This window comes from Streptomyces sp. NPDC040610 (genome assembly GCF_055594065.1).
Genome location: NZ_JBVIXA010000009.1, coordinates 332,646 through 420,552, shown reverse-complemented (window position 1 = coordinate 420,552; position 87,907 = coordinate 332,646). Strand labels below are relative to the sequence as shown.

The window sequence follows — 87,907 nt, the reverse complement described above, 5'->3', positions numbered from 1 at the left end:
CATTCCGAACCCGGAAGCTAAGCCTTACAGCGCCGATGGTACTGCAGGGGGGACCCTGTGGGAGAGTAGGACGCCGCCGAACTAAATTTGATAAAAGAGCTGGTCCCTGAACTTCGGTTCAGGGACCAGCTCTTTTTTGTTGCGCGTTACTCCCCGTTCACGTTGCGCGACCAACATCCGCAGACATGGGAACACTTGCGATGCTGCGAGCCGCAGGAGTCGGCAGCGGGGACGAGGTCGTCGTCCCCGCCTACGGGAACGCCGAAGTGGCCGAGGCCGCCGTGCTCGCGGGCGCCATGCCCGTGTTCGCGGACATCGACCCACGGACGTACTGCCTCGACCCCGAGGCGGTCGACGCCGTCGTCACCCCCCGCACGGCCGCTGTGGTCGCCGTACACCGCTTCGGGAACCAGGCGGACATCGCCGGGCTGCACGCCGTCGGACAGCGGCACGGGCTCCTCGTACTGGAGCACGCGGAGCCGGACGCGCCGCGTGACGGGATCGCGCAGCGGCAGGCGTACGCCTCGTATCTGAACGGGCGCCTCACCGGAGTGATAACGCCGGCCGGAGGAGCCGCACACAGCCACCAGTACGTCGTGCGGGTGCCCGGGAACGGGCGGCCGGACCGCGACGCGTTCGCGCGCGCCGTACAGGCCAGGGGAGTTGACTGCCACGTACCCGTGAAGACGCCGCTGCACCGGACGCCGAAGTACTGGCGGGACGTGGAACTGCCGCAGACCGAGCGGGCCGCCGACGAGACGCTCGCGCTGCCCGTGGACGCCTCGTTGACGCGACGGGAACTCCAGCGGATCGTGTCGGCGTGCAACGCGCTCGGCGGGCTGCTGCAGCCCGCATTCTGAATCCGGCCGGATCCGGCCAGTTGCTCGGCGCATGAGGAGACGGCCGTGAGGAGACGGCGGTTCTGAGGCGCCCGATGTTCGGGTATGATCTATTCCGTTGCCGCGCGGGAAACCGCGCAGAACGCAATTGGCCCCTATAGCTCAGTCGGTAGAGCGTCTCCATGGTAAGGAGAAGGTCAGCGGTTCGATTCCGCTTGGGGGCTCAGAGATTGAAGGAAAGAGAGAAGGCCATCGTCCTGGGGACGGTGGCCTTCTTTGTTGTGGGCCCCCTCCGTCGGAGGGGGCGGTCGTCGGTCAGTCGTCGAGGCCGGGAACGCGCATGGCCAGGATCGCCATGTCGTCCGACGGGGCGTCCGACGCGAAGCGCTCCACCGCACGCATGATGCGGGCCGCCACCGCGCCCGCCGTGAGCCCCGTGCACGTCGTGAGGACATCGGCGAGGCCGTCGTCGCCCAGCATGCGCGTGCCCTCGCGGCGCTCCGTCACGCCGTCCGTGACGCACAGCAGGACATCCCCGGGATCCAGCGTCACCGTCTGCTCGTACAGCTCCAGGTCGTCCATGACGCCGAGCAGGGGCTGCGGCTCCGCGTACGGCTCCACCGTGCCGTCCTGGCGCAGGCGCAGCGGCAGGGGATGGCCGGCGCAGACGATCTTCAGGACCGCAGAGCCGTCCTCCTGGGGCCACAACTCGCCGTACAGGAGCGTCAGGAAGCGGCTGCGGGCGCCCTCGTCGAGGATCGCCGCGTTCAGGCGCTCCAGGACCGCGGGGCCGCCGAAGCCCTCGCGGGCCAGCAGGCGCAGGGCGTGCCGGGCCAGGCCCGTGACCGCGGCCGCCTCCGGGCCCGTGCCGCAGACGTCGCCGATCGCGAAGCCGTACGCGCCGTCGCGGATCGGGAAGAGGTCGTAGAAGTCACCGCCGACCTCGTTGCCCTCGCCGGCCGCGCGGTAGATGACCTCAACCTCGACGCCCGGGACCTGGGGCAGGCCGGGCGGGAGCAGGCTGCGCTGGAGGGACTGGCTGATCGCCATGCGTTCCGAGTACAGGCGGGCGTTGTCCAGGGCCAGGGCGGCACGGCGGGACAGGTCCTCGGCGAGCTCCAGGATCTCCTGGCGGAAGTGCTCGTCGGACGGCTTGCCGAGCACCAGCATGCCGATGACGCGGTTGCGGGCGACCAGGGGCAGAACCACCGTCTCGCCGCCCACCGCGGAGGCCGTCGACAAGGTCGTGCCGATGCCCGCGCCGACCGACATCGGCTCGCCGAGGCCGAGGTTGCGCATCGACGTGCGCAGGGCGGCCTGGTGTGCGGCGTCGGAAGGGGCCGTCCAGACGCGGGCACCCGGGGTTGGGACCGGGTCCGGCGGGGCGACCTTCGTGAGGAGGGCCTTGAGGCCGTCGATGCGCTCCTCGTCCTCGTGCAGGACGTACGAGAGATACGGCTCCGACGCCTGGTCGGCGATCGTGTAGACGGCGCACCACGTGGCGAGCGTCGGCACGGTCATCTGGGCCATGAGGGCCAGGGTCTGGTCGCGGTCGAGGGTGCCCGCGAGCAGGTCGGAGGCCTCCACGAGGAAGGACAGGGAGCCGCGGCGCAGGCGTTCCAGCTCGCCGAGGCGGGCCGACTCGACGGCGAGGGCGATGCGGTCGGCGGCGAACTGCAGGCGCAGGGCCTCTTCGTTCGAGTACCGGTCGGGGGCCTCGGCGGCGACACCGAGCGAGCCCGTGAGGCGGCCCTCGACCTTCAGCGGGACCGTGACGACCGAGCGCATGCCGGTGCTGTTGAGCAGTGGGACGGCGCCCGGGACCACCGTGAGGTCCTCGTGGACGGCCGGGAGGCGGGCGGAGCCGTACCGGCCGGGGCCCGCCTCCACGGGGACGCGGGCGAAGCGCTGGCGGGCCGACGGCAGGCCCGTGGAGGCGCGGACCTCCAGCTCCGTCTCGTCGTCCGTGGCCAGGAGCAGGAAGGCCGCGTCGCCGTCGAGCATGTCGCGGGCGCGCTCGACCGTGCGCTGCAGGAGGCCGTCCAGGTCCTCGGGGGCGGGGGAGCCGATGAAGACTTCGAAGGGGTCGGCGGCGCGTGGCTCGCTGAGGGTGCCGGACTCGGGGGAGGGGCCGCGCAGCGGGGTCTGCAGGACGGCGCGCTCGTCGTCGCGTACGAGAAGGCAGACCGTGGAGGGCTCGCCGTCGGTGTCGCGCACGCGCAGGTGCGAGGCGTAGACGGGGATGACGCGGCCGCCGGAGTCGCGGATGCCGTAGCTGCCCTCCCAGCGGGAGAGCTGGAGGGCGTCGACGATGCCGGTGCTGGTGCCGGGGGTGTGCGGCCAGGCGGCGAGGTCGGTGAGGGGCTTGCCGGTGACCTGCTCGGCGACGTACCCGAAGAGTTCCTCGGCGTCCTCGTTCCACGCGGAGATGGCGCCCGCGCGGTCGATCTGGACGACGGCGACGCGGACGCGGCCGTCGGTGATCGGGAGGAGGTCGGCCGGGAGGGCGGGGCCGGCGGCGCGGGTGCCGACGGGGCGGTCGGGCAGGTTGAGTTGGAACCAGACCTGCTTGTGGGTCGAGGTGTAGTCGACGCCCCAGCGGGTGGCGAGCGCGGCGCAGAGCTGGAGGCCGCGGCCGCCCTCGCGGTCGGGGCTGCCCATGGTCGCCGGGGAGTTCTGGAGGGGGATCTCACGCTCGGGATAGTGGTCGGAGACCTCGATGCGGACGGCGTCCTCGGTGCGCAGACACAGGACGTCGGCGGCGGTGCCCGCGTGGACGACGGCGTTCGTGACGAGTTCACTGGTCAGAACGACCGCGTCGTCGACGATGTCGGAGAACCCCCAGCCCTGGAGGGTGTCTCTGACGAACGAACGGGCCGTCGCGACGGAACGCCCGACGGGTTCGAAAGTCGCAGCCGCGCGCGCGGTGATCACAGAGCTCCTCGTCCGTTGTCCCCCGGGAATCTGCAGTCCCATGGTGCGGCCGCCCCTCCGATGCCCGCTGTTTATGTGTGCCACCGCCCTGGCCGGGCAGGACCGGGGTGGTTGGACAGCCGGATGCCAGGTTACTTACCTTCGCCGTCCAAGCTGATGCCGGTCGCCAGTGTTTCCGCCCGGAGGGTGTGCGGACGGTGTGCGAAGCTGCCGAACTGTTATGGCCTGGTTCGGCCATGGTGAAACACTGGGGACGCTTCCAGATGGAGCCCCAGCAGTACGGTCGACCCTTGCGGGAGGGACACAGTGGAGTCTGGCGCTGCGACGCGTGCCACCAAGACGCGCGCGAAAGACGGACGGTCCCTGAGCAGTCAGCGCAAGCCGCGGAACGGGACGACGGCCACGGTGGACGCCGCGGCCCTCAACAGGCTGCTTGTCGCCCTGGTGGCGATGCGGGACGGGAACTTCCGTAAGCGCCTGACGGTCTCGGGCGACGATGTGATGTCGGAGATCGCCGCCGTCTTCAACGAGGTCGCCGACCGCAATCTCCACCTCACCGGTGAGCTGTCGCGGGTGCGGCGCACGGTGGGGCGTGAGGGAAAGCTCACAGAGCGGCTGCAGGGCGGGGCCATGGAGGGCTCCTGGGCGGCGGCGATCGACGCCTCGAACGCCCTCGTGGAGGATCTCGTACGGCCTGTCTCCGAGGTCGGCCGGGTGCTTTCCGCGGTCGCGGAGGGCGACCTGGAGCAGCGCATGGAGCTGCGCGCGGAGGCGGACGAGGGCAACGGCCATCCGCTGCGCGGTGAGTTCCTGAAGGTCGGGCGCACGGTCAACAACCTGGTCGACCAGCTGTCCACGTTCACGGACGAGGTCACGCGCGTGGCCAGCGAGGTCGGCACGGAGGGCAAGCTCGGCGGGCAGGCCCGGTTGCGCGGTATGTCCGGTTCGTGGAAGGACCTCACGGACTCGGTCAACACGATGGCGTACCGGCTGACGGCGCAGGTGCGTGACATCGCCCTGGTGACGACGGCGGTCGCCAAGGGAGATCTGTCCCGCAAGGTCACGGTGCATGTGGCCGGCGAGATGCTGGAGCTGAAGAACACCGTCAACACGATGGTGGACCAGCTGTCCTCGTTCTCCTCCGAGGTGACCCGGGTCGCGCGGGAGGTCGGCACGGAGGGCGAGCTCGGCGGGCAGGCGCAGGTGCCGGGTGTCGCGGGTGTGTGGAAGGACCTCACCGACTCGGTGAACCTGATGGCGGGCAACCTGACCGCGCAGGTGCGGGGCATCGCGCAGGTCACGACGGCCGTCGCGAACGGCGATCTGTCGCAGAAGGTGCGGGTGAGCGCGCGCGGCGAGGTGGCCCAGCTCGCCGAGACCATCAACCAGATGACGGAGACGCTGCGGACGTTCGCGGACGAGGTCACGCGCGTCGCCAACGAGGTCGGCGCGGAGGGGCAGCTCGGCGGGCAGGCCAATGTGCCGGGTGCGGCCGGGACGTGGAAGGACCTGACCGACTCCGTCAACACGGTGTTCAGGAACCTGACGACGCAGGTGCGGGACATCGCGCAGGTGACGACGGCGGTGGCCAACGGCGACCTGTCGCAGAAGGTCACCGTCGATGTCGCGGGCGAGATGCTGGAGTTGAAGAACACCGTCAACACGATGGTGGACCAGCTCTCCGCGTTCGGTGCCGAGGTGACGCGGGTGGCGCGCGAGGTCGGTGTCGAGGGCGAGCTCGGCGGGCAGGCGCAGGTGCCGGGCGCCGCCGGGACGTGGAAGGACCTCACCGACTCGGTGAACACCGCCTTCCGCAACCTCACCGGGCAGGTGCGCAACATCGCGCAGGTGACGACGGCGGTGGCCAACGGAGACCTCTCCCAGAAGGTCACGGTCGACGTCTCCGGAGAGATGCTCCAGCTGAAGAACACCGTGAACACGATGGTGGACCAGCTGTCGTCGTTCGCCGACCAGGTCACGCGGATGGCGCGGGACGTGGGCACGGAGGGGCGGCTCGGCGGCCAGGCGCGCGTGGACGGCGTCAGCGGTACGTGGAAGGAGCTCACGGACTCCGTCAACTTCATGGCGGGGAACCTGACTTCGCAGGTGCGCCAGATCGCCCAGGTGACGACGGCGGTCGCCCGCGGTGACCTGTCGCAGAAGATCGACGTGGACGCGCGCGGGGAGATCCTGGAGCTGAAGAACACCATCAACACGATGGTGGACCAGCTCTCCGCGTTCGCCGACCAGGTGACGCGCGTGGCGCGGGAAGTGGGCACGGAAGGGCGCCTCGGCGGCCAGGCGCAGGTGCCGGGCGTCGCCGGTGTGTGGCGCGACCTGACCGACTCGGTGAACGGCATGGCCGGGAACCTCACGGCTCAGGTGCGCAACATCGCGCAGGTCGCGACGGCGGTCGCCCGCGGTGACCTGTCGCAGAAGATCGATGTGGACGCCCGGGGCGAGATCCTGGAGCTGAAGAACACCCTCAACACGATGGTGGACCAGCTGTCGGCCTTCGCCGAACAGGTGACGCGGGTGTCCCGCGAGGTGGGTACGGACGGCATCCTCGGCGGGCAGGCAGAGGTGCAGGGCGTGTCGGGTACGTGGAAGGACCTGACGCAGTCCGTGAACGGCATGGCGAACAACCTGACCCTCCAGGTGCGCAACATCGCCGAGGTCACCACGGCTGTCGCCATGGGTGACCTGTCCAAGAAGATCACCGTCGACGCCAAGGGCGAGATCCTCGAGCTCGTCACGACCGTGAACACGATGGTCGACCAGCTGTCGTCGTTCGCGGAGCAGGTCACGCGGGTGGCCCGTGAGGTGGGCACGGAGGGCAAGCTGGGCGGCCAGGCGCGGGTGGTCGGCGTCACGGGCATCTGGAAGGACCTCAGCGACAACGTCAACCTGATGGCCAACAACCTGACCATGCAGGTGCGCAACATCTCGCAGGTCGCCGCGTCCGTCGCCAACGGCGACCTCACGAAGACGGTGACGATCGAGGCGCGCGGCGAGGTCGCGCAGCTCGCCGACACCTTCAACACGATGGTGAAGACGCTGAGTTCGTTCGCCGACCAGGTCACCAAGGTGGCCCGTGAAGTGGGCACGGACGGCATCCTCGGCGGGCAGGCCCGCGTCCCGGGAGTCTCGGGTACGTGGAAGGACCTCACCGAGTCCGTGAACGGGATGGCGTCCAACCTGACCGGGCAGGTGCGCAACATCGCGATGGTCACGACGGCCATCGCCAAGGGCGACCTCACCAAGAAGATCGACATCGACGCGCGCGGCGAGATCCTGGAGCTCAAGACCACCATCAACACGATGGTCGACCAGCTCTCCTCGTTCGCCGAGCAGGTCACCCGGGTCGCCCGCGAGGTGGGCACCGAGGGGCAGCTGGGCGGTCAGGCGCGGGTGCGGGACGTCGACGGGACCTGGCGGGACCTGACGGAGTCCGTGAACGAGATGGCCGGGAACCTCACCCGGCAGGTGCGCGCCATCGCGGCCGTCGCCACGGCGGTGACGCGCGGCGACCTCAACCTGAAGATCGACGTGGACGCGGCGGGCGAGATCCAGGTCCTCCAGGACAACATCAACACGATGATCGCGAACCTCCGCGACACCACCCTCGCCAACAAGGAGCAGGACTGGCTCAAGGGCAACCTGGCGCGGATCTCCGGCCTGATGCAGGGCCGCCGCGACCTGGAGGACGTGGCCTCGCTGATCATGAGCGAGCTGACGCCGGTCGTCTCGGCGCAGCACGGCGCGTTCTTCCTGGCCATGCCGACCGACGACGCGAGTGACCTCGGCGGTGACGAGGACGCGTACGAACTGCGCATGCTCGGCAGCTACGGCTATTCGATGGGGTCGATGCCGACGTCGTTCCGGCCGGGGGAGACGCTGATCGGCACGGCCGCCAAGGAGCGGCGCACGATCCTCGTGGAGAACGCCCCGTCCGGCTATCTGCGGATCGCCTCCGGGCTCGGTGAGGCGCCCCCGGCGCAGGTCATCGTGTTGCCGGTGCTCTTCGAAGGCAAGGTGCTCGGCGTCATCGAGCTGGCGTCCTTCCAGCCGTTCACGCACATCCAGAAGGACTTCCTCAGCCAGATCGCCGAGATGATCGCGACGAGCGTCAACACCATCAGCGTCAACACGAAGACGGAGATCCTGCTCAAGCAGTCGCAGGAGCTCACCGAGCAACTGCGGGAGCGCTCCGCGGAGTTGGAGAACCGGCAGAAGGCGCTGCAGGAGTCCAACGCCGAGCTGGAGGACAAGGCGGCGCTGCTCGCCCAGCAGAACCGCGACATCGAGGTCAAGAACACCGAGATCGAAGAGGCCCGGCAGGTCCTTGAGGAGCGCGCCGAGCAGCTCGCGGTGTCGATGCGCTACAAGTCCGAGTTCCTGGCGAACATGTCGCACGAGCTGCGCACCCCGCTCAACTCGCTGCTCATCCTCGCCAAGCTGCTCGCCGACAACGCCGACGCGAACCTCACGCCCAAGCAGGTGGAGTTCGCCGAGACGATCCACGGCGCGGGCTCGGACCTGCTCCAGCTGATCAACGACATCCTCGACCTGTCGAAGGTCGAGGCGGGCAAGATGGACGTCAGCCCGACGCGCATCGCCCTGGTCCAACTCGTCGACTACGTAGAGGCCACTTTCCGGCCGTTGACCGCGGAGAAGGGCCTCGACTTCTCCGTACGGGTGTCGCCGGAGCTGTCGGCGACGCTGCACACGGACGAACAGCGCCTCCTTCAGGTGCTGCGCAACCTGCTGGCCAACGCGGTGAAGTTCACCGACTCCGGAGCGGTCGAACTGGTCATCCGGCTCGCCAGCAACGACGTGCCCAACGCCATCCGGGAGCAACTGCTCGAAGCCGGGTCGCTGCGGGACGCCGACGCCGACCTGATCGCCTTCTCCGTGGCCGACACCGGCATCGGCATCGCGGCCAGCAAGATGCGGGTGATCTTCGAGGCCTTCAAGCAGGCCGACGGCACGACCAGCCGCAAGTACGGCGGCACGGGCCTCGGCCTTTCGATCAGCCGGGAGATCGCACGGCTGCTCGGCGGCGAGATCCACGCGGCCAGCGAACCGGGGCGCGGCTCCACCTTCACGCTGTATTTGCCGCTGCACCCCAGCGAACTGCCGCCGCAGGGCTACACCCAGCTCCCGCCGCCGCCCGCGACTCCCGAGCTGCCCGCACTGGAGTCCCTGGAGTCCCTGCAGTCCCGGGAGACCGCCGCGGACGAGGACGGGCGCCCGGAGTCCCAGCCGCCCTCCGCCACGCCCCCGCAGGCGGCTCCTGGCCCCGCCGCGCTGTTCCGGCGCCGCCGCCGAGGCACGACGCCCGCCACGGGTCCGGCGCGGGCGGTCCCGGGGCAGCCCGCGGCCGCCTCCGGCGCGGGGGCGCCGGAGCAGTGGCAGGAGGGCGCGGGGCAGGAGGCTCCGGTCGCGCGGGTGCGCATCCAGTTCGGCGGCGAGAAGGTGCTCATTGTCGACGACGACATCCGCAATGTGTTCGCGCTCACCAGCGTCCTGGAGCAGCACGGCCTGTCCGTGCTGTACGCGGAGAACGGCCGGGAGGGCATCGAAGTCCTGGAGCAGCACGACGACGTGACCGTCGTCCTGATGGACATCATGATGCCGGAGATGGACGGCTACGCGACGACGACGGCGATCCGCCGCATGCCGCAGTTCGCCGGGCTGCCGATCATCGCGCTCACGGCGAAGGCCATGAAGGGCGACCGGGAGAAGGCCATCGACTCCGGGGCGTCGGACTATGTGACCAAGCCGGTCGACCCTGATCATCTGTTGTCGGTGATGCACCAGTGGATGCACCGGGAGTGACCCGGCGGTCCTTGCGCGGCCGGAAGCCGACTCAGGTACGGCGGGAAGGCGGCTCGCGGTCGGTGCGAAGAAGCCGCACCATTACGCGGAGTTGCTGACAGAGTGTGGCCGACGTCGTGTAGAACCGCGGTATTCGGGGAACCTTCTGGTCCGCCGCTGCGTTTCTGCTACGTGCACAGTGACATCGCGGTGACAGGGTGTGGCGACAGGCGGGGTGCGGCTACCATGACCGGCACAAGGACGGACGGCGCAAGGGAGCCGTCCCCTGGGGCGGCGCCCGGTGTACCGCCGGGGCGAGGAGGGCGGGCCATGGTGCAGAAGGCCAAGATCCTCCTGGTCGATGACCGGCCGGAGAATCTGCTGGCGCTGGAGGCCATCCTCTCTGCGCTCGATCAGACGCTGGTGCGGGCATCGTCCGGGGAGGAAGCGCTCAAAGCGCTGCTGACGGACGACTTCGCGGTCATTCTGCTGGACGTCCAGATGCCAGGAATGGACGGTTTCGAGACCGCCGCGCACATCAAGCGGCGGGAGCGGACCCGGGACATCCCGATCATCTTCCTCACCGCGATCAACCACGGCCCGCACCACACCTTCCGCGGGTACGCGGCCGGTGCCGTGGACTACATCTCCAAGCCCTTCGACCCGTGGGTGCTGCGCGCCAAGGTCTCGGTGTTCGTCGAGCTGTACATGAAGAACTGCCAACTGCGTGAGCAGGCGGCGCTGCTGCGGCTCCAGCTCGAAGGCGGCGCCAAGGCCGCGGCCGCGGAGGCCAAGGAGCCCGCCGGTCTGCTCGCCGAGCTCTCGGCGCGCCTCGCGGCCGTCGAGGAGCAGGCGGAGGCGCTGTCCAAGCAGTTGGACGACGAGTCGGCGGACGCCGCCGCCGTCGCCACGGCAGCCCATCTCGAACGCAAACTCACGGGTTTGCGCAGGGCTCTTGACGCACTGGAGCCGGGGACGGGCAGCGGCGCCCCTTCGGTGCCGTCGCAGAACTGACGCGCGCGCAGGTCCCGCCCGCCCACTGTGAACACCCGTCAGTTTCCCGCCCCGGCAAGGGCGACACAGACGGGTGAAGCAGTGGGCACACGTGTCCACCGTCGTCTCCCCCGGTAACCTCACACCCATGGCCTCACGTCAGCCCGCAGCCAAGAAGACGCCCGCGAAGAAGGCGGCCGCGCCGACCAAGGCTCCGGCGAAGAAGGCCGCCGCCAAGAAAGCGCCCGCGAAGCCCGCGGCGAAGAAGGCGCCCGCCAAGAAGGCCGCGGCCAAGAAGCCCGCCCCGAAGCCGGCGCCGAGCCCCACCAACGGCCTCTACCGCGTGGTGCGCGCCGTCTGGCTCGGCATCGCGCACGCGGTGGGCGCGATGTTCCGCGGTGTGGGACGTGGCGCCAAGGGCCTCGACCCGGCGCACCGCAAGGACGGCATTGCGCTGCTGCTGCTCGGCCTCGCCCTGATCGTCGCCGCGGGCACCTGGTCCAATCTGCGCGGGCCCGTGGGCGACCTGGTCGAGATGCTGGTGACCGGCGCCTTCGGCCGGCTCGACCTGCTGGTGCCGATACTGCTCGCGGCCATCGCCGTGCGGTTCATCCGGCACCCCGAGAAGATCGACGCCAACGGCCGCATCGTGATCGGCCTGTCCGCGCTCGTCGTCGGCGTGCTCGGACAGGTGCACATCGCGTGCGGGTCGCCCGCGCGCGACGACGGCATGCAGGCGATAAGGGACGCGGGCGGGCTCATCGGCTGGGGCGTGTCCACGCCGCTGAACAAGGCCATGGGCGAGGTCCTCGCCGTACCGATGCTGGTGCTGCTGACCGTCTTCGGGCTGCTCGTCGTCACGGCCACCCCCGTCAACGCCATCCCGCAGCGGCTGCGGCAGCTCGGTGTGCGGCTCGGCGTCGTGGAGGCGCCCGCGGGGGAGGGCGCCTACGGGGACCACGGCGAGTACGCCGACTACGCGGGTTACTCGGAGGACGACACCGACGACGAGCGCTACGACGAGCAGTGGCGCGAGGCCCTGCCCGCGCGGCGCCGCAGGAAGCCCGGGAGCGGCCCGCAGGGGCCCTCGGCCGACGAGGCGGAGGAGGAGGCGCTGTCGAAGCGGCGCAGGCCGCGTCGCGCGTCTGTGCGACCCGACCTCGACCGCCCCATGGACGCCGTGGACGTGGCCGCCGCGGCGGCCGCGGCGCTCGACGGCGCCGTCATGCACGGCATGCCGCCCTCGGCCCTGGTCGCCGACCTCACGCAGGGCGTCACCGTGGACCGCGAGGAGCACGAGCGGTCCGCCCCCGTGCCGCCGGCCCGCGCCACCGAGGCCCCCGTCCCGGGCAGGAAGGCGGCGCCCCAGGCCGCCGCGGGCGGCGGCGTCCCCGACCTGACCAAGGCCGCCCCCGAAAAGCCCCGCGACCTGCCCCCGCGCGCGGAGCAACTGCAGCTCTCCGGAGACATCACCTACTCGCTGCCCTCGCTCGACCTCCTGGAGCGAGGCGGCCCCGGCAAGGCCCGCAGCGCCGCGAACGACGCGGTGGTGGACTCCCTCACGAACGTCTTCAGCGAGTTCAAGGTCGACGCCGACGTCACCGGCTTCACGCGCGGTCCGACGGTCACGCGCTACGAGATCGAGCTCGGCCCCGCCGTGAAGGTCGAGAAGATCACGGCCCTGGCCAAGAACATCGCGTACGCCGTGGCCTCCCCGGACGTGCGGATCATCTCGCCCATCCCCGGCAAGTCCGCGGTCGGCATCGAGATCCCCAACACCGACCGCGAGATGGTCAACGTCGGTGACGTCCTGCGCCTCGCGGACGCCGCGGAGGACGACCACCCGATGCTGGTGGCGCTCGGCAAGGACGTCGAGGGCGGCTACGTGATGGCCAACATGGCCAAGATGCCGCACATCCTGGTGGCCGGAGCCACCGGCTCCGGAAAGTCGTCGTGCATCAACTGCCTGATCACTTCGATCATGATAAGAGCGACGCCCGAGGACGTCCGGATGGTCCTCGTCGACCCCAAGCGCGTCGAGCTCACCGCGTACGAGGGCATCCCGCACCTGATCACGCCGATCATCACCAACCCCAAGCGGGCGGCCGAGGCGCTGCAGTGGGTCGTACGCGAGATGGACCTGCGCTACGACGACCTCGCGGCGTTCGGCTACCGGCACATCGACGACTTCAACCAGGCCATTCGCGACGGCAAGCTCAAGACGCCCGAGGGCAGCGAGCGGGAGCTGAAGACGTACCCGTATCTGCTGGTGATCGTCGACGAGCTCGCCGACCTGATGATGGTCGCGCCGCGGGACGTCGAGGACTCGATCGTGCGCATCACACAGCTCGCGCGGGCGGCGGGCATCCACCTGGTGCTCGCCACGCAGCGGCCCTCCGTGGACGTCGTGACCGGCCTCATCAAGGCAAACGTTCCCTCACGGCTCGCCTTCGCCACCTCCTCGCTCGCCGACAGCCGCGTCATCCTCGACCAGCCGGGAGCGGAGAAGCTGATCGGCAAGGGTGACGGTCTGTTCCTGCCGATGGGCGCGAACAAGCCCACCCGTATGCAGGGCGCCTTCGTCACCGAGGACGAGATCCACGCGGTCGTCCAGCACTGCAAGGACCAGATGGCGCCCGTCTTCCGCGACGACGTCACCGTGGCCACCAAGCAGAAGAAGGAGATCGACGAGGACATCGGCGACGACCTGGACCTGCTGTGCCAGGCGGCCGAGCTGGTCGTCTCCACCCAGTTCGGGTCCACGTCGATGCTCCAGCGCAAGCTGCGCGTCGGCTTCGCCAAGGCGGGCCGCCTGATGGACCTCATGGAGTCGCGGAACATCGTCGGACCGAGCGAAGGCTCAAAGGCACGTGACGTTCTTGTGAAACCCGATGAGCTGGATGGAGTGCTCGCCGTGATCCGCGGGGAGGCTCCCTGACGGAGCCGGTTCGCCCGTACGGAGCCGGTTTGGCCCCGGGGAGTCGTGTTCACCCGTACGGGGACGTGCTCACCCGTTCGAGAACGCAAGCAACCGTTTCTCTTCGGCTCACGTCAAGTTGAGGGGAAGAACAGCACGATGTCCCACCATCAGGATGTCCGGCCATTCTGATGGCGTACAAAGTCCGTCCGCCCGGTTGCCCCACCCTTTCTCGGCCCCCCTAGACTGAATGTCCGGCAGGTGGCTACACGCTCGAAAGGCGCACCCGTGTCCATCGGCAACTCCCCTGAAGACGACCACCCTTCAGACGACCGCCTCGCAGAGGACAGCCCCGCGGCCCCACGTCCCGCGGAAGAGCGTCCCTCGATCGGTCACGTCCTTCGGCAGGCACGCGTGGACGCGGGACTGACCGTCGACGAGATCAGTACGTCCACCCGGGTGCGCATCCCGATCGTGCACGCGATCGAACAGGACGACTTCTCCCGCTGCGGCGGCGACGTGTACGCCCGCGGGCACATCCGTACGCTGGCGCGCGCCGTAGGCATCGACCCCGCCCCGCTGGTCGCGCAGTACGACGCCGGCCACGGCGGCAGGCCGCCCGCGCCCACCCCGGCCGCGCCGCTGTTCGAGGCCGAGCGGATCCGCTCCGAGCCGCGCCGCCCGAACTGGACCGCGGCCATGGTGGCCGCCATCGTCGCCGTGATCGCCTTCGTCGGGTACACCGCGTTCAGCGGCGGCGACGACAGCGACGGCGGCCAGCCGATCGCCGAGGGCTCCACGCCCAGCAAGGCCGCCCCGAAGCCCAGCGGCAGCAAGCCCGCCGACCCCAAGCCGGACCCCTCGGACAGCGCCGTCGCCGGGGTGCCGCGGGACAAGGTGACCGTCAAGGTCGACGCCGCCGACGGCCGCAGCTGGATCTCCGTGAAGGACCACAACGGCCGACAGCTGTTCGACGGCCTGCTCAAGCAGGGCCAGACCAAGACCTTCCAGGACAAGCAGAAGATCGACCTCGTGCTCGGTGACGCCGGCGCGATCAAGCTGTTCGTGAACGGCAAGCCGGTCGACAACGAATTCGAACCGGGCCAGGTCGAGCGCCTGACGTACACGAAGGGTGACCCGGAAGTCGGCTGACCCGCCCCGCCCCGAGCGCCCGTCGCGATCACCAGTGAACCCTGGCGGCGGGCGCCGACGCATGGACGAAGTAGTCTTGATTCCATGCCCGAACGCCGCACCGTCGCCCTTGTCACGCTTGGCTGCGCCCGTAACGAGGTGGACTCGGAGGAGCTCGCAGGCCGCTTGGAGGCGGACGGCTGGGACCTCGTGGAGGACGCCGAGAACGCGGACGTAGCCGTCGTCAACACCTGCGGCTTCGTCGAAGCCGCCAAGAAGGACTCCGTAGACGCCCTGCTCGAAGCCAATGACCTCAAGGGTCACGGCAGGACTCAGGCCGTCGTGGCCGTCGGCTGCATGGCCGAGCGCTACGGCAAGGATCTCGCCGAGGCGCTGCCCGAAGCCGACGGCGTCCTCGGCTTCGACGACTACGCCGACATCTCCGACCGCCTGCAGACCATCCTCAACGGCGGCATCCACGCCTCGCACACCCCGCGCGACCGCCGCAAGCTGCTCCCGATCAGCCCCGCCGAGCGCCAGGAAGCGGGCACAGAGGTCTCCCTGCCCGGCCACGCGCCCGTGGACCTGCCCGAGGGCCTCGCGCCCGCCTCCGGGCCGCGTGCGCCCCTGCGCCGCCGCCTGGGGAGCAACCCGGTCGCCTCGGTGAAGCTCGCCTCCGGCTGCGACCGCAGGTGCTCCTTCTGCGCCATCCCGTCCTTCCGCGGCTCGTTCATCTCGCGCCGCCCTTCGGACGTGCTCGGCGAGACCCGCTGGCTGGCCGAGCAGGGCGTCAAGGAGGTCATGCTGGTCTCCGAGAACAACACCTCGTACGGCAAGGACCTCGGCGACATCCGCCTCCTGGAGACGCTGCTTCCCGAGCTGGCCGCCGTCGACGGCATCGAGCGCGTCCGGGTCAGCTATCTGCAGCCCGCCGAGATGCGTCCGGGGCTCATCGACGTCCTGACGTCCACGGAGAAGGTCGCGCCCTACTTCGACCTCTCCTTCCAGCACTCCGCGCCCGGCGTGCTGCGCGCGATGCGTCGCTTCGGAGACACCGATCGCTTCCTGGAGCTGCTCGACACCATCCGGAGCAAGGCCCCGCAGGCCGGTGTGCGGTCCAACTTCATCGTCGGCTTCCCCGGCGAGACCGAGGCCGACGTCGCCGAGCTGGAGCGGTTCCTCACGGGTGCGCGGCTCGACGCGATCGGCGTCTTCGGATACTCCGACGAGGAGGGCACCGAAGCGGCCACGTACGAGCACAAGCTCGACCAGGACACCGTCGACGAGCGGCTCGCGCGGGTCTCGCGGCTCGCGGAGGAGCTGACCTCCCAGCGTGCCGAGGAGCGCCTCGGCGAGCGCCTGGAGGTGCTGATCGAGTCCGTCGACGACGAGGACGGCGCCATCGGCCGCGCCGCGCACCAGGCGCCCGAGACGGACGGCCAGATCCGATTCGCGGACGCGACCGCTGGGGAGCCCTTGCACGTCGGCCGTATGGTCGTGGCAAAGGTGATCGGCACGGAAGGCGTGGATCTGGTGGCGGAGCAGTGCGAGCTCCTGGCAGACGGGGCCGGAGCCGGCCCCGAGGGCCCCGGTGCGGGCCGGTCCCGGGGCGTCGGCGAAGGGACGGTCAGATGACCCAAGTCCCGGCATCCGCGGCGGGCGGCTCCGGCGCGCACGGCGCGAAGCCGGTGCGCGGCGGGAAGCTGGGCGCCGCGGCGGTCGACCAGGCCAGCCTGTGGAACGTCGCGAACCTGCTGACCATGGTCCGGCTGCTGCTCGTGCCCGGCTTTGTGATGCTGCTCCTCGGCAACGGCGGCTACGACCCTGCCTGGCGCTCGTTCGCCTGGGCGGCCTTCGCCATCGCCATGATCACCGACCTCTTCGACGGTCACCTCGCCCGCACGTACAACCTGGTCACGGACTTCGGGAAGATCGCCGACCCCATCGCCGACAAAGCGATCATGGGGGCGGCGCTCATCTGTCTGTCCTGGCTGGGCGACCTGCCCTGGTGGGTGACCGGCGTGATCCTCGGGCGTGAGCTGGGAATCACACTGCTGCGCTTCTGGGTGATCCGCTACGGCGTCATCCCGGCCAGCCGCGGCGGCAAGATGAAGACGCTCGCGCAGGGCACAGCCGTCGGGATGTACGTCCTGGCGCTGACCGGCCCGCTCGCGACCCTGCGGTTCTGGGTGATGGCGGTCGCCGTCGTCCTCACCGTGGTCACCGGCCTGGACTATGTGAAGCAGGCCGTGGTGCTGCGCAGGCAGGGCATGGCGGCGCGTGCGGCCGAGGCCGCGGCGCGCGAGGAGTCCGGCTCGGAGCCTGAGCGGGGGGCCGCGAAGTGATGTCCGGGGGGTCGGTGGCGGGGGCCGGTGCCGGGGCCGGTGTGGCTACTGGTGCGGATGCCGGGGCCGGGGTCGCCGCCGAGGTGCTGCGGCTGCTCGCCGGGCGCGGTGAGACGCTCGCCGTCGCCGAATCCCTGACCGGCGGTCTCGTGGCCGCCGAGGTAACGTCGGTGCCGGGTGCCTCGCGGGTCTTCCGCGGCTCCGTCACGGCGTACGCGACGGAGCTGAAGCGGGATGTCCTCGGGGTGGACGGCGAGCTGCTCGCCGCCCGCGGAGCCGTCGACGGCGACGTCGCCCTGCAGATGGCCGCCGGTGTGCGCGAGCTGCTCGGCGCGGACTGGGGGCTCGCCACGACGGGCGTCGCCGGCCCCGATCCGCAGGACGGACAGGCGGTCGGAACGGTGTTCGTCGCGGTCGTCGGGCCGGGTTCCCCGCTTCGCTCTGAGGGGAATGTGGCCGGCCTGAGGTTGAACGGAATCCGTACGGAAATCCGTAGAGAGAGCGTACGCAGTGTGCTGGGACTGCTCCTTCGGCAGCTCTCGGAGGAACGCGCCGGGAACGGGCGGGCACAGGATACGGAACAGAACGGGGGGACTTGATGTTTGCAGCCCTGAGTGAACACGACATCGCTCCCCGCACGGCCGCCGCGCAAGGCGGTACGGTGGGGCGTGAAGGATGCGGCTACGCGGTCCGAGGAGGGAGCCACCGATGATTCTGCTCCGTCGCCTGCTGGGTGACGTGCTGCGTCGGCAGCGCCAGCGCCAGGGCCGTACTCTGCGCGAAGTCTCCTCGTCCGCCCGAGTCTCACTCGGCTATCTCTCCGAGGTGGAGCGGGGGCAGAAGGAGGCTTCCTCCGAGCTGCTTTCCGCGATCTGCGACGCGCTTGACGTACGGATGTCCGAGCTCATGCGAGAAGTGAGCGACGAGCTCTCGCTCGCCGAGCTGGCCCAGTCGGCAGCGGCTACGGAACCGGTGCGCGCACCGATGCGTCCGATGCTCAATTCCGTCTCGGTGACCGGTGTGCCACCGGAACGGGTGACCATCAAGGCGCCCGCGGAAGCGGTCGACGTCGTCGCCGCCTGACGTTCGGGCCCCTTACGCGCACAGAGCCCCGGCCGGGTTGTCCGGCCGGGGCTCTGCTGTCCCTGTTGCTGTCTCTGTCCTTGTCGCCTGGTGCTTCTCGCCTCCCTGCGGTGCCCGAAGTGGCCGTAATGAAGCGCTTGCGCGATGGTTGATGGTGTTTTGGACGGCGTTGTTTGGACAGCCGAGACACGAAGGCAGCCGACTGGCGATGACGGCCGACTGGCTGTGACAGCCGAGACGACAGTCAAGACGCGGAGGAATCGATGTACGTCGTGAAGAGCCCGTTGCCCGACGACGATCTGAAGACGGTGTCCGAGGCGCTGCAGGGCGCCCTCGTGGACCTCGTCGATCTGTCCCTGGTGGCCAAGCAGATCCACTGGAACGTGGTCGGCCCGCGCTTCCGCTCCGTGCACCTGCAGCTCGACGAGGTCGTGGACACCGCCCGGCTGCACTCCGACACCGTCGCCGAGCGTGCCTCCACACTCGGTGTCTCGCCCGACGGGCGGGCCGGGACGGTGGCGTCGAGCAGCGGCATCGGCCAGGTTCCCGACGGCTGGGTCAAGGACACCGACGCGGTCGGGGCGCTCGTGGACGCTCTCGGCGCGGTGATCACGCGGATGCGGGAGCGGGTGGGGGCCACCGGTGACGCGGATCCGGTCAGCCAGGACATCTTCATCCAGATCACAGCTGATCTGGAGAAGCATCACTGGATGTTCCAGGCCGAGAACGGATAGGGCTGGCGGGGGCGCCTCGGGAGACGGGGTGCCCTGGGGGTGGGCTGCCCTGGAGGGCGGGGTGCCCCTGGGGCGGGGTGGCGGGTCGCGGCAGCCCGTCCCGTCCGTGCCTGTCTGGTGAGGCGGGAGCAGGCCCGCCTACTGCCTGGCCGCGTGGCCGCGTGGCCGCCTGGCGAGTCTGGTCCTCGGGATGTTCTGGGACGTTCTTCAGGGGCTGGTGTCGGGTGGTGATGGCGGTGGCTGTGTGCCCTTCGGATGCGGCGGCGGGTGGGGCGGGGGAGACTCGGAAAGCCCGCGTCCGGCGTCGGTCCTGGCGGGCTCTCTGTGTGGCCGTGCGGTCGGCCCGGCTCCTGGCGGGAGGTGACAGCCGTGCCGTGGCGCGTCGTGCGGTGGGCGCCGATGCTGGGGCTTTCCGCCCTGTGGTGGTGGGCCGTCTTCCGGCTCGCCCTGGCGCCCGAGGCGGGGGTCCTTGAAGGGGCCGTCGCCGCCGGTGGGTGGGGGCTGAGTCTGCTGCCGGTGCACTGTGTGGCGAAGGGGCGGGCCGCGGGGGTTGCCCGGCGCAGGTCACCACGGCATCGCGACGCCGCCGTTCGGGCGCAGGATCTGGCCCGTCGTGAACGATGACGCGTCCGACGCCAGGTGCAGTACGGCGTGCGCCACGTCCTCCGGTTCGCCGACCCTGCCCAGGGGCGACCTGCGGGCCAGCGCAGCCTCCGTCGCCGCCTGCGCCTCCTCCTCGTGCCGGTGCGTCATCGGCGTACGCGTCCACCCCGGGGCCACGGCGTTGACCCGGATTCCGTGCTCCCCGACCTCCGCTGCCAGCGTCTTCGTCAGCTGTACGACGGCCGCCTTCGCCGAGGCGTAGCAGAGCAGGCCTGGGTGGCTGGTGTCGACCGCGCTCGACGCCATCGTCACGATGCTGCCGCCCGTGCCCGCGGCGATCATCGCCCCGGCCGCCGCCTGGCACGCGTACAGGACCCCCTTGAAGTTCACCCCGAGGACCCGGTCGAGGTCCTCGTCGCGGGTCTCCAGGACCGGGCTGCTGTGCATGATCCCGGCGATGGCCGCCATGACGTCCAGTCGGCCCGTCGACCCGGCCGCGTCCGCCACGGCCCCGTCGACCTGCGCTTTGTCGGCGACGTCCACGGTGTACGTGTACGCCGTGCCGCCGTCCGCCTTGATGCGCGTCGCCGTCTCCTTCAGGCCCTGGGCGTCGCGGTCGGCGCAGTGCACTGCCGCGCCCGCCTCGGCGAGCAGTACGGCGGTGGCGCGGCCGATTCCGCTGGCGGCGCCTGTGACGAACGCGGTGCGGTCGGTGAGGTCGTACGCCGTTATGGGCATGGCGGGACCGTACGGTGGGATCTGACGGTGCGTCAACTGGTTGGTTCGCGTGGGTGCGTGGGTGGTTCTGTCAGGGGGTGGGGCCCTGTTGGCAGGTCGGGCACCAGTACGTGGGGCGTTTGCGGGTGGGGTCGCCCTGGTCCGCCGAGCGCAGGGGTGTGCCGCAGCGCAGGCAGGGGCGGGGTGCGCGGCCGTACACGTACAGGCGTTGGCCGGGGCGGGTGCTGCCCGTCGTCGTGCGGGCCGGGCGGTCGCGGTTCGCCTCCAGGAGCTTCTTCGCCAGGGTCGGGAGGCGGGTGGCCTGCTCCTCGGAGAGTTCGCCGATCGGGAGCCAGGGGGTGGCTCTGAGCAGGAAGCAGAGTTCGCTCTTGTAGATGTTGCCGATGCCCGCGAGATTCCGTTGGTCGAGCAGCGCCTCGCCCAGGGCGCGCTCGGGGTCCGCCCGTAGGTTCCGCAGTGCCTGGTCCGGGTCCCAGTCCGGGCCCAGGAGGTCCGGGCCGAGGTGGCCCACGGCGCGGTGCTCGTCGGCCGTGCGGAGCAGTTCCAGGACCGGCAGGCGGTAGCCGACGGCTGTGTGGTCGGCGGTGGCGAGGATGGCGCGGATCTGGTGGGTGGGGCCGCCGCGCCAGCGTTCCCGCGGGGTGTACACGCGCCAGGAGCCGTCCATGCCCAGGTGGGAGTGGAGGGTGAGGCCGCCTTCTACGCGGGTGAGGAGGTGTTTGCCGCGGGCGGTTACGTCGAGGACGGTGCGGGTGGTCAGGTCGGTGGTGGCGAGCTTGGGGACGCGTAGGTCGGAGCGGGTGAGGGGGTGGCCGGAGAGGGTGGTGTGGAGGTGGTGGGCGGATTGGTGGACGGTGTCTCCTTCGGGCATGGGGGTAGCGTTCCACTTTTGCTGGCGGGGGCGCCTTGGGTGGTGGGGTGGGTCTTGTCGGGCGGCGGGGGCTCGGTGGGGGTTGCTGTCCTTCGCCCTCGCTTCGGTTCGTGGGGCGGGGCCGTGCCGGTATGTCCGTGCTCGCGTGTGCCTCCTCGTCGACAGTTCCTGTACGCCCGTCGTGGTGGGCCGAGCTGCGCGCGGACATACCGGCACGTCCCCTCCGGTTCGTTGGCGGGGATTGGTCCGGTGGGGGTTGAGCGTCCGGCCTTCGGTTCGGTGGGGGTGCGGTCGCTTCCCAGTCGCCCCCCTGCTGTGGGCAGGCGTTCCGCAGGGCGGAACGGGTGGGCACAGCCCAGGCCGAGGGCGCCTGTGATGTGGGGGGAGGGGTACTGCCCCAGGCCGAGGGCAGCTGTGGTGTGTGGCTTCAGGTCGGTGGTGGCTGTGGTGGGGGTCAGGGGCGGATTCGGAGGCCGCGGGGGGTGGCGTGGAAGCCTGAGTTTTCCAGGAGGGGGGACAAGGGGGACGTCAGGGCGGGGGAGCCGTTGATGCGTTCCACGGTTACCGTGCCGAGTGCGCCCGCCTTCGCCGCGGAGGCCAACGCCGAGGCGGCCGCAGGCAGGCGGGGATCCTCCGACGGGGCGGAGCCGTCCGGGGTGGTGGACCACGCGAGCAGCGACTTGCCGCCACGCTCCATGTACAGGGTCAACTCGCCGTCCACCAGGACCACCAGAGACCCCGCCTTCCGGCCGGGCTTGTGGCCGGCCTCGGCCGGTGGCTCCGGCCAGGGCAGCGCGGCGCCATAGGCGTTGGCCGGGTCGGCGGTGGCCAGGACGACGGCCTGGGCGTCGGACGGCCGGGAACCGTCCCCGCGCTCACGGGCGTTGGCCCCCGCCCGCAGCCGGTCCACCGCGCCGTCCATCGCGAACTGCGCGGCCCCGAGCCCCTCCACCACGTAACCCCGCCGGGTCTGGCCGTTGTCCTCGAAGGCCGACAGGACGCGGTACACCGCGGAGAAGCCGCCCTCGACGCCTTCGGCCCCGACCGCCCCGCGGGTCACCACGCCGTGCCGGTCGAGGAGCGTGCGGGCCAGGGCGTGGGCCCGCAGCGTCGGGTCGGGCTCGCGGGCGGGCAGCAGGGACCAGCGGCCCGCGACCGTGGGCGGACCCGTGCGGGAGGCGGGGCGGGCCGCGGCCGTCAACGAGCCGTACCGCCCGCGCGGGACGCTGCGCTTCGCGCGGTGGGCCGTGGAACCGGCGGTGCGCCCCGACCCCAGGAGGGAGCGCATCGGGGCGAGCGTGTCGTTGGTGAGGCGGCCGGACCACGCCAGGTCCCAGACGGCGTCGGCCAGTTGGGGATCGGAGACGTCCGGGTGGGTGGTCGCACGGATCTGGTCGGCGATCTGCCGGAAGAACAGACCGTAGCCCCCGGAGAGGGTGTCCAGGACGGACTGGTGGAGCGCGGTCAGCTCCAGGGGGTGCGGCGGCGGCAGCAGGAGAGGGGCCGCGTCCGCCAAGTAGAGGCTGATCCAGCCGTCCTTGCCCGGGAGGGCTCCGGCGCCCGCCCAGACCACCTCCCCGGCCGCCGTGAGCTCGTCGAGCATCGCGGGGGCGTACCCGGTGACCCGGGAGGGCAGGACCAGCTTCTCCAGGGCCGAAGCCGGGACCGACGCGCCCTGGAGCTGCTCGATGGCGCGCACCAGTCCGTCGACACCGCGAAGCCCGTGCCCGCTCAAGTGCTGCCACTGGGGAAGGAATTGGGCGAGGGCGGCCGGTGGCACCGGTTCCAGTTCGTGCCGCAGGGCGGCGAGGGAGCGGCGGCGCAGACGGCGCAGGACCGTGGCGTCGCACCACTCCTGGCCGATCCCGGCGGGGTGGAACTCTCCCTGTACGACGCGGCCGCCGGCTGCCAGGCGCTGCAGGGCCCCGTCCGTGACCGCAGCTCCCAGGCCGAAGCGGGCGGCGGCCGCGGCGGACGTGAACGGGCCGTGTGTGCGGGCGTAGCGCGCGAGGAGGTCGCCCAAGGGGTCCTTCACGGGCTCGGTGAAGGCCTCCGGGACGCCGACCGGCAGCGCCGTGCCGAGTGCGTCCCGCAGGCGGCCCGCATCCTCGATCGCCGCCCAGTGGTCGGCCCCGCCGACGCGGACCCGAATGGCTCGGCGGGCGCCCGCCAGCCCCTCGGCCCACGCGGGCTCCGCTCCCCGCTCGGCCAGCTCGGCGTCCGTGAGCGGGCCGAGGAGACGCAGCAGGTCGGCCACGCCTTCGGCGTCCTTGGCGCGGCGGTCGTCGGTGAGCCACTGGAGCTCCCGCTCCAGGGTGGCGAGGACGTCCGCGTCGAGGAGCTCGCGCAGCTCGGCCTGGCCGAGCAGCTCGGCCAGGAGGCGGGAGTCCAGGGACAGGGCGGCGGCGCGGCGCTCGGCCAGCGGTGAGTCGCCCTCGTACAGGAACTGCGCCACGTACCCGAACAGGAGGGAGCGGGCGAAGGGGGACGGCTCCGGGGTGGTGACCTCGACGAGGCGGACGCGGCGGGACTCGATGTCGCCCATCAGCTCCGTCAGGCCCGGTACGTCGAAGACGTCCTGGAGGCATTCCCTGACCGCCTCCAGGACGATCGGGAAGGAACCGAACTCGCTGGTGACCTCCAGGAGCTGGGCGGCGCGCTGGCGCTGCTGCCACAGGGGTGTGCGCTTGCCGGGGCTGCGGCGCGGCAGCAGCAGCGCGCGGGCGGCGCACTCGCGGAAGCGGGAGGCGAACAGCGCCGAGCCGCCGACCTGGTCGGTGACGATCTGGCCGACCTCGCCCTTGTCGAAGGCCACGTCTCCCGCGCCCACGGGTGCCTTCTCCGGGTCGAGCGTCGAGTCCACGGTCGTGCCGAGGTCCGCCGGGTCCTGGTCGAGCAGGTCGAGGCCCATCAGGTCGGCGTCGGGCAGGCGCAGCACGATGCCGTCGTCGGCGTGCATGACCTGGGCGTCCATGCCGTACCGCTCGGTGAGGCGGGCGCCGAGGGCGAGCGCCCAGGGGGCGTGCACCTGCGCGCCGAACGGGGAGTGCACCACCACGCGCCAGTCGCCCAGCTCGTCGCGGAAGCGCTCCACCACGATCGTGCGGTCGTCCGGGATGTGGCCGCACGCCTCGCGCTGCTCGGTGAGGTACGTCAGGACGTTGTCCGCGGCCCAGGTGTCGAGGCCCGCAGCGAGGAGCCGGTCGCGGGCGTCGGCCTCGGGCAGCGAGCCGATCTCCCGGAGGAAGGCGCCCAGGGCGCGGCCCAGTTCGAGCGGGCGGCCCAGCTGGTCGCCCTTCCAGAACGGCAGCCTTCCGGGGACGCCGGGCGCGGGGGAGACCAGGACGCGGTCGCGCGTGATGTCCTCGATGCGCCAGGAGCTCGTCCCGAGAGTGAAGACGTCGCCCACACGGGATTCGTAGACCATCTCCTCGTCGAGCTCGCCGACGCGGCCGCCGCCCTTCTTCGGGTCGGCGCCCGCGAGGAAGACCCCGAACAGGCCGCGGTCGGGAATCGTGCCCCCGGAGGTGACCGCCAGGCGCTGCGCCCCAGGCCGCCCGGTGACCGTGCCCGCGACGCGGTCCCACACCACGCGCGGGCGCAGCTCCGCGAACGCGTCGGACGGATAGCGGCCGGCGAGCATGTCGAGGACGGAGGTGAACGCCGACTCCGGGAGCGAGGCGAACGGCGCGGCACGGCGCACCAGGGCCAGCAGGTCGTCCACCTGCCAGCTGTCCAGAGCGACCATCGCGACCAGCTGCTGGGCCAGCACGTCCAGGGGGTTGGCGGGGACCCGCAGCGACTCGATGGCGCCCGTGCGCATCCGCTCCGTGACGACCGCGGCCTGGACCAGGTCGCCGCGGTACTTCGGGAAGACGACACCCGTGGAGACCGCGCCCACCTGGTGCCCCGCGCGGCCCACCCGCTGCAGGCCGGACGCCACGGAGGGCGGCGACTCGACCTGCACCACCAGGTCCACCGCGCCCATGTCGATGCCCAGCTCCAGGCTGGACGTGGCGACGACTGCGGGCAGGCGGCCCGCCTTCAGGTCCTCCTCGACCTGGGCGCGCTGCTCCTTGGAGACCGAGCCGTGGTGCGCGCGGGCGAGGACGGGCGGCGCGCCCTGGGCGGCGCCGGACTGCGCCATCACCTCCGCCGGGCTGTGGTCGTCCGGGAGGGCCTCGCCCGTCGCGCGCTCGTAGGCGATCTCGTTGAGGCGGTTGCACAGGCGTTCCGCCAGGCGGCGGGAGTTGGCGAAGACGATCGTCGAGCGGTGCGCCTGCACGAGGTCGGTGATGCGCTCCTCCACGTGCGGCCAGATCGACGGGCGCTCGGCTCCCTGGTCGGAGTCCGCCGCCGGTGAGCCGCCCAGCTCGCCCAGGTCCTCGACCGGCACCACCACGGAGAGGTCGAACTCCTTGCCCGACTTCGGCTGGACGATCTCCACCCGGCGCTGCGGCGACAGATAGCGGGCGACCTCGTCCACGGGGCGGACCGTCGCCGACAGGCCGATCCGGCGGGCGGGGCGCTTCAGGAGCGCGTCGAGCCGCTCCAGGGACAGCGCCAGATGCGCTCCGCGCTTGGTGCCCGCGACGGCGTGCACCTCGTCCAGGATCACCGTCTCGACGCCCGTGAGCGCGTCCCGCGTGGCCGACGTGAGCATCAGGAACAGCGACTCCGGCGTCGTGATCAGGATGTCCGGCGGGCGCGTGGCCAGGGCCCGGCGCTCGGCCGCGGGGGTGTCCCCGGAGCGGATGCCCACGCGCACCTCGGGCTCGGGCAGGCCGAGGCGCACCGACTCCTGGCGGATGCCCGTGAGCGGGCTGCGCAGATTGCGCTCCACGTCGACCGCGAGCGCCTTCAGCGGCGATACGTACAGCACGCGGCAGCGCTGCTTGGGGTCGGCCGGGGGCGGGGTCGAGGCCAGCTGGTCCAGAGCGGCGAGGAAGGCGGCCAGGGTCTTGCCGGAGCCGGTCGGGGCGACCACCAGCACGTCCGAGCCCTCCGCGATCGCCCGCCACGCCCCGGCCTGGGCGGACGTGGGCGCGGAGAAGGCCCCCGTGAACCAGCCGCGGGTCGCGGAGGAGAAGCCGTCGAGGGCATCGTCGTGACTGCGTGCGGACCTGACCATGACCCCATCGTGCACCCCGCCACTGACATTGGCTCCGACCTGCGAAAAAGGCTTGCGGCCAAGGAGCGGGACGGGCGCAGAATGGAGGTATGGCTGGTTCGGCGGAGCAGGCACGGCACTGGACGTACGCCGAGCTGCCCGGCGTCGACCTGCTGCGCGCCCACTACGTCCGCAAGACGTTCGCGCGCCACACCCACGAGCACTTCGTGATGGCGGCGATCCGCGAGGGCGTCGACGTGTTCCAGCACACCGGCACCGACCGGCACGCCGGACCCGGAAGCATCGCCCTGATCAACCCCGACACCCCGCACACCGGCCGCGCCGGAGCCCCCGAGGGCTGGCGCTACGGAGCCGTCTACCCGGCCCCCGACGTGGTCGCCGCCATCGCCAGGGAGACGACCAGCCTGCGGGGGACGCCCGGCTTCGTCCTGCCGGTCCTCGACGATCCGTACGCCGTGGCCCTGGTCCACCGGGTCCTGCGGGCCGCCGAGGAGGGCAACGCGCTCGCCGCCGACACGTTCCTGCGGGTCGCCGTCACCCGGCTGCTGCGGTCGAACGGCGGCAACCTGCCGCAGCGCGGCGTGCGCTCCGCGGGCGCGCGGGTCGCGGCACGCGCGCGTGCCGTCCTGGAGGAACGGCTCGTCGACCCGCCGAGCCTGGAGCGCCTCGCCGCCGGTCTCGGCGTCAGCTCCTTCGCCCTGCTGCGGGCCTTCCGCGACGCGTACGGCATGCCGCCGCACGCCTGGCTCACCGACGCGCGCGTGCGGCGCGCCCGCCACCTGCTGGACGCCGGTACGAGCCCCGCCGAGGCGGCCGTCGCCGTCGGCTTCACCGACCAGCCGCACCTGAACCGGCACTTCGCGCGGATCGTCGGGGTGCCCCCGGGCGCCTACCAGCGGGAGCGCAAGAACGTACAAGACCGCCCCGACCTGCCCCTCGTAGCGTCCGGGGGGTGGCAGAGCGAACATCATCCCCAGACATACCCGGGTACTCCGAAGGAGCCCCCGAGGCCCCGGTCCCCGCGGACAGCGCCGGTCCCGGTCCGGCCCGTCCCGACTCCGCTGTCGTCCGCGACGCCCTCGGCGTCGGAATCGCCGTAGGTCTCTCCGGCTTCGCCTTCGGGGTGACGTCGGCCGGCAGCGGCCTCACCGTGCTCCAGACCTGTGTGCTGAGCCTGCTGGCCTTCACCGGCGCCTCCCAGTTCGCCCTGGTCGGCGCGCTCGCCGGGGGCGGGAGCCCGTTCACGGCCGCCGTGGGCGCCGTCTTCCTCAGCATGCGCAACGCCTTCTACGGGATCAGGCTCTCCCAACTGCTCGCCCTCCCGCGCGCGGTGCGCCCTCTCGCCGCCCACATGGTGATCGACGAGACGACGGCCGTCTCGCTGGCACAGCAGGGGCGGCGCGCGGCACGGATCGGTTTCGTCGTCACCGGAGTCAGCCTCTACCTCCTGTGGAACCTCTCCACGTTCCTGGGCGCCCTCGGCGCGGAGGCCATCGGGGACACCGCCACCTGGGGGCTCGACGCCGCAGGTCCCGCCGTGTTCCTCGCGCTGCTCGCGCCGATGGTGCGGACCACGACGCAACGGGCGGTCGCGGCCGTCGCCGTCCTTCTGGGGCTCGGACTGCTGCCGGTGCTGCCTTCGGGGGTGCCGGTCCTCGCGGCCGCCCTCGCTGTCCCTGTCGTCCTCTACGTAGAGGGCCGCAAAGCCCTCTACGTAGAGGGCCGCACAGCACAGCGAGCACAGCAGGCACCGCCCGACAGCGCACAAGGGGAAGACCGTTGAACATCTGGATCGCCATCGCCGTGACCGTCGTCGGCTGCTACGCCGTCAAGCTCGCGGGCCTGCTCGTGCCTGCGGGCGCCCTGGAGCGACCGCTCGTCCAGCGCACGGCCGCCCTGCTGCCGGTGGCGCTGCTCGCCGCCCTCACGGCCCAGCAGGCCTTCGCCGACGGCCGGGTGCTCGTGCTCGACGCCAAGGCGGCAGGTCTGGCCGCAGCCGCCCTGGCGCTGCTGTTGCGCGCGCCCTTCCTGGTGGTCATCGGGGCGGCCGTCGTCGTGACGGCGGGCGTGCGGGCCCTGGCGGGGTGAGCCGCGGCGGGCCCGGGCAGTGCGCTCGGGCGGCCCGTCAGCTGATGGACCGCCCGTACGCCCGCAGCGTCCGCAGCGCCTCCACCGTGACGATCGGACGGCACTCCAGGGATGTGCCCGGTGCCCACTGACGCCACCGGATCGGCCAACCGCCGTCTTCTTGTTGCTCGTTCGCGAGGAAGTCCAGGGAGCGTGCCATCTCGTCATCCGTGAACCACCCGCGGGCCAGCGACTCCGGCGCCTTGGCGAAGTCGTACGCGAAGTGGTGCTCCCCGGGGCCGTACCCCGGGGAGACTGGGTTGGCGTCGGCGTGCTCCGGGTCGAGGACTGCCAGGCGCTGCTCGCGGACCAGCCGGCCCAGGCGGTCGGCGGCCGCCTCCGCGCGCGGGCGGTCGGGCGCGCCGTCGAGGAAGGCGACGGCGGCCTGGATCTCGTACGGATGCGACTTCTCCAGGGTCTCCACGCTCTGCCAGCAGAAGTCGGTGGCCCGGAACAGCCAGGCGTGCCACACCTCGTTGCGGTGCAGCAGGCCCACCACCGGCCCGGTGGCGAGCAGTTCGCTGGGCGGGTCGGCCACCACGGGCACGAACGGCGCCGAGGGGTAGCCGCGCTGGCTGGGATGGATCGCCGGGAGCGCGCCGTCAGGTGTCGACACCGCGGTCAGATAGCGGCACACCCGCTCCACGCGCATGCCGCCGCAGCGCTGGATGGAGTCCAGGACGCGCAGCGCGTGCCCGGTGTGCAGCGGCTGGCTGACGGGCCCGCGCAGGTCGGGTTCCAGTGCGTGGCCGTACCCGCCGTCCTCGTTGCCGTACGCGGCCAGCGCTGTCTCCACCGCGTCGGCGCTCCCGGTGTCGCCGTCCAGGAAGTGGTACGTGAACCGTCGCTGTTCGAGCACGCGCGCGGTGAGCCAGACGAACTGCTCGGCGCGGCGCAGCGGCGAGGACGGCGACGGGGTGGAAGCGGTGTGCGGGGACGCTCCGTTTTCGGCCATGTTCCGAAGGTAGGGCGGAACGCGGCTCGGGGAAGCCCTCTGTGCGGGGCTGCACTCTCAGGGGCGCGATACTGGAGGCATGCGGTTGACGGTCTTCTGGCAGCGGATGGCGGCTCACTTCGGGGCGGGGTACGCCGAGACCTTCGCGCGCGATCATGTGATGACGGAGCTCGGCGGGCGCACGGTGCACCAGGCACTGGACGCGGGCTGGGAGGCGAAGGACGTGTGGCGGGCGGTGTGCTCCGCCATGAACGTACCGGCTGAAAACCGCTGACACAGGGCAGCTCTGTCGCCGGGGGCGTGCCTTCCGGGCACGCGGTGACGTACTCCACGCGCGCGTAGGGCCATGAAATCCCGGGGTGGCGGCCGAACGGTCGTGGCGTGGGTGAGACTGGCACGGTGGCACCCACAGACGAGACCGCACAGATCACCCCCGAGGCAGCACCGCCCGGCACCACCCCGCCCGCCCAGCCCCCCTCGGCGGAGCAGGCCCGTGGCACCGGCATGCCGCGCTGGCTGCCGCGCGCCATGGTGCTCGCGCTCGCTCTGGTCGCCTGTTTCCAGCTCGGCAGCTGGGCCTTCCACCAGCTCACCGGACTGTTGATCAACATCTTGATCGCGTTCTTCCTGGCGCTCGCCGTCGAGCCCGCCGTGAGCTGGATGGCGGCCCGCGGGCTGCGCAGGGGCCTGGCCACGGCCATCGTCTTCCTGGGCGTCATGATCGCGAGTGCGGGCTTCATCACCATGATGGGATCCATGCTCGCGGGCCAGATCGTCGACATGGTCGAGGACTTCCCCGACTATCTGGACAAGGTCATCCGCTGGATCAACATGACCTTCGACACGGACCTGTCCCGGGTCGAGGTCCAGGACAGCCTCATCCACTCCGACTGGCTGCGGAAGTACGTGCAGAACAGCGCGAGTGGCGTCCTGGACGTCTCCGCGCAGGTGCTCGGCGGCCTCTTCCAGCTCCTGACGATCCTGCTGTTCTCGTTCTACTTCGCCGCCGACGGACCGCGGCTGCGGCGCGCGCTGTGCTCCGTGCTGCCGCCCGCCAAGCAGGCCGAGGTGCTGCGCGCCTGGGAGATCGCGGTCAACAAGACCGGCGGCTATCTCTACTCCCGCGGGCTGATGGCACTGATCTCCGGGATCGCGCACTACATCCTGCTGCAGGTCCTCGAAGTGCCCTACGCCCCCGTGCTCGCGGTGTGGGTCGGCCTGGTCTCGCAGTTCATCCCGACGATCGGCACCTACCTCGCGGGCGCCCTGCCGATGCTGATCGCCTTCACCGTGGACCCCTGGTACGCGCTGTGGGTGCTGATCTTCGTCGTGATCTACCAGCAGTTCGAGAACTACGTCCTGCAGCCCAAGCTCACCGCCAAGAGCGTCGACATCCACCCGGCGGTCGCCTTCGGGTCGGTCATCGCGGGCACGGCGCTCCTCGGCGCGGTCGGCGCCCTGATCGCCATCCCCGCGGTCGCGACGCTGCAGGCCTTCCTGGGGGCGTACGTGAAGCGGTACGACGTCATGGACGATCCGCGCGTGCACGGGCACCGTCGTCGCGGCGGATCGCCCCTCCTCGCGCGCGTGCGGCGCTTGGTGTCGGGGCCCGGGGACGAGCCGCCGCCCGGTCCGCGCTAGCGGAGCGCGGCTACGTCAGGCCGAGGCCCGGGTCGACGTCGAGCAGCTCGCAGCTGGCGGCCCACAGCCGGGCCGCGACGGCGGGGTCGGCCATGTGCGCCGGTACGGGCCCAAGGCGGGGCCTGCCGCGCAGGCCGAAGACGCTCGGCCCCCACAGCTGCCCCCCGCGCACGTCCGGGTCGAGGACGGCCCGTACGAGGGGCCACGCTCCCGCGTCCTTGCCCTGGACCAGCAGCCCGGCGGGCAGGCCGCGCAGCCGCTCCCCGAAGCTCCGGGCGTGCACCGGTGGCCGGGAGGGCGTGAGGGCGTCCAGCGCGCCCCCGGGATGGGCCACCACACTGCGTACCGGGCTGCCGACGGCACGCAGGCGGCGGTCGAGCTCGAAGCCGAAGGACATCTGCGCCAGCTTCGAGCGGCCGTAGGCGCGCTTGGGCCGGTAGTCGTGGGCGCACTGCAGATCGCCCAGGTCAAGGCGCTCGGACCGGGCCGCGAAGCTGCCGACCGTCACGATGCGGCCCGCCGGTGCCGCGGCGAGGAGCGGTGCGAGCCACCTGGTCAGCGCGAAGTGGCCGAGGTGGTTCGTGGCGAACATGAGCTCGTGGCCGTCCCGGGTCTCGCGACGGGGCGGATCGTCGAGCGCGATCCCGGCGTTGTGGACCACCGCGTCCAGGCGGTCGAGTCCCCCTGTGCTCACGGCGGCCTTCAGGGATGCCGGTTCGGCGAGGTCCAGCGGCAGGTGGTGCAGGCGGGCCCCGGGGACGTGCGAGCGGATCGAGGCCAGGGCGGCCTCGGCCTTCCGGGGGTCCCGGCTGCCGAGCACGATTCGGGCTCCGGTCGCGGCGAGCTGCTCCGCTACGAAGTAGCCGATACCGGCGTTGCCTCCGGTGATCAGGAAGGTCCGACCTGGGGCGGGCGGCAGGTCATGGACGTTCCAGGGCTGGGGCTGGGGCTGGGGCTGGGGCTGGGGCTCCGGGGTGACCGGGGGGGCCGTTGGGTGCTCGGGGTTTCTGCGGTGGTTCTTGGGGTTGCTGGGGTTCTCGGGGCGGCGACACGGTGGAAGCAGGCTCCTTGCGCTCGGGTGCCGCTCTTGAGGGCGACATCGACGCGTTCACCGTCGCAGCCGCTGCCGACACTCCGGCGATGGTTCGTCGCCATCGCCGACAGACTGCCGACAGCCCTCCAGGGAGCGGCGGGAGGGCTGTCGGTGTCGCGTCCGGTGTCGTCGCCGGGCTGATGGTGCCGCCGAGTCGACGGTGCCCGTCTTCCTGCCGGTGCCGTCGGCTACGGAGTCAGCCCTCGTGCGCGTCGGAGAGCGGTTCGCCCGTCTCCAGCAGGCTCTTCAGGCTGGAGAGGACGGCCGGCCAGCCCTGGCTGCACATCGAGTGCAGGACACCGGCCGGGTCGAATTCGTGGGTGACGGTCAGCTTGACCTGATCGCCGTGCGGCTCGAGGTCGAAGGTGACCTGGGAACGGCGCTCCGCGGCCAGCTGGGCGCGGGTCTCCTCGCTGACGCCGTTGGCCTCGGCCCACTCCGTGGTGAAGGTGTGCCAGGTGTAGGACAGCTTGCTGTGGGGCTCGTGGACGAGGACGACCTGCTCGGGGTCCTCGGTGACGCTGCCGCCGACCTGGTTCCAGGCCATGGGGGATCCCTTGGCCCAGTCGGTCCGGAAGCTGATGCCCCAGTAGCGGTTGGTGAAGGCCGGGTCGGTCAGGGCCTGCCAGAGCCGCTCGGGAGTGGTGCGGATGTAGGTCGTGTAGACGAAGGTCTTGCTGTCCATGGGAGGTTGCTCCAGTGCTCTCTTCAGGTCCGCGAGCGCGTTGACCCGCTCGCGGTCGAATTGACTGATCCATCGCTCCGCGATGGCGTTGATCGGAGCGGCGTTCAAGTAGTGCAGCTTCTCCCGCCCCTGCCGCACCGTGGTCACCAGCTCGGCCGACTCCAGCACGGCCAGGTGCTTGCTGACCGACTGCCGGGCCATGTCCAGCCCCGCGCACAGCTCCCGCAGGGTCTGCCCATTGCGGTCCCGGAGCCGGTCCAGCAGCCGCCGACGACTGGGGTCGGCCAGTGCCTTGAACACCGCGTCCATAATTCCGCCACCCCCAGTCATGCAGCTAAGTGGCTGCCTTTTCATGATGAGCAGCCAGATGGCTGCATGTCAAGCGGGGGGCCCGAAGCTCTGGAGGGCCGGCGAACCTCGCCGACAGGGCCCCGCGTGGTGCGCTTGACAGTAAAATCGAACATCCATTCATATAGGGGTTCTGGTGGCGCGTTCCCGGGGGTTCACGGGGGGATCCCCGGGCCGCGCCGGTGGCTCGAGGAGGGCGGATCGCCCGGAGTTATCCACAGGCCGGGCGGGCGTCGGGGCGCATTGTCAGTGGCAGGCGTTAGCGTCTTTGACGTGAAGCGATCGACTCAAGCAAATCGGGTGGAACCCATGGCAGGAACCGACCGCGAGAAGGCGCTCGACGCCGCGCTCGCACAGATTGAACGGCAATTCGGCAAGGGCGCAGTGATGCGCATGGGCGAGCGGCCGAACGAGCCCATCGAGGTCATCCCCACCGGGTCGACCGCACTCGACGTCGCACTCGGCGTCGGCGGCATCCCCCGCGGCCGCGTGGTGGAGGTGTACGGCCCGGAGTCCTCCGGTAAGACGACCCTCACCCTGCACGCCGTGGCCAACGCCCAGCGGGCCGGTGGCGCGGTGGCCTTCGTGGACGCCGAGCATGCCCTCGACCCGGAGTACGCCAAGAAGCTCGGCGTGGACATCGACAACCTCATCCTGTCCCAGCCGGACAACGGCGAGCAGGCCCTCGAGATCGTCGACATGCTCGTCCGCTCCGGTGCCCTCGACCTGATCGTCATCGACTCCGTCGCCGCCCTGGTGCCGCGCGCGGAGATCGAGGGCGAGATGGGCGACTCGCACGTGGGTCTGCAGGCCCGCCTGATGAGCCAGGCGCTCCGGAAGATCACCAGCGCGCTCAACCAGTCCAAGACCACCGCGATCTTCATCAACCAGCTCCGCGAGAAGATCGGTGTGATGTTCGGCTCCCCGGAGACCACGACCGGTGGCCGGGCCCTGAAGTTCTACGCCTCGGTGCGCATGGACATCCGCCGCATCGAGACCCTCAAGGACGGCACGGACGCGGTGGGCAACCGCACCCGCGTCAAGGTCGTCAAGAACAAGGTCGCGCCGCCCTTCAAGCAGGCCGAGTTCGACATCCTCTACGGCCAGGGCATCAGCCGCGAGGGCGGCCTGATCGACATGGGCGTGGAGCACGGCTTCGTCCGCAAGGCCGGCGCTTGGTACACGTACGAGGGCGATCAGCTCGGCCAGGGCAAGGAGAACGCCCGCAACTTCCTCAAGGACAACCCCGACCTCGCCAACGAGATCGAGAAGAAGATCAAGGAGAAGCTGGGCGTCGGCGTGCGCCCGGAGACCCCGGCGGAGCCGGGCGCGGACGCCGTTGTCGGCGCGGCCCCCGCGGAGGAGGACGCCGCCAAGACCGTGCCCGCCCCCGCGGTCAAGGCCACGAAGTCCAAGGCCGCGGCGGCCAAGAGCTAGGCCATGACGCGACGAACCGACTGGGCGGACCGCGCCGACCCCGCGGGGCGCGGCCGCCCCGAGGCCGTCGGCCCGGACGGCCGCGCCCCGGCCGGTGTCGCCCCGGGATTCCCGGGCGACGACGAGGGCGGCGGCCCGCACGGCGGCGGTCGTGGCGGCAGGGGCGGTCGCGCCGGTGGCCGTCGGCGGCGCGGCGGCTTCGGCGGCCCACAGGACAGCGGTTCCCCGTCCTCGTCGAGGGCCGAGGACGGGGAACCGCCCACGGGGGACCCGGCTGAGCGGGCACGGGCCATCTGCCTGCGCCTGCTCACCGGGACCCCGCGCACGCGCAAACAGCTCGCCGACGCGTTGCGCAAGCGGGAGATCCCCGACGACGTGGCGGAAGAAGTGCTGTCCCGCTTCGAAGAGGTCGGCCTCATCAACGACGAGGCCTTCGCGGACGCCTGGGTCGAGTCCCGGCACCACGGCCGGGGCCTGGCGCGGCGCGCGCTCGCGCGGGAGCTGCGCACCAAGGGCGTGGACTCGGCCGTGATCGACGAGGCCGTAGGGCAGTTGGACGCGGACCAGGAAGAAGCCACCGCCCGCGAGTTGGTCGCCCGCAAGCTCCGCTCCACCCGAGGCCTCGACCGGGACAAGAGACTCCGCCGCCTCGCCGGCATGCTCGCCCGCAAGGGATACGCGGAAGGCATGGCGCTCCGGGTCGTGCGACAGGCACTGGAGGAAGAGGGGGAGGACACGGAGGACTTGGGGTACGAGGCGTACTGACCTGGAGCCCGGTCGAAAGGTGGGGTTGTCCCCACCTTGAACATGCCTGGTCACCTCAGTGCACAGGGATCTGTGCACAGGCGACTGTGTACGCATGGCTCAGGACGAGAGCACCGCTGACGACGACGCCGTGCTCGGCGAGGACAGTGCCTCCCAGGATGGCGCCCCCGTCGAGGTTCCAGAGAGTGGCGCCCCTGCCGGGATAGCGGAGAGCGGCGCCCCCGCCGGGACTCCGGAGAGCGGCCCCCGCACCACCGAGGCCCCAGCGGGCCGCGCCCCCGCGAGCAGCCACCTCCCGCCCGCGCCCCAGGAGCTCAACGACCTCCAGGCCCTCAAGGCGCTCGCGCAGCCCCGGCGGCAGCAGATCCTGCAGCACCTCACCCTGCACGGTCCCGCCACCTCCGCGATGCTGGCGCGCGCCCTTGGCCTGAACACCGGGGCCACCAGCTACCACCTCCGCGAACTGGAGCGCTACGGCTTCGTCGAGGAGACACCGGGCCCCGGGCACGGGCGGGAGCGCTGGTGGCGCCTGATCCTGGGCGACCGGCGCTTCCCACCCCGCAGCCGGCAGAGCGCAGAGACGCGGCTCGTCATGGACGAGCTGAACCACCACGCGTACGCCGCCGACCTCGAACTCTTCGCCCGGCTCCAGCGGGAGACCGACGCCGCCGAGGCGGACGAATGGGCCGATGCCTTCCCGTACTCCCGCGGCACGATGCGGCTGACAGCGGCCGAACTCCGCGAGTTCTTCGAGGAGTACATCGCACTCCTCAACCGCTACAAACGCCCCGACGCCGACACCCCGCCCGGCGCCCGCACGGTGCTCACCCGCTTCCTCGCCTTCCCGACCCCGGTGACCGACGAGGCCGCCGACAACCGCAAAGGTCCCGAGACGCCATGATGCTGAGCTACGCACTGCAGACGATCCGGGACCGCAAAGGTGGATTCCTGGGCGCGTTCGTCGCATTGATGTGTGCCGCCGCGCTCATCACGGCCTGCGGCACGCTCCTGGAGACAGGCCTGCGCGGCACCATCCGCACCGAGCGCTACGCCGCCGCACCCGTGATCGTCTCCGCGGACCAGAACGTCCACAAGACGACGGTCAAGCACAAGAAGGGCAAGACCAAGGTCAAGCACAAGGCCAAGCCGATCGCCGAGCGGGCCTGGCTGCCGGACAGCGTCACGCAACGGCTCAAGGACGTCCCCGGGGTCGGCAAGGTGGTGCCCGAACTGACCTTCCTGGCAGAGCCGTTGATGCCCTCAGGGGTACGCGACGCGAGCCGCCCCGCGTACGGCCACGCCTGGACATCGGCCGCCCTCACTCCCTTCCGGCTCGCCGACGGCAGGGCCCCGCGCGCCGCCACCGACCTCGTCATCGACCGCGGCCTCGCCGACCGCGCCGGACTCAAGCCCGGCGACCGCCTCACCGTGCAGTCGACGCAAGCCCCGCGCACGTACCGCGTCACGGGCATCGCCACCCCCGGCGGAGGCCACGGCAGCGGCGGCGCGCTCGCGCACCAGACCGCGCTGTTCTTCTCCACCCAGGAGGCCCAGCGGCTCGCCGCCCACCCGGGCAAGGTCACCGCCGTGGGTGTCCTGCCGGCCGACGGCATATCCGCCGACCAGCTCAAGGCAGCCGTCAAGAAGGCGCTCAGCGGTACGACCGCGCAGGTCGACAGCGGTGGCGATCGGGGGCCGGTCGAGTTCCTGGACGCCGCGGGTGCCCGCGTGCGGCTGGTCAGCATCGGCGGCGCCATGGGCGGCACCTCACTGCTCGTCGCCGTCCTCGTGGTCGTCGGCACCTTCGCGCTCTCCATCCAGCAGCGCCACCGCGAACTGGCCCTGCTGCGCGCCATCGCCGCGAGCCCGAAGCAGATCCGCCGTCTGCTCGGCCGTGAGGCGCTCATCGTCGGAGCGGCCGGGGGAGTGCTCGGCGCGCTCGCCGGAATCCCGCTCGGCGCGCTGCTGTACGACGAGTTCGTGTCCCGCGGCGCCGTCCCGGCGACCCTCGACCGTGTCGTCAGCCCCTTCCCGCTGCTCGCCGCTTTCGCCACGACGCTCCTGGGTGCCTGGGCCGCCGCCCGTGTCTCCGCACGCCGCATCGTGCGGATCCGCCCGGGCGAAGCCCTCGCCGAGGCCCGCGTCGAGCCCGCCAGGCCCTCCTGGGCCCGCATCGGGGCGGGTCTCGCCCTCCTCGCCGCGGGGATCGTCCTCGTCGTCGTCCTCGGCAGCCTGCGCACCGAGCCCGCCTCGACTCCCGTCACCTTCCTGGCCGTTGTCGTCCTCGCCACCTCCGTCGCCCTGCTCGGGCCGCTCATCGTGAAGGCGGCCGCCGCCCTCCTCTCCCTGCCGCTGCGCATGACCGGCCCCGGCGGCCGCCTCGCGCACGCCAACCTGCGCGGCAACGCCGCCCGCATGGCCGCCGCCGTCACCCCCCTCGTCCTGCTCATCGGCATGACCTGCACCGTCCTGTTCGTCCAGCCGACCCTCGACGCCGCCGCCACCGCCCAGGCCCGCGACGGAGTCCGCGCGGACTGGGTCCTGACCGCGCGGGGACCGGGCGTGCCCGAGCAGGCCGCCGGGCACCTGCGGACGGCTGCGGGCGTCGACGCCGTCACCGAGGTCGTCCGCACGACCGTCCGCGTCGGCCTGGACAAGTACCCGGCACAGGGCGTGACCCCGGCGGGGCTCGGGCGCACCTGGGACCCGGACGTCACCGCGGGCTCGCTGACGTCCTTCGGCGCGGGCGACGTCGCCCTCAGTGAGGTCGCCGCCGACCGACTCGGCGTGCGGCCGGGCAGCAGCCTCAAGCTCACGCTCGGAGACGGCACCCCGACGACCCTGAAGGTCACCGCCGTCTACGCGCGCGGGCTCGGCTTCGGCGATCTGACCATGGCCCACGAACTGGTCGCCCGCCACGTCGACAACCCGCTCGCCGCCTCGGTCCTCGTCAAGACCGACCGTACGAAGGATCAACTCTCGACGGCCCTCGCGAAGTTCCCGAACGTACGTGTCCAGTCACCCTCCGTTGTCGGCGCCCTCCAGGCCGAGCGCGGGCAGGCGAACGCCGAGGTGAACCACGTGGCCATGGGGCTGGTCCTGGCCTTCACCGCGATCGCCGTCGTCAACACGTTCGCGATGTCGATCTCCGAGCGCGCCCAGGAGTTCGCGCTCCTCCGCCTCGCCGGTGCGACGCGCCGCCAGATCCTGCGGATGCTGCGCACCGAGGCGCTCGCCGTCCTGCTCCTCGCGACCGTGCTCGGCAGTGGCATCGCCCTCGCCGTCCTGACCGGCTTCAGCGTCGGCATGACCGGCACCGCGGCGCCGACCGTCCTGCCCCTCGTCCTCGCGGCCGTGGTCGGCGTCGCCGGACTGCTCGCCCTGACGGCGACGGCACTGCCCGGCCGGACGGCCCTGAAGCCGCGCCCCGTCACGCTCGCGACGGCCAGGGAGTGAGGGAGTGGTGGGTGAGGGGGGAGGGGTGAGGGCCGAGGAGCGAGCTAGCTAGCCGGCCAAGAAGTAAGGGGCGGTAAGCAATGGCGGACGCCCCTTACTCGGTCTGCTCGACCTCCCCGACATCCCCGACCTCCTCGGCCCTCTCGATCGGTACCCGGTCCCACCCAACCGCTCGCGGTCTACTCGACCGGCAGCCCCGCCGCCTTCCACGCCTGAAATCCGCCGATGAGGTCCGTCGCGTGCCGTAGCCCCAACTGCCGCAGGGAAGCGGCCGCGAGGCTCGACGCGTAGCCCTCGTTGCAGAACACCACGACCCGCAGCTCATGGCTGGTGGCCTCGGCTGCGCGGTGGCTGCCCTGGGGGTCAAGGCGCCACTCCAGTTCGTTGCGCTCGACGACGAGGGCGCCGGGGATCAGGCCGTCCCGCTCGCGCAGCTCCGCGTACCGGGTGTCGACGAGCAGCCCGCCCGAGCCCGCGATCTCGTACGCCTGCTCAGGGGTGAGCCGGTCGAGTCCGCGTCGCACCCGCTCCAGCAACTCGTCGATGCCTACGGGGGATCGAGGTTCTCCGGAGGGATGCTGCTCCGCGGGGACTCCGGGGACTCCGGAGGCGCCGTTCACTTCCAGGCCCGCGCTCACTGCCAGTCCTCCGGACGCTCGACGTGCTCGAGGCGCAGCACGGCGCCGGTGCGGCTGTAGCGGCGGATCTGGGGGAGCGGGGGGTAGTAGGCGTGCACGGAGATGGCGTGCTGGTCCGTGGACTCGTTGAGCACCTCGTGCACGTGGTTGCGGCCGAAGGCCCGGCCCTGTCCGGTGGCGAGTCGGCGTTCGCGGTCGACGCCCTCGGTGAGTTCCAGGGTCTTCCAGCCGTCGGTGGGCAGGCGGGCGGCGAGCGAGTTCTCCTTGAGGGTGCCCGCGGCGGTGGTGAACGCACCGACCGACTCGGCGTGGTCGTGCCAGCCGGTGCCGGTGCCGGGCGGCCAGCCGATCAGCCAGGCCTCGCTGCCCTGGGGGCCTTCGAGGCGGACCCAGGTGCGGCCCTCCGCGTCCAGGGGCAGCGAGGCGATGAGGTCGGTGTCGGCCGCGGCGCGGCGCACGAAGTCGAGGAGCTCGGCCGAGGTGGGCTTGGCCGTAGGCCGGGCCGCCGTGGGCAGCGCGGCGGGTACGGGAGCAGAGGCCGGTACGGAGGCAGACATGGGGTCCGTCCAGTGAGTTCGCGGAAGCGCACACCGGCGTACGGCATGCGCGGAAAGAAGGAATGGCGAATTCAGCAGGACGGCTGACACACGCAGCCCGCATAGCGGACGAGGTCCATATGGACCCTCCGCCACAGGCGAACAGCGGTGTCGGTCATGGTCGGGAGTAGACCATGAGGCCGGGAGGCGGTCAACTCATGTTCAGCATCCGGTCGGTCGGTCGTCTCAGGATGGACCACCGGGCTTCTCGGGGTCGCTCTTTCCGCTGGTCGGAGCGTTGGACGGGGTACGGGAGGGGGCGCTGGACCCGGAGTCGGACAGGCGCTCGGTCGAGGCGCCGGACACCTCGCCGGAAGCAGAAGCAGAAGCGGAAGCGGAACGAGAATTCGCACCGCCCTCGCCCAGCGCAGCCTCAGCCGCCGCGTACAGCTCCGCCGGACGCACCCCGCTGAGCGCGGTGACCAGATGGCCGTCGGGGCGTACGAGAAGGACGGAGTGCGCCGCGGCGCCCGGGTAGCCCTCCGCGACGAGAAGTTCGGCGGGGTGGGGGAGCGCGGTGACCGCGGCGGCGAGCCGGGGCATGATCCCGGCCGTCACCCAGTGCCGCCGCTCCCACACGACGGTGCCCGGCGCCACGAGCACGACGAGCAGATGGCCGCGGCCGAGCCGGTCCCGCAGCCGGACGAAGGTGCCGTCGGGCGCGGTCACGCCCACGTCGGTGACCGGACTGCCCGGTTCCGTGTCCACCGCCACGACGGAGTCCGAACTCTCCGGGGCCAGCGGCGAGTCGGTGTACCTGCCGGGCCCGCCCAGCTGTCCGTTGCCCACATGGCCGTCCATGAGCAGGGCGTCCTGCCCGCGCGCGGTCCCGGGGACGTACGCCCGCAGGCCCTTGCCTCCGCGCAGCGCGGGCAGTGCCTGGTCGGCGGCGCGCAGACGCCCGGAGACCGCGCCCCGGCGCTCGGCCTGATAGCTGTCGAGCAGTGCCTCGCGCGGGCCGTGGTGCCAGGCCAGGGCGAGCTTCCAGGCGAGGTTGTCCGCGTCGCGCAGGCCCTCGTCCAGACCGTGGGTGCCGAGCGCACCGAGGAGGTGCGCGGCGTCCCCGGCCAGGAAGGCGCGGCCGACCCGCCACCGGCGGGCGAGGCGGTGGTGGACGGTGTGGACGCCGGTGTCGAGCAGTTCGTACGCCGGGGTGGCGCCGCCGCACCAGCCGGCGAGCGTCTCGCGGATGCGGGTCACGAGGACGTCGGGGGTCACCAGCTCGCCGCGCGGCGGCAGGAGCCAGTCGATCCGCCACGCGCCGTCGGCCAGCGGACGTCCCGTCACCTCGGCACCGCCACCACGCCAAGGAGGGCTCCGATGCAACAACGCCTGGCCGGGCCACGGAAGTTCCGTGCGCAGCGCGGCGACCGCGTGCCGCTCCACCGCCGTGCGCCCCGGGAAGCGGACGTCGAGCAGCTTGCGCACGGTCGAGCGGGGCCCGTCGCACCCCACCAGGTAACTGCCACGCCACCAGGTGTCCTTGAGCCCGCGCGTGTGGGCGGTGAGCCCGGAGGCATCCTGCTCCAGGGCGTCGAGCTTGCTCTCCACGGCGACCTTGACGAGGCGTTCGTCGGCGATGGCGGCCCGCAGCGCGCCGGTCAGCTCGTGCTGCGGGACGTGCAGCGGAGAGGGCAGCTCGTCACTGAACGTGAGCTCCCGCATCACCTGCTTGCGGCGCATCGAACGCCATCCGGTCCAGCGCGCGCCGGTCTCCACGTCGCCGAACGAGTGCCCGGCGAGCCGTTCGACGAGTGCCGTGGTGTCCTCGCGCAGGACGGCGGTCCGCGCGGGCCGCTGCTCGTCCTTGCCGGGCCCTTCGTCGAGGACGACGGTGGGAACGGAGTGACGTGCGAGGGCCAGGGCGAGGGTGAGGCCGACGGGACCCGCGCCGACGACGATCACCGGGTCCACGGCGCGCGGCCTCCTGCCAGGACGGTCCGGGGGCGCTGGACGTACGTACAGGAAATGGCAGTTGGAGCCCGGTGCACGATCACAGAACGTATGCAACAGACTGCATGGCACCCCGTCAAGCGGACGCTCGGGGCATACCCCTTCGGGAGACTGGGCGGCGCACCGAAACGACGATGGCCCGCCGGTGTTCCGGCGGGCCATCGCGGTGTGCGTGCGCGAACGCGTTACTTCTTGAGGTCCGGGGGCGGGGTGTCCTCCGGCGGCTCGGTGGCACCGCCGTCGGCCGTGGCCGCACCGTCAGCCGTACCGTCCGTGGAAGTCGGGCCCTCCGTAGAGGCCGCATCCCCCGTAGAGACCGCCCCCTCCGTAGAGGCCGCGTCCTCCGCCACGGCCACACTGTCCGCCATCGGCGGGACGACGGGCGACACGGGCTTGTCGAGCACCTGCGGGGCCTCGGCGGGCTCTGCGGCCGCCGCCACCTTGATGCCCGTCTTCGCCCGCCTGCCGCGCCGCTCGAGCCACGTGGCGAGGGACGAGAGGGCCAGGCACATCACGATGTAGATGGCGCCGACGACGATCACCACGGGGGTGATCGGGTTCTCGCCGTTGACGATGATGTTGTTCGCCATCGTGCGGGCGGCGAAGAGCAGTTCGTCGTACGTGATGATGTAGCCGAGGGACGTGTCCTTCAGCGTCACCACCAACTGGCTGATGACCGTCGGCAGCATGGCGCGGATCGCCTGGGGCATCTGGAGGGTGATCATGACCTGCGACTTGCGCAGGCCGAGCGCGTACCCGGCCTCGACCTGACCACGGGGCACGGCGTTGACGCCCGCGCGGAACACCTCGGCCTGGACGCAGCCGTTGTACACGGTGAGGCCGATGACCAGGGCCCAGAAGGAGCTGTTCTCGCCGATCACACCCAGGTTGTTCTGGTAGGTGAGGATCAGCACCCACAGCGCGTAGATGGTGATCAGCAGCGGGACGGCGCGAAACAGCTCGATGAAGCCCGTGGCGAACCAGCGGATCGCCCGGTGGTCCGAGAGCCGGCCGACGGAGAGCAGCAGGCCGAGGAGGAGCGAGAGGACCCCCGCCAGGGCGAACACCTTGAGGGTGCTCACCAGGCCGTCGCGGATCTTGTTCCGCACGCCCGCGTTGTTGAAGATGTCCCAGACCTCGGGCTCCAGCTGGCCCTTGTCGTGCAGTCGGAAGACCGCGAAGACGATCAGGCCGAGCACGGCGAGCGAGCCGACGACCGTGTAGATGCGGTTGCGCAGACGGGCCTTCGGTCCCGGCGCGTCGTACAGGACGCTCGCACTCATCGCGCGACCCCCAAGCGGCGCTCAAGCAGCCGGAAGAGACCGCTGATGGTGAAGGTGATGATCAGGTAGCCGAGGGCCACCCAGAGGAAGATCCAGGCGATGTCGAAGCCCTTGTCGCTGAGCAGCTTCTGCACACCGAACAGCTCCGTCACGCTGAACGCACCCGCGATGGCGGAGTTCTTCGTCAGGGCGATGAAGATCGAGCTGAGCGGCGGGATCACCGTGCGGGTGGCCTGCGGCAGGACGATCAGACGCAGGGTCTGGAAGAACGTCATGCCGATGGAGCGGGCTGCCTCCGCCTGGCCCAGGGGCACCGTGTTGATGCCGGACCTGATGGCCTCGCAGACGAACGCCGAGGTGTAGAAGCCGAGTGCGAGCAGCGCCTTGGTCCAGGGGCTGAGACCCGGCATGAAGATCACGGGAACGACGAACCACGCCACGAGGAAGAGCACCGTGAGCGGGGTGTTCCGGAAGAGCGTGACCCAGGCCGCGCCGAAGAAGCGCAGCGGGGGCACGGGAGACACGCGGAACCCGGCGATCACGATCCCCAGCACCATCGCGAGGGCTCCGCTGGCCAGGGTCAGCAGGATGGTTCCTATGAACCCCTCCCGGAATTCCGGGAGATGATCGAGCAAAACATTCACGGAGATGTCCTAGCGGCGGCTGCTGTCGGGCGGAGCTGCCGCGCCCTGCGCGTGCCGTGACGGCACCCACAGGGCGCGGCGCTCAGTGCCGGTGGAACGGACGGAGATATCAGTAACGCTCGAGGGCCGGGGGCTCCTGGTACGGGGAGCCGGACAGGCCGAGGGTCGCCTCGTACGCCTTCTTGTAGTCACCGTTCTTCTGGTGCGCCTCAAGAGCGTCGGCGACGGCGTCCCGCAGGGCCTTGTCGTCCTTGTTCATGCCGACGCCGTACGGCTCCTTCGTGAAGGGGTCGCCGACGACCTTGAGCTTCTCCGGGCGCTGGGCCGCGTAGCCCTTGAGGATCGCGTCGTCGGTGGTGACGGCGTCGACCTCCTTGTTCAGCAGCTGCTGAACGCACTCGGAGTACTTGGACAGCTCGACGGTCTTGGCGCCGTACTTGGACTTCTTGATCTCCTGCAGCGGCGTAGAGCCCTTGATGGAGCAGACCGTCTTGCCCTTGACGGACTTCGGACCCGTGATGCCCTTCTCGTCCTTGCGGACGAGAAGGTCGGCACCGGCCATGAAGTACGGCCCGGCGAACCCGACCTGCTTCTTGCGCTCGTCGTTGATCGTGTACGTGCCTACGTAGAGGTCGACCTGGCCCTTGGAGATGGCCGTCTCACGCACGTTCGAGTCGATCGTCTCGAACTTGACCTTGTCCGCGGGGAAGCCGAGGTCCGCCGCCACCATCTTGGCGATCTCGATGTCGAAGCCGGAGCGCTTGCCGTCGGTGTCCTCGAAGCCCAGGAACGGCTGGTCGTTCTTGGCGCCGAAGACGATCTCGCCGTCCTTCTGCGCCTTCTTCAGGGTCGGGGAGTCGATCTTGACGTTCTTGGCGACCGCGTACGTGGGCAGCTTCGGCTGGTTCTTGCCGCCGGCGCCGCCCTTCGGCTTGTCACCGGCGGTCCCGGAGTCACCGCCGCAGGCGGTGGCGGTCAGGGCGAGAGCGGCGATCACCGCCGCCGCGGCGGCGGACTTGCGAACCTTCATGGTGGACATCCTTTGTTTCGGCGGAGGTTGGGGGAGACGCTGTGGTGCGTCCCGACATCGAGGTGGCATACCCGGCGTCCTCGGCGCACAGGCCGCGCCGGCGGGTCGCACGCGGGTGCGCGTCAGTGATGCAGGATCTTCGACAGGAAGTCCTTGGCGCGGTCGCTGCGCGGATTGCTGAAGAACTGGTCCGGAACGGCCTCTTCGACGATGCGGCCGTCCGCCATGAAGACGACACGGTTGGCCGCCGACCGGGCGAAGCCCATCTCGTGCGTGACGACCACCATGGTCATGCCGTCCCGGGCGAGCTGCTGCATGACCTCGAGGACCTCGTTGATCATCTCGGGGTCGAGGGCCGAGGTGGGCTCGTCGAAGAGCATCACCTTGGGGCCCATCGCCAACGCGCGGGCGATCGCGACGCGTTGCTGCTGGCCGCCGGAGAGCTGCGCCGGGTACTTGTCGGCCTGGGAGCCGACACCCACCCGGTCCAGCAGGGTGCGGGCCTTCTCCTCCGCCTCTGCCTTGGCCGTCCTGCGCACCTTGGTCTGGCCCAGCATCACGTTCTCGAGCACGGTCTTGTGCGCGAAGAGGTTGAAGGACTGGAAGACCATGCCCACGTCCGCGCGGAGCTTGGCGAGCTCCTTGCCCTCCTGGGGCAGCGGCTTGCCGTCGATCGAGATCGCTCCCGAATCGATGGTCTCCAGGCGGTTGATGGTGCGGCACAGCGTCGACTTGCCCGACCCGGAGGGACCGATCACGACGACGACCTCGCCGCGGGTGATGGTCAGGTCGATGTCCTGGAGGACGTGCAGGGCACCGAAGTGCTTGTTGACACCCTTCAGCACGACAAGGTCGTCCGCCGCGGGCTTGGCGTCCTTGGTCACCGATACTTCGGTCACGGCTTGTTGCTCCATCCTCCTCGGGTTGGGAGGACAGTAGTAACCCGGTGCGACCAGCGTCATTACATCTGAGGGGAAATTGAGCATAACGATCCGGCCGCAACCGGACACTCCGTGTGAAGGGGGCGCCCCGGCTGCGTACCGGGTGCATAACGGAACGTGTCCGTGACCCTAAGGGCCTTGACGCGGTCCTTATCCATCGGCGTGGATGCCTTGGGTGCTTTCGTGCGCCCGGATACCGCTTGAAAACCGCGCGCACGCGCGCGTGCCCGGCGGCCGCGAACGCACATACGGAACCGTGCGAGCGGGAACGAAACGACCGATGAACGAATGGGGAGCCGATGGGCTGGGGGGAGACCGCATGAGACTGCTGCTCGTCGAGGACGACGACCACGTGGCCGCCGCCCTGTCCGCGGTCCTGGCCCGGCACGGCTTCGCCGTCACCCACGCCCGCAGCGGCGAGGAGGCCCTGCAGGCCCTGCTGCCCGGTGAAGCGGCGCCCTTCGGAGTCGTACTCCTCGATCTCGGCCTGCCCGACCAGGACGGCTACGAGGTCTGCGGCAAGATCCGCAAGCGCACCTCCATCCCCGTCATCATGGTCACCGCCCGCGCCGACGTCCGCTCCCGCATCCACGGCCTCAACCTCGGAGCCGACGACTACGTAGTGAAGCCGTACGACACCGGGGAACTCATCGCCCGCATCCACGCCGTCATCCGCCGCCCCTCCGCCGGTGCCGCGAAGAAGTCCGCCGACACCGAGCTGCGGCTCGGCAGCGTCCGCATCGAACTGCCCACCCGGCAGGTCAGCGTGGACGGCGACGTGGTCCAGCTGACCCGCAAGGAGTTCGACCTGCTCGCGCTGCTCGCACAGCGCCCCGGAGTCGTCTTCCGGCGCGAGCAGATCATCAGCGAGGTGTGGCGCACGAGCTGGGAGGGCACGGGGCGCACGCTGGAGGTGCACGTGGCGTCCCTGCGAGCCAAACTGCACATGCCCGCCCTGATCGAGACCGTGCGCGGAGTCGGCTACCGACTCGTCGCCCCGGCGTCGTAGCGGGCACAGGTGCGCGCCCGCCTCCTGCCGCTCCTCATCGTCCTGATGGCCGGCGTGCTGCTCGCCCTGGGCTTTCCGCTCGCGGTCAGCGTGGCGTCGGCGCAGCAGCAGAAGGTGGTCGTCGACCGCATCGACGACACGGCGCGCTTCGCCGCGCTCGCACAGTTCGTCACCCAGCGCCCCACGGGCTCACGGGTGCGCGACAAGGACGAGCGGCGCGAGACCCTGCAGAAGGAACTCGACTACTACCACGAGGTGTACGGCATCAAGGCGGGCGTGTTCTTCCGCGACCGCTTCCCCATGGCGCACGCCCCCGGCGACTGGTACCTGCCCACCGGCGGCGGGGACGTGAGCGACGCCTTCGAAGAGGCCCTGCGCTCCCGCGGCAGCCACAACCCGCCCCAGGTGTGGCCCTGGAACGAGGGCGGACGGATCGTCGTCGCCTCACCGGTGATCCGCGACGGCGACGTCGTGGCGGTCGTCGTCACCGACTCGCCCACCGGACGCATGCGGGCGAAGACCCTGCACGGCTGGCTGCTCATCGGTGCGGGCGAGTCCGCCGCCATGCTCCTCGCGGTCGGCGCCGCGCTCCGCCTCACCGGCTGGGTCCTGCGCCCCGTGCGGGTCCTGGACGCCACCACCCACGACATCGCCACCGGGCGCCTCGCCTCCCGCGTCGCAGCCGCAGGCGGTCCGCCGGAACTAAGGCGCCTGGCCCGGTCGTTCAACGAGATGGCGGACAACGTCGAAGACGTCCTCGAGCAGCAGCGCGCCTTCGTCGCCGACGCCTCGCACCAACTGCGCAACCCGCTGTCCGCCCTGCTGCTCCGCATCGAGCTCTTGGCCCTCGAACTGCCCGAGGGCAACGAGGAGATCGCCTCGGTGCGCACCGAAGGCAAGCGCCTCGCGCAGGTCCTCGACGACCTGCTCGACCTGGCGCTCGCGGAACACGCGGCGGCGGATCTCCAGCTCACCGACATCGGCGAGCTGGCGGCCGAGCGCGTCGCCGCCTGGCGGCCGCTGGCCGAGGAGCGGGGCGTGCGGCTGGCCGGGGAGTGCCCGGCGACCACCGGCTGGGCGGACCCGATCGCCCTGTCCAGCGCCCTGGACGCGGTGATCGACAACGCCCTGAAGTTCACACCGGAGGGAGCGGAGGTGCGGGTGCGGGTCGCCGCCGCCGACTCCAGGACCACCATCGTCATCACGGACGGCGGCCCCGGCCTCTCCGACGACGAACTGTCCCGCGTAGGCGACCGCTTCTGGCGCAGCAACCGCCACCAGAACGTCAAGGGTTCGGGTCTCGGCCTGTCGATCTCGCGGGCCCTGCTCGCGTCCGGCGGCGGCACCATGGCGTACGAACGCCATGAACCGCAGGGCCTGAAGGTGACGGTCGGCATTCCGCGGCAGGCGCCGGAGGGGGCGGTCCGGAAGTAGTCCGGGGGCGCTCGGGTTCGGCCGAGCGGTGACTCAGGGTTGACCGGAGAGGGTTTGCCCGGGGGTGCCTCAGGGGTTGCCCGAGGAGCGTCTCAGGGTTTGACCGAGCGGTAGTAGCGCCGCGCGCCCTCGTGCAGGGTGAGGGGGTCGGTGTACAGGGCGGTGCGCAGATCCACCAGTTGGGCCGCGTGCACCTGCGCGCCGATGTGGTCGCGGCTGTCGATGACGGTCCGGGTCAGCCCCTCCGTCAGCTCAGGGTCGGCCCGGTCGGTGGTCACCAGGAGGTTCGCCACGGCCAGCGTCGGCACGGACGCGCTCTGCTGGGCCTGCGGGTAGGCGTCGGCCGGCATGGTGGCGGCGCGGTAGTAGCGGGACGCGCCGCCCTGCTTGTGCAGCGCGTCGACGAGGTCGCCGAGCGGTACGAGGCGGATGGCGAGGCCTTCGGACAGCTCCCGCACCGAGCTGGTGGGCAGCCCACCCGACCAGAAGAACGCGTCGATGTCGCCGTTCCGCAGCAGCTCGGGGGCGGTGTCTATGCCCGCGGGCAGCGCCTTGATGTCCTTGTCGAGCCGCAGCCCCGCGGCCTTGAGCACCCGGTCGGCGATCAGCCGCACGCCCGAGCGCGGCTGCCCCACGGCGACGCGCTGGCCGCGCAGGTCCCGCGCCTCCTCGATCTTGGACGAGCGCCGCACGACGAGCTGTACGTAGTCGTCGTACAGCCGCGCGCAGCCCTGCAGCCGGTCCGCCCCGGGCCGGTCCTCCAGGCGGTACTTCTCCACGGCGTCGGCCGCCGCGATGGTGAAGTCGGCCCCGCCCGTCGCGACGCGCTCGACGTTCTGCTGCGAGCCCTGGCTGTTGAGCAGGTCGATGTCGACGTCCGGCATGTCGTCGGCGGCGGCATTGCGCAGCAGCTTCCCGTACGTCTCGTAGACGGCGCCCTTCACTCCCGTACTGAAGGTCATCCGCCCCTGCGGCGAACTCTCGCCCACCGGCAGCAGCCACCACAGGAGCAGCCCGAACACCACAAGGGCCGCCGCCGAGGCCTGCAGGGCCCGGCGCCGGCTGAGGTGGGGCAGGGCCGCGAACATGGGCGCGATCCTGCCACCTCACGCGGCGTGCTGGCCAGGGCGGGCTGTGCGGGTAAGGGGCGGGGGCTCCGGGCTGTGCCGGTACGCGGCACGCGGGCCGGGGCGTCGGGCTGTGCCGGTACGGGGCCGGGGCTCGGGCGCCCGTGTCAGGCCCCGCGCGCGTGGTCGGCGAGCACTTCCTGGATCACATGGCGCGCGTTGGCGGCGAGCGCCGGGTTGGTGACGGCGTAGTACGGCAGCTGGATGAGCGCCATGGACAGCGCGCGGCCGCGCCCGCGCGCCCATGTCGCGTCGTCTGCGCCGGTCGCGGCGCGGAACGTCTCGCGTGCGTCGGCAGGCAGCAGGTTCCAGGCGACGATCAGGTCACAGGCGGGGTCGCCCACGCCCGCCGTCCCGAAGTCGATCACCGCGTGGAGGCGTCCTTCGCGGACCAGCAGGTTGCCGGGCATGAGGTCGGAGTGGACCCAGACGGGCGGGGCGTCCCAGCCGGGGGTGCGGAGGGTGGCCTCCCAGGCGGCGGTGGCGGCTTGGACGTCGATGCGGGTGTCGACGGCGGGGGAGGTGTTGGTGGCGCTCGCTTCCATGTGATCTGTGTGACCTGTGTGGTCCCCGTGGCCCATGTGACTTGCCTGCCCCACGTGACCTGCCTGCCCCGACCGTCCCAGCCGTCGCAGCTCCTCGATCGCCGCACGTGTCTCGGCGTCCTCCGTCGCCACCGGGGCCCCGCGATAGGCGGGCGGCCCGTCCGTGGGGTCGACGCGGCGCATGGCCGTGACGAACGCGGCCAGGTCCGTGGCGAGCGCGTCGGGTGCGGTGAGTGCCCCGACGGCAGGGTTCTCGCCGTCGAGCCAGCTGTGGACGGACCAGGCCCACGGATACCCCTCGCCGGGCTCGCCGCGGCTCAGCACGGCGGGGATCGTCGTCGGGAGCTGAGGCGCGAGCCAGGGCAGCCAGCGGCTCTCCTTGGCCACGTCCGCGGCGCCTCCGGCGATGCGGGGGAGACGTACGGCCATGTCGTCGCCGAGCCGGAACACCGCGTTGACGGTCCCGGCCGACGGGAACTGCTCGACGGGCAGGTGCGCCCACTGCGGGAACTGGGCCGCGAGCAGCTTCCGGACCAGCGGTACGTCGATGTCCGGCTCCCCGGCGTGCAGCTTGTCGTTCTGGTGGGGCTCGTCGGTGGGCGTCGTCATGCGGGCATTCTTCGTTGTCGCACCGCCCGGGCGAAACCGAATTCTCAGCGGTCGACGGCGCGTTGGAGCAGGTCCTGGAGGGTGTCCTGCTCCTGCTGGGTCAGCGGCGCGAGCGGCGACTCGGCGGAGAGCAGGGCCATGAGGCGCTCGCGCAGGGCGGTGCCCTCGGGCGTGAGGACGAGCTGCTTCGCGCGGCGGTCGCTGGGGTGCGGGCGGCGCTCGACCAGCCCCTGCTCCTCCAGGCGGTCGGAGACGAACGTGGAGTTGGACGGCTCGCAGCACATGCGCTCCGCCAGCTCGCGCAGCGTCAGCGGGCCGGTGAGCTCGCGCAGCGCGACGGCCTGCGGGGCGGTGAGGCCCAGCGTGGCGGCGCGGTCGCGTACGTGGGCGTCGATACGGCGGGCCAGGGTGCCCACGAGGCCGCAGAGGCGGCGGTCGGCGATGGCTTGGAGCTCCGCGCGGTCGGGGGGCCCTGTGGTCGCGGCGTGGGGCTCCGTCTCAGCGGCACCGCCGCGCGATGTCGTCATGTGGCCCAGCTTACGCAATCGCATCGAACTGTAATAATTGCAACTCGAATGATTGCAGCTCTAACGTTCTGGTGCGGCCCGGAAGTCATCCGTTCCGCGTGGTTCCGTCTGCCCACCCACCTGCGCCACCACTGCCGCACGACGTCCTAGGGAGTGCCATGACCAGCTCGGAGACCAATCCGGAGACGAGTCGGGAGACGAGCCCGGAGACCAGTCCGGAGATCGGCTCGGAGACCACCTCGGGCCTCGGCCCGGGGACCAGCTGGGACGACAGGTTCCGCCGTCCTGCCCGCACCCGCACCATCCATATCGGCGACCTGCGCGTCAGCTATGTGGCCGACGGCGCTGTAGGCCTGAAGCCGCGCGGCTGGCTGCCCGCGACGACCGCGGACGACTGGGAGCCGTACGCCGACCACCTCGACGAGCGGGGACACCTGGTCGCGAGCGTCGGCGCGCTGCTCGTCGAGCACGGCGACCGGGCCCTGCTGATAGACACCGGCTTCGGCCCCCAGGTCTCGCCGGACGACCCGGCCGACGAGCGCATCGGCGCGCTCACGAGCGGCGGACTCCTGGACAGCCTCCGCCAGGTGGGCCGCCGCCCCGAGGACATCGAGGCGGTCACCTTCACGCATCTGCACGGCGACCACCTCGGCTGGGCCTGGCACCCCGCCCCCGGCAGCGACCTGCCGCCGTTCGCGCACGCCCCCCACCTCGTCTCCGCGCCCGAGTGGGACCAGCGCCACCTCGCCGCCCCGCACGGTGCGACCCCTGAGCGCCTGGCGGCCTTCGCCGACCGGGTCCGCACGGTCACCGACGGCGAGGAGGTCTTCCCCGGCGTACGCGCCCTCATGACGCCCGGTCACACCGCGGGCCACCTGGTCTTCGAGATCACGTCGAACGGCGAACGGCTCCTCGCGTTCGGCGACGCCCTGCACAGCCCGGTCCAGATCGCCCACCCGGAGTGGTCGGCGGTGGTCGACCTCGACCCGGTGGAGTCCGCCGAGCAGCGCCACCGCCTCGTCGACGAGCTGGGCAAGCCCGGCACGCTGGGCTTCGGGATCCACTTCGCAGACGTGGTGTTCGGCCGGGCCGAGCGGGACGCCGAGGGGCGGACGGCCTGGGTCCCGTTGCCGTGACGCGTGCGGTGCGTCGTTGCCGTGACGCGTGCGGTGCGTCGTTGCCGTGACGCGTGCGGTGCGTCGTTGCCGTGACGCGTGCGGTGCGTCGGCCTGGGCGGCCTGTGAGCTGGGCCCTGGCAGCGTGTGACCCCTGCGGCACGTGGCCCGCGCGGCGCGCGTTCTAGTGCTTGCGGGCCACACCGCCGAACATCGCCACCTCGTCAGGCTCGCCGAGCTCCGTCGGCTCCGGACGCCACCGCGAGCAGGAGACCACGCCGGGCTCCAGCAGTTCGAGGCCGTCGAAGAACTTGGCGACCTGCTCCGGAGTGCGCTGCGTCAGCTTCGGAGTGCCGTGCTCGTTCCAGAAGGCCACGGCCGCGTCGACGTCCGGCATCGCCGGGCTGGTGATCGTGTGCGAGAGGACGAGATGGCTCCCGGAGGGCAGCGCGTCCATGATGCGGCGCACGAGACCCTGAGCCTCCTTGTCGTCCTCGATGAAGATCACGACTCCCAGGAGCATCAACGCGACCGGACGGCTGAAGTCCAGCGTCTGGGAGGCGTGTTCCAGGACGGACTCGACGTCACGCATGTCGGCGTCCAGGTAGTCCGTCCGCCCCTCGGGGGAACTCGTCAGCAGGGCGCGCGCGTGGGTGAGGACCAGCGGATCGTTGTCTACGTAGACGATGCGTGACTCCGGGGCGATCCGCTGGGCCACCTCGTGGGTGTTGTCCGCGGTCGGCAGTCCGGTACCGATGTCGAGGAACTGGCGTACGCCGCAGTCGGCCACCAAGTGCCGTACCGCGCGGCCGAGGAAGAGCCGGTCCGCGCGCGCGTAGTCGCCGATTCCCGGGTGGAGTTCACGGATGCTGTCGCCCGCCTCACGGTCGACCGCGTAGTTGTCCTTGCCGCCGAGCCAGTAGTTCCAGATGCGGGCCGTGTGCGGCTGCGCGGTGTTGATCCGGTTCCGCACGGCGTCGGCCGCGTCGGCCGAGTCCTGTGGGGACGGCTCCTGCGGAGAAGGACTCGCGGTCACGTGATCGCCTCCTGGCGTGACGTTTTACGTGTGACGTTGCGGCGGGGTGGGGGCCGTGACGCGCGCGGCCGCTGATGCGCCTGGAGGCAATCTAGTCGCGGAATGCGGGCGTCCATCTCACTCCCGCGCCACAGCACCCCTGAACGCCCTTACGGAGAGGCGGCTTTCGGGCTGACGTGAGCGCTGTGGAGAGGGTGTCCTTCGAGCACGGGGCGCCGTTCAGCGGATGCGGCGGCGCGGCCTGTGCGTCCGGACGCCGATCCGCACCTCCGCCTCCAGGGTGCGCGGTGCCGCCGCCGCGCGGGCCTCCGCCACGGCCTGCTCGGCCAGTTGGCGCAGGACCGCGCGCGGCGAGCCGTCGGCCGCGAGGACCAGCGTGATGCGCGCCCGCAGCCGGTCGGGGCGGCCGAGGAGGCGTACGTGGGCACGGCCCACACCGTCGACCGCCTGGACGCGCGCGGCCATCGCCGCCGCCAGGGCCGGGCCCGCGAGGGTGACCCCGTCCCGCCCCAGGGGGAGCACCCGCAGCCGCCCCGCGCGGACCTCCAGGGCGACCCAGCACAGGAACAGCAACAGGGCGACGGCCAGGGCGGCGATCACGACGGGCGGCCACCAGCCGTGGTCGCGCCAGCGCCCGAGCGCGGCGCCGTCCAGCCACACGCGGTCGGTGCCCAGGCGCGGCCAGCCGGACGGCAGCCGGTCCCGGACGGGGGTCGCCGTGGTGGCCAGGGCGGCCCCCGAACCGAGCAGTACCGCCGCGGCGCACAGCAGCGTCGCGCGGTTCACGCCTTGCCGGAGCGTGCTCATGAGGGGTCGCTCCCCGGCGTGGGCTCCTGGGCGGCGGTCTGTGGCGTCGTCCCGGGCGGGCCCGGGTCCGGGGCGGGTGGCGGCGCCGGTTCGCGCCACGTGGGCTCCGTACGCAGCCGTACACGCAGCCGGGGCGGCCTGCTGAGCCCGCACTCCGCCAAGGCCGCCTGGGCCGCCCTCAGGACCTCCTGGCGGGCTGTGGCGGGGTCGCCGAACCCCAGCCCCACCCGCGCCCGCGCCCGGCGGCGCCCGACCCGCACCCGCGCCCGCGTGACGCCGGGCACCTGGACCACGGCGTCCCGCAACAGGGCCGCGGCCGCACCGCGTTCGAGGACCGCGCGTACCCCGGGCAGCGGCGGCGCCATCGGAAGACGCCGTCGCTGCCCCGGAGTGATCGCCAGGACCAGCAGGCACACGCCGAGGGCGAACACGGCTGCCGCGGCAGCGATGTTCACCGCCGTACCGCCGTCCGGCCCGTGCGTGGCCAGCCAGTCCACGAGCCGCACCCGCCACCGCGCGGGCGACCGGTCCGCCGCGTGCACCGCCACCACGTCGTACAGCAGCACCCCGGAGGCGACGGCCGCAGCCAGGGCCAACGCGGCCACCGGCAGACGGCGTTCGGACCACGGGCGCCGCCCGCCGCGCGTGACCGTCGCCTCCGTAGACGTCGCTTCGACGCCCCCGGAGTCTGCGGTGCGTTTGGTGTACCCAGTGCCCTCGGCGTAGGCGGCGTCCCCGGCGTACCCAGCACCCTCCGTGTGATCGCCCCTCTCCGTAGAGCGCCTCCGCAGGGACAACTCCCTTACGTGGACCCGGGCCGAGTCCACGGAGAGGCCGGTCAGGTGGGCCGTGCGGTCGGTGACGTGCGAGCGGACGCTCTCGCCCGTGTCGTCCAGCACGCCCGGGTAGGGCACCGCCACGGTGACGTCCACCCGGGCCCGGCGGCCGCGCACGGCCGCCGAGCCCCGGCTGACCCGGACCTCGCCCGGACCCAGCGCCTCCGTGGCGGCGCGTTCCGCGATCCGGCGCACCGCGCGGTCCGCGACGGTGGTCGCACCGCGCTCCGCGGCGGGGGTGCTCATCGCCGCTCCCGGTCACGCCCGGACAGGAACTCCCGGATGTCGGTTCCGTCGTCCACGAGGCGTCCCAGGACGAAGCCCACCGCGCCGAGCGCGGCGACCAGCAGGAACGCCCCGAAGCCGCCGAACCATCCGGCGAATCCCAGTGCCATCCCCGAAAACAGGCCCACCAGGGCTTTGTTCACCACTCACCTCACACCGCAGAAGGGACATCGGAGCCGCCGGGCACGGGGTCGCGCCCTACTCCACGCGGGTCTCCGCGGCGGAGTCCCGGTCGTCCTCGGGCAGATGCACGTCGTTGATCGCGACGTTGACCTCGACGACCTCCAGGCCGGTGATGCGCTCCACGGCCGCGATGACGTTCTCGCGCACGTCGTGGGCGACGTCCGTGATGGGCACGCCGTACTCGACGACGATGTCGAGGTCGATCGCCGTCTGCCGCTCGCCGACCTCGACCTTCACGCCGCGTCCCACGTTCGGGCGCCCGCCGGGCACACGGTCGCGCACGGCGCCGATGGTGCGGGACAGGCCGCCACCCATGTCGTGCACTCCGGGGATCTCGCGTGTCGCCATGCCGGCGATCTTGACGACCACGACATCCGCGATCGAGGTCTTGCCGCGCGTCGCCGCCGGCTCGCTCGCGCCGGTGCGGCCCGTGAGGGTGGTGGCTCCCTCGGTGCTCTTCGCGCCGCCGACGAGGTCCTTCTCCGTGCTGCTGGAAGTGGCCGACTTCGAGGTGAGCTCCTGTGTCGCCATATCGGCATCTCCTAGTCGTTGGTCTCGTTGGTCGTGCGGGTCTTCACCGGCCGTGCACGCCGTGCCGACCGTGTGGGTGTGCTGCCCCCGTCGCGCGTTCCGTGTCGTACGGCGCTCGCCGCGCCGGACCACTTCGTGCCGCGCCCTTCACCTCCACTGACACGGGTGCCCCGGATCCGTTACGCGCCTCTCGGGAATTTCTTCCCCGGACGGGTAGCGTGCCTGCGCCGCGTAACGCGGGCGGCTTGTCGTGTGTCGTAAGAGGACGACCGAAGCGAGAGGAGCCGCGTGTGCCCGGGGACCGGGGCAGAGCGCCGGAGGATACGGATGCGTCGTTGCCGCATGAGGACGCGCTGCTGGTGGTGCGCGCCGCCGAAGGTGACGACGAGGCCTTCGAGGCACTCGTGCACCGGCACGCGCCCGTCCTGCTGCGCCTGGCCACACGGCTGCTCGGCAGCCCGACAGAGGCGGAGGACGCCGTGCAGGAGGCCTTCGTGAGCGCCTGGCGGAAGCTGCCGGAGTTCCGCGGGGACGCCCGGTTCGGCACCTGGATGCACCGGATCGTCACCAACCGCTGTCTCAACGTGCTGCGTTCGCGGCAGCCGGTGACGGCCCTGGACAGCGTTCCGGAGCCGCAGGCTCCAGAGCACCAGGTGTCCCCGCCGCGGGCCGCCGAGGCGCACGCCGCGGTCCGGGACCTGTCACGGGCGATAGAGGGGCTCTCACCGGAGCAGCGGGTGTGCTGGGTCCTCAGGGAACTCGACGGCGTGCCCTACGAGTCCATCGCCGAGTCGGTCGGCATCAGCCAGGAGGCGGTCCGGGGCCGCGTCTTCAGGGCCCGGCGCTATCTGACGGAGGCGATGGCCGGATGGCGATGAACGAAGGCGGTGCACCGGGCGGGACGTCGTTCGAGGACGTGCCCGAGGAGGAGATCCTGCCCTGTGGCCGGGAACTCGCGCAGGTGTGGGAGCAGGCGGAGACGGGCGAGCCGGATCCGCACACGGCCGCCTGCCCGTACTGCGCCGACGCGCTGCGGGCGCTGCGGTCCCTCGAGGACGTCGTAGCCCGGGCGCGCGACGACGAGCCCCAGGAGCGCGCGTGGGACACTGCCGCGCTCGCCGGCCGCGTCATGGACGTCGTACGCCTCGAACTGCGGCCGGGACGCACCCTCCCGCTGGGCGAGGCCGACGAGGACGCGTGGATCGTGGAGGCGGCGGCCGCGCGGACGTTCCGGGCCGCCGTGGACTCCCTGCCGGGCGTCCGCGCGGGCAGCTGCCGCATAGAGGCCGACCCCCAGGACACCGGCCGCCCGGCCTCCGCCCCGCCTCCGGGGAGGCTGCCGCGCGGCCCGGCCAGGATCCGTATCGAAGTGCAGGTGGGCCTCTCCTGGAACCTGCAGCTCGTCGCGGACGAGGTGCGCGCCCGGATCGTCGCCGCCGCGGACCGCGAGCTGGGCATGCGGGTCGCGGCGGTCGACGTGGTGATCGCCGACCTGCTCGACGACGCGGACACGGACGTCGACACGGACGGGGACACGGGCACGGGCAGGGACGCGGCCACGGGCAGGGACGCGGGCCGGGGTACGGACCGGGGCGCGGGTACCGAAGGGCGGCAGGGATGACGGAACAGCAGGCTTCGCGCGCACTCGCGGATGCCGTCGGCACCGCCGTCCTCGCCACCCGTGGCGTGGCCTTCCTGCGCCCCGGCCTCGCCGAGCTCCTGCGGTCCTCCGTGGGCCTGGGAGCGGGCCGTGGCACGTCCGGGGCGTCCGGAGTGCGCGTGGAGCGCAGGAAGGGCTCCCAGGGGCTGGACATCGAGGTGTACGTGGTGCTGAGCCGGGGGCACCGCGCCCTGGACGTGACCCGCGCGGTGCGCTCGGCGGTCGTGGCGGCCCTGGAGGAACAGGGGCCGCAGGCGGCTTCCGCGCGGGTCAGGGTGACGGTGACCGGGGTCGTGTAGCGGCGCGAGGTCAGCGGGCCGCGTAGTCGACCCTCCCGAAGGGCCACCGCGCGGCCAGCCACGCGCTCACGGCCGCGTACAGGGGGGCGTCGAGACCGGCCCGGTCGGCCCGGACCCAGGACCGGACTTCGGCGTTGAAAACGTCGGCTCCGGAGGCGTCGGTACGCGAGTCGTCGACATGGGGCGGATAAATGTAGAGGCACCCGATGACTTCGCCGCTTGCCGTCTCGATCACGGTGTACGTGAACCCGCCGCGCCGGGCGAAGTCCTCCGCGTGCTCGCACAGGTCGCGAAGGTTCTCCTCCGGCGTCATCCCGGCCACCGGGGGCCAGCTCCGGCCCTGGAAGCCCGGGGTGGCACGGATGTGCTCGATGCTGCCGGTCCAGGCGGCGAGGTCCTCGGTGTTGTGCTGGGCGCCCAGGGGTTCCAGGCGGAACTCCGGGGTGACCAGCTCCAAGGGGACAGCGAAGTCGTCGGGGACGAAGGAAGCACTCATGAGCCGAAGCTATGGGGACCGCCCCACGGACCGCATCCGAATTGGGCGGGAGCGAGGCGGGGACCAGGTGGTGAGAGCCCACTGCCGCTGTCCCCGTACCCTTGAGGGATGACCAGCAGCAGTGTCCGGACCGGAGCAGTGGACGAAGCAGTGGACGAAGCGGCCGTCGCGCGAAGCTACGAGATCCGCACCTACGGGTGCCAGATGAACGTCCACGACTCCGAACGCCTCTCCGGCCTCCTGGAGAACGCCGGTTACGTGCGCGCTCCGGAGGGCTCCGACGGCGACGCGGACGTGGTCGTCTTCAACACGTGCGCGGTCCGTGAGAACGCCGACAACCGCCTGTACGGCAACCTCGGCCGCCTCGCTCCCCGCAAGACCCAGCGCCCCGGTATGCAGATCGCCGTCGGCGGCTGCCTGGCCCAGAAGGACCGCGACACCATCGTCAAGAAGGCGCCCTGGGTGGACGTCGTCTTCGGCACGCACAACATCGGCAAGCTGCCGGTCCTCCTGGAGCGCGCCCGCGTGCAGGAAGAGGCACAGGTCGAGATCGCCGAGTCCCTGGAGGCGTTCCCGTCGACCCTGCCCACGCGCCGCGAGAGCGCGTACGCGGCGTGGGTGTCGATCTCCGTGGGGTGCAACAACACCTGCACCTTCTGCATCGTGCCCGCCCTGCGCGGCAAGGAGAAGGACCGCAGGACCGGCGACATCCTCGCCGAGATCGAGGCGCTCGTCGGCGAGGGCGTCTCGGAGATCACGCTGCTCGGCCAGAACGTGAACGCGTACGGCTCCGACATCGGCGACCGCGAGGCCTTCAGCAAGCTGCTGCGCGCCTGCGGGCGGATCGAGGGCCTGGAGCGGGTGCGCTTCACCTCCCCGCACCCGCGCGACTTCACGGACGACGTGATCGCGGCGATGGCCGAGACGCCGAACGTGATGCCCCAGCTGCACATGCCGCTGCAGTCCGGCTCGGACCCCGTCCTGAAGGCGATGCGCCGCTCGTACCGCCAGGACCGCTACCTGGGGATCATCGAGAAGGTCCGCGCCGCCATGCCGGACGCGGCGATCTCCACGGACATCATCGTGGGCTTCCCCGGTGAGACCGAGGAGGACTTCGAGCAGACCATGCACGTGGTCCGCGAGGCCCGCTTCGCCAACGCCTTCACCTTCCAGTACTCCAAGCGCCCCGGGACGCCCGCCGCCGAGATGGACGACCAGATCCCCAAGGAGGTCGTCCAGGCGCGCTACGAACGCCTGGTGGCCCTCCAGGAGGAGATCTCCTGGTCCGAGAACAAGAAGCAGGTCGGCCGCACCCTGGAGCTGATGGTCGCCGAGGGCGAGGGCCGCAAGGACGGCGCCACGCACCGGCTGTCCGGCCGCGCCCCCGACAACCGCCTGGTGCACTTCACCAAGCCCGACACCGAGGTGCGCCCCGGTGACGTGGTGACGGTCGAGGTCACGTACGCGGCGCCGCACCACCTGCTCGCCGAGGGCGCCGTGCTCGGCGTCCGCCGCACCCGCGCGGGCGACGCCTGGGAGAAGCGCAACACGGCCGACGCCCCGAAGCCCTCCGGAGTGCTGCTCGGCCTCCCCAAGGTGGGCGTCCCCGAGCCGCTCCCGGCGGCCACGAGCGGCTGCAGCATCGACTGACGCACACGGCGCTCCCAGGGAGGGACGGGGCGTAAGGCGGCTTCTACGGAGAGCTGCGTTCTCTACGGAGGGTGCCTCTCTGGTGACCCCTGCGGAGCCGCGTCGGCTGCTCCTGTCCGCCGCGTCCGTCGGCCGTTTCTGTACGCTGCGGATCATGCTTGTCGCCGCAGCCGTCTGCCCCTGTCCGCCCCTGCTCGTCCCCGAGGTCGCCGCGGGCGCGGCGCCGGAACTGGATGCCGCGCGGGCGGCGTGCACGGATGCGATCGGGGTGCTCGCCGCGTCCCGGCCCGACCGGCTCGTCGTCGTGGGCCCCGCGGAGCAGCAGGAGCGTGGACCGCACTCCCAGGGGACGCGCGGTTCGTTCCGGGGCTTCGGTGTGGATCTGGACGTACGCCTCGGAGAGGTCCCCGTAGACGACAGTGACGGCACGGGCGAGGGCGCGGAGCGTCGGCTTCCGGTGTCGTTGGCCGTCGCCGGTTGGCTGCTCGGGCGTACGGAGTGGTCGGCCGCCCCGCTCGAAGGCCTCGGCGTGGGGGAACCTCTCGCGCCCGAGCGGTGTATCCGAGCGGGAGGGGAGATCGCCGCGCGCGCGGAGCGGGTGGCGCTGCTGGTGATGGGCGACGCCAGCGCGTGCCGCACTCTCAAGGCGCCCGGCTATCTGGACGAGCGGGCCGCCGGGTTCGACGCGGACGTGGCGCGGGCGCTGGCCGCGGCGGACGTGGCGGCGCTCAAGGCGCTGGACGCGGAGCTGGCGCAGGAGCTGAAGGCCGCGGGCCGGGCGCCCTGGCAGGTGCTCGCGGGCGCGGCCGAGGGCGCGGGCCTGCGCGGCGAGCTGCTCTTCGACGACGCGCCGTACGGGGTGGGCTATCTGGTGGCGGCCTGGTCGTAGGGCGACGCCGCCCCCGGGAAGCCGCCTGCCGGACACGCCGACGGCCGTGAAGCCAGTCGCGCTTCACGGCCGTCCGCCGGTTGTGCAGAGCCGCTCAGGAAGCCGAAGGGGGCGTCGGCGGTGACGGAGGCGGGGCGTCGCCGGGGGGAGTGGCACCGCCGCCCCCGCCCTTGCCGCCGTCCGTCCCGGCGAGGCGGTCCAGGGTGTCCTTGGCCTTGCCCGTACCTGCCTGGATCTTGTCGCTGTACTTGCCCTTGGTCCTGCGGTCGACCACGTCGGCGGCCTTGTGCAGGCCTTGGTCGATCTTGTCCCCGTGCTGCTGCGCGAGGCCCGAGACCTTGCCCTTGACAGGGGCGAGCTTGTCCTTCAGCTGGTTCAGGAAGCCCACGGATTCGCCTTCCTTCGCGGGGGAGTCACTTGCGGGCGCTCTCACCGGCCTCGTTGTCGGCCGCCTCCTGCGCGGACTGCTGCTTCGGGATCTCCACGCCCTCCGCGGCGGCCGCCTCGGCCGATTCCTCCGTCTCGTCCTCGGCAGCGGCCTTCGTCTCGGACTTGTCCTTGCCCGTGGCGGGCTCGGCGGCCTTGGTGCCGTCCTCGGCCTTGCCCTCGGCCTTGTCCTCGGAGGAGGCCTCGGCGCCCTCCGGCTCGGCCGTCAGGGTGGCGGCCGACGCGTCGGTGGTCGATGCCTCATCCGTGGCCTTGCTCTTCCGGCGAAATCGACTAAAAACGCCCATATCTACTCCATACGTTACTCGTGTGGGCGAAATCCCGCGCCACCCGGTGCGTCCGATTGCGTCGCCCGGGTCACCGATCCTCGAAACCGGCGGCCGGAACCTCGCAACAGGCAACGAACCCGGAGCCGTACCGTCACGTAGCTCGTTCGGGCACCCGTCGAGCGATTTGCGAGACTGGGGCGGTGAGAAGTGCACCTCCCGCCCCGCGGGTCATCGCCGTCGTCGGGCCCACAGCGGCCGGAAAGTCCGATCTGGGCGTCCACCTCGCCCAGCGTCTCGGCGGCGAGGTCGTCAACGCCGACTCGATGCAGCTGTATCGGGGGATGGACATCGGCACCGCCAAGCTGACGCCCGCCGAGCGCGACGGGGTGCCGCACCACCTCCTGGACGTCTGGGACGTGACGGAGGCGGCGAGCGTGGCCGAGTACCAGAAGCTCGCGCGCGCGGAGATCGACCGGCTGCTCGGCGAGGGCCGCTGGCCGATCCTGGTCGGCGGCTCCGGCCTGTACGTGCGCGGGGCGGTCGACCAGCTGGAGTTCCCCGGCACCGACCCCGCCGTCCGTGCCCGTCTGGAGGAGGAGCTGGAGGAGCGCGGCCCCGGTGTGCTGCACGCCCGCCTCGCCGCCGCCGACCCGGACGCGGCCCGCGCGATCCTGCCCGGCAACGGGCGCCGGATCGTGCGCGCCCTCGAGGTCATCGAGATCACGGGCAAGCCGTTCACCGCCAACCTCCCCGGCCACGAGTCCGTGTACGACACCGTGCAGATCGGCGTCGATGTGGCCCGCCCCGAGCTCGACCTGCGCATCGCCACGCGCGTGGACCGCATGTGGGAGGCGGGACTTGTGGACGAGGTGCGCACGCTGGAGGCGCGAGGGCTGCGGGAGGGGCGCACGGCGTCGCGCGCGCTCGGCTACCAACAGGTGCTCGCGGCACTCGCCGGGGAGTGCACCGAGGACGAGGCGCGCGCCGAGACCGTGCGCGCCACGAAACGCTTCGCGCGCCGACAGGACTCCTGGTTCCGGCGTGATCCACGCGTGCACTGGCTGAGTGGTGCCGTCGCCGACCGCGGGGAACTCCCGGGGAGTGCAATGGCGTTGGTCGAACGAGCGGTCACAGCCTGATCACGTGATGGCATCGGGACGCTCCGCCGGTCATCGAGGCAGCTGACGGCGTGCCATCATCGACCATCGATCGACCAGTGGAGTCCGAAGTGGGAGGGCGCGTGGCGATGGAGGCCGGCCCTCGTGACACCGCACATGACGGCGAGCAGCACACCGCACACGACGGTGCGGAGCACAGCGCGCACAGCGGCGCGCGGCTCAGCCCGGACGGACCGGACAGCCCCGGGGTCACCGCGAGCGGCATGACCGACGACGGCCCTACCGAGGAGGAGCTGGCGACGGAGCCCGAGGTCGAGGTCGAGCTGCGGCCGCAGCGCAGGCTGCGCATCTGGCAGCTCGCGCCGATCGTGATCCTCGCCGCCGTCGGCTCCCTGATGTTCGCCTTCCCGCTGGCCTTCGAGTTCGGCGACGGCGGTGCCGTCGTCGCGATGCTGGGGCTGCTCATCAGCTCCTGCGCCGCGGGCTGGGGCATGATGGCCGCCCGCCGGGTGGGTCACACCTGGCCGGGGCTGCCCGAGCGCGGCTCCGGACGCAGGCCGGACTGGCGTGTGGTGTCCGCGTACACGCTGGTCGTCGGGGTCGTCGCGGTGCTCGCCGTGTGGCGGGTGGCCCGGCTCCGCTGACGTCCCCTGACGTCGTCGGCCTGTGGGGCGGCCGGACATGCGCTGCGCCTGCGGGGCAGCTGGTCATACGCGGCCGGATCCGGCCCGCCCCGGCAGGATCGGCGCCCCGGACGCCGCACCCCACACGCCGCGCCCCGGACACCGCACCCCACGTGGCGGCCCCCGACAGGCTGTCGTACCCACCCCGTACGATTCAGGGATGAGCACGCGGATCGCCTTCCTGAAGGGGCACGGGACCGAGAACGACTTCGTGATCGTCCCCGACGCCGACAACGCCATCGAGCTGTCCCCGGCCGCCGTCGCCGCGCTGTGCGACCGCCGCGCGGGCATCGGCGGCGACGGCCTGCTGCACGTCGTGCGCTCCGCCGCCCACCCGGACGCGCGGCACCTGGCCGACGAGGCCGAGTGGTTCATGGACTACCGCAACGGCGACGGCTCGGTCGCCGAGATGTGCGGCAACGGCGTGCGGGTCTTCGCCCGCTACCTCGAGCGCGCCGGGCTCGTCGGCGAGGGCGACCTGGCCGTCGCGACCCGCGGCGGCGTCAAGCGCGTGCACATCGCCAAGCCCGCCGAGGACGGCACCCCCGGCGACATCACCGTCGCCATGGGCAAGGCCGTGCTCCCCGAAGGCGACGTCACGATCTCCGTGGGCGAGCACCAGTGGCCCGCGCTCAACGTGAACATGGGCAACCCGCACGCGGTCGCCTTCGTCGCCGACCTGGCGCACGCGGGCCGTCTCCTGGACCCGCCGCCCTTCAGCCCGGCCACGGCCTACCCGCACGGTGTGAACGTGGAGTTCGTGGTCGACCGCGGCCCGCGCCACGTCGCCATGCGCGTGTACGAGCGCGGCGCGGGCGAGACCCGCTCGTGCGGCACGGGCGCCTGCGCGGTGGCCGTCGCGGCGGCGCGCAGGGACGGCCTGGACCCCGCCGTGACCGGCACCCCCGTGGCGTACACCGTGGACGTGCTCGGCGGACGCCTGGTCATCACCGAGCGGCCGGACGGCGAGATCGAGAAGACGGGCCCCGCCGTGATCGTGGCCGAGGGCGAGATCGACGCCGACTGGCTGGCGGCGGCCGTAGCGGCGGCCTGAATGGCGCGCTCGGCCGCACGGCGCACACGGGACCACGGGCGGCCCGCCCGGCCGTGCGCCCGCGCCGCGGTCGAAACCGCGCTCGTCCCGGTCGAAACGACACTCCACAGAACTGTCGCTCGAATGGGTGATCCGTTTCACGCTCGGCGAGAGCGGGTCAGCACCACGTGATGGGCTCGATAGCATCAAGCACCGGCCCGGACGGAGCAGGCTGCCGTCCGCTCACCGCCGGTCGGAGCTGCCGGAGGTGCCCATGAGTGCGGAGGCGACGAATCCCGCGACGCCCGGCCCGACGACGTCCTCGACCCAGCGAAGGCGCTCCCGCCCCCGCCTCGACCTGCGCAGACTCGGCCGTGCCGCACTCCTCGGCCCCGCCACGAGAGACCGTCTCCCGGACGCCATCGGCCATGTGGCCGAGGCCCACCGCGGCCACCACCCGGACGCCGACCTGGAGCCCCTGCGCCGCGCCTACGTCCTCGCGGAGTCCTCGCACCGCGGCCAGATGCGCAAGAGCGGTGAGCCGTACATCACACACCCGCTCGCCGTCACGCTGATCCTGGCCCAACTGGGCGCCGAGACCACCACGTTGACCGCGTCCCTGCTCCACGACACCGTCGAGGACACGGACGTGACACTCGATCAGGTGCGCGCGGAGTTCGGCGACGACGTCTGCTACCTGGTCGACGGCGTCACCAAACTCGAAAAGGTCGACTACGGAGCCGCCGCCGAACCGGAGACCTTCCGCAAAATGCTGGTCGCCACCGGCAACGACGTCCGCGTCATGGCGATCAAACTGGCCGACCGCCTGCACAACATGCGCACGCTCGGCGTGATGCGCCCCGAAAAACAGGCCCGCATCGCCAAGGTCACCCGCGACGTCCTCATCCCGCTCGCCGAACGCCTCGGCGTGCAGGCCCTGAAGACCGAGCTGGAGGACCTCGTCTTCGCGATCCTCCACCCCGAGGAGTACGCCGAGGTCAAGGAGCTGATCTCGGCGAAGACGAAGGCCGGGACCGACCCGCTGGCCGACATCTCCGAAGAGGTGCGCGGTGTCCTGCGCGAGGCGGGCATCGCCGCCGAAGTCCTCATCCGGCCACGCCACTTCGTCTCCGTGCACCGCGCACACCGCAAACGCGGCAAGCTGCGCCCCGCAGACTTCGGCCGCCTGCTCGTCCTCGTGAACGAGGACGCCGACTGCTACGGAGTCCTCGGCGAGCTGCACACCTGTTTCACGCCGGTCGTCTCGGAGTTCAAGGACTTCATCGCCGTACCGAAGTTCAACCTGTACCAGTCGCTGCACACGGCAGTGGCCCGCGGCGACGGCGAAGTCGCCGAAGTCCTCATCCGCACCCACCAGATGCACCGGGTCGCCGAAGCGGGCGTCGTCGCCCTGCACAACCCCTACGCCGGGCCGTCCGAGGAGCAGCCGGCCGACGGCGAGCGCGCCGACCCCACCCGCCCCGGCTGGCTCTCCCGCCTCCTCGACTGGCAGCAGGCCGCACCCGACCCCGACACCTTCTGGTCGACGCTCCGCGAGGACCTCGCCCAGGACCGCGAGATCGCCGTCTACCGCACCGACGGCGGCACGCTCGGCCTGCCCGCGGGTGCCAGCTGCGTCGACGCCGCCTACGCCCAGTACGGCGAGGACGCCCACGCCTGCATCGGCGCGCGCGTCAACGGCCGCCTGGCCACGCTCAGCACGGTCCTGCGCGACGGCGACACCGTGCAGCTGCTCATGGGCCAGGACCTGACGTCGGGCCCCTCGCGCGACTGGCTCGACCACGCGCGCACGCCCGCCGCGCGCATCGCCATCCGGCGCTGGCTCACCACGCACCCGGCGCCCGCCCCCGTCCCGCCCGCGCAGCCCGACCCCGCGCCCCCGGCCCCCGTGACGGTGCCCGCCGCCGCACCGCGGCCGCAGGTCTCCGCGGCCCTGCGCCCGGCGGCGGAGAACGTCGTCGCCGACCGCGAGGGCGCCACCGTACGGCTCGCGGGCTGTTGCACTCCGGTCCCGCCCGACGAGATCACCGGCTTCGCGGTACGCGGCGGCGTCGTCACCGTCCACCGCGTCACCTGTCCCGCGGTGGCGCGCATGACGCAGGTGGGGCGCCCGGAGGTCGGCGTGCGCTGGGGGGACGCCACGGAGTGCCGGGTCACCCTCGTCGCCGAGTCGTTCGGCCGGGCGCACCTCCTTGCCGACCTCACCGAAGCCATCGCCCTCGAAGGCGCCGCGATCATCTCGGCGACCGTCGAACCACCGAGTCAACAGCGCGTACGCCACACGTACACGCTCCAACTCCCCGACGCCGCACACCTTCCGGGCCTGATGCGCGCCATGCGCAATGTGCCCGGGGTGTACGACGTGGCCCGCGCGCAGCACCGGGCGGCAGCGGCTCCCTGAAGCCGCTCCTCGGGGACCTGGCGGCGACTCGTTCGGGTGGGCCCGTCGCGTGCCGTCCCGAAGTGGAAGGCATGCGCTGGTAGCCGTAGTTCATGCTCCTCACCCCGCGCACCAAGGCGTCCCGGCCGAAGACGGTCCGGATCGCCGTCGCCGTCCTCGCCGCCACCACCTCCGCCGCACTGCTCGCCGCGAGCGCCCCGCAGCCCGCGACCCCGCTCGGCATCGGCGACCGGCTCTTCCCCCACCTCGGCAACCCCGGGTACGACGTGACGTCGTACGACATCGCTTTCACTTATCACGGGGACAACAGCAAGCCCTTGGACGCGCTCACGAAGATCGACGCGCGGGTGACGGCCCCGCTGGAACGCGTCAACCTGGACTTCACCCACGGCAAGGTCCGCTCCGTCGAGGTGAACGGCGCCCCCGCCGACTTCGCCGCCGCCGGCGAGGACCTGGTCGTCACGCCCCACACGCGCGTGCAGCCCGGTGAGCGCCTGCGGATCGCCGTGCGGCACACCAGTGACCCGGTGTCCGGGGACGTCGAGGGCGGCTGGGTGCGCACCAGCGACGGGCTCGCGATGGCCAACCAGGCGGACGTCGCGCACCGCGTGTTCCCGTGCAACGACCACCCCGCCGACAAGGCGCAGTTCACCTTCCGCGTCACCGCCCCCAAGGGCCTCACCGCCGTCGCCAACGGACTGCCCCTGGCCGAGGAGCGCCGCGCGGACACCACCACGTGGGCGTACCGCACCCGGCACCCGATGGCGACCGAGCTGGCCCAGGTGTCCATCGGCCGCTCCACCGTGCTGCACCGCACCGGCCCCTACCGCCTCCCCGTACGGGACGTCGTGCCCACGAAGGACCGCAAGGCGCTGGAACCCTGGCTGAAGAAGACCCCCGACCAGATCTCCTGGATGGAGGACAAGGTCGGCCGCTATCCGTTCGAGACGTACGGCGTGCTCGTCGCCGACGCCCGTACCGGCTTCGAGCTGGAGACGCAGACGCTGTCGCTCTTCGAGAAGGAGCTGTTCACCCGGCCCGAGTTCCCCGAGTGGTACGTGGAATCGATCATGGTGCACGAGCTGGCGCACCAGTGGTTCGGTGACAGCGTGAGCCCCGCCACCTGGTCCGACCTGTGGCTGAACGAGGGGCACGCCAGCTGGTACGAGGCCCTGTACGCACAGGAGAAGGCGCGTCAGCCCCTGGAGAAGCGGATGCGGTACGCCTACCGGCTCTCGGACAGCTGGCGCGCGGCGGGCGGGCCTCCGGCCGCGCCCAAGGGACCCCGGCCGGGGGAGAAGATCAGCATCTTCCGGCCCGTCGTGTACGACGGCAGCGCGCTGGTGCTCTACGCGCTGCGCCAGGAGATCGGACGGCCCGCGTTCGAGGCCGTGGAGCGGGCCTGGGTGCACACCTACCGCGACGCGAACGCGACCACCGCCGACTTCGTGCGGCTCGCCTCCGAGGTCTCCGGCCGCGACCTCGACGAGTTCTTCGACGCCTGGCTGTACGGGGCGAAGACGCCGCCGATGCCGGGGCACCCCGACTGGACGTCGATGCCGCCGGAGAAGAAGGCCGCGTCCGACAAGAAGTAGCACCGGCGCCCCGTTCCCGGAGGGCCCGGGACCCGGCACGAATACTCGGGTGACGAGACGGGTCGTACCGTGCGACCATCTTCAGGTCGACGGCGCGGCCCGTCCGGGAGATCCCCTCGGGGACATCTCGGGGACGGACCCGGCTGCTCCGGGGAATCTCCGGGAGGCCGGGAGCGTTGTCGAACATGACGGGTGGCGCTGTGGCACGCGGTGCGAGCTGCACACGCGGTGCGGCAGGGCGAAGGATGCCCGCAGGCGCTCTCCGTATCGGATTCCCATCGACGTAAAGGACCCAATGACCTCCTCTTCTTCCCCTTCCCAGGACGCACAGAGCTTCGCGCAGAACTACCCCGAAGGTCTTCGGGCCGATGCCCTGATGGAAGAGGACGTCGCCTGGAGCCACGAGATCGACGGAGAGCGGGACGGCGAGCAGTTCGACCGCTCCGAGCGAGCGGCCCTGCGCCGCGTCGCCGGCCTCTCCACCGAACTCGAGGACGTCACCGAGGTCGAGTACCGACAGCTCCGCCTGGAGCGCGTCGTCCTCGTGGGCGTCTGGACCTCCGGAACGGTTCACGACGCGGAGAACTCCCTCGCCGAGCTGGCCGCTCTCGCGGAGACCGCGGGCGCGCTCGTGCTCGACGGCGTCATCCAGCGCCGCGACAAGCCCGACCCGGCGACGTACATCGGCTCCGGCAAGGCCCTGGAGCTGCGTGACATCGTCCTCGAGACCGGTGCGGACACCGTCGTGTGCGACGGTGAGCTCAGCCCCGGCCAGCTCATCCACCTCGAAGACGTCGTCAAGGTCAAGGTGGTCGACCGGACCGCCCTGATCCTCGACATCTTCGCCCAGCACGCCAAGTCCCGAGAGGGCAAGGCGCAGGTCGCCCTCGCGCAGATGCAGTACATGCTGCCGAGGCTCCGTGGCTGGGGTCAGTCGCTCTCCCGTCAGATGGGTGGCGGCGGCGGTGGCGGCATGGCCACCCGCGGTCCCGGTGAGACCAAGATCGAGACGGACCGGCGACGGATCCGCGAGAAGATGGCGAAGATGCGCCGGGAGATCGCGGAGATGAAGACGGGCCGCGACATCAAGCGCCAGGAGCGCAAGCGCAACAAGGTGCCTTCGGTCGCCATCGCCGGGTACACGAACGCGGGCAAGTCCTCCCTGCTCAACCGCCTTACCGGCGCGGGTGTGCTGGTGGAGAACTCCCTGTTCGCCACTCTCGACCCGACGGTCCGCAGGGCGGAGACGCCCAGCGGTCGGCTGTACACCCTGGCCGACACGGTCGGCTTCGTCCGGCATCTGCCGCACCACCTCGTGGAGGCGTTCCGCTCCACCATGGAGGAGGTCGGCGAGTCCGACCTGATCCTGCACGTGGTGGACGGCTCGCACCCCGCGCCGGAGGAGCAGCTCGCCGCCGTGCGCGAGGTCATCCGGGACGTGGGCGCGACGGACGTGCCGGAGATCGTGGTGATCAACAAGGCGGACGCGGCCGACCCGCTGGTCCTCCAGCGACTGCTGCGCCAGCAGAAGCACGCGATCGCCGTGTCCGCGCGCACCGGCGCCGGAATCGAGGAGCTGCTCGCGCTCATCGACGCCGAACTGCCGCGGCCCGAGGTCGAGATCGAGGCCCTCGTGCCGTACACCCACGGCAAGCTCGTGGCGCGTGCGCACGCCGACGGCGAAGTGCTCTCCGAGGAGCACACGCCCGAGGGCACGCTGCTCAAGGCACGGGTGCACGAGGAACTCGCGGCGGAACTCGCGCCGTACGTTCCCGCGGCGCACTGACCGGACGAGGCGGTTCCGCGCGCTGACGCGGGACTCGTGGGCGCACCACAGGACGAAGGCCCCGCCCCCTCTCGTAGGGGGCGGGGCCTTCACCGTGAAAGCTCCAGGTCATTGGGACCTTGCGTGCCGAAGAGTCACCCGGACCTTGCCGCCGACGGTCACCGGGCCCCGGGCCCGACGGGTCACTGCGAGCCGTACTTCTCGCTCATCGTGTCGAAGACCTGCTTCGCGCCGCTGCCCAGCTGCGGACCGGCGAGCCAGGTGTTGTCGGCCGGGCCGATCGACGTGTTGGAGACGAGCTGGGACTTGTCGCCCACCACCCGGAACCAGCCACCGCCGGACGAACCGCCGGTCATGGTGCAGCCGATGCGGTACATCGTCGGCGTCGCCGGGTCCAGCGACAGACGGCCGGGCTTGTCGATGCACTTGTGCATGATCAGGCCGTTGTACGGCGGCGCGGCCGGGTAGCCCCAGGCGCCCATGGACGCCACGCTCTGCGCCGACGGGGTCGTGAAGTCGACCTCCAGCGCGTTGCCGACGGTCTCCTCGAGGGACTTGGTGCCCTCCTGCGGCTTCACGTGCATCACGGCGTAGTCGTACGGAGCGCCCGCGCCGCCCGAAGCGGCGCCCTGGTCGATCCACTCACCGGACGTCGAGACCCAGTCCGCCCACCACTGGCCGTACGGCGCGATCTCCTGCGGCGCCGCGTTGCTCAGGGCCGCCTCGGACTTGCCCAGGTCGTTGTACGAGGGCACGAAGGTGATGTTGCGGTACCAGCCGCCCTCGGAACCGGCGTGCACACAGTGGCCCGCCGTCCACACGAGGTTGGACTTGCCCGGGTTGCGCGGGTCCTTCACGACCGTGCCGGAGCAGACCATAGAACCCTTGGGGGAGTCGAAGAAGATCTTGCCGACCGGCGCCGCGTTGTCGTGGTACGGCGTCTTCTCGGGCTTCGCCTGCACCGGCGCGGGGTCGGGGTCGGTCGCGCCCTGGTCGGCGGTCGCGTCCTTCGACGCGATCGTCTTGTTCGGGTCCTTGGCCTTCTGCATCCGCTCGGGCTTCCAGAGCCCGTCGATGACCGGGTTGACGAAGTCCTTGGCCTCGCGCAGCCAGTCGTCCTTGCTCCAGTTCTTCCAGGCACCGTCCTTCCACTTGTCAGGATCGATGCCGTGCTCCTTGAGCCGGTCGGCGAGGTCGCCGGGCAGACCGGAGCCGGAGTCGGAGCCGGAACCCTTGTCCGCCTCCTGCGCCGAGCCGCTGTCCGACTTGTCGCTCGCCTTGTCGTCGCTCGGGCCGCAGCCCGTGGCGGTGAGCGCCAGGGTCGCGGCGAGCCCGGTGACGGCGAGCGCGGCGCGGCGGCCGCGGCTGCGCGCGAAGGGCGCACGAATGGAACGCATGTAGCTGTAACCCCCGTAGGAACGTGTATTTGCCATGTGCGTGTCAGGCGTGGGCGTGGCGTCCGCCGCCCGGGCCGACGTGAGCTCCCACTATGCCTGTGGAATTGGGGACGAACGGCGGCGGGGTGGTGAAGGTTTCGCCGCCCTGGCACTCGTACGCGGACGAAGCGGGTGGGGTCGGCTTCGGGGAGCGAGGCGGACCCGGTGGCGGTGAGTTCGCCCGACAGCGGGTGCTGTGGGCGAACTCACCGCGCGGCGTGCCTTTCGGCTCCGCGGTACTGCGTTGCTGGCTTCCGACTGGGCCGGGGTGCCGTCTTGCCGGCCTCCCGGCCCGGCCGGTACTGCCTTACTGCCCCGCGAACTTCTTGCTGACCGCGTTGTAGATGCCCTTGGCCTCGTCACCGAGGCGCGGACCCGCGAGCCAGCCCGCCGTCACCGGGCCGATCGACGTGTTGGACACCAGGGCGGGCTTGCCGTCCTGGCCCGCCGTGACCCAGCCACCGCCGGACGAACCGCCGGTCATGGTGCAGCCGATCCGGTACATCGTCGGGTCGGGCTTGCTGAGGGAGAGACGGCCCGGCTTGTCCGCGCACTGGAACTGCTTCTGGCCGTCGAACGGCGACGCCGCCGGGTAGCCGGTCGCCGTCATGTCCTTGATCTTCGGCACCGCCGGGGCGTCGAAGTCCACCGGCAGAGCGGTGCCGACCGTCTCCTCCAGGGACTTGCCCTCGCTGCCCTTCTCCGGCGTCACATGGATCACCGCGAAGTCGTACGGAGCGCCCTTGCCGCCCGTCGGCCCGCCCTGCTCGATCCACTGGTCGGACGTCTGCGCCCAGTCGCCCCACCAGACGCCGTACGGAGCGACCTCTTCCTTGGGCTTGCCCTGCAGCTCCGCGGTGGGCGTGCCGCTGTCGTTGTACGACGGGACGAAGGCGATGTTGCGGTACCAGCCGCCCTTGGCGCCCGCGTGGACGCAGTGGCCGGCGGTCCACACCATGTTGGACTTGCCCGGGTTCTTCGGGTCCTTGACGACCGTGGCCGAGCAGACCATCGAGCCCTCGGGTCCGTCGAAGAAGAGCTTGCCGGCCGCGGGGACCTGGTCGTGGTACGGCGTCTTCACGGCCGCCGCCTCGACGGGCTCCGGCGTCGGGTCCGTCACGCCCTGGTCGCCGGAGATGTCACCCTCGTCGACGCCGCGGTCCGGGTTCTTGTCCGCGTCCCGCATGCGGTCCGGGTCCCAGAGGTCCTCGATGATCGGGTTGACGAAGTCGCCCGCCTCGCGCAGCCAGTCGTCCTTGTCCCAGTTCTTCCAGGCGCCGTCCTTCCACTTGTCCAGGTCGATGCCGTGCTCCTTGAGCCGGTCCTGGATGTCGCCCGGAATCTGGATCTTGTCGTCGCCCTTGTCGCCGGGCTGCGACGCGGACGAGTCGCTCGCGTTGTCGTCACTCGGGCCGCAGGCGGTCGCGGTCAGAACCAGCGCCGCGCCAAGCGCGACGGCGGCCGCCACGGGGGTCCTGCCGCGCGCGCTCCTCCCACTGCGGGAGCTGAAGAGCGGACGTATGGGTCGCATGGTGAGAATCCCCCTGGGCCTCGAAATCGTTCCAAATGCCGTACATCGTGGTGCCGCACGTCCTTCCGTGCGGCGTCGGCCATCACGGCGTGCCCACGGTGGGGCGCCCGGATGCCTGCCCCGGCGGGCGCCCGGTCGTTCGTGGTGCTGAACGTCCGGATTGCCCGCGGTGCGGAACACCTTGGTGCTGGTGAACGGCACCCCACACTATGCCGGTGCCGTTGGGGACGGCCCACGAGACGGCAACGGTTCCGTCACGGCAAGGATCTTCCGTGCACCCGTGATCCCGCGCGCGTGCCGTCGTTGGTACGTACGGGGGACACGCCGCGCGCGTTCAGCCCCCGCGCCAACTCGCTCGCGGGCCCGACCGAAACCGGCGGGCCCGCGTCAAGTCCCAGCGGGAGGACGAACAGCCGTGGCCGTGATCGAGCCTGCTTCCGCGGTGGTGCCCGCGGGGCGCGAAAGCGCGGCGGGGGCCGCGGAGCGTGGAGCTGCCGGGGAGGGGGCTGAGGGGGAAGGTTCCGTGCACCCAGGCGCCGTGCACGAAGGCTCCGCGCACGGGAGGTCCGGGCGCGAGGGCTCCGCGCACGACGAGGGCGTGCGGGGGGACGGCGCACCCCAATCCGGCGCACTCCAATCCGGCACGCACCGATCCAGCACACACCAGCCGGGCGCCCCCGCAAGGGGAGCACATGAAGGCATCCTGCGCCGCCAGTCCGCCCGCGAATCCGCCGCGCGCACCTACGCACGCGCCCTGCCGATCGTGCCCGTGCGCGCCCGCGGCATGACCATCGAGGGCGCCGACGGACAGCGCTACCTGGACTGTCTCTCCGGCGCGGGCACGCTCGCCCTCGGCCACAACCACCCCGTCGTCCTCGAAGCCATCCGCAACGTCCTCGACTCCGGAGCCCCACTCCACGTCCTCGACCTGGCCACACCCGTCAAGGACGCCTTCACCACCGAACTGTTCCGCACCCTCCCGCCCGCCCTCGCCGACCGCGCCCGCATCCAGTTCTGCGGCCCCGCCGGCACCGACGCGGTGGAAGCCGCCCTCAAACTCACTCGCACCGCCACTGGCCGCGAGGGCCTGCTCGCCTTCACCGGCGCCTACCACGGCATGACCGCAGGAGCCCTCGAAGCCTCCGGCGGCGCCCGTGACGTCCGCGTCGCCCGCCTGCCCTACCCCCAGGACTACCGCTGCCCCTTCGGCGTCGGCGGCCCGAACGGAGCCGAACTCGCCGCCCGCTGGACCGAGAACCTCCTCGACGACACCAAGTCCGGCGTCCCCGCCCCCGCCGCCATGATCCTCGAACCGGTCCAGGGCGAGGGCGGCGTCCTCCCCGCCCCCGACGCCTGGCTCCGCCGGATGCGCGACATCACCGCGGCACGCGGGATCCCCCTCATCGCCGACGAGGTGCAGACCGGCGTCGGCCGCACCGGCGCCTTCTGGGCCGTCGAGCACAGCGGCATCGTCCCCGACGTCCTCGTCCTGTCCAAGGCGATCGGCGGCAGCCTGCCCCTCGCCGTCGTGGTCTACCGCGACGACCTCGACGTCTGGCCCCCCGGCGCCCACGCGGGCACCTTCCGCGGCAACCAACTCGCCATGGCCGCCGGCGCCGCCACCCTCGCCTACGTACGGGAGAACCGCCTCGCCGAACACGCCGCCACCCTCGGCGCCCGCATGCTCGAGGGCCTGCGCGCCCTCGCTGCCGACCACCCCTGCGTCGGCGACGTCCGCGGGCGCGGCCTGATGCTGGGCGTCGAACTCGTCGACCAGGAAAGCGCCCAACCCGCGCCCCACGGCCAGCACTTGGAATCCCCGGCGGACCCTTCCCCCTACGCCTCGTCCGCCCCGTACGCCCTCTATCCTTCCGCACCCCCCACGACCGCCCCCATCACGCCACCGACCGCCCCCCAGTACCCACACCAGCACCCGCACCGGCACAATCACCTTCAGCACCACCGGTCGCACGACCTTCCCGACACCCGCCCGCACCCACCGGCCCCCGAACTGGCCGCCGCCGTACAGCGCGAATGCCTGCACCGCGGGCTCATCGTCGAACTCGGCGGACGGCACTCCAGCGTCGTGCGGCTCCTGCCTCCCCTCACCATCACGGACGAACAGGCGACCGCGGTCCTCGACCGACTCGCCGATGCCCTCACCGCGGCGGAGCGTTCCCACCGCCGCACCCCCGACGGCAGACTCGCATCGGACCATCCATGACCACCGCGACTCACGTCCCCTGACCGAGCCGGGCACGAACCGACCGACCTGACGACAGCCGCAGCCGCAGACCCACCATCACCTCCCGGGCGCGGCCGCCACCGTCCCACTCCCGTGCCCCTGTGCGACCCGTCCCGCCCAACCACCGCCCGTCGCCAAACGGAGCCCGATCAACCACACAAGGAACCCTCTTGAACGCCACACCCGCACCCGACGGCCGTCCCCAACCGCACCCACCGGGAGCATGCGGCACACAATCCGCGCAGTCCCCCCAGACGGCGGAGGCAAGTACGGTCCCGCGGCAGAAAGGCAGGAGCCAGGAGGCCGAGCGACTGCGCCACGGCACCACCGACCTCCTCGACCACCCCGACCCGCACACCGCGGCCCAGGCCGCAGCCGTCGAGAACCTGCTGCGCTGCTGGGTGCGGGAGAACGACATGGCCGCCACGGAACACGGCTCCCTGCGCATCCCCCTCGAAGCCAGCGGCACCGCCCTCCTCGTCCCCGTGGACTACTGGTCCCCGACCGGCTGGCACCGCTTCGGCCCCCCGTGCCTGGAAGACGGCCCCGCGACCGCACCACCGGTCGACGCCGTCACCGTCGCCGCCCTCCTGAGCCGCGAAACAGCCAGCGCGACCGAAGCCCAACCCGGCGACCAACAGGGCGACTTCACTGACTCGAGCCCCCAGACGCAGCCCGACCCGGAGCAGCCGCAGCCACAACCGCAGCCGGCGGACCCGGCAGTCGAAGCCCCTCAGGAAGCCACCGAAACCGAAGCCGCCGAGGCCGAGGAAGCCCTCAACCCCAGGGAAGTCACCGAGGCCAGGGTTGCCCCCCATCCCCGGGCTGTCACCGAGTCCCGCGAAGCCACCGAGTCCCGCGAAGCAGCCGACGGCGCCGACCTGGTAGCCCGCGTCGCCGACTCCGTCCGCCGCACCGCCGACTTCATCGCCGACCGCAGGAACAACCCAGGCGATATCCCCGACCTGTTCCTGGCCGCCGAACAGTCCCTGCTCCTCGGCCACCCGCTGCACCCGACCCCGAAGAGCCGCGAAGGGCTCTCCGACACCGAATCCAGGCTCTACTCACCGGAGTTGCGCGGAGCCTTCCCACTGCACTGGCTCGCCGTCGACCGCTCCGTGCTCGCCATGGACTCGGCCTGGACCGAACGCGGCCGCACCATTCCGGCCGACCAACTCGCCGCCCGCCTCGCGGGCCCCGACCTGCCGCTGCCGGACGGCCACGCCGTGCTGCCCGCACACCCGTGGCAGATCCGCGAACTCCGCCACCGCCCCGAGACCGCCGCCCTGCTCGACGCCGGACTCCTCAAGGACCTCGGCCCCCACGGCGCACCCTGGCACCCCACCTCCTCCGTCCGCACCCTCTACCGCTCCGGCGCCCCGGCCATGCTGAAGCTGTCGCTGGCCCTGCGCATCACCAACTCCCGTCGTGAGAACCTCCGCAAAGAACTCCACCGCGGCGTCGAGGTCCACCGGCTGCTGCGCAGCGGCCTCGCCGAGCAGTGGCAGGCGGCCCACCCCGGGTTCGACGTCATCCGCGACCCGGCCTGGCTCGCCGTCACCGGGGCCGACGGAGAAGCCGTCGCCGGGCTCGACGTGATGATCCGGCACAACCCCTTCCGCCCCGGCGACGACGCGACCTGCATCGCCGGACTCGTCTCGCCCAGGCCGACCGCCCAGCCCACCGGCCAGGACCGGCCACCGATGCACTCCCGGCTCGCCGCGATCATCACCCGGCTCGCCGGACACACCGGCCGCCCACGAGGAGCCGTCGCCACGGAGTGGTTCCTGCGCTACCTCCAGAACGTCGTACGCCCCGTACTCTGGCTGGACAGCGAAGCGGGCGTCGCCCTGGAGGCCCACCAGCAGAACACCCTGCTGCTGCTCGACCCCGACGGCTGGCCCACCGGCGGTCGCTACCGCGACAACCAGGGCTACTACTTCCGTGAATCCCGCCGCGCCGAACTGGACAAGCGGCTCCCCGGCATCGGCCGACACAGCGACACCTTCGTCTCCGACGAGGTCACCGACGAGCGCTTCGCCTACTACCTCGGGATCAACAACGTCCTCGGCCTCATCGGTGCCCTGGGTGCCGAACGCCTCGCCGACGAACGGCTGTTGCTCGCCGCGTTCCGCCGCTTCCTCCTCGGCGTCGCCTCGGGCCCCGGCCGGCTCCGCACCCCGCTGCCCGCCCGGCTGCTCGACTCACCCGTGCTGCGGTGCAAGGCCAACCTCCTGACCCGCCTGCACGGACTCGACGAACTCGTCGGACCCGTCGACACCCAATCCGTCTACGTCACCATCTCGAATCCCCTCCATACGTGACCCGCTCCGCCCCGAACCCCGCCCGAATCCACCAACTCCCCACCGGCCAAGACCACTTCGTTTGCGCCACCGAGGACCACGCCCCCTTCCCCCGCCGATGACCATGACCCCTTCCTGAGGACCAGGCCCCACCCCTGCCGAATCCATCCCCTCCGAGAGGAGCGACGCCGTGCCTCCCACCGACGCGAGCACCGACGCCGGAACAGATCCCGCCACCGCGGGCACCCCGGACTGCGACGACACCCTGGACCTGCGGCTGCCCGACGAACTCGTCGCGCTGATCGCCGACTGCGGTGGGCACACGGCGCACCTCACCTCCGAAGCCACGGCGGGCTCGGACCACGCGGCGGCCACCGGGCCCGACCCGGCCCGCGGTGACCTGCTCGACCACGTGGCCGCCTGGAGCCCGGCCACCACCGACGCGGGCGCTTTCCAACTCGTCCCCGTACGCATCGAACGCGATCTGGCGCTGATCAGCAGGTGGATGAACGACCCCGCCGTGGCGGCCTTCTGGGAACTGGCCGGACCCGCATCCGTCACGGAGACCCACCTGCGCCCCCAACTCGAAGGCGACGGACGCAGCGTGCCCTGCCTCGGCGTCCTCGACGGCACCCCCATGAGCTACTGGGAGATCTACCGCGCCGACCTGGACCCACTGGCCCGCCACTACCCCGCACGCCCTCACGACACCGGAATCCACCTCCTCGTCGGCGGTGTCGCCGATCGCGGCCGAGGCCTCGGCACCACCTTGCTGCGGGCCGTCGCCGATCTCGTACTCGATCACCGCCCCTCCTGCGCACGTGTCGTAGCCGAACCAGACCTGCGCAACACCCCCTCCGTCTCCGCCTTTCTCAGCGCCGGCTTCCGCTTCGCCGCCGAGGTGGACCTCCCCGACAAACGGGCGGCGCTCATGGTCCGTGACCGGGCCCTGCGCGCCGTGCTGTGACCCGCTCAGCCCGCCCCTTTTCGATCCGCTCACTTCTGATACACCGCTCGACCCGATCCGGTTCCCTCCCCGAGGAGTCCCCGTGCCGAATCTTTCCGATCCCGCGACACCCCACGACCCCGCCGCCCTCTACGACCCGCCCGAGCTGACCGCGGAAAGCTGGGAGGAAGCCGGGCGCCGACTCCTGGCCAAGATCATCAGTGAGTTCGCGTACGAAGAGATCCTGAGCCCGGTCCCAGCGGGGGCAGTGGGCGCCGAGGGCCGGGGCGGCGATGCCGGTGGCGACGGGAGCGTCACGGGAAGCCGGGGAGCCGCCGCAGAAGGCGAGGGAGGTGTCACGGACGGTGAAGGGAGCGCCACAGACACGTACACCTTGCTTCTCGACGAACCCGCCACACCCGGCGAGCCCCGCCCCCGTCTCACCTTCCGCGCCCGCCGCGGCGCCTACGGCAGCTGGCGAGTGGACCCGGCGAGCCTGACGCTCACCGACGGCACCGGCAGCCCGACCCCCTGCACCGACCCCCTGCACTTCCTGACCGTCGCCCGCCGCACCCTGGACCTCGACGGCGCCACCCTCGGCCACCTCATTCGCGAACTGACCGCGACGCTGAGCGCCGACACCCGCCTCGACCACGGGGCGCTCAGCGCCGGGCAACTCGCCGACCTCGGCTACGCGGAGCTCGAAGGCCACCAGACCGGTCACCCCTGGCTCGTCCTCAACAAGGGCCGCATCGGCTTCTCCGCGACGGACACCGCACGCTGGGCACCCGAGGCCCGCAGGGACTCGGCCATCCCGTGGATCGCGGTGCACAACAGCATCGCCACCTACCGGGGCGTGCCGGGCCTGGACACCGCGGACGATCTCTACGCGCGCGAGCTGGACACCGGGACACGCGAGACCTATGCGGCCATACTGGGCGCGCGCGGCCTCGACCCGCGGGAGTACCTCTATCTGCCCGTGCACCCCTGGCAGTGGGACGACGTCGTGCTGCCCCTGTTCGCCCCGTCCGTCGCCGCCGGAACCATCGTCCCGCTCCCCAGCGACGGCGATCTGCGCCTGCCCCAGCAGTCGATCCGGACATTCCTGAACACCACCCGTCCCGACCGGCACACGATCAAACTCCCGCTGTCGGTGCTCAACACCCTGGTGTGGCGAGGTCTGCCCACCGAGCGGACGGTCGCCGCCTCGGCCGTCACCTCCTGGGTGCACGCCCTGCGCGACGGAGATCCGTTCCTGCGAGACGAGTGCCGGGTGATCCTCCTCGGAGAGGTCGCCGCCGTGGCCGTGGAACACCCCGTCTACGACTCGCTCCCGGAAGTGCCCTACCAGTACAAGGAACTGCTGGGCGCCATCTGGCGCGAGCCCCTCACGCGCTACCTCGCGCCCGGGGAGCGCGCCCGCACCCTCGCCGCGCTCCTGCACACCGATCCCCAGGGTCGCGCCTTCGTCACGGAGCTCGTCGCCCGCTCCGGGCTGACGCCCACGGCCTGGCTGACGCATCTGTTCGCCGCGCTGCTGCCTCCCCTGCTGCAGTTCCTCTACCACTACGGAACGGTGTTCTCTCCACACGGGGAGAACGCCATCGTCGTCTTCGACGACAAGGACGTCCCCGTGCGCCTCGCGGTCAAGGACTTCGTAGACGACGTCAATGTCAGCGCGGAGCCCGTACCGGAGCACGCCTCCATGCCCGACGACGTACGGGACATCCTGCTCACCGAGCCACCGGCCTTCCTGACCCAGTTCATCCACGCCGGGCTCTTCGTGGGCGTCTTCCGCTACCTGGCACCCCTGTGCGAGGACCAACTGGGCGTCCCGGAGGCCGACTTCTGGTCCCTCGTACGGGCCGAGATTCTGCGGCACCAGGCCCGCGCACCCGAGCTGAAGGAGCGGTACGAGACATTCGACCTGCTCACACCGCGTATCGAGCGCCTGTGCCTGAACCGCAACCGGCTCCACCTCGACGGCTACCGCGACCGCTCAGAGCGCCCGCACGCCGCTGTCCACGGGACCGTGGCCAACCCCCTCCATCAGCCTTGATCGCAGTGTTGTCAGTGGGGCACCGTAGGGTGGTCGAGCTATGACGAAGCCCTCCCTCCCCGAGCTCCTGCACGCCGCCGTCGCCGCCGTGGGCGGCACGGAGCGCCCCGGCCAGGTGACCATGGCCGAGACCGTCGCCGAGGCGATCGACGACGGTTCCCACCTGCTGGTCCAGGCCGGCACCGGCACCGGTAAGTCCCTCGGCTACCTGGTGCCCGCGCTGGCGCACGGGGAGCGGGTCGTCGTCGCGACGGCCACCCTGGCGCTGCAGCGCCAGCTGGTCGAGCGCGACCTGCCGCGGACCGTGGACGCCCTGCATCCGCTGCTGCGCCGCCGCCCCGACTTCGCCATGCTCAAGGGCCGGTCGAACTATCTGTGTCTGCACCGCCTGCACGAGGGCGTGCCGCAGGACGAGGAAGAGGGGCTGTTCGACCAGTTCGAGGCGGCGACGCCCACCAGCAAGCTCGGCCGGGACCTGCTGCGCATGCGGGACTGGGCGGACGAGACGGAGACCGGCGACCGTGACGACCTGACCCCGGGCGTCTCCGACCGCGCCTGGGCACAGGTGTCCGTCTCGTCCAGGGAGTGCCTGGGCGCCTCGAAGTGCGCGTACGGCCAGGAGTGCTTCGCCGAGATGGCCCGCGAGCGCGCGAAGCTCGCCGAGGTCGTGGTCACCAACCACGCGCTGCTCGCGATCGACGCCATCGAGGGCGCTCCCGTCCTGCCCCAGCACGAGGTGCTGATCGTGGACGAGGCCCATGAGCTGGTGTCCCGCGTCACCGGTGTCGCCACCGGCGAGCTCACCCCGGGACAGGTCAACCGCGCGGTGCGGCGCGCGGCGAAACTGGTCAACGAGAAGGCGGCAGATCAGCTCCAGACCGCCGCCGAGGGCTTCGAGCGGCTCATGGAGCTGGCGCTGCCGGGGCGCCTCGAAGAGGTCCCTGAGGACCTCGGCTATGCCCTGATGGCGCTGCGCGACGCGGCCCGCACGGTCATCTCGGCACTCGGCTCCACCCGCGACAAGTCGGTCCAGGACGAGGACGTGGTCCGCAAGCAGGCCCTGGCCTCCGTGGAGACGATCCACGACGTGGCGGAGCGGATCACGAACGGCTCCGAGTACGACGTCGTCTGGTACGAACGCCACGACCGCTTCGGCGCCTCCCTGAGGGTGGCTCCCATGTCCGTCTCGGGCCTGCTCCGCGAGAAGCTCTTCATCGACCGCTCGGTGGTCCTCACGTCCGCCACGCTCAAGCTCGGCGGCGACTTCAACGGCGTCGGGGCGTCGCTCGGACTGTCCCCCGAGGGCACCCACACCGAGGACGCGCCCGTCTGGAAGGGCGTCGATGTCGGCTCCCCCTTCGACTACCGCAAGCAGGGCATCCTGTACGTCGCGCAGCACCTGGCACGTCCGGGGCGCGAGGGCACACGCGGGGACATGCTGGACGAGCTCACCGAGCTGATCGAGGCGGCGGGCGGGCGGACGCTCGGCCTGTTCTCCTCGATGCGGGCGGCCCAGGCGGCGGCCGAGGAGCTGCGGGGCAGGCTCGACATGCCGATCCTGCTGCAGGGTGAGGAGACGCTGGGCGAGCTGATCAAGGGGTTCGCGGCCGACGCGCGGACGTGTCTGTTCGGCACGCTCTCGTTGTGGCAGGGCGTCGACGTGCCGGGCGCGAACTGCCAGCTGGTGATCATGGACAAGATCCCGTTCCCGCGTCCCGACGACCCGCTGATGAGCGCTCGGCAGAAAGCCGTGGACGAGGCGGGCGGCAATGGCTTCATGGCGGTCGCGGCGACCCACGCGGCGCTGCTGATGGCCCAGGGCGCCGGTCGTCTCGTCCGGGCGTCGGGGGACCGTGGTGTGGTGGCGGTCCTGGACCCGCGCCTGGCCACGGCGCGCTACGGAAGCTATCTGCGGGCCTCTCTGCCGGAGTTCTGGTACACGACGGACCGGAATCAGGTGCGCCGCTCCCTGGCGGCGATCGACGCGGCGGCGACGGCCGCGGAGGCTTCGGGAGGGGCGGTGTCGGGCGGGGTCGGGGCGCCTGAGGCGGTCGAGGCTTCGGAAGGGTAGCCCGTCGTCCCGTCGCGGTCCGCTGGCTGGCAGGGCGTGGTCGGCGTGGCAGCGGGGCTGAGCCGCGGACAGCGAGGCCAGGACACCAGCAAGGCCAGGGCGCGTAGAAGCACACGACGCGACGCCCAGAACGCAAGAGACGGGCCCCGGAACCGGCGCAGTAGGTTCCGGGGCCCGTGTCAGGGGCGGAGGCTCACACGCGACGCAGGACCGCGACCACCTTGCCGAGGATGGTCGCCTCGTCGCCGGGGATCGGCTGGTACGCGGAGTTGTGCGGCAGGAGCCAGACGTGCCCGTCCTCGCGCTTGAAGCGCTTGACGGTCGCTTCGCCGTCGAGCATGGCGGCGACGATGTCGCCGTTCTCGGCGACGGGCTGACGGCGGACCGTGACCCAGTCCCCGTCACAGATGGCGGCCTCGATCATGGAGTCGCCGACGACCTTCAGGACGAACAGCTCACCGTCGCCGACGAGCTGGCGGGGGAGGGGGAACACATCCTCGACGGACTCCTCGGCGAGGATCGGGCCGCCCGCCGCGATGCGGCCGACCAGGGGGACGTACGAAGCGGCCGGCTTGCCCGTGGTGTCCGTGGCCTGAGTGCTGGGCTGGTCCGAGCCCCGGACCTCGTACGCCCGGGGGCGGTGCGGGTCGCGGCGCAGGAAGCCCTTGCGCTCGAGAGCCATCAGCTGGTGGGCCACCGACGAGGTGCTGGAGAGGCCGACCGCCTGACCGATCTCCCGCATCGACGGCGGGTAGCCACGCCGCTGCACCGAGTCCCTGATGACCTCGATCACCCGGCGCTGGCGATCGGTGAGCCCGGAGCTGTCGGCGCGGATTCCTGGAGGTCGGCCCGGCAGGGAGCGTGTGGGCTTGGGCCCCTCCTGGTTCGTGGCTGCGTCATTCATGGCATGCACCGGCTCAAATCGGCTCTGGGAGCGGTCCTGGGCTGTGATGGTGGCGCTGTCTGCGGTGGTGGTCACGTCGGTCGGCCCCTCTCGAGATGTTCTCCCTAGTTAGCCAACGGTAGTTGCTTTCGAAAGGTTGCGCCAAACACACGTTCGAGTGAAAAATCGTAGATTCCCTGTCCTGATCATGTGTCTGGGTGTATGGCTGACGTTCGGGCCGAAAGGAATTTCGGTTCATTACGGTACGCTTCACCGCCGGGGTCCAGGCCCTGCCGCTGAGGGTCCCATAGTGCCATTCGGTGCCCCGTCAACTGGGCACTGGGATCTCTCGGGTGGCGTCGGCAAAGGCCCGCGCGCGCCCGCCCGTCCGACGGGCTCCGCGACACGCGGTGACACCGAGGATGACGAGCAAACCCCAGATGTAGTGGTTGGATTGCGACCGCAGCCTAGAAGTTGTGGTCCCCGGTCTTCCGGGGTCGCGGGCATCGCCTATGCTTGGGGCTGCTTCGAGGGGCCCAAGGGTCCTTGGAGGCCTCTGTGTCGTGCCATGAAGGAGGGTTGGGAGATCCATGCACTGCCCCTTCTGTAGGCACCCCGACAGCCGCGTAGTCGACAGCCGCACCACTGATGACGGCACGTCGATCCGCAGGCGCCGTCAGTGCCCGGACTGCTCGCGTCGTTTCACGACCGTGGAGACCTGCTCCCTGATGGTCGTCAAGCGCAGCGGCGTCACCGAGCCCTTCAGCCGCACCAAGGTCATCAACGGCGTCCGCAAGGCTTGCCAGGGGCGGCCTGTGACCGAGGACGCGCTGGCGCAGCTCGGCCAGCGTGTCGAGGAAGCGGTCCGGGCCACCGGAAGTGCCGAACTGACCACCCACGACGTGGGACTGGCCATACTCGGCCCGCTGCAGGAACTCGACCTCGTCGCCTATTTGCGTTTCGCGTCCGTGTACCGGGCGTTCGACTCGCTCGAGGACTTCGAGGCCGCGGTCGAAGAGCTGAGGGAGCGACGCGACGCCGCACCGGGCGACTCCGGAGCGGAACGTGACGCGACCGGCCGCGGGCCCGGTGGGACTGCCGAAGTCCCGCAGCCTGCCACCGCCGGCGACTGACCTTTCACGGTCCGACGGCGAACCAGACCTGTTGCGGTCGCCCTTAGTGGTGCCCGCGACACAAGACACACACCGTGCTGCGGGAAGAACGTGGCACTTCAGGGCGTTTTAGCCTGATACAGGGAGGCGGCATGACCGAGACGACGAGCGGCCCCGCGCGAGGTTCGCGCGCGAAGGGACCCAAGGGCGGCAAGGGCCTGCGCACCGAGCGCATCCACACGACCCCGGGCGTGCACCCGTACGACGAGGTGGTCTGGGAGCGCCGTGACGTCGTCATGACCAACTGGCGCGACGGTTCGGTCAACTTCGAGCAGCGCGGCGTCGAGTTCCCCGAGTTCTGGTCGGTGAACGCGGTCAACATCGTCACGAGCAAGTACTTCCGCGGCGCGGTCGGCACGCCGCAGCGCGAGGTGAGCCTGAAGCAGCTCATCGACCGCATCGTGAAGACCTACCGCAAGGCCGGCGAGGACTACAAGTACTTCGCCTCGCCCGCCGACGCCGAGATCTTCGAGCACGAGCTGGCGTACGCCCTCCTGCACCAGATCTTCAGCTTCAACAGCCCGGTGTGGTTCAACGTCGGCACGCCCCAGCCGCAGCAGGTCTCCGCCTGCTTCATCCTGTCCGTCGACGACTCCATGGAGTCGATCCTCGACTGGTACAAGGAAGAGGGCATGATCTTCAAGGGCGGCTCCGGTGCCGGCCTGAACCTCTCCCGTATCCGTTCCTCCAAGGAACTGCTGTCCTCCGGAGGCAACGCCTCGGGTCCGGTCTCCTTCATGCGGGGCGCCGACGCGTCCGCAGGAACGATCAAGTCGGGCGGCGCCACGCGCCGCGCGGCCAAGATGGTCATCCTCGACGTCGATCACCCCGACATCGAGGGTTTCATCGAGACCAAGGTCAAGGAAGAGGAGAAGATCCGCGCGCTGCGTGACGCGGGCTTCGACATGGATCTGGGCGGCGACGACATCACGTCCGTCCAGTACCAGAACGCCAACAACTCGGTCCGTGTGAACGACGAGTTCATGAAGGCCGTGGAGAACGGCGACAAGTTCGGCCTGCGTGCCCGCATGACCGGCGACGTCATCGAGGAGGTCGACGCCAAGTCGCTCTTCCGCAAGATGGCCGAGGCCGCCTGGGCCTGCGCCGACCCCGGCATCCAGTACGACGACACCATCAACGCCTGGCACACCTGCCCGGAGTCCGGCCGCATCAACGGCTCGAACCCCTGCAGCGAGTACATGCACCTGGACAACACGTCCTGCAACCTCGCCTCGCTGAACCTGATGAAGTTCCTCAAGGACGACGGCAACGGCACCCAGTCGTTCGAGTCCGAGCGCTTCGCCAAGGTCGTCGAGCTGGTCATCACGGCGATGGACATCTCCATCTGCTTCGCGGACTTCCCGACCCAGAAGATCGGCGAGAACACCCGCGCCTTCCGCCAGCTCGGCATCGGCTACGCCAACCTGGGCGCCCTGCTGATGGCCACCGGCCACGCGTACGACTCCGACGGCGGCCGCGCCCTCGCCGGTGCCATCACGTCCCTGATGACCGGCACCTCGTACAAGCGCTCCGCGGAGCTCGCGGCGGTCGTCGGCGCCTACGACGGCTACGCCCGCAACGCCACCCCGCACAAGCGCGTCATGAAGCAGCACGCCGACGCCAACGCCTCGGCCGTCCGCATCGACGACCTGGACACCCCGATCTGGGCCGCCGCCACGGAGGCCTGGCAGGACGTCCTGCGCCTCGGCGAGAAGAACGGTTTCCGTAACTCGCAGGCCTCCGTCATCGCGCCCACCGGCACCATCGGTCTCGCCATGTCCTGCGACACGACCGGCCTTGAGCCCGACCTGGCCCTGGTCAAGTTCAAGAAGCTCGTCGGCGGCGGCTCGATGCAGATCGTCAACGGCACCGTGCCGCAGGCCCTGCGTCGCCTCGGCTACCAGGAGGAGCAGATCGAGGCGATCGTCGCCCACATCGCCGAGCACGGCAATGTGATCGACGCCCCGGGCCTGAAGACCAAGCACTACGAGGTCTTCGACTGCGCCATGGGTGAGCGCTCCATCTCCGCGATGGGTCACGTCCGGATGATGGCGGCCATCCAGCCGTGGATCTCCGGTGCGCTCTCCAAGACGGTCAACCTCCCGGAGACCGCGACTGTCGAGGACGTCGAGGAGGTCTACTTCGAGGCCTGGAAGCTGGGCGTCAAGGCGCTCGCGATCTACCGCGACAACTGCAAGGTCGGTCAGCCCCTCTCCGCCAAGAAGAAGGAGGAGGAGAAGACCGAGATCGCCGAGAAGGCCGAGGGCACGATCCGCAGCGCGGTCGAGAAGGTGGTCGAGTACCGCCCGGTCCGCAAGCGTCTGCCGAAGGGCCGTCCCGGCATCACCACGTCCTTCACAGTCGGGGGCGCCGAGGGCTACATGACGGCGAACTCCTACCCGGACGACGGTCTGGGCGAGGTCTTCCTGAAGATGTCCAAGCAGGGTTCGACCCTCGCGGGCATGATGGACGCCTTCTCCATCGCCGTCTCCGTCGGCCTGCAGTACGGCGTGCCCCTGGAGACGTACGTTTCCAAGTTCACGAACATGCGCTTCGAGCCGGCCGGCATGACGGACGACCCGGACGTGCGGATGGCGCAGTCGATCGTCGACTACATCTTCCGCCGCCTGGCGCTGGACTTCCTGCCCTTCGAGACCCGCTCCGCGCTCGGCATCCACTCCGCCGAGGAGCGTCAGCGTCACCTGGAGACCGGTTCGTACGAGCCGGCCGACGAGGACGTCGACGTCGAGGGCCTGGCTCAGTCCGCCCCGCGGCAGACGGAGGTCCTGAAGGCCGTCGCCACGCCGAAGCCGGAGACCGAGGCGGCCGCTCCGCAGCAGGCGCACACCAGCGCCGAGCTCGTCGAGATGCAGCTCGGCATCCAGGCCGACGCGCCGCTGTGCTTCTCCTGCGGCACGAAGATGCAGCGCGCGGGCTCGTGCTACATCTGCGAGGGCTGCGGCTCCACCAGCGGCTGCAGCTGACCGCTTGACGCCGTGAGGTGAGGGGCGGGGGGGGGGGGAAGAAACCCCCCCCCCCCCCCCCCCCCCCCCCCCCCCCCCCCCCCCCCCACACCCCCCATCCCCCCCCCCCCCCCCCCCCCCCCCCCCCCACCCCCCCCCCCCCCCCCCCCCCCCCT

The 87,907-nt window shown here is 71.5% G+C and carries 68 protein-coding genes, 1 tRNA gene, 1 rRNA gene and 1 pseudogene; 42 read left to right on the top strand and 29 right to left on the bottom strand.

Annotated elements, in window-relative coordinates; translation table 11 throughout:
* The 3 genes and pseudogenes from rrf to ACZ6AA_RS29415 all read left to right on the top strand — a co-directional run.
* Nucleotides 1-82, top strand: a 5S ribosomal RNA gene (rrf, locus tag ACZ6AA_RS29425); the annotation flags it as partial.
* Nucleotides 83-173: 91 nt separating this feature from the next.
* Nucleotides 174-860 (top strand): annotated as a pseudogene (locus tag ACZ6AA_RS29420) (DegT/DnrJ/EryC1/StrS family aminotransferase); the annotation flags it as partial.
* Between the two features lie 130 nt (nucleotides 861-990).
* A tRNA-Thr gene (locus tag ACZ6AA_RS29415) sits at nucleotides 991-1,063 on the top strand.
* Between the two features lie 91 nt (nucleotides 1,064-1,154).
* Here the strand turns inward: ACZ6AA_RS29415 and ACZ6AA_RS29410 are convergent.
* The gene (locus ACZ6AA_RS29410; protein ID WP_468456353.1) at nucleotides 1,155-3,815 is read right to left on the bottom strand and encodes a SpoIIE family protein phosphatase; all 2,661 of its coding nucleotides are present in this window, start codon (nucleotides 3,813-3,815) and stop codon (nucleotides 1,155-1,157) included.
* 264 nt (nucleotides 3,816-4,079) lie between these two features.
* Between ACZ6AA_RS29410 and ACZ6AA_RS29405 the strand changes: the two genes are divergently transcribed.
* The 9 genes from ACZ6AA_RS29405 (at nucleotide 4,080) to ACZ6AA_RS29365 (ending at nucleotide 18,796) form a co-directional block, all read left to right on the top strand.
* On the top strand, nucleotides 4,080-9,614 hold the full coding sequence (locus ACZ6AA_RS29405) for a HAMP domain-containing protein (protein ID WP_468456351.1): 5,535 nt from the start codon (nucleotides 4,080-4,082) through the stop codon (nucleotides 9,612-9,614).
* 309 nt (nucleotides 9,615-9,923) lie between these two features.
* On the top strand, nucleotides 9,924-10,607 hold the full coding sequence (locus tag ACZ6AA_RS29400) for a response regulator (RefSeq protein WP_468456349.1): 684 nt from the start codon (nucleotides 9,924-9,926) through the stop codon (nucleotides 10,605-10,607).
* Between the two features lie 127 nt (nucleotides 10,608-10,734).
* Entirely contained in the window at nucleotides 10,735-13,524 is a 2,790-nt protein-coding gene (locus ACZ6AA_RS29395; protein WP_471460777.1) for an FtsK/SpoIIIE family DNA translocase, read from the top strand.
* 267 nt (nucleotides 13,525-13,791) lie between these two features.
* Nucleotides 13,792-14,655, top strand: a complete 864-nt coding sequence (locus ACZ6AA_RS29390; RefSeq protein ID WP_468456345.1) for a helix-turn-helix domain-containing protein — start codon at nucleotides 13,792-13,794, stop codon at nucleotides 14,653-14,655.
* Between the two features lie 84 nt (nucleotides 14,656-14,739).
* Nucleotides 14,740-16,269 carry a 30S ribosomal protein S12 methylthiotransferase RimO gene (gene rimO, locus ACZ6AA_RS29385; protein WP_468456343.1) on the top strand — a complete coding sequence of 510 codons (1,530 nt, stop codon included), beginning with the start codon at nucleotides 14,740-14,742 and terminating at the stop codon, nucleotides 16,267-16,269.
* The gene (gene pgsA / locus ACZ6AA_RS29380; protein WP_468456341.1) at nucleotides 16,266-16,979 is read left to right on the top strand and encodes a CDP-diacylglycerol--glycerol-3-phosphate 3-phosphatidyltransferase; all 714 of its coding nucleotides are present in this window, start codon (nucleotides 16,266-16,268) and stop codon (nucleotides 16,977-16,979) included. The genes rimO and pgsA overlap by 4 nt, the downstream gene beginning before the upstream one ends.
* 83 nt (nucleotides 16,980-17,062) lie before the next feature.
* On the top strand, nucleotides 17,063-17,578 hold the full coding sequence (locus ACZ6AA_RS29375) for a CinA family protein (RefSeq protein ID WP_471460827.1): 516 nt from the start codon (nucleotides 17,063-17,065) through the stop codon (nucleotides 17,576-17,578).
* Nucleotides 17,579-17,687: 109 nt separating this feature from the next.
* Entirely contained in the window at nucleotides 17,688-18,062 is a 375-nt protein-coding gene (locus tag ACZ6AA_RS29370; RefSeq protein ID WP_030362858.1) for a helix-turn-helix domain-containing protein, read from the top strand.
* Between the two features lie 263 nt (nucleotides 18,063-18,325).
* A complete protein-coding gene (locus tag ACZ6AA_RS29365; protein ID WP_030362857.1) occupies nucleotides 18,326-18,796 on the top strand; it encodes a Dps family protein in 471 nt (156 codons plus the stop codon).
* A gap of 564 nt (nucleotides 18,797-19,360) precedes the next feature.
* Here ACZ6AA_RS29365 and ACZ6AA_RS29360 read toward each other — a convergent pair.
* From ACZ6AA_RS29360 to ACZ6AA_RS29350, 3 genes are all read right to left on the bottom strand, one after another.
* A complete protein-coding gene (locus ACZ6AA_RS29360) occupies nucleotides 19,361-20,137 on the bottom strand; it encodes an SDR family NAD(P)-dependent oxidoreductase (protein WP_468456337.1) in 777 nt (258 codons plus the stop codon).
* Between the two features lie 70 nt (nucleotides 20,138-20,207).
* Nucleotides 20,208-21,008: an Fpg/Nei family DNA glycosylase gene (locus ACZ6AA_RS29355; RefSeq protein ID WP_468483065.1), complete on the bottom strand. Its 801-nt coding sequence runs from the start codon at nucleotides 21,006-21,008 to the stop codon at nucleotides 20,208-20,210.
* 454 nt (nucleotides 21,009-21,462) lie between these two features.
* Complete coding sequence (locus tag ACZ6AA_RS29350; RefSeq protein ID WP_471460776.1) at nucleotides 21,463-26,139, bottom strand: ATP-dependent helicase; 4,677 nt, start codon at nucleotides 26,137-26,139, stop codon at nucleotides 21,463-21,465.
* 89 nt (nucleotides 26,140-26,228) lie between these two features.
* On the opposite strand from ACZ6AA_RS29350, the gene ACZ6AA_RS29345 reads away from it, so the two are divergent.
* The 3 genes from ACZ6AA_RS29345 to ACZ6AA_RS29335 are packed head-to-tail and all read left to right on the top strand — an operon-like array spanning nucleotide 26,229 to nucleotide 28,227.
* Nucleotides 26,229-27,239 (top strand): AraC family transcriptional regulator, encoded by a 1,011-nt coding sequence (locus tag ACZ6AA_RS29345; protein WP_468456331.1) that lies wholly within the window; start codon nucleotides 26,229-26,231, stop codon nucleotides 27,237-27,239.
* Nucleotides 27,230-27,922, top strand: a complete 693-nt coding sequence (locus tag ACZ6AA_RS29340; protein WP_471460825.1) for an AzlC family ABC transporter permease — start codon at nucleotides 27,230-27,232, stop codon at nucleotides 27,920-27,922. Before ACZ6AA_RS29345 ends, ACZ6AA_RS29340 begins: the two co-directional genes overlap by 10 nt.
* Nucleotides 27,919-28,227, top strand: a complete 309-nt coding sequence (locus tag ACZ6AA_RS29335) for an AzlD domain-containing protein (protein ID WP_030362851.1) — start codon at nucleotides 27,919-27,921, stop codon at nucleotides 28,225-28,227. Before ACZ6AA_RS29340 ends, ACZ6AA_RS29335 begins: the two co-directional genes overlap by 4 nt.
* Nucleotides 28,228-28,264: 37 nt before the next feature.
* Here ACZ6AA_RS29335 and ACZ6AA_RS29330 read toward each other — a convergent pair whose 3' ends face one another.
* The gene (locus ACZ6AA_RS29330) at nucleotides 28,265-29,221 is read right to left on the bottom strand and encodes a hypothetical protein (protein ID WP_471460775.1); all 957 of its coding nucleotides are present in this window, start codon (nucleotides 29,219-29,221) and stop codon (nucleotides 28,265-28,267) included.
* A 79-nt stretch (nucleotides 29,222-29,300) separates the two neighbouring features.
* Here ACZ6AA_RS29330 and ACZ6AA_RS29325 point away from each other — a divergent pair, with 79 nt between their 5' ends.
* Both ACZ6AA_RS29325 and ACZ6AA_RS29320 read left to right on the top strand, forming a co-directional pair.
* Nucleotides 29,301-29,495 (top strand): DUF3046 domain-containing protein, encoded by a 195-nt coding sequence (locus tag ACZ6AA_RS29325; RefSeq protein WP_030362849.1) that lies wholly within the window; start codon nucleotides 29,301-29,303, stop codon nucleotides 29,493-29,495.
* A 125-nt stretch (nucleotides 29,496-29,620) separates the two neighbouring features.
* Nucleotides 29,621-30,862: an AI-2E family transporter gene (locus tag ACZ6AA_RS29320; protein ID WP_469009897.1), complete on the top strand. Its 1,242-nt coding sequence runs from the start codon at nucleotides 29,621-29,623 to the stop codon at nucleotides 30,860-30,862.
* A gap of 10 nt (nucleotides 30,863-30,872) precedes the next feature.
* Here ACZ6AA_RS29320 and ACZ6AA_RS29315 read toward each other — a convergent pair whose 3' ends face one another.
* Both ACZ6AA_RS29315 and ACZ6AA_RS29310 read right to left on the bottom strand, forming a co-directional pair.
* Nucleotides 30,873-31,781 (bottom strand): SDR family NAD(P)-dependent oxidoreductase, encoded by a 909-nt coding sequence (locus tag ACZ6AA_RS29315; RefSeq protein WP_468456384.1) that lies wholly within the window; start codon nucleotides 31,779-31,781, stop codon nucleotides 30,873-30,875.
* Between the two features lie 370 nt (nucleotides 31,782-32,151).
* Nucleotides 32,152-32,949: an ArsR/SmtB family transcription factor gene (locus ACZ6AA_RS29310; protein ID WP_468456325.1), complete on the bottom strand. Its 798-nt coding sequence runs from the start codon at nucleotides 32,947-32,949 to the stop codon at nucleotides 32,152-32,154.
* 348 nt (nucleotides 32,950-33,297) lie between these two features.
* On the opposite strand from ACZ6AA_RS29310, the gene recA reads away from it, so the two are divergent.
* The 4 genes from recA (at nucleotide 33,298) to ACZ6AA_RS29290 (ending at nucleotide 38,646) form a co-directional block, all read left to right on the top strand.
* On the top strand, nucleotides 33,298-34,425 hold the full coding sequence (gene recA, locus ACZ6AA_RS29305) for a recombinase RecA (protein WP_468483069.1): 1,128 nt from the start codon (nucleotides 33,298-33,300) through the stop codon (nucleotides 34,423-34,425).
* A gap of 3 nt (nucleotides 34,426-34,428) precedes the next feature.
* Nucleotides 34,429-35,190: a recombination regulator RecX gene (gene recX / locus ACZ6AA_RS29300; RefSeq protein ID WP_468483070.1), complete on the top strand. Its 762-nt coding sequence runs from the start codon at nucleotides 34,429-34,431 to the stop codon at nucleotides 35,188-35,190.
* A 94-nt stretch (nucleotides 35,191-35,284) separates the two neighbouring features.
* Nucleotides 35,285-36,091, top strand: coding sequence for a MarR family transcriptional regulator (locus ACZ6AA_RS29295; protein WP_471460774.1), 807 nt, complete (start codon nucleotides 35,285-35,287; stop codon nucleotides 36,089-36,091).
* The gene (locus ACZ6AA_RS29290; RefSeq protein WP_468456319.1) at nucleotides 36,088-38,646 is read left to right on the top strand and encodes an FtsX-like permease family protein; all 2,559 of its coding nucleotides are present in this window, start codon (nucleotides 36,088-36,090) and stop codon (nucleotides 38,644-38,646) included. Before ACZ6AA_RS29295 ends, ACZ6AA_RS29290 begins: the two co-directional genes overlap by 4 nt.
* A 179-nt stretch (nucleotides 38,647-38,825) precedes the next feature.
* On the opposite strand, the gene ACZ6AA_RS29285 is transcribed toward ACZ6AA_RS29290, so the two are convergent.
* The 8 genes from ACZ6AA_RS29285 to ACZ6AA_RS29250 all read right to left on the bottom strand — a co-directional run bounded on the left by ACZ6AA_RS29285 (nucleotide 38,826) and on the right by ACZ6AA_RS29250 (nucleotide 45,689).
* On the bottom strand, nucleotides 38,826-39,191 hold the full coding sequence (locus ACZ6AA_RS29285; RefSeq protein WP_471460821.1) for a rhodanese-like domain-containing protein: 366 nt from the start codon (nucleotides 39,189-39,191) through the stop codon (nucleotides 38,826-38,828).
* Nucleotides 39,192-39,280: 89 nt separating this feature from the next.
* The gene (locus ACZ6AA_RS29280; RefSeq protein WP_468456315.1) at nucleotides 39,281-39,841 is read right to left on the bottom strand and encodes a cupin domain-containing protein; all 561 of its coding nucleotides are present in this window, start codon (nucleotides 39,839-39,841) and stop codon (nucleotides 39,281-39,283) included.
* 71 nt (nucleotides 39,842-39,912) lie between these two features.
* Complete coding sequence (locus ACZ6AA_RS29275; RefSeq protein WP_361832679.1) at nucleotides 39,913-39,999, bottom strand: putative leader peptide; 87 nt, start codon at nucleotides 39,997-39,999, stop codon at nucleotides 39,913-39,915.
* Nucleotides 40,000-40,066: 67 nt separating this feature from the next.
* Complete coding sequence (locus tag ACZ6AA_RS29270) at nucleotides 40,067-41,794, bottom strand: FAD-dependent monooxygenase (protein ID WP_471460773.1); 1,728 nt, start codon at nucleotides 41,792-41,794, stop codon at nucleotides 40,067-40,069.
* A gap of 224 nt (nucleotides 41,795-42,018) precedes the next feature.
* The gene (locus ACZ6AA_RS29265; RefSeq protein ID WP_471460772.1) at nucleotides 42,019-43,116 is read right to left on the bottom strand and encodes an amino acid ABC transporter permease; all 1,098 of its coding nucleotides are present in this window, start codon (nucleotides 43,114-43,116) and stop codon (nucleotides 42,019-42,021) included.
* Entirely contained in the window at nucleotides 43,113-43,760 is a 648-nt protein-coding gene (locus tag ACZ6AA_RS29260) for an amino acid ABC transporter permease (RefSeq protein ID WP_190119349.1), read from the bottom strand. Before ACZ6AA_RS29260 ends, ACZ6AA_RS29265 begins: the two co-directional genes overlap by 4 nt.
* 109 nt (nucleotides 43,761-43,869) lie before the next feature.
* Complete coding sequence (locus ACZ6AA_RS29255) at nucleotides 43,870-44,790, bottom strand: glutamate ABC transporter substrate-binding protein (protein WP_468456309.1); 921 nt, start codon at nucleotides 44,788-44,790, stop codon at nucleotides 43,870-43,872.
* Nucleotides 44,791-44,912: 122 nt separating this feature from the next.
* Nucleotides 44,913-45,689, bottom strand: a complete 777-nt coding sequence (locus ACZ6AA_RS29250; RefSeq protein WP_468456307.1) for an amino acid ABC transporter ATP-binding protein — start codon at nucleotides 45,687-45,689, stop codon at nucleotides 44,913-44,915.
* Between the two features lie 361 nt (nucleotides 45,690-46,050).
* Here ACZ6AA_RS29250 and ACZ6AA_RS29245 point away from each other — a divergent pair, with 361 nt between their 5' ends.
* Together ACZ6AA_RS29245 and ACZ6AA_RS29240 are read left to right on the top strand one after the other, a co-directional pair.
* On the top strand, nucleotides 46,051-46,740 hold the full coding sequence (locus tag ACZ6AA_RS29245; protein WP_030362834.1) for a response regulator transcription factor: 690 nt from the start codon (nucleotides 46,051-46,053) through the stop codon (nucleotides 46,738-46,740).
* Between the two features lie 9 nt (nucleotides 46,741-46,749).
* Nucleotides 46,750-48,174, top strand: a complete 1,425-nt coding sequence (locus ACZ6AA_RS29240; RefSeq protein ID WP_468456305.1) for a sensor histidine kinase — start codon at nucleotides 46,750-46,752, stop codon at nucleotides 48,172-48,174.
* Nucleotides 48,175-48,266: 92 nt separating this feature from the next.
* On the opposite strand, the gene ACZ6AA_RS29235 is transcribed toward ACZ6AA_RS29240, so the two are convergent.
* The 3 genes from ACZ6AA_RS29235 to ACZ6AA_RS29225 all read right to left on the bottom strand — a co-directional run bounded on the left by ACZ6AA_RS29235 (nucleotide 48,267) and on the right by ACZ6AA_RS29225 (nucleotide 50,982).
* Nucleotides 48,267-49,262 carry a TAXI family TRAP transporter solute-binding subunit gene (locus tag ACZ6AA_RS29235; RefSeq protein WP_468456303.1) on the bottom strand — a complete coding sequence of 332 codons (996 nt, stop codon included), beginning with the start codon at nucleotides 49,260-49,262 and terminating at the stop codon, nucleotides 48,267-48,269.
* A 146-nt stretch (nucleotides 49,263-49,408) separates the two neighbouring features.
* Nucleotides 49,409-50,455 (bottom strand): aminoglycoside phosphotransferase family protein, encoded by a 1,047-nt coding sequence (locus ACZ6AA_RS29230; RefSeq protein ID WP_471460771.1) that lies wholly within the window; start codon nucleotides 50,453-50,455, stop codon nucleotides 49,409-49,411.
* Nucleotides 50,456-50,499: 44 nt separating this feature from the next.
* Nucleotides 50,500-50,982 carry a MarR family winged helix-turn-helix transcriptional regulator gene (locus ACZ6AA_RS29225; RefSeq protein ID WP_468456300.1) on the bottom strand — a complete coding sequence of 161 codons (483 nt, stop codon included), beginning with the start codon at nucleotides 50,980-50,982 and terminating at the stop codon, nucleotides 50,500-50,502.
* A gap of 158 nt (nucleotides 50,983-51,140) precedes the next feature.
* Here ACZ6AA_RS29225 and ACZ6AA_RS29220 point away from each other — a divergent pair, with 158 nt between their 5' ends.
* Nucleotides 51,141-52,118 (top strand): MBL fold metallo-hydrolase, encoded by a 978-nt coding sequence (locus ACZ6AA_RS29220; protein WP_468456298.1) that lies wholly within the window; start codon nucleotides 51,141-51,143, stop codon nucleotides 52,116-52,118.
* 163 nt (nucleotides 52,119-52,281) lie between these two features.
* On the opposite strand, the gene ACZ6AA_RS29215 is transcribed toward ACZ6AA_RS29220, so the two are convergent.
* The 5 genes from ACZ6AA_RS29215 to ACZ6AA_RS29195 all read right to left on the bottom strand — a co-directional run bounded on the left by ACZ6AA_RS29215 (nucleotide 52,282) and on the right by ACZ6AA_RS29195 (nucleotide 55,775).
* Nucleotides 52,282-53,070: an SAM-dependent methyltransferase gene (locus ACZ6AA_RS29215; RefSeq protein ID WP_468456382.1), complete on the bottom strand. Its 789-nt coding sequence runs from the start codon at nucleotides 53,068-53,070 to the stop codon at nucleotides 52,282-52,284.
* 282 nt (nucleotides 53,071-53,352) lie between these two features.
* Nucleotides 53,353-53,940, bottom strand: a complete 588-nt coding sequence (locus ACZ6AA_RS29210; RefSeq protein WP_471460770.1) for an alkaline shock response membrane anchor protein AmaP — start codon at nucleotides 53,938-53,940, stop codon at nucleotides 53,353-53,355.
* Nucleotides 53,937-55,022 (bottom strand): DUF6286 domain-containing Asp23/Gls24 family envelope stress response protein, encoded by a 1,086-nt coding sequence (locus ACZ6AA_RS29205; protein WP_471460769.1) that lies wholly within the window; start codon nucleotides 55,020-55,022, stop codon nucleotides 53,937-53,939. Before ACZ6AA_RS29205 ends, ACZ6AA_RS29210 begins: the two co-directional genes overlap by 4 nt.
* Entirely contained in the window at nucleotides 55,019-55,204 is a 186-nt protein-coding gene (locus ACZ6AA_RS29200; RefSeq protein WP_468456292.1) for a hypothetical protein, read from the bottom strand. The genes ACZ6AA_RS29205 and ACZ6AA_RS29200 overlap by 4 nt, the downstream gene beginning before the upstream one ends.
* 55 nt (nucleotides 55,205-55,259) lie before the next feature.
* The gene (locus ACZ6AA_RS29195) at nucleotides 55,260-55,775 is read right to left on the bottom strand and encodes an Asp23/Gls24 family envelope stress response protein (protein ID WP_468456290.1); all 516 of its coding nucleotides are present in this window, start codon (nucleotides 55,773-55,775) and stop codon (nucleotides 55,260-55,262) included.
* A 335-nt stretch (nucleotides 55,776-56,110) separates the two neighbouring features.
* On the opposite strand from ACZ6AA_RS29195, the gene ACZ6AA_RS29190 reads away from it, so the two are divergent.
* Genes ACZ6AA_RS29190 through ACZ6AA_RS29180 form a run of 3 tightly spaced genes read left to right on the top strand, consistent with a single transcriptional unit; the run spans nucleotide 56,111 to nucleotide 57,734 of the window.
* On the top strand, nucleotides 56,111-56,653 hold the full coding sequence (locus ACZ6AA_RS29190; protein ID WP_468456288.1) for an RNA polymerase sigma factor: 543 nt from the start codon (nucleotides 56,111-56,113) through the stop codon (nucleotides 56,651-56,653).
* A complete protein-coding gene (locus tag ACZ6AA_RS29185; protein ID WP_471460768.1) occupies nucleotides 56,644-57,396 on the top strand; it encodes a hypothetical protein in 753 nt (250 codons plus the stop codon). Before ACZ6AA_RS29190 ends, ACZ6AA_RS29185 begins: the two co-directional genes overlap by 10 nt.
* The gene (locus tag ACZ6AA_RS29180) at nucleotides 57,393-57,734 is read left to right on the top strand and encodes an Asp23/Gls24 family envelope stress response protein (RefSeq protein ID WP_468483079.1); all 342 of its coding nucleotides are present in this window, start codon (nucleotides 57,393-57,395) and stop codon (nucleotides 57,732-57,734) included. The genes ACZ6AA_RS29185 and ACZ6AA_RS29180 overlap by 4 nt, the downstream gene beginning before the upstream one ends.
* Nucleotides 57,735-57,744: 10 nt before the next feature.
* On the opposite strand, the gene ACZ6AA_RS29175 is transcribed toward ACZ6AA_RS29180, so the two are convergent.
* Entirely contained in the window at nucleotides 57,745-58,230 is a 486-nt protein-coding gene (locus ACZ6AA_RS29175) for a GNAT family N-acetyltransferase (RefSeq protein WP_471460767.1), read from the bottom strand.
* A gap of 108 nt (nucleotides 58,231-58,338) precedes the next feature.
* Here ACZ6AA_RS29175 and miaB point away from each other — a divergent pair, with 108 nt between their 5' ends.
* Both miaB and ACZ6AA_RS29165 read left to right on the top strand, forming a co-directional pair.
* A complete protein-coding gene (gene miaB, locus ACZ6AA_RS29170) occupies nucleotides 58,339-59,880 on the top strand; it encodes a tRNA (N6-isopentenyl adenosine(37)-C2)-methylthiotransferase MiaB (RefSeq protein WP_468456280.1) in 1,542 nt (513 codons plus the stop codon).
* Between the two features lie 154 nt (nucleotides 59,881-60,034).
* A complete protein-coding gene (locus tag ACZ6AA_RS29165; RefSeq protein ID WP_471460766.1) occupies nucleotides 60,035-60,769 on the top strand; it encodes a class III extradiol dioxygenase subunit B-like domain-containing protein in 735 nt (244 codons plus the stop codon).
* A gap of 94 nt (nucleotides 60,770-60,863) precedes the next feature.
* Here ACZ6AA_RS29165 and ACZ6AA_RS29160 read toward each other — a convergent pair whose 3' ends face one another.
* Together ACZ6AA_RS29160 and ACZ6AA_RS29155 are read right to left on the bottom strand one after the other, a co-directional pair.
* Nucleotides 60,864-61,157 (bottom strand): antitoxin, encoded by a 294-nt coding sequence (locus ACZ6AA_RS29160; RefSeq protein ID WP_468456276.1) that lies wholly within the window; start codon nucleotides 61,155-61,157, stop codon nucleotides 60,864-60,866.
* 25 nt (nucleotides 61,158-61,182) lie between these two features.
* Complete coding sequence (locus tag ACZ6AA_RS29155; protein WP_471460765.1) at nucleotides 61,183-61,503, bottom strand: hypothetical protein; 321 nt, start codon at nucleotides 61,501-61,503, stop codon at nucleotides 61,183-61,185.
* A gap of 182 nt (nucleotides 61,504-61,685) precedes the next feature.
* Between ACZ6AA_RS29155 and miaA the strand changes: the two genes are divergently transcribed.
* The 6 genes from miaA to hflX all read left to right on the top strand — a co-directional run bounded on the left by miaA (nucleotide 61,686) and on the right by hflX (nucleotide 70,122).
* Nucleotides 61,686-62,624, top strand: coding sequence for a tRNA (adenosine(37)-N6)-dimethylallyltransferase MiaA (miaA, locus tag ACZ6AA_RS29150; RefSeq protein ID WP_471460764.1), 939 nt, complete (start codon nucleotides 61,686-61,688; stop codon nucleotides 62,622-62,624).
* 107 nt (nucleotides 62,625-62,731) lie between these two features.
* Complete coding sequence (locus ACZ6AA_RS29145) at nucleotides 62,732-63,247, top strand: hypothetical protein (RefSeq protein WP_468456380.1); 516 nt, start codon at nucleotides 62,732-62,734, stop codon at nucleotides 63,245-63,247.
* Nucleotides 63,248-63,446: 199 nt separating this feature from the next.
* A complete protein-coding gene (gene dapF, locus ACZ6AA_RS29140; RefSeq protein ID WP_468483081.1) occupies nucleotides 63,447-64,340 on the top strand; it encodes a diaminopimelate epimerase in 894 nt (297 codons plus the stop codon).
* A 253-nt stretch (nucleotides 64,341-64,593) separates the two neighbouring features.
* The gene (locus ACZ6AA_RS29135) at nucleotides 64,594-66,741 is read left to right on the top strand and encodes a RelA/SpoT family protein (protein WP_468456268.1); all 2,148 of its coding nucleotides are present in this window, start codon (nucleotides 64,594-64,596) and stop codon (nucleotides 66,739-66,741) included.
* A 92-nt stretch (nucleotides 66,742-66,833) separates the two neighbouring features.
* On the top strand, nucleotides 66,834-68,336 hold the full coding sequence (locus tag ACZ6AA_RS29130) for a M1 family metallopeptidase (protein ID WP_471460763.1): 1,503 nt from the start codon (nucleotides 66,834-66,836) through the stop codon (nucleotides 68,334-68,336).
* 295 nt (nucleotides 68,337-68,631) lie between these two features.
* A complete protein-coding gene (gene hflX / locus ACZ6AA_RS29125) occupies nucleotides 68,632-70,122 on the top strand; it encodes a GTPase HflX (RefSeq protein WP_468456264.1) in 1,491 nt (496 codons plus the stop codon).
* A 182-nt stretch (nucleotides 70,123-70,304) separates the two neighbouring features.
* Here hflX and ACZ6AA_RS29120 read toward each other — a convergent pair whose 3' ends face one another.
* Both ACZ6AA_RS29120 and ACZ6AA_RS29115 read right to left on the bottom strand, forming a co-directional pair.
* Nucleotides 70,305-71,519, bottom strand: a complete 1,215-nt coding sequence (locus tag ACZ6AA_RS29120; RefSeq protein WP_468456263.1) for a trypsin-like serine peptidase — start codon at nucleotides 71,517-71,519, stop codon at nucleotides 70,305-70,307.
* 346 nt (nucleotides 71,520-71,865) lie between these two features.
* Entirely contained in the window at nucleotides 71,866-73,089 is a 1,224-nt protein-coding gene (locus ACZ6AA_RS29115; protein WP_468456261.1) for a trypsin-like serine peptidase, read from the bottom strand.
* 700 nt (nucleotides 73,090-73,789) lie between these two features.
* Between ACZ6AA_RS29115 and ACZ6AA_RS29110 the strand changes: the two genes are divergently transcribed.
* From ACZ6AA_RS29110 to ACZ6AA_RS29090, 5 genes are all read left to right on the top strand, one after another.
* The gene (locus tag ACZ6AA_RS29110) at nucleotides 73,790-75,313 is read left to right on the top strand and encodes a diaminobutyrate--2-oxoglutarate transaminase family protein (protein ID WP_468456378.1); all 1,524 of its coding nucleotides are present in this window, start codon (nucleotides 73,790-73,792) and stop codon (nucleotides 75,311-75,313) included.
* 191 nt (nucleotides 75,314-75,504) lie between these two features.
* Nucleotides 75,505-77,658 (top strand): IucA/IucC family protein, encoded by a 2,154-nt coding sequence (locus ACZ6AA_RS29105; protein ID WP_471460762.1) that lies wholly within the window; start codon nucleotides 75,505-75,507, stop codon nucleotides 77,656-77,658.
* A 169-nt stretch (nucleotides 77,659-77,827) separates the two neighbouring features.
* Entirely contained in the window at nucleotides 77,828-78,604 is a 777-nt protein-coding gene (locus ACZ6AA_RS29100; protein WP_468456257.1) for a GNAT family N-acetyltransferase, read from the top strand.
* 82 nt (nucleotides 78,605-78,686) lie between these two features.
* Nucleotides 78,687-80,642: an IucA/IucC family protein gene (locus ACZ6AA_RS29095; protein ID WP_471460761.1), complete on the top strand. Its 1,956-nt coding sequence runs from the start codon at nucleotides 78,687-78,689 to the stop codon at nucleotides 80,640-80,642.
* Nucleotides 80,643-80,682: 40 nt separating this feature from the next.
* The gene (locus tag ACZ6AA_RS29090) at nucleotides 80,683-82,713 is read left to right on the top strand and encodes an ATP-dependent DNA helicase (protein WP_471460760.1); all 2,031 of its coding nucleotides are present in this window, start codon (nucleotides 80,683-80,685) and stop codon (nucleotides 82,711-82,713) included.
* A gap of 193 nt (nucleotides 82,714-82,906) precedes the next feature.
* On the opposite strand, the gene lexA is transcribed toward ACZ6AA_RS29090, so the two are convergent.
* Entirely contained in the window at nucleotides 82,907-83,692 is a 786-nt protein-coding gene (gene lexA, locus ACZ6AA_RS29085; protein ID WP_030362804.1) for a transcriptional repressor LexA, read from the bottom strand.
* Between the two features lie 494 nt (nucleotides 83,693-84,186).
* Between lexA and nrdR the strand changes: the two genes are divergently transcribed.
* Both nrdR and ACZ6AA_RS29075 read left to right on the top strand, forming a co-directional pair.
* Nucleotides 84,187-84,729 (top strand): transcriptional regulator NrdR, encoded by a 543-nt coding sequence (gene nrdR / locus ACZ6AA_RS29080; RefSeq protein WP_471460759.1) that lies wholly within the window; start codon nucleotides 84,187-84,189, stop codon nucleotides 84,727-84,729.
* Between the two features lie 131 nt (nucleotides 84,730-84,860).
* On the top strand, nucleotides 84,861-87,752 hold the full coding sequence (locus tag ACZ6AA_RS29075) for a vitamin B12-dependent ribonucleotide reductase (RefSeq protein WP_468456249.1): 2,892 nt from the start codon (nucleotides 84,861-84,863) through the stop codon (nucleotides 87,750-87,752).
* Nucleotides 87,753-87,907: the final 155 nt, after the last annotated feature.

What these genes read in the sequence shown, in the direction of transcription:
- ACZ6AA_RS29155 (WP_471460765.1), bottom strand. Translation starts at nt 61,503, where the DNA reads ATGGGCGTTTTTAGTCGATTTCGCCGGAAGAGCAAGGCCACGGATGAG.
- ACZ6AA_RS29210 (WP_471460770.1), bottom strand. Translation starts at nt 53,940, where the DNA reads ATGAGCACGCTCCGGCAAGGCGTGAACCGCGCGACGCTGCTGTGCGCC.
- ACZ6AA_RS29220 (WP_468456298.1), top strand. Translation starts at nt 51,141, where the DNA reads ATGACCAGCTCGGAGACCAATCCGGAGACGAGTCGGGAGACGAGCCCG.
- recX (WP_468483070.1), top strand. Translation starts at nt 34,429, where the DNA reads ATGACGCGACGAACCGACTGGGCGGACCGCGCCGACCCCGCGGGGCGC.
- rimO (WP_468456343.1), top strand. Translation starts at nt 14,740, where the DNA reads ATGCCCGAACGCCGCACCGTCGCCCTTGTCACGCTTGGCTGCGCCCGT.
- ACZ6AA_RS29090 (WP_471460760.1), top strand. Translation starts at nt 80,683, where the DNA reads ATGACGAAGCCCTCCCTCCCCGAGCTCCTGCACGCCGCCGTCGCCGCC.
- ACZ6AA_RS29130 (WP_471460763.1), top strand. Translation starts at nt 66,834, where the DNA reads ATGCTCCTCACCCCGCGCACCAAGGCGTCCCGGCCGAAGACGGTCCGG.
- ACZ6AA_RS29245 (WP_030362834.1), top strand. Translation starts at nt 46,051, where the DNA reads ATGAGACTGCTGCTCGTCGAGGACGACGACCACGTGGCCGCCGCCCTG.
- ACZ6AA_RS29295 (WP_471460774.1), top strand. Translation starts at nt 35,285, where the DNA reads ATGGCTCAGGACGAGAGCACCGCTGACGACGACGCCGTGCTCGGCGAG.
- ACZ6AA_RS29350 (WP_471460776.1), bottom strand. Translation starts at nt 26,139, where the DNA reads ATGGTCAGGTCCGCACGCAGTCACGACGATGCCCTCGACGGCTTCTCC.
- ACZ6AA_RS29255 (WP_468456309.1), bottom strand. Translation starts at nt 44,790, where the DNA reads ATGAAGGTTCGCAAGTCCGCCGCCGCGGCGGCGGTGATCGCCGCTCTC.
- recA (WP_468483069.1), top strand. Translation starts at nt 33,298, where the DNA reads ATGGCAGGAACCGACCGCGAGAAGGCGCTCGACGCCGCGCTCGCACAG.
- ACZ6AA_RS29280 (WP_468456315.1), bottom strand. Translation starts at nt 39,841, where the DNA reads ATGTCTGCCTCCGTACCGGCCTCTGCTCCCGTACCCGCCGCGCTGCCC.
- ACZ6AA_RS29195 (WP_468456290.1), bottom strand. Translation starts at nt 55,775, where the DNA reads ATGGCGACACAGGAGCTCACCTCGAAGTCGGCCACTTCCAGCAGCACG.
- ACZ6AA_RS29325 (WP_030362849.1), top strand. Translation starts at nt 29,301, where the DNA reads ATGCGGTTGACGGTCTTCTGGCAGCGGATGGCGGCTCACTTCGGGGCG.
- ACZ6AA_RS29230 (WP_471460771.1), bottom strand. Translation starts at nt 50,455, where the DNA reads ATGACGACGCCCACCGACGAGCCCCACCAGAACGACAAGCTGCACGCC.
- nrdR (WP_471460759.1), top strand. Translation starts at nt 84,187, where the DNA reads ATGCACTGCCCCTTCTGTAGGCACCCCGACAGCCGCGTAGTCGACAGC.
- ACZ6AA_RS29395 (WP_471460777.1), top strand. Translation starts at nt 10,735, where the DNA reads ATGGCCTCACGTCAGCCCGCAGCCAAGAAGACGCCCGCGAAGAAGGCG.
- ACZ6AA_RS29135 (WP_468456268.1), top strand. Translation starts at nt 64,594, where the DNA reads ATGAGTGCGGAGGCGACGAATCCCGCGACGCCCGGCCCGACGACGTCC.
- ACZ6AA_RS29180 (WP_468483079.1), top strand. Translation starts at nt 57,393, where the DNA reads ATGACGGAACAGCAGGCTTCGCGCGCACTCGCGGATGCCGTCGGCACC.
- ACZ6AA_RS29235 (WP_468456303.1), bottom strand. Translation starts at nt 49,262, where the DNA reads ATGTTCGCGGCCCTGCCCCACCTCAGCCGGCGCCGGGCCCTGCAGGCC.
- ACZ6AA_RS29115 (WP_468456261.1), bottom strand. Translation starts at nt 73,089, where the DNA reads ATGCGACCCATACGTCCGCTCTTCAGCTCCCGCAGTGGGAGGAGCGCG.
- ACZ6AA_RS29145 (WP_468456380.1), top strand. Translation starts at nt 62,732, where the DNA reads ATGGAGGCCGGCCCTCGTGACACCGCACATGACGGCGAGCAGCACACC.
- ACZ6AA_RS29310 (WP_468456325.1), bottom strand. Translation starts at nt 32,949, where the DNA reads ATGGACGCGGTGTTCAAGGCACTGGCCGACCCCAGTCGTCGGCGGCTG.
- hflX (WP_468456264.1), top strand. Translation starts at nt 68,632, where the DNA reads ATGACCTCCTCTTCTTCCCCTTCCCAGGACGCACAGAGCTTCGCGCAG.
- ACZ6AA_RS29290 (WP_468456319.1), top strand. Translation starts at nt 36,088, where the DNA reads ATGATGCTGAGCTACGCACTGCAGACGATCCGGGACCGCAAAGGTGGA.
- ACZ6AA_RS29185 (WP_471460768.1), top strand. Translation starts at nt 56,644, where the DNA reads ATGGCGATGAACGAAGGCGGTGCACCGGGCGGGACGTCGTTCGAGGAC.
- ACZ6AA_RS29370 (WP_030362858.1), top strand. Translation starts at nt 17,688, where the DNA reads ATGATTCTGCTCCGTCGCCTGCTGGGTGACGTGCTGCGTCGGCAGCGC.
- ACZ6AA_RS29400 (WP_468456349.1), top strand. Translation starts at nt 9,924, where the DNA reads ATGGTGCAGAAGGCCAAGATCCTCCTGGTCGATGACCGGCCGGAGAAT.
- ACZ6AA_RS29265 (WP_471460772.1), bottom strand. Translation starts at nt 43,116, where the DNA reads ATGAGTGCGAGCGTCCTGTACGACGCGCCGGGACCGAAGGCCCGTCTG.
- miaB (WP_468456280.1), top strand. Translation starts at nt 58,339, where the DNA reads ATGACCAGCAGCAGTGTCCGGACCGGAGCAGTGGACGAAGCAGTGGAC.
- ACZ6AA_RS29075 (WP_468456249.1), top strand. Translation starts at nt 84,861, where the DNA reads ATGACCGAGACGACGAGCGGCCCCGCGCGAGGTTCGCGCGCGAAGGGA.
- ACZ6AA_RS29410 (WP_468456353.1), bottom strand. Translation starts at nt 3,815, where the DNA reads ATGGGACTGCAGATTCCCGGGGGACAACGGACGAGGAGCTCTGTGATC.
- ACZ6AA_RS29365 (WP_030362857.1), top strand. Translation starts at nt 18,326, where the DNA reads ATGTACGTCGTGAAGAGCCCGTTGCCCGACGACGATCTGAAGACGGTG.
- ACZ6AA_RS29165 (WP_471460766.1), top strand. Translation starts at nt 60,035, where the DNA reads ATGCTTGTCGCCGCAGCCGTCTGCCCCTGTCCGCCCCTGCTCGTCCCC.
- ACZ6AA_RS29345 (WP_468456331.1), top strand. Translation starts at nt 26,229, where the DNA reads ATGGCTGGTTCGGCGGAGCAGGCACGGCACTGGACGTACGCCGAGCTG.
- pgsA (WP_468456341.1), top strand. Translation starts at nt 16,266, where the DNA reads ATGACCCAAGTCCCGGCATCCGCGGCGGGCGGCTCCGGCGCGCACGGC.
- dapF (WP_468483081.1), top strand. Translation starts at nt 63,447, where the DNA reads ATGAGCACGCGGATCGCCTTCCTGAAGGGGCACGGGACCGAGAACGAC.
- ACZ6AA_RS29355 (WP_468483065.1), bottom strand. Translation starts at nt 21,008, where the DNA reads ATGCCCGAAGGAGACACCGTCCACCAATCCGCCCACCACCTCCACACC.
- ACZ6AA_RS29360 (WP_468456337.1), bottom strand. Translation starts at nt 20,137, where the DNA reads ATGCCCATAACGGCGTACGACCTCACCGACCGCACCGCGTTCGTCACA.
- ACZ6AA_RS29205 (WP_471460769.1), bottom strand. Translation starts at nt 55,022, where the DNA reads ATGAGCACCCCCGCCGCGGAGCGCGGTGCGACCACCGTCGCGGACCGC.
- ACZ6AA_RS29275 (WP_361832679.1), bottom strand. Translation starts at nt 39,999, where the DNA reads ATGACCGACACCGCTGTTCGCCTGTGGCGGAGGGTCCATATGGACCTC.
- ACZ6AA_RS29330 (WP_471460775.1), bottom strand. Translation starts at nt 29,221, where the DNA reads ATGGCCGAAAACGGAGCGTCCCCGCACACCGCTTCCACCCCGTCGCCG.
- ACZ6AA_RS29225 (WP_468456300.1), bottom strand. Translation starts at nt 50,982, where the DNA reads ATGACGACATCGCGCGGCGGTGCCGCTGAGACGGAGCCCCACGCCGCG.
- ACZ6AA_RS29175 (WP_471460767.1), bottom strand. Translation starts at nt 58,230, where the DNA reads ATGAGTGCTTCCTTCGTCCCCGACGACTTCGCTGTCCCCTTGGAGCTG.
- ACZ6AA_RS29120 (WP_468456263.1), bottom strand. Translation starts at nt 71,519, where the DNA reads ATGCGTTCCATTCGTGCGCCCTTCGCGCGCAGCCGCGGCCGCCGCGCC.